The organism is Kitasatospora sp. NPDC036934 (assembly GCF_055608425.1).
The window spans coordinates 1-109,710 of sequence record NZ_JBVJQR010000002.1 but is presented as its reverse complement, the minus strand read 5'-3'; the positions used below and the strand labels follow the sequence as shown (position 1 = coordinate 109,710).

The 109,710-nt window shown below is 71.8% G+C and carries 103 protein-coding genes, 2 tRNA genes, 1 other RNA gene and 5 pseudogenes (1 of these 111 only partly in view); 52 read left to right on the top strand and 59 right to left on the bottom strand.

All coding sequences use genetic code 11. The annotated features are described in order from the left end of the window. The 6 genes and pseudogenes from ACZ7BZ_RS03265 to ACZ7BZ_RS03240 all read right to left on the bottom strand — a co-directional run. On the bottom strand, window positions 1–87 hold the start of the coding sequence (locus ACZ7BZ_RS03265) for an NAD-dependent epimerase/dehydratase family protein (protein ID WP_470356890.1). The gene continues 831 nt to the left of window position 1, outside the view; 87 of the gene's 918 nt are visible here — the first part of the coding sequence; it begins with the start codon at window positions 85–87; its stop codon lies off the left edge, out of view. A gap of 125 nt (window positions 88–212) precedes the next feature. Further along, window positions 213–914 (bottom strand): annotated as a pseudogene (locus ACZ7BZ_RS03260) (nucleotidyltransferase family protein); the annotation flags it as partial. Between the two features lie 73 nt (window positions 915–987). Continuing rightward, window positions 988–1,980, bottom strand: a complete 993-nt coding sequence (locus ACZ7BZ_RS03255; protein WP_380461006.1) for an SDR family NAD(P)-dependent oxidoreductase — start codon at window positions 1,978–1,980, stop codon at window positions 988–990. Between the two features lie 80 nt (window positions 1,981–2,060). Then, entirely contained in the window at window positions 2,061–3,623 is a 1,563-nt protein-coding gene (locus ACZ7BZ_RS03250) for a hypothetical protein (protein WP_470356889.1), read from the bottom strand. A gap of 150 nt (window positions 3,624–3,773) precedes the next feature. Then, entirely contained in the window at window positions 3,774–5,288 is a 1,515-nt protein-coding gene (gene pelF, locus ACZ7BZ_RS03245) for a GT4 family glycosyltransferase PelF (protein WP_380461008.1), read from the bottom strand. 113 nt (window positions 5,289–5,401) lie between these two features. Then, a complete protein-coding gene (locus tag ACZ7BZ_RS03240) occupies window positions 5,402–7,771 on the bottom strand; it encodes a hypothetical protein (RefSeq protein ID WP_470356888.1) in 2,370 nt (789 codons plus the stop codon). Window positions 7,772–7,997: 226 nt separating this feature from the next. Here ACZ7BZ_RS03240 and ACZ7BZ_RS03235 point away from each other — a divergent pair, with 226 nt between their 5' ends. Next, window positions 7,998–9,065, top strand: coding sequence for a tyrosine-protein phosphatase (locus ACZ7BZ_RS03235; protein ID WP_470356887.1), 1,068 nt, complete (start codon window positions 7,998–8,000; stop codon window positions 9,063–9,065). A 27-nt stretch (window positions 9,066–9,092) separates the two neighbouring features. Here the strand turns inward: ACZ7BZ_RS03235 and ACZ7BZ_RS03230 are convergent, their stop codons facing one another. The 8 genes from ACZ7BZ_RS03230 to ACZ7BZ_RS03195 form a co-directional block, all read right to left on the bottom strand. Beyond that, complete coding sequence (locus tag ACZ7BZ_RS03230; RefSeq protein WP_380461011.1) at window positions 9,093–10,013, bottom strand: RNA polymerase sigma factor SigF; 921 nt, start codon at window positions 10,011–10,013, stop codon at window positions 9,093–9,095. 145 nt (window positions 10,014–10,158) lie between these two features. Next, window positions 10,159–11,004: an RNA polymerase sigma factor SigF gene (locus ACZ7BZ_RS03225; protein WP_470356886.1), complete on the bottom strand. Its 846-nt coding sequence runs from the start codon at window positions 11,002–11,004 to the stop codon at window positions 10,159–10,161. Window positions 11,005–11,273: 269 nt separating this feature from the next. Further along, the gene (locus tag ACZ7BZ_RS03220; RefSeq protein WP_380461013.1) at window positions 11,274–11,567 is read right to left on the bottom strand and encodes a Dabb family protein; all 294 of its coding nucleotides are present in this window, start codon (window positions 11,565–11,567) and stop codon (window positions 11,274–11,276) included. A gap of 13 nt (window positions 11,568–11,580) precedes the next feature. Further along, window positions 11,581–11,745, bottom strand: coding sequence for a hypothetical protein (locus ACZ7BZ_RS03215; protein ID WP_188304848.1), 165 nt, complete (start codon window positions 11,743–11,745; stop codon window positions 11,581–11,583). A gap of 444 nt (window positions 11,746–12,189) precedes the next feature. Continuing rightward, window positions 12,190–12,279: transfer RNA gene (locus tag ACZ7BZ_RS03210), tRNA-Ser, on the bottom strand. A 68-nt stretch (window positions 12,280–12,347) separates the two neighbouring features. Next, the gene (tadA, locus tag ACZ7BZ_RS03205; RefSeq protein WP_380461014.1) at window positions 12,348–12,875 is read right to left on the bottom strand and encodes a tRNA adenosine(34) deaminase TadA; all 528 of its coding nucleotides are present in this window, start codon (window positions 12,873–12,875) and stop codon (window positions 12,348–12,350) included. Window positions 12,876–12,925: 50 nt separating this feature from the next. Further along, window positions 12,926–13,483, bottom strand: coding sequence for a tRNA adenosine deaminase-associated protein (locus ACZ7BZ_RS03200; RefSeq protein ID WP_470356885.1), 558 nt, complete (start codon window positions 13,481–13,483; stop codon window positions 12,926–12,928). Between the two features lie 271 nt (window positions 13,484–13,754). Further along, window positions 13,755–13,991 carry a hypothetical protein gene (locus tag ACZ7BZ_RS03195; RefSeq protein WP_470356884.1) on the bottom strand — a complete coding sequence of 79 codons (237 nt, stop codon included), beginning with the start codon at window positions 13,989–13,991 and terminating at the stop codon, window positions 13,755–13,757. Between the two features lie 162 nt (window positions 13,992–14,153). Here ACZ7BZ_RS03195 and upp point away from each other — a divergent pair, with 162 nt between their 5' ends. Next, complete coding sequence (gene upp, locus ACZ7BZ_RS03190) at window positions 14,154–14,789, top strand: uracil phosphoribosyltransferase (RefSeq protein ID WP_270145916.1); 636 nt, start codon at window positions 14,154–14,156, stop codon at window positions 14,787–14,789. Between the two features lie 82 nt (window positions 14,790–14,871). Here the strand turns inward: upp and ACZ7BZ_RS03185 are convergent, their stop codons facing one another. Both ACZ7BZ_RS03185 and ACZ7BZ_RS03180 read right to left on the bottom strand, forming a co-directional pair. Continuing rightward, window positions 14,872–15,543 (bottom strand): LytR C-terminal domain-containing protein, encoded by a 672-nt coding sequence (locus ACZ7BZ_RS03185; RefSeq protein WP_470357165.1) that lies wholly within the window; start codon window positions 15,541–15,543, stop codon window positions 14,872–14,874. Between the two features lie 252 nt (window positions 15,544–15,795). Continuing rightward, the gene (locus ACZ7BZ_RS03180) at window positions 15,796–16,092 is read right to left on the bottom strand and encodes a type II toxin-antitoxin system VapB family antitoxin (protein ID WP_030273186.1); all 297 of its coding nucleotides are present in this window, start codon (window positions 16,090–16,092) and stop codon (window positions 15,796–15,798) included. 182 nt (window positions 16,093–16,274) lie between these two features. Here ACZ7BZ_RS03180 and ACZ7BZ_RS03175 point away from each other — a divergent pair, with 182 nt between their 5' ends. Next, the gene (locus ACZ7BZ_RS03175; RefSeq protein ID WP_470356883.1) at window positions 16,275–17,852 is read left to right on the top strand and encodes a helicase HerA-like domain-containing protein; all 1,578 of its coding nucleotides are present in this window, start codon (window positions 16,275–16,277) and stop codon (window positions 17,850–17,852) included. 49 nt (window positions 17,853–17,901) lie between these two features. Here ACZ7BZ_RS03175 and ACZ7BZ_RS03170 read toward each other — a convergent pair whose 3' ends face one another. Both ACZ7BZ_RS03170 and ACZ7BZ_RS03165 read right to left on the bottom strand, forming a co-directional pair. Continuing rightward, entirely contained in the window at window positions 17,902–19,068 is a 1,167-nt protein-coding gene (locus tag ACZ7BZ_RS03170) for a hypothetical protein (RefSeq protein ID WP_470356882.1), read from the bottom strand. A gap of 86 nt (window positions 19,069–19,154) precedes the next feature. Then, window positions 19,155–19,838, bottom strand: coding sequence for a rhomboid family intramembrane serine protease (locus tag ACZ7BZ_RS03165; RefSeq protein WP_470356881.1), 684 nt, complete (start codon window positions 19,836–19,838; stop codon window positions 19,155–19,157). An 83-nt stretch (window positions 19,839–19,921) separates the two neighbouring features. Here ACZ7BZ_RS03165 and ACZ7BZ_RS03160 point away from each other — a divergent pair, with 83 nt between their 5' ends. Further along, window positions 19,922–20,440, top strand: coding sequence for a YbhB/YbcL family Raf kinase inhibitor-like protein (locus ACZ7BZ_RS03160; RefSeq protein WP_380461020.1), 519 nt, complete (start codon window positions 19,922–19,924; stop codon window positions 20,438–20,440). Here ACZ7BZ_RS03160 and ACZ7BZ_RS03155 read toward each other — a convergent pair. Next, window positions 20,382–21,431, bottom strand: a complete 1,050-nt coding sequence (locus ACZ7BZ_RS03155; RefSeq protein WP_470356880.1) for a helix-turn-helix transcriptional regulator — start codon at window positions 21,429–21,431, stop codon at window positions 20,382–20,384. The two genes, ACZ7BZ_RS03160 and ACZ7BZ_RS03155, sit on opposite strands and share 59 nt — an antisense overlap. A gap of 94 nt (window positions 21,432–21,525) precedes the next feature. On the opposite strand from ACZ7BZ_RS03155, the gene ACZ7BZ_RS03150 reads away from it, so the two are divergent. Next, window positions 21,526–23,016: an MFS transporter gene (locus ACZ7BZ_RS03150; RefSeq protein ID WP_470356879.1), complete on the top strand. Its 1,491-nt coding sequence runs from the start codon at window positions 21,526–21,528 to the stop codon at window positions 23,014–23,016. Window positions 23,017–23,087: 71 nt separating this feature from the next. Continuing rightward, window positions 23,088–23,309 carry a KTSC domain-containing protein gene (locus tag ACZ7BZ_RS03145; RefSeq protein ID WP_470356878.1) on the top strand — a complete coding sequence of 74 codons (222 nt, stop codon included), beginning with the start codon at window positions 23,088–23,090 and terminating at the stop codon, window positions 23,307–23,309. 54 nt (window positions 23,310–23,363) lie between these two features. On the opposite strand, the gene ACZ7BZ_RS03140 is transcribed toward ACZ7BZ_RS03145, so the two are convergent. Continuing rightward, window positions 23,364–24,005, bottom strand: coding sequence for an HhH-GPD-type base excision DNA repair protein (locus ACZ7BZ_RS03140; RefSeq protein WP_470356877.1), 642 nt, complete (start codon window positions 24,003–24,005; stop codon window positions 23,364–23,366). Window positions 24,006–24,311: 306 nt separating this feature from the next. Between ACZ7BZ_RS03140 and ACZ7BZ_RS03135 the strand changes: the two genes are divergently transcribed. The 8 genes from ACZ7BZ_RS03135 to ACZ7BZ_RS03100 all read left to right on the top strand — a co-directional run bounded on the left by ACZ7BZ_RS03135 (window position 24,312) and on the right by ACZ7BZ_RS03100 (window position 34,361). Continuing rightward, a complete protein-coding gene (locus tag ACZ7BZ_RS03135) occupies window positions 24,312–24,659 on the top strand; it encodes a DoxX family protein (RefSeq protein ID WP_188304833.1) in 348 nt (115 codons plus the stop codon). 269 nt (window positions 24,660–24,928) lie between these two features. Continuing rightward, window positions 24,929–26,275, top strand: a complete 1,347-nt coding sequence (locus ACZ7BZ_RS03130) for a helix-turn-helix domain-containing protein (RefSeq protein ID WP_470356876.1) — start codon at window positions 24,929–24,931, stop codon at window positions 26,273–26,275. Window positions 26,276–26,342: 67 nt separating this feature from the next. Continuing rightward, the gene (locus ACZ7BZ_RS03125) at window positions 26,343–27,122 is read left to right on the top strand and encodes a toll/interleukin-1 receptor domain-containing protein (protein WP_470356875.1); all 780 of its coding nucleotides are present in this window, start codon (window positions 26,343–26,345) and stop codon (window positions 27,120–27,122) included. Further along, window positions 27,119–29,053 (top strand): hypothetical protein, encoded by a 1,935-nt coding sequence (locus tag ACZ7BZ_RS03120; RefSeq protein WP_470356874.1) that lies wholly within the window; start codon window positions 27,119–27,121, stop codon window positions 29,051–29,053. The genes ACZ7BZ_RS03125 and ACZ7BZ_RS03120 overlap by 4 nt, the downstream gene beginning before the upstream one ends. Next, window positions 29,050–30,288, top strand: a complete 1,239-nt coding sequence (locus ACZ7BZ_RS03115; protein WP_470356873.1) for a hypothetical protein — start codon at window positions 29,050–29,052, stop codon at window positions 30,286–30,288. Before ACZ7BZ_RS03120 ends, ACZ7BZ_RS03115 begins: the two co-directional genes overlap by 4 nt. Window positions 30,289–30,511: 223 nt before the next feature. Then, window positions 30,512–32,911: a terpene synthase family protein gene (locus ACZ7BZ_RS03110; protein ID WP_470356872.1), complete on the top strand. Its 2,400-nt coding sequence runs from the start codon at window positions 30,512–30,514 to the stop codon at window positions 32,909–32,911. Window positions 32,912–33,066: 155 nt separating this feature from the next. Continuing rightward, entirely contained in the window at window positions 33,067–33,864 is a 798-nt protein-coding gene (locus ACZ7BZ_RS03105; protein WP_470356871.1) for a VOC family protein, read from the top strand. Beyond that, entirely contained in the window at window positions 33,864–34,361 is a 498-nt protein-coding gene (locus ACZ7BZ_RS03100) for a DinB family protein (protein ID WP_470356870.1), read from the top strand. Before ACZ7BZ_RS03105 ends, ACZ7BZ_RS03100 begins: the two co-directional genes overlap by 1 nt. Window positions 34,362–34,404: 43 nt before the next feature. Here ACZ7BZ_RS03100 and ACZ7BZ_RS03095 read toward each other — a convergent pair whose 3' ends face one another. Continuing rightward, a complete protein-coding gene (locus ACZ7BZ_RS03095; protein WP_470356869.1) occupies window positions 34,405–35,190 on the bottom strand; it encodes an ArsR/SmtB family transcription factor in 786 nt (261 codons plus the stop codon). 64 nt (window positions 35,191–35,254) lie between these two features. Between ACZ7BZ_RS03095 and ACZ7BZ_RS03090 the strand changes: the two genes are divergently transcribed. Together ACZ7BZ_RS03090 and ACZ7BZ_RS03085 are read left to right on the top strand one after the other, a co-directional pair. Beyond that, the gene (locus tag ACZ7BZ_RS03090; RefSeq protein WP_470356868.1) at window positions 35,255–36,574 is read left to right on the top strand and encodes a cytochrome P450 family protein; all 1,320 of its coding nucleotides are present in this window, start codon (window positions 35,255–35,257) and stop codon (window positions 36,572–36,574) included. Then, on the top strand, window positions 36,571–37,365 hold the full coding sequence (locus ACZ7BZ_RS03085; RefSeq protein ID WP_470356867.1) for an isocitrate lyase/PEP mutase family protein: 795 nt from the start codon (window positions 36,571–36,573) through the stop codon (window positions 37,363–37,365). The genes ACZ7BZ_RS03090 and ACZ7BZ_RS03085 overlap by 4 nt, the downstream gene beginning before the upstream one ends. A gap of 21 nt (window positions 37,366–37,386) precedes the next feature. Here the strand turns inward: ACZ7BZ_RS03085 and ACZ7BZ_RS03080 are convergent, their stop codons facing one another. Continuing rightward, the gene (locus tag ACZ7BZ_RS03080) at window positions 37,387–38,166 is read right to left on the bottom strand and encodes a TetR/AcrR family transcriptional regulator (RefSeq protein WP_470356866.1); all 780 of its coding nucleotides are present in this window, start codon (window positions 38,164–38,166) and stop codon (window positions 37,387–37,389) included. Between the two features lie 279 nt (window positions 38,167–38,445). Between ACZ7BZ_RS03080 and ACZ7BZ_RS03075 the strand changes: the two genes are divergently transcribed. Together ACZ7BZ_RS03075 and ACZ7BZ_RS03070 are read left to right on the top strand one after the other, a co-directional pair. Next, window positions 38,446–39,981: an MFS transporter gene (locus ACZ7BZ_RS03075; RefSeq protein WP_470356865.1), complete on the top strand. Its 1,536-nt coding sequence runs from the start codon at window positions 38,446–38,448 to the stop codon at window positions 39,979–39,981. 124 nt (window positions 39,982–40,105) lie between these two features. Further along, entirely contained in the window at window positions 40,106–40,840 is a 735-nt protein-coding gene (locus tag ACZ7BZ_RS03070) for a helix-turn-helix domain-containing protein (RefSeq protein WP_470356864.1), read from the top strand. A gap of 7 nt (window positions 40,841–40,847) precedes the next feature. Here the strand turns inward: ACZ7BZ_RS03070 and ACZ7BZ_RS03065 are convergent, their stop codons facing one another. Next, entirely contained in the window at window positions 40,848–41,249 is a 402-nt protein-coding gene (locus ACZ7BZ_RS03065; RefSeq protein WP_470356863.1) for a VOC family protein, read from the bottom strand. A gap of 198 nt (window positions 41,250–41,447) precedes the next feature. Here ACZ7BZ_RS03065 and ACZ7BZ_RS03060 point away from each other — a divergent pair, with 198 nt between their 5' ends. Beyond that, on the top strand, window positions 41,448–42,413 hold the full coding sequence (locus ACZ7BZ_RS03060; RefSeq protein ID WP_470356862.1) for a molybdopterin-dependent oxidoreductase: 966 nt from the start codon (window positions 41,448–41,450) through the stop codon (window positions 42,411–42,413). A gap of 349 nt (window positions 42,414–42,762) precedes the next feature. Here ACZ7BZ_RS03060 and ACZ7BZ_RS03055 read toward each other — a convergent pair whose 3' ends face one another. From ACZ7BZ_RS03055 to ACZ7BZ_RS03045, 3 genes are all read right to left on the bottom strand, one after another. Continuing rightward, on the bottom strand, window positions 42,763–43,947 hold the full coding sequence (locus tag ACZ7BZ_RS03055) for a metallophosphoesterase (RefSeq protein WP_470356861.1): 1,185 nt from the start codon (window positions 43,945–43,947) through the stop codon (window positions 42,763–42,765). 276 nt (window positions 43,948–44,223) lie between these two features. Next, window positions 44,224–47,274: a phosphotransferase gene (locus tag ACZ7BZ_RS03050; RefSeq protein WP_470356860.1), complete on the bottom strand. Its 3,051-nt coding sequence runs from the start codon at window positions 47,272–47,274 to the stop codon at window positions 44,224–44,226. 25 nt (window positions 47,275–47,299) lie between these two features. Then, window positions 47,300–48,061 (bottom strand): SMODS-associated NUDIX domain-containing protein, encoded by a 762-nt coding sequence (locus tag ACZ7BZ_RS03045; protein WP_470356859.1) that lies wholly within the window; start codon window positions 48,059–48,061, stop codon window positions 47,300–47,302. Window positions 48,062–48,627: 566 nt separating this feature from the next. Here ACZ7BZ_RS03045 and ACZ7BZ_RS03040 point away from each other — a divergent pair. Then, window positions 48,628–49,524 carry a hypothetical protein gene (locus ACZ7BZ_RS03040; protein ID WP_470356858.1) on the top strand — a complete coding sequence of 299 codons (897 nt, stop codon included), beginning with the start codon at window positions 48,628–48,630 and terminating at the stop codon, window positions 49,522–49,524. Window positions 49,525–49,968: 444 nt separating this feature from the next. On the opposite strand, the gene ACZ7BZ_RS03035 is transcribed toward ACZ7BZ_RS03040, so the two are convergent. Beyond that, window positions 49,969–51,402: a DUF2252 domain-containing protein gene (locus ACZ7BZ_RS03035; RefSeq protein ID WP_470356857.1), complete on the bottom strand. Its 1,434-nt coding sequence runs from the start codon at window positions 51,400–51,402 to the stop codon at window positions 49,969–49,971. A 200-nt stretch (window positions 51,403–51,602) separates the two neighbouring features. On the opposite strand from ACZ7BZ_RS03035, the gene ACZ7BZ_RS03030 reads away from it, so the two are divergent. Next, entirely contained in the window at window positions 51,603–52,052 is a 450-nt protein-coding gene (locus ACZ7BZ_RS03030; RefSeq protein WP_470356856.1) for a DUF6325 family protein, read from the top strand. A gap of 80 nt (window positions 52,053–52,132) precedes the next feature. Beyond that, window positions 52,133–52,423 carry an SHOCT domain-containing protein gene (locus ACZ7BZ_RS03025; protein WP_470356855.1) on the top strand — a complete coding sequence of 97 codons (291 nt, stop codon included), beginning with the start codon at window positions 52,133–52,135 and terminating at the stop codon, window positions 52,421–52,423. Between the two features lie 223 nt (window positions 52,424–52,646). On the opposite strand, the gene ACZ7BZ_RS03020 is transcribed toward ACZ7BZ_RS03025, so the two are convergent. After that, entirely contained in the window at window positions 52,647–52,742 is a 96-nt protein-coding gene (locus ACZ7BZ_RS03020) for a DUF7144 family membrane protein (RefSeq protein WP_470357164.1), read from the bottom strand. 23 nt (window positions 52,743–52,765) lie between these two features. Between ACZ7BZ_RS03020 and ACZ7BZ_RS03015 the strand changes: the two genes are divergently transcribed. Next, entirely contained in the window at window positions 52,766–52,993 is a 228-nt protein-coding gene (locus ACZ7BZ_RS03015; RefSeq protein ID WP_470357163.1) for a hypothetical protein, read from the top strand. Between the two features lie 729 nt (window positions 52,994–53,722). Further along, window positions 53,723–55,202 (top strand): annotated as a pseudogene (gene istA, locus ACZ7BZ_RS03010) (IS21 family transposase). A 9-nt stretch (window positions 55,203–55,211) separates the two neighbouring features. Here the strand turns inward: istA (ACZ7BZ_RS03010) and ACZ7BZ_RS03005 are convergent. Next, window positions 55,212–55,685: a hypothetical protein gene (locus ACZ7BZ_RS03005; protein ID WP_470357176.1), complete on the bottom strand. Its 474-nt coding sequence runs from the start codon at window positions 55,683–55,685 to the stop codon at window positions 55,212–55,214. An 84-nt stretch (window positions 55,686–55,769) separates the two neighbouring features. Between ACZ7BZ_RS03005 and ACZ7BZ_RS03000 the strand changes: the two are divergent. Together ACZ7BZ_RS03000 and ACZ7BZ_RS02995 are read left to right on the top strand one after the other, a co-directional pair. Further along, window positions 55,770–56,305, top strand: a pseudogene (locus tag ACZ7BZ_RS03000) (ATP-binding protein); the annotation flags it as partial. 251 nt (window positions 56,306–56,556) lie between these two features. After that, on the top strand, window positions 56,557–56,883 hold the full coding sequence (locus ACZ7BZ_RS02995; protein ID WP_470356854.1) for a hypothetical protein: 327 nt from the start codon (window positions 56,557–56,559) through the stop codon (window positions 56,881–56,883). 126 nt (window positions 56,884–57,009) lie between these two features. Here ACZ7BZ_RS02995 and ACZ7BZ_RS02990 read toward each other — a convergent pair whose 3' ends face one another. The 3 genes from ACZ7BZ_RS02990 to istA (ACZ7BZ_RS02980) all read right to left on the bottom strand — a co-directional run bounded on the left by ACZ7BZ_RS02990 (window position 57,010) and on the right by istA (ACZ7BZ_RS02980) (window position 59,476). Further along, entirely contained in the window at window positions 57,010–57,213 is a 204-nt protein-coding gene (locus ACZ7BZ_RS02990) for a hypothetical protein (RefSeq protein WP_470356853.1), read from the bottom strand. Between the two features lie 80 nt (window positions 57,214–57,293). Next, on the bottom strand, window positions 57,294–58,064 hold the full coding sequence (gene istB / locus ACZ7BZ_RS02985; protein WP_470356852.1) for an IS21-like element helper ATPase IstB: 771 nt from the start codon (window positions 58,062–58,064) through the stop codon (window positions 57,294–57,296). Then, complete coding sequence (istA, locus tag ACZ7BZ_RS02980; protein WP_470357162.1) at window positions 58,061–59,476, bottom strand: IS21 family transposase; 1,416 nt, start codon at window positions 59,474–59,476, stop codon at window positions 58,061–58,063. The genes istB and istA (ACZ7BZ_RS02980) overlap by 4 nt, the downstream gene beginning before the upstream one ends. 246 nt (window positions 59,477–59,722) lie before the next feature. Here istA (ACZ7BZ_RS02980) and ACZ7BZ_RS02975 point away from each other — a divergent pair, with 246 nt between their 5' ends. The 7 genes and pseudogenes from ACZ7BZ_RS02975 to ACZ7BZ_RS02945 all read left to right on the top strand — a co-directional run bounded on the left by ACZ7BZ_RS02975 (window position 59,723) and on the right by ACZ7BZ_RS02945 (window position 63,309). Then, entirely contained in the window at window positions 59,723–60,304 is a 582-nt protein-coding gene (locus tag ACZ7BZ_RS02975; RefSeq protein WP_470357161.1) for a tyrosine-type recombinase/integrase, read from the top strand. Continuing rightward, complete coding sequence (locus ACZ7BZ_RS02970; protein ID WP_470356851.1) at window positions 60,301–61,218, top strand: tyrosine-type recombinase/integrase; 918 nt, start codon at window positions 60,301–60,303, stop codon at window positions 61,216–61,218. Before ACZ7BZ_RS02975 ends, ACZ7BZ_RS02970 begins: the two co-directional genes overlap by 4 nt. Before the next feature lie 13 nt (window positions 61,219–61,231). Continuing rightward, a complete protein-coding gene (locus tag ACZ7BZ_RS02965) occupies window positions 61,232–61,651 on the top strand; it encodes a tyrosine-type recombinase/integrase (protein ID WP_470356850.1) in 420 nt (139 codons plus the stop codon). A gap of 91 nt (window positions 61,652–61,742) precedes the next feature. Then, entirely contained in the window at window positions 61,743–61,934 is a 192-nt protein-coding gene (locus ACZ7BZ_RS02960; RefSeq protein ID WP_470356849.1) for a hypothetical protein, read from the top strand. Between the two features lie 81 nt (window positions 61,935–62,015). Then, window positions 62,016–62,276, top strand: a pseudogene (locus ACZ7BZ_RS02955) (ATP-binding protein); the annotation flags it as partial. A gap of 237 nt (window positions 62,277–62,513) precedes the next feature. After that, complete coding sequence (locus ACZ7BZ_RS02950) at window positions 62,514–63,005, top strand: DUF5994 family protein (protein ID WP_470356848.1); 492 nt, start codon at window positions 62,514–62,516, stop codon at window positions 63,003–63,005. A gap of 58 nt (window positions 63,006–63,063) precedes the next feature. Continuing rightward, entirely contained in the window at window positions 63,064–63,309 is a 246-nt protein-coding gene (locus tag ACZ7BZ_RS02945) for a hypothetical protein (RefSeq protein ID WP_470356847.1), read from the top strand. Window positions 63,310–63,365: 56 nt separating this feature from the next. On the opposite strand, the gene ACZ7BZ_RS02940 is transcribed toward ACZ7BZ_RS02945, so the two are convergent. The 3 genes from ACZ7BZ_RS02940 to ACZ7BZ_RS02930 form a co-directional block, all read right to left on the bottom strand. Beyond that, window positions 63,366–63,983 carry a DUF5994 family protein gene (locus tag ACZ7BZ_RS02940; RefSeq protein ID WP_470357160.1) on the bottom strand — a complete coding sequence of 206 codons (618 nt, stop codon included), beginning with the start codon at window positions 63,981–63,983 and terminating at the stop codon, window positions 63,366–63,368. 164 nt (window positions 63,984–64,147) lie between these two features. Then, window positions 64,148–64,594 (bottom strand): DUF5994 family protein, encoded by a 447-nt coding sequence (locus ACZ7BZ_RS02935; RefSeq protein WP_470357159.1) that lies wholly within the window; start codon window positions 64,592–64,594, stop codon window positions 64,148–64,150. Between the two features lie 312 nt (window positions 64,595–64,906). Then, entirely contained in the window at window positions 64,907–65,353 is a 447-nt protein-coding gene (locus ACZ7BZ_RS02930) for an ATP-binding protein (protein ID WP_470356846.1), read from the bottom strand. A gap of 362 nt (window positions 65,354–65,715) precedes the next feature. On the opposite strand from ACZ7BZ_RS02930, the gene ACZ7BZ_RS02925 reads away from it, so the two are divergent. Further along, the gene (locus ACZ7BZ_RS02925; RefSeq protein WP_470356845.1) at window positions 65,716–66,924 is read left to right on the top strand and encodes a PP2C family protein-serine/threonine phosphatase; all 1,209 of its coding nucleotides are present in this window, start codon (window positions 65,716–65,718) and stop codon (window positions 66,922–66,924) included. A gap of 76 nt (window positions 66,925–67,000) precedes the next feature. Here ACZ7BZ_RS02925 and ACZ7BZ_RS02920 read toward each other — a convergent pair whose 3' ends face one another. The 4 genes from ACZ7BZ_RS02920 to ACZ7BZ_RS02905 form a co-directional block, all read right to left on the bottom strand. Then, on the bottom strand, window positions 67,001–68,374 hold the full coding sequence (locus ACZ7BZ_RS02920; RefSeq protein ID WP_470356844.1) for a GAF domain-containing protein: 1,374 nt from the start codon (window positions 68,372–68,374) through the stop codon (window positions 67,001–67,003). A 66-nt stretch (window positions 68,375–68,440) separates the two neighbouring features. Continuing rightward, window positions 68,441–68,902, bottom strand: coding sequence for a pyridoxamine 5'-phosphate oxidase family protein (locus ACZ7BZ_RS02915; RefSeq protein WP_470356843.1), 462 nt, complete (start codon window positions 68,900–68,902; stop codon window positions 68,441–68,443). 172 nt (window positions 68,903–69,074) lie between these two features. Then, on the bottom strand, window positions 69,075–69,488 hold the full coding sequence (locus ACZ7BZ_RS02910) for an STAS domain-containing protein (RefSeq protein WP_470356842.1): 414 nt from the start codon (window positions 69,486–69,488) through the stop codon (window positions 69,075–69,077). After that, a complete protein-coding gene (locus tag ACZ7BZ_RS02905) occupies window positions 69,472–69,837 on the bottom strand; it encodes a helix-turn-helix transcriptional regulator (protein ID WP_470356841.1) in 366 nt (121 codons plus the stop codon). The genes ACZ7BZ_RS02910 and ACZ7BZ_RS02905 overlap by 17 nt, the downstream gene beginning before the upstream one ends. Before the next feature lie 256 nt (window positions 69,838–70,093). On the opposite strand from ACZ7BZ_RS02905, the gene ACZ7BZ_RS02900 reads away from it, so the two are divergent. Beyond that, window positions 70,094–70,345: a hypothetical protein gene (locus ACZ7BZ_RS02900; RefSeq protein ID WP_470356840.1), complete on the top strand. Its 252-nt coding sequence runs from the start codon at window positions 70,094–70,096 to the stop codon at window positions 70,343–70,345. Between the two features lie 40 nt (window positions 70,346–70,385). Here ACZ7BZ_RS02900 and ACZ7BZ_RS02895 read toward each other — a convergent pair whose 3' ends face one another. Continuing rightward, the gene (locus ACZ7BZ_RS02895; protein ID WP_470356839.1) at window positions 70,386–70,964 is read right to left on the bottom strand and encodes a DUF5994 family protein; all 579 of its coding nucleotides are present in this window, start codon (window positions 70,962–70,964) and stop codon (window positions 70,386–70,388) included. A gap of 661 nt (window positions 70,965–71,625) precedes the next feature. On the opposite strand from ACZ7BZ_RS02895, the gene ACZ7BZ_RS02890 reads away from it, so the two are divergent. Further along, the gene (locus ACZ7BZ_RS02890) at window positions 71,626–72,351 is read left to right on the top strand and encodes a hypothetical protein (protein ID WP_470356838.1); all 726 of its coding nucleotides are present in this window, start codon (window positions 71,626–71,628) and stop codon (window positions 72,349–72,351) included. Between the two features lie 59 nt (window positions 72,352–72,410). Here the strand turns inward: ACZ7BZ_RS02890 and ACZ7BZ_RS02885 are convergent, their stop codons facing one another. From ACZ7BZ_RS02885 to ACZ7BZ_RS02835, 11 genes are all read right to left on the bottom strand, one after another. Beyond that, window positions 72,411–73,445: a UDP-N-acetylmuramate dehydrogenase gene (locus ACZ7BZ_RS02885; RefSeq protein ID WP_470356837.1), complete on the bottom strand. Its 1,035-nt coding sequence runs from the start codon at window positions 73,443–73,445 to the stop codon at window positions 72,411–72,413. A gap of 11 nt (window positions 73,446–73,456) precedes the next feature. After that, a complete protein-coding gene (locus tag ACZ7BZ_RS02880) occupies window positions 73,457–74,500 on the bottom strand; it encodes a serine hydrolase domain-containing protein (RefSeq protein WP_470356836.1) in 1,044 nt (347 codons plus the stop codon). A gap of 2 nt (window positions 74,501–74,502) precedes the next feature. Beyond that, entirely contained in the window at window positions 74,503–75,807 is a 1,305-nt protein-coding gene (locus ACZ7BZ_RS02875; protein WP_470356835.1) for a UDP-N-acetylglucosamine 1-carboxyvinyltransferase, read from the bottom strand. 2 nt (window positions 75,808–75,809) lie between these two features. Beyond that, complete coding sequence (locus ACZ7BZ_RS02870; RefSeq protein ID WP_470356834.1) at window positions 75,810–76,550, bottom strand: LbetaH domain-containing protein; 741 nt, start codon at window positions 76,548–76,550, stop codon at window positions 75,810–75,812. A 68-nt stretch (window positions 76,551–76,618) separates the two neighbouring features. Further along, window positions 76,619–76,822, bottom strand: coding sequence for a hypothetical protein (locus ACZ7BZ_RS02865; protein WP_470356833.1), 204 nt, complete (start codon window positions 76,820–76,822; stop codon window positions 76,619–76,621). A gap of 103 nt (window positions 76,823–76,925) precedes the next feature. Next, window positions 76,926–78,242 (bottom strand): helix-turn-helix domain-containing protein, encoded by a 1,317-nt coding sequence (locus ACZ7BZ_RS02860; protein ID WP_470356832.1) that lies wholly within the window; start codon window positions 78,240–78,242, stop codon window positions 76,926–76,928. A gap of 187 nt (window positions 78,243–78,429) precedes the next feature. Continuing rightward, a complete protein-coding gene (locus ACZ7BZ_RS02855) occupies window positions 78,430–78,756 on the bottom strand; it encodes a hypothetical protein (protein WP_470356831.1) in 327 nt (108 codons plus the stop codon). 164 nt (window positions 78,757–78,920) lie between these two features. Then, entirely contained in the window at window positions 78,921–80,663 is a 1,743-nt protein-coding gene (locus tag ACZ7BZ_RS02850) for a relaxase/mobilization nuclease domain-containing protein (protein WP_470356830.1), read from the bottom strand. Beyond that, a complete protein-coding gene (locus tag ACZ7BZ_RS02845) occupies window positions 80,653–81,543 on the bottom strand; it encodes a hypothetical protein (protein ID WP_470356829.1) in 891 nt (296 codons plus the stop codon). The genes ACZ7BZ_RS02850 and ACZ7BZ_RS02845 overlap by 11 nt, the downstream gene beginning before the upstream one ends. Before the next feature lie 250 nt (window positions 81,544–81,793). Continuing rightward, window positions 81,794–82,597 carry a DUF2637 domain-containing protein gene (locus ACZ7BZ_RS02840; RefSeq protein ID WP_470356828.1) on the bottom strand — a complete coding sequence of 268 codons (804 nt, stop codon included), beginning with the start codon at window positions 82,595–82,597 and terminating at the stop codon, window positions 81,794–81,796. Between the two features lie 468 nt (window positions 82,598–83,065). Beyond that, the gene (locus tag ACZ7BZ_RS02835) at window positions 83,066–84,388 is read right to left on the bottom strand and encodes a DUF3631 domain-containing protein (RefSeq protein ID WP_470356827.1); all 1,323 of its coding nucleotides are present in this window, start codon (window positions 84,386–84,388) and stop codon (window positions 83,066–83,068) included. A gap of 408 nt (window positions 84,389–84,796) precedes the next feature. On the opposite strand from ACZ7BZ_RS02835, the gene ACZ7BZ_RS02830 reads away from it, so the two are divergent. The 3 genes from ACZ7BZ_RS02830 (at window position 84,797) to ACZ7BZ_RS02820 (ending at window position 87,295) form a co-directional block, all read left to right on the top strand. Further along, window positions 84,797–85,306: a helix-turn-helix domain-containing protein gene (locus ACZ7BZ_RS02830; protein ID WP_470356826.1), complete on the top strand. Its 510-nt coding sequence runs from the start codon at window positions 84,797–84,799 to the stop codon at window positions 85,304–85,306. A gap of 446 nt (window positions 85,307–85,752) precedes the next feature. Beyond that, complete coding sequence (locus ACZ7BZ_RS02825) at window positions 85,753–86,058, top strand: helix-turn-helix domain-containing protein (RefSeq protein WP_380390158.1); 306 nt, start codon at window positions 85,753–85,755, stop codon at window positions 86,056–86,058. 13 nt (window positions 86,059–86,071) lie between these two features. After that, window positions 86,072–87,295, top strand: coding sequence for a tyrosine-type recombinase/integrase (locus ACZ7BZ_RS02820; protein ID WP_470356825.1), 1,224 nt, complete (start codon window positions 86,072–86,074; stop codon window positions 87,293–87,295). 114 nt (window positions 87,296–87,409) lie between these two features. Here the strand turns inward: ACZ7BZ_RS02820 and ACZ7BZ_RS02815 are convergent. The 4 genes and pseudogenes from ACZ7BZ_RS02815 to ACZ7BZ_RS02800 all read right to left on the bottom strand — a co-directional run. Further along, a pseudogene (locus ACZ7BZ_RS02815) lies at window positions 87,410–87,484 on the bottom strand (GNAT family N-acetyltransferase); the annotation flags it as partial. A 537-nt stretch (window positions 87,485–88,021) separates the two neighbouring features. Next, a complete protein-coding gene (locus tag ACZ7BZ_RS02810; protein WP_470356824.1) occupies window positions 88,022–89,362 on the bottom strand; it encodes a ThiF family adenylyltransferase in 1,341 nt (446 codons plus the stop codon). Between the two features lie 11 nt (window positions 89,363–89,373). Then, window positions 89,374–89,760, bottom strand: a complete 387-nt coding sequence (locus ACZ7BZ_RS02805) for a hypothetical protein (protein WP_470356823.1) — start codon at window positions 89,758–89,760, stop codon at window positions 89,374–89,376. Continuing rightward, window positions 89,757–90,035 (bottom strand): multiubiquitin domain-containing protein, encoded by a 279-nt coding sequence (locus ACZ7BZ_RS02800; RefSeq protein ID WP_470356822.1) that lies wholly within the window; start codon window positions 90,033–90,035, stop codon window positions 89,757–89,759. Before ACZ7BZ_RS02800 ends, ACZ7BZ_RS02805 begins: the two co-directional genes overlap by 4 nt. Window positions 90,036–90,223: 188 nt before the next feature. On the opposite strand from ACZ7BZ_RS02800, the gene ACZ7BZ_RS02795 reads away from it, so the two are divergent. Both ACZ7BZ_RS02795 and ACZ7BZ_RS02790 read left to right on the top strand, forming a co-directional pair. After that, window positions 90,224–90,607, top strand: coding sequence for a helix-turn-helix domain-containing protein (locus ACZ7BZ_RS02795; protein ID WP_470356821.1), 384 nt, complete (start codon window positions 90,224–90,226; stop codon window positions 90,605–90,607). A gap of 3 nt (window positions 90,608–90,610) precedes the next feature. Next, window positions 90,611–91,207: an ImmA/IrrE family metallo-endopeptidase gene (locus tag ACZ7BZ_RS02790; protein WP_470356820.1), complete on the top strand. Its 597-nt coding sequence runs from the start codon at window positions 90,611–90,613 to the stop codon at window positions 91,205–91,207. Between the two features lie 123 nt (window positions 91,208–91,330). On the opposite strand, the gene ACZ7BZ_RS02785 is transcribed toward ACZ7BZ_RS02790, so the two are convergent. Continuing rightward, a tRNA-Ser gene (locus ACZ7BZ_RS02785) sits at window positions 91,331–91,415 on the bottom strand. A 108-nt stretch (window positions 91,416–91,523) separates the two neighbouring features. On the opposite strand from ACZ7BZ_RS02785, the gene ffs reads away from it, so the two are divergent. The 10 genes from ffs (at window position 91,524) to ACZ7BZ_RS02735 (ending at window position 101,575) form a co-directional block, all read left to right on the top strand. After that, an RNA gene (ffs, locus tag ACZ7BZ_RS02780) (signal recognition particle sRNA small type) lies at window positions 91,524–91,620 on the top strand. 70 nt (window positions 91,621–91,690) lie between these two features. Further along, entirely contained in the window at window positions 91,691–93,886 is a 2,196-nt protein-coding gene (locus tag ACZ7BZ_RS02775) for a DNA polymerase III subunit gamma and tau (RefSeq protein ID WP_470356819.1), read from the top strand. Between the two features lie 66 nt (window positions 93,887–93,952). Then, window positions 93,953–94,291, top strand: a complete 339-nt coding sequence (locus ACZ7BZ_RS02770; RefSeq protein ID WP_380451232.1) for a YbaB/EbfC family nucleoid-associated protein — start codon at window positions 93,953–93,955, stop codon at window positions 94,289–94,291. 165 nt (window positions 94,292–94,456) lie between these two features. Further along, a complete protein-coding gene (gene recR / locus ACZ7BZ_RS02765; RefSeq protein WP_470356818.1) occupies window positions 94,457–95,056 on the top strand; it encodes a recombination mediator RecR in 600 nt (199 codons plus the stop codon). Further along, window positions 95,049–95,756 (top strand): DUF5063 domain-containing protein, encoded by a 708-nt coding sequence (locus ACZ7BZ_RS02760; RefSeq protein WP_470356817.1) that lies wholly within the window; start codon window positions 95,049–95,051, stop codon window positions 95,754–95,756. Before recR ends, ACZ7BZ_RS02760 begins: the two co-directional genes overlap by 8 nt. Before the next feature lie 395 nt (window positions 95,757–96,151). Further along, complete coding sequence (locus ACZ7BZ_RS02755) at window positions 96,152–97,432, top strand: aspartate kinase (RefSeq protein ID WP_188307118.1); 1,281 nt, start codon at window positions 96,152–96,154, stop codon at window positions 97,430–97,432. 28 nt (window positions 97,433–97,460) lie between these two features. Beyond that, window positions 97,461–98,522: an aspartate-semialdehyde dehydrogenase gene (locus tag ACZ7BZ_RS02750; protein WP_470356816.1), complete on the top strand. Its 1,062-nt coding sequence runs from the start codon at window positions 97,461–97,463 to the stop codon at window positions 98,520–98,522. 470 nt (window positions 98,523–98,992) lie between these two features. After that, a complete protein-coding gene (locus ACZ7BZ_RS02745; protein WP_363430186.1) occupies window positions 98,993–99,538 on the top strand; it encodes a SigE family RNA polymerase sigma factor in 546 nt (181 codons plus the stop codon). Continuing rightward, window positions 99,531–100,691 (top strand): hypothetical protein, encoded by a 1,161-nt coding sequence (locus tag ACZ7BZ_RS02740; RefSeq protein ID WP_470356815.1) that lies wholly within the window; start codon window positions 99,531–99,533, stop codon window positions 100,689–100,691. Before ACZ7BZ_RS02745 ends, ACZ7BZ_RS02740 begins: the two co-directional genes overlap by 8 nt. 62 nt (window positions 100,692–100,753) lie before the next feature. Continuing rightward, window positions 100,754–101,575 carry an SURF1 family protein gene (locus ACZ7BZ_RS02735; protein ID WP_470356814.1) on the top strand — a complete coding sequence of 274 codons (822 nt, stop codon included), beginning with the start codon at window positions 100,754–100,756 and terminating at the stop codon, window positions 101,573–101,575. Window positions 101,576–102,270: 695 nt separating this feature from the next. On the opposite strand, the gene ACZ7BZ_RS02730 is transcribed toward ACZ7BZ_RS02735, so the two are convergent. From ACZ7BZ_RS02730 to ACZ7BZ_RS02720, 3 genes are all read right to left on the bottom strand, one after another. Then, a complete protein-coding gene (locus tag ACZ7BZ_RS02730) occupies window positions 102,271–104,118 on the bottom strand; it encodes a S9 family peptidase (protein WP_470356813.1) in 1,848 nt (615 codons plus the stop codon). Between the two features lie 180 nt (window positions 104,119–104,298). Further along, complete coding sequence (locus ACZ7BZ_RS02725; protein ID WP_470356812.1) at window positions 104,299–105,900, bottom strand: MFS transporter; 1,602 nt, start codon at window positions 105,898–105,900, stop codon at window positions 104,299–104,301. 277 nt (window positions 105,901–106,177) lie between these two features. Further along, window positions 106,178–106,555 carry a nuclear transport factor 2 family protein gene (locus ACZ7BZ_RS02720; RefSeq protein ID WP_470356811.1) on the bottom strand — a complete coding sequence of 126 codons (378 nt, stop codon included), beginning with the start codon at window positions 106,553–106,555 and terminating at the stop codon, window positions 106,178–106,180. Window positions 106,556–106,783: 228 nt separating this feature from the next. Here ACZ7BZ_RS02720 and ACZ7BZ_RS02715 point away from each other — a divergent pair, with 228 nt between their 5' ends. Beyond that, window positions 106,784–109,564 (top strand): ATP-binding protein, encoded by a 2,781-nt coding sequence (locus tag ACZ7BZ_RS02715; protein ID WP_470356810.1) that lies wholly within the window; start codon window positions 106,784–106,786, stop codon window positions 109,562–109,564. Window positions 109,565–109,710: the final 146 nt, after the last annotated feature.

The window sequence follows — 109,710 nt, the reverse complement described above, 5'->3', positions numbered from 1 at the left end:
CAGCAGGGTGGCCCCGGGCAGCGTCCGCAGGACGGTGACGGCGTGACGGCCCAGGAAGCCGTCGCCGCCGAGGAGCAGGATTCTCACGCGGCCCGTCCGTCGGTCTCGGCGCCCGCGGTGACGGGCTCGTCGGTCGCGTCGTCCGGGGCGGTGCGGGCGGCCGGAACCGGCAGCTCCGCGAGGCCCGGCATGGTGGCGGCCGACTCGAACGGCATCAGGACCGGGCGGATCGAGGTGAACTCGGCGTTCGCCCGGTCGTAGTCGTCGGGGCGGCCGATGTCCAGCCAGTAGCCGCCGAAGTCGTAGGCGGCCGGCGGGGTGTCGGCGGCCAGCAGGTCGAGCACCAGCTCGTCGAAGCCCAGCGGCAGGCCCGGGGTGTACTTGGCGAGCGCGGCGCGGGAGACGCCGTACACGCCCATCGAGACCCGGTAGTCGATGCTGGGCTTCTCCTGGAAGCCGGTGATGGTGCCGGAGTCGGTGGTCAGCACACCGAAGTCGATCTTCACCTGACGGGCGTAGGTGGCGATGGTCAGCGGGGCGCCGGACTGCTCGTGGTGCTTGAGAACCCCGGAGAAGTCCAGGTCGGTGAGGATGTCGCCGTTCATCACCAGGAAGTGCTCCGGCAGGCGGTCCTGCATCGTGAGCAGCGGGCCCATGGTGCCGAGCGGGCTGTCCTCGACGGCGTAGCCGACCCGCAGGCCCCACTGCGAGCCGTTGCCGACGTAGGCGCGGATGATGTGGCCGAGGTGGCCGATGGCCAGGGTGACGGTCTTGAAGCCCGCGGCGGCGAGCTGGCGCATCACGATCTCCAGGATCGCGTGCTGGTCGCCGATCGGGACGAGCGGCTTGGGGAGCGCGGTGGTGTACGGGCGGAGACGGACGCCCTTACCGCCGGCCAGGATCACTGCATGCATGGTGTTTCCCCCACGGAAAGGATGTGCAGGACGCGAACCTTGGTTACCAGGACGGGCATGATCGGTACGCCGGTCAGACGTTGTAGATGTCGGTCTTGTAGCGGGCCAGGTTGGCCGGGTCGCGGAAGAACTCGATGGTCTGCTCCAGGCCCTGCTCCAGGCTGAACCGTGGGGCCCAGCCGGTGGCCTCGCGCAGCCGGGTGGCGTCCGCGACCAGGCGCATGACCTCGGAGTTGGTCGGACGGATGCGCTGCTCGTCCTCCTTCACCACCAGGTCCACGCCCATCAGCTTGCCGACCAGGGTGACCAGGTCGCCGACCGAGATCTCGCCGCCGGTGCCGGCGTTGAAGGTCCGGCCGACCACGCTCTCGGCGGCCGCGGTGCCCACCGTGCGGAAGGCGTTGGCGGTGTCCTTGACGAACGTGAAGTCGCGGGTCGGGCGCAGGTCGCCGAGGGTGATCTCGGTCTGGCCGGCCGCGACCTGGGCGATCACGGTCGGTATGACGGCGCGCATCGACTGGCGCGGGCCGAAGGTGTTGAACGGGCGCAGGGTGACGACCGGGGTCTCGAAGCTGGCGTGGTAGCTGTCGGCCAGCCGGTCCCCGCCGGCCTTCGAGGCGGCGTACGGGGACTGGGTGTTGATCGGGTGGTCCTCGGTGATCGGCACGGTCTGCGCGGTGCCGTACGTCTCGCTGGTGGAGGTGTGCACCAGGCGCGGGATCTCCAGGTGGCGCACTGCCTCCAGCACGTTCAGGGTGCCGGTGACGTTGGTGTCCACGTACGAGTGGGGAGCGCGGTAGGAATACGGGATCGCGATCAGGGCGGCCAGGTGGTAGACCGCCTCGGTGCCCTTGACCAGGCCGTTGACCGAGCCCGGATCCCGGACGTCGCCGAGGACGATCTCGACCGAGTCCAGCACCTCCGGCGACAGGGTCTCCAGCCAGCCGAAGGAGGAGAAGGAGTTGTACTGGACCATCGCGCGGACGTGGTGCCCGTCGGCGACCAGGGTCTCGACCAGGTGGGAGCCGATGAAGCCCTCGGCTCCGGTAACCGCGACGCTGCTCATGCGGATTCGCTTTCTCGATCTCGGGGGTAGCCGGACGCGTGGTCACGACCGGCCGGTGGTGCCTCTGGAGAGGCGGATTCTCAGCGGTGTTGGGTGGTGCGGCCGAGCGCGGGCCCGGCGATTGCGGTGAGGACGAGTGAGGCCGCCCCGCAGCCGATCAGCTGCAGGACGATCGGGTCCGCACCGGTCAGCAGCCCGACGCTCTCGGCGACTGCGGCGGCCAGACAGATGAGGGCGGTGCTCCAGCTGAACCCGAAGGCGTTCAGCAGCAGCGCCAGCCAGAGCGAGCCGCCCAGGAGCAGCATCGCGGCCAGCTGCGGCACGCCGAGCGACGGGGCGCCCGGCCACAGCACGGTCGCGGCGGCGTCCAGCGCGGCCACGGTGGTGAGGTAGATGAACAGGCAGCCGAGCAGGATCCCGCCGGTGCGGCGGGTGAACTGCCCGGTGGTGTGGCTGGAGCGCAGTGCGGCCACGGCCATCGCCCGGTAGCGGAACAGCAGCCACTCGGCCAGACCGAGACTGAGCGTCAGCGCGATCATGGCCGGGCCGGTCGGCGCGGTCGGGGCGTGCGCGCCGTGGACCGGGGTGTGCGCGCCGTGGACCGGGGTGTGCACCACGTGCGAGGCGGCGTGCACGGCCTGGTGGACGGTCTCGCCGAGGCCCGCGATCAGCGTGAGCGCGCCGCAGGCCAGCCCGAACAGCAGGTGTGGGACCTCCTGGCGGATCGGCAGCTTCAGCTCCACGCCGTCCTGGTCGCCGCCGCGGGCCGCGACCAGCAGCTCCCGGACGGCCAGGCCGACCGCCAGCGCCACCGAGGCGAGCAGCACCACCGTACGGACCGCCTGCGGGACGTCGACCGCGAGCACCACGCCCGCGCCGACCGAGGCCGGGGCCAGCGCCAGCAGCAGGAACTTCTCCCGCCCGAGCACCAGCAGCGCGGTGGCCGCGGCCAGGTAGCAGGACTGCCCAGCGGCGAACCACAGCGCGCCGAGCGGCCCGCCCACCACGTACGCGGAGGCGGAGGCCACCAACGCGCCGAGCGGGGCGCCCACGGCCAGGCAGATCGCCGCGTCCCGGCGGCGCAGCCGGCTCAACCAGCGGTACGCGCGGTGCGCCAGGGCCTGGTTGAAGCCCCAGCTGACCAGCGTGGCGATGGACAGCGCGAGCATGCCCGAGGGCAGGCCGAAGCGCATCCGGGTGGTCGCGAACAGGTTGGCGCCGAGCAGGTAGCCGAGGCCGGGCAGGGCGAACACCAGCCCGCGCACCACGCAGCGCCAGGGGTCGGCTCGCCAGGGGTTGGCGAACTCGGAGCTCGGGCCGGGGTAGCGGCGCTCGACCTTCTCGAACAGCTCCTCGGCGACGGTGAACGCGTCGGGACGGCCGTACAGCAGGGCGGCCTGTTCGTCGGAGAGGCCGTCGGACTCCAGGAAGGCCGCGATCTCGTACGGGTGGACGGCGTCGGCGCAGACGTCGCGCAGGCGCTCGGCGAGCTCGTCCAGCGGGTCGTCGGAGAGACCGAGCTGCTCGGCGGGGTCGGGCTCGGCGGCCGGGGCGGGGCGGCGGCGCTTCAGCGGCAGGGTGCGCAGCTGCATCGTCGGCTCGACGCCGCCCTCGTCCGGGACGAGGCGAATGGGACCGCTCATGCGCCCACCTCGCCGGGCTCGGCGGCCGCTTCGCGGAACGCGCACCTGCTGATGGTTCGCTCGCTTCGTTCGTTCACGTGCCCACCTCGCCGGGCTCGGCGGCCGCTTCGCGGAACGCGCACCTGCTGATGGTTCGCTCGCTTCGCTCGTTCACGCGCCCACCTCGCTGGGCTCGGGCCGGGCGGTGGCCAACTGCTGGTCCCAGTCCGGGCTGGGGACCTCGTCGGCGACGGCGACCACGCCGCCGGGCATCCAGCGGGAGGTGCCCAGGAGTTCGGTGTAGATGCTCCGGAAGCCGTCGATGTTCTGCCGGAGGGTGAACTGCTCGATGACCCGCAGCCGGGCGCCCTCGCCGAGCCGGGCGCGCCGCGCGGGGTCGCGCAGCAGCTCGATCGCGGCGGCGGCCATCGGCTCGGGTTCGCGCGGCGGGACGACCAGTCCGGTGTCGCCGACGGCCTCGCGCACGCCGCCGACGTCGGTGGAGACGGTCGCGCGGCCGCAGGACATGGCCTCGATCAGGGTGAACGGGAAGCCCTCGCTGATGCTGGAGAGCATCACCACGTTGCCCGCCGCGTACGCGTCGGTGATGTCGGCGACGCGGCCTTCGAAGGCCACCGAGTCGGCCACGCCGAGCTCGGCGGCCAGGGCTATGCAGCCGTCCCGGTACGCCTCGCCGCCCTTGGGGGTGCCTCCGAAGAGCCGCAGCCGCGCCTCGGGGATCTCACGCTGGACGATGGCGAAGGCCCGGATCAGCGTCTCCAGGTCCTTGATCGGGTCGACCCGGCCGGCCCAGCTGAGGGTCGGCGTCTCGGGCTCCGGCCCGGCCGGCGGGAAGGCGGCCGGGTCCACCCCGTTGTAGACGGTGCGGATGTGCGTGGACGGGGTGCCGCCGCGCTCCTCCCAGCGCCGGTTGTACCGGTTGCCGGGGGTGACCAGGGCGGCCTGCCGGTAGCTCTCCTCGGCGAGCATCCGGTAGAAGCCGAGCAGCAGCGCCTTGACCGGCCAGCGGTACGGGCCGGTGCGGTAGCCGAGGTAGCGCTCGCGCAGGTAGATGCCGTGCTCGGTGAGCAGAAACGGTACGCCGAACTGCTGGGCGGAGATCAGCCCGGGCAGCGTGGCGAGGCCGCCGCTGGCCGCGTGGGCGACGCCCTCGGTGGGCGGGTCGACCGAGAGCGGCCGCAGCGCGTGCTCCAGCAGGTCGGTGGCGTTCAGCGCGTCGTGCAGGGTGGGCCGGGAGACCGCGGTGGGCAGGTAGTCGCGGGTCCACACGTGCTGGAGGGTGCGCAGGGCGCGCTCGCTGCGCAGCGCCGGGCTGAGCAGCCCGCGTCGGGCGAGGTCGGCGAAGCCGTACAGCTCGGTGCCGAAGTGGGTGGTGTAGACCGGGTCGAGGATGGAGTGGAGGAAGCGCTCGTACGCGTTGAGGAAGCGCCGCATCTCCTTGCCGCGCGGCGGCCGGGCCTCCGAGGCCGGGCCCCACAGCGGTGCGGTGGTGACCGACCGTACGTTGGCGGGCAGTTCCCAGGCCAGCGGCTCCTGGCCGGTTCCGGTGACGGCGATGATGTCGAAGTCGACGTCCGGCATGCCCTGAACGAGTTGGTCGCACCAGACGCTCACGCCGCCGTGCTGGTGCGGGTACGTCCCCTCGGTGAGCAGGGTGACGCGCATCTCCTGTCCCCCCTCCTGTTCTTGCGTCGTTGTCCGGACTGGGTGGCCGGAGCGGGACCCGTGGCGGGGCCGGGCCGGGCGCCCGGCCCGACCCCGCCACGAGGTGCTGAGGATTACCGGTTGCCGGAGCGCCCGGTCGTGCTGCCGTGCGAGGCCGTCCCCCCGGGGGCCTTGCCGGAACCGCCGTGGCCGTTGCCGGCCTGGGCACCGTTGCCCTGGGACTTGGCGCCCTGGACCGCGTCCTTGCCGGGCACCGGGGCTCCGCTGCCGGGGACGAGGGACTGGGCGGGCTTGCGGGTGACGTCGCTCGGGCCGGCCGGGACGGGCGTGGCGACGCCCTGCGGCACGACCTTCTTGTCCGCCGGCGCCGGTGCCGGGACGGACTTGGCCGCCACGTTCGGCGCGACGGCGGCCGGGGCGGCCGGCGCGCTGCCGGAGGGGAGCTGCAGGGTGACGTTGCTCTGCAGGGCGCCCGGGGACACCCAGCCCGAGAGCGTACCGGCGTAGGCCGAACCGAAGGCGGCCGTACCGATGGCCATCTTCTGAGCAGTTCCGGTCGGCATGGTGGCCTGGACCTGAACACCGGCCGGAGCGTTGACCGTGACGGTGTTGCCGATCTTGTAGGCGGTGACCTGCCCGGCTGCGACGGCCTTGTCCCAGGCCGCGCGCTTCTGGAACTCCTGGCCGATCTCGCGCTCGCCGAGGTTCACGATCGGGGTGCTGTCGGCGAACAGCGAGCGGTAGTTGCCGAGGATCTTCTCCAGCACCGGGTACAGGATGCGGTCCTCGGAGAGGTTCGACTGGTGCACGAAGTGCGGCCGCGGGTCGTTGTTCAGCACGTGGCCGAGGTCGATCCGGGCCTCCAGCGGCACGATGTACGACTGGTAACCGGTGGCGGTGTCCAGCGGCTGGGGCAGGCAGGTGGAGTTGGCGTTGTTCTCGCAGACGCCGCTGCCGCCGTTGGCCTTGCTGGTGTAGATCCAGTTGTACTCGTCGGCCTCCTCCTTCGCCGAACCGGCGTTGTAGAAGACGTTCATCGGGTACCGCGGCACGGTCAGCGTGGAGGAGCCGACGGCCCGCTGGCCGGGCTCGCGGGAGGCGTCGCTGCCGGTGAACTTGATGCCGTTGGCGGCCAGCGCGGGCGCCAGGTTCGGGTTGTCGCTGGTCTCCTGCGGGGCGGTGAGCAGACCGGAGTGCTCGCCGGTGACGAGCACCTGCGGGTCGACCTTGAGGCCGTTGGCGGTCGCCCAGTCGAAGTTCTGCTTGATCTGGGTGGAGATGGTGTTCTGGTCGGTCCAGACGGTGTTGCCCGACGCGTCCTTGGTGCACTTCCACGGCACCACGGTGACGTCCTGCACGCAGCCCAGGTAGGGGTGGGTGAAGGTGTGGTTGACCCAGCGGTAGCTGTTCTGGTCGGCGATCATCTGGCCGGCGGTCGGGTCCACCGTCGTCTGGTGGTCGGCCTTCCAGTCCTCGCTGCCGCCGCCGTTGAACACCAGGTCCAGCGTGAAGTTGTTGGCGGTCTGCCACTGCTTGAGGTACTGGGCGTCCGCCTGGGTCATCCGGATCGGGTTGGTGGTGTCCGGGGTGCCGGGCGGGCAGGTGACGTCACCGGGGGTGCACTTGAGCACGGTGTCCCAGCGGTCGTCGGCCAGGAACACGTCGTCCACGTGGGTGGCGAAGTAGTTGCGGTCGTAGCCGAGGTGGACGCCCTGGGTGATCCAGTCGACCATCCCGCGGGCCAGCAGCCGGTACTGCTGCTGGTACTGGTTGTAGACGAAGGTGACGACCAGCTCCTTGCGGCCGTCGTGGGTGTACTCACCGACCAGCGAGCCGCGGTTGGTCGTGCCGGGTATCGCCGCGTCGACCAGCGGGACGAAGGAGGCCCCGGTCGGCAGGTTGGCCAGCGGGGTGGCCAGGTAGCCGTAGCTCTCGCTGACGTTCGGGTCGTTGTCCTCGAACGGGACACTGCCCTTGAGGTACCCGAACGGGCCCGAAGTTCCGGCCGTCGTGGTGGCTGCCTGGAATCCGTCGAGGGTGCCGACGAATCCCGGATTCTGGGCGTAGTTCAGGCCGACGGCCGGACTGGCCCAGGTGTACGCGTCGATCTGCCGGACGTTGAAAGCCGCTTCGTAGGTGGCGATCGCGGTCATCTCGGCTGCGCTGTTGGGGAAGGGGTTTTCGTTGGGCAGCACGATGCCCTGGTACTTGCCCCGGGGCAGCCCGTTCACCGTGTCGCTCAGGAAAGCGGAGTCGATGACGGGGCGGTTGGGGTCATTGAGGCTGACGACCTTGTAGGGCGTGCCCTGGCTCTTGAGTTCGGCGGTGATCGCCGCGACGGACGGGCCCCCGTCGTCGATGACCAGGACGGTGAGGTCGATCCTGGGCGGCGTGGTGTCGCCGTGGGCCAGGGTGGTCTGCAGGCCGCTGGCCAGCAGAACTGCCGCTGCGCAGGCGGCAACTCTTCGGGTCGCTCGACCCATGTCTGATCCTCCCCTTGGGACAGGCGCTGCGCTGCTCGGCGCTCGCCAGCCCGTGTAGCTGTTCGCGGGCAGCAGGCTGCCCGGCGCCCATCCTGGTCGAGGGTCGACGGTGCGAGGGACCAATTGGGCGAGAGTGCAGCGAACCTGTTACCAACGTTCATGGCGAAGCCATGGCGGCGCTGATTGTGACCGTAACCCGACCGCCTACGCAAATAATGAATTGAAAATGAAAAACCGGAAGCCGAGTGCTACACCTGGTTACCGACTGTGCGGCTCACACGGCTCTGTGGGGCACCTACACTGTCGTCGTCGCGCACGACACTCTTGCACATCTTGCCGCCGCAACGGGCAGGTTCATGCAATATCGGGCACCGCTGTGCCATGTGACAGTCCGAATATGCAATGGAGGCCGTTGATGGCCGATCGTCAGGTCGCATCCGAGCGAATCGGGAACGTACGGAATGCGCTCCCGGAACCGGATGGAACGGTCCTGGTCGGCCGTAGTCTGGGTCTGCGCGGGGCGGTCAACGCCCGGGATCTGGGCGGCTGTCGGACGGCCGAGGGGGCGGCGGTACGCCGTGGAGTGGCCCTGCGCAGCGATGGCCTGAACCATGTCGCCGCCGAGGACCTCGACCCGCTGGGCGCCCTCGGGCTGCGCGCGGTGGTCGACCTACGCAGCCCCGAGGAGGTCCGCGAGGCCGGCCCGGACCGGCTGCCGGACGGCGTGGTGATCCACCATCTCCCGCTGTTGGCAACGGACTTCGACATTCACCTGACGCTGCGCGGTGCCCTCTCCGACCGCAGTCCGGACAGGCAGCGCGCCCTGCTCGGCGACGGCCGGGCGGCCACCATGATGACCGGGCTCTACCGCTGGTTCGTCACCGACCCGGTGGCCCGCGAGCGCTTCGCCGCGCTGCTGCGGCTGCTGGCCGCCCCGGACGGCGTGCCGCTGCTGTTCCACTGCTCGGCGGGCAAGGACCGCACCGGCTGGGCGGCGGCGCTCGTCCTGACCGCGCTGGGCGTGGACCGCGAGACGGTGCTCGCCGACTACCTGCTCACCAACGAGCGCTCCGCCGCGGTGGTCGAGCGGGTGCTGGCCGACTTCGGCGGCCGGGGTCTGATGCGCGAGCCCGAGCTCCTCCTGCCGGTGTTCCGGGCCGACCGCGACTACCTGGACGCGGCCTTCGCGGAGGTCGAAGCAGGCTGGGGCGACTTCGACGCGTTCTGGCGGGAGGGGCTCGGGCTGGACGGGCACGTGCTGGCCGGGCTGCGCGCCAACCTCCTGGACGGCTAGGGCAGTTGAGCCGGGAAGCGGTGGCGGTCAGCCCTCGCTGATCAGCCCCGCGCGGAGCTGGGTGAGCGTCCGGGTGAGCAGTCGGGAGACGTGCATCTGGGAGATCCCGATCTCCTCCCCGATCTGCGACTGGGTCAGGTTGCCGAAGAACCGCAGCATGATGATCCGGCGCTCGCGCGGCGGCAGCTTGGCCAGCAGCGGCTTGAGCGACTCCCGGTACTCCACGCCCTCCAGCGCGAGGTCCTCGTAGCCGAGCCGTTCGGCCAGCGGCCCCTCGCTGTCCTCCTCGCCGGGGCTGGAGTCCAGCGAGCTGGCGGTGTACGCGTTGCCCACCGCGAGGCCCTCGACCACGTCCTCCTCGCTGACCCCGAGGCAGGTGGCCAGCTCGGCGACGGTGGGGGAGCGGTCCAGCCGCTGGGCCAGTTCGTCCCCGGCCTTGGTGAGCGCCAGCCGCAGCTCCTGCAGCCGCCGGGGCACCCGGACCGACCAACTGGTGTCCCGGAAGAAGCGCTTGATCTCACCGACCACGGTGGGCATCGCGAAGGTGGGGAACTCCACCCCGCGTTCCGGGTCGAAGCGGTCGATCGCCTTGATCAGCCCGATGGTGCCGACCTGGACGATGTCCTCCATCGGCTCGTTGCGGCTGCGGAAACGCGCCGAGGCGTACCGGACCAGCGGCAGGTTGAGCTCGATCAGGGTGTCGCGGACGTAGGTGTGCTCCTCGCTGCCCGGCTCCAGCGCGGCCAGCCGCAGGAACAGCGAGCGGGAGAGCGTCCGGGTGTCCAGCCCGGAGCCGGGCGGTGCCTCGGTGGACGTCACCGGGCCGGTCGCCCGGTCGACGGGCCTTTCGAGAGACGTGGCCCGCTGGAGCGGGATCCGCTCCTCGGCGACCGCCGTACCCTTGGCCTGACCAGCGTGGATCTCCGCAGTGCCCAGCTCTCCGGACATGCACCCACCCCCTTGTGACTGACAGTTGAACGGGGGCCGTCGCACGGAGGTTCCCGGCAGGGGCCCAACCCCCTCCATACCGGAACACGGTCCTCGGCAAACCCGAACGTCGCAAGATGTCACGTGGGGGTAACGCGCTGCAATCTCACTCTTCCCAGGAGTTGCCGGTCCGAAGCCTGGTCAGGATCCGTGAGAGCAGCCGGGAGACGTGCATCTGGGACATCCCCAGTTCGGTGCTGATCTGCGACTGGGTGAGGTTGGCGAAGAACCGCAGTATCACGATCCGCCGCTCCCGCTCGGGGAGTTGGACCAACAGGTGGCGGACCATGTCGCGGTGCTCCACTTCGGCCAGCGCGGCGTCCTCGTAGCCGAGCCGGTCCAGTAGGGCGAGCCCGCCCTCGTGCTCCTGGGCGGCCTCCAGGGAGGCCGCGTTGTAGGCGCGCCCGGCGTCCAGGCAGGCCCGGACGTCCTCCTCGGGGATCCGCAGGCTGGCGGCGATCTCGGGCACCTTGGGGGCCCGCCCGTGCAGCACCGTCAGCTCCTCCATGGCGCCGCTGACCTGGACCCACAGCTCCTGGAGCCGGCGCGGCACGTGCATGGTGCGGACGTTGTCCCGGAAGTAGCGCTTGATCTCTCCCAGGATGGTCGGCAGGGCGTAGGTGGGGAACTGGACGCCCCGGGTCGGGTCGAAGCGGTCGATCGCGTTGATCAGGCCGATGGTGCCGACCTGGACGACGTCCTCCATCGGCTCGCTGCGGCTGCGGAAGCGGGTGGCCGCGTAGCGGACCAGCGGGATGTTCACCTCGATCAGGGCGGCCCGGACGCGCTCCCGCTCGGGGGCGTCCGGGGGCAGCTCGGAGAGCCGCTCGAACAGCACCCGGGTGAGCGTCCGGACGTCCACGGCGGGTCGGCCGCCGGGGCCGCGCAACCCGTCCGGGCGGAGTTCGCCGGCCGGGCTGATGATCGCAGCCAACACCTCGTCCACGGACACCTCACCCCTCCCAAAGTTGACAACGGTGGGCCCTGCGGATCGGGTGTCGCGGCTGGTTCGCACCTCGCCATGTCCGGCAAAACCGGTCATAGCATCACAAGGTGGGCGCAGGTCGGGCAAGCACCCGGTGGAGGTGTGTTGATGGGGTGCCCGGACTGCGCCGGCCCCGTCGGCGAGGCGCCGCAAGGGTTGTTCCGGCGCATACCAAGACGCCCCGTCCGGGGACCGGACGGGGCGGGCGCGGGCCGTCCGGGGGACGGTCGTGGGGGTCAGACCTCGATGTCGGCGATCACCCAGGTCGCGAACTCGCGCCACTGGCCGGCCGCGGCCTGGTGCGCGGGGTGGGTCAGGTACGCCTGGAGGGCCGTACGGTCCTCGACCAGGCTGTTGATCGCGTAGTCGTACGCGATGTCGCGCTCGGTGGTGTTCCAGCCGCAGTCCCACTCGCGCAGTTCGGGGATCAGCGAGCCGAGCTCGGCGAACGCCTTGGCACCGGACAGCACGCGCTGCTCGTCCTTGGCGACGCCCTCGTTGAGCTTGAACAGGACCAGGTGGCGGATCACGATGTACCGCTCCTTACTTGATCAGACCGGTCATGAAGGTGCCGACCGCCTTGGCCGCGTTCGAGATGCCCTCGAAGCCCAGCTGGACGAGTTCGGCGGACCGGGCCGGCGAGGTGATGATCGAGTAGAGCACGAAGATGAGCAGGAGGGCCATGCCGATCTTCTTCGCCTGCGCCATCGTGACCTTCCTCCCTGCGGTGGGCCGCCGTCATCCGGGTCCCCGAGCGGCCCTGCAGGGCAGCTTATCCACCGGACGGGCTATCAAGTGTGCGGCGCGTTCGCCCGGCGGGACGAAGGTCCCCGCGGGAGGGGCCTTTCTCCGGGTGCCCCGGCGCGGCCCGGACGGCAGGATGGTTGACGTGCCGAGGCTCTGGCAGGAATCCCCGGCGCGTGGTTCCGGAGCCCCCGCTGTGGGACCGGTGGTCGCGGCTTTCCCCCTCGCGGCGCCGGTGGTGGGGCTCCGCCGGGGGAGCGGTCGGTCCCCCGGAGCCGCTCCCCCTCCAAGGCTCCGTACGACCCGGGCAGTGGTGGTCATCGGCCCGGTGTGCGGGGCCCTTTCCGCGTCCGAGGGTGCGCGGAAACGCCGAGGGCCCGTCCGGATCGGACGGGCCCTCGGGCTTTCTGGCGGTAGCGGTGGGATTCGAACCCACGGTGGAGTTGCCCCCACACACGCTTTCGAGGCGTGCTCCTTTGGCCGCTCGGACACGCTACCGAGGGGAACTCTACCGGACGGGTGGCGCGGTCACGAAATCCGTATCGGGAGGGCCGTCGGCGCAGGCGTCAGCGGTGGGTGTCGAAGAAGGCGCGCAGCTGCTCTCCGCACTCGTCGGCGAGGACGCCCCAGATCACCTCGGGTCGGTGGTTGAGCCGGCGGTCGCGCATCACGTCGAAGAGCGAGCCGGCCGCGCCGGCCTTCTCGTCGAGGGCGCCGTAGACCACCCGGTCGATCCGGGACAGCACGATGGCTCCGGCGCACATCGTGCAGGGCTCCAGGGTCACCACCAGGGTGCAGCCGCTGAGCCGCCACTCCCCGAGCTTCTCGGCCGCCTGCCGGATCGCGACCACCTCGGCGTGCGCGGTCGGGTCGCCGACCGCCTCGCGCTCGTTGTGGCCGCGCCCGATCACTTCGCCGTCCGGGCCCAGAACGAGCGCCCCGACCGGGACGTCACCGGTGGCCGGCGCCAGGGCGGCCTCGGCGATGGCGAGGCGCATCGGCGCCGCCCAGCGGTCGCGGACCGGGTCGGGGCGGACGGGGGCGGACAGTGGGGGGACGTACGGGACGGTCAGCGGGGTGGATGCGGGCTGCATGGCATCCAGTGTCGGGCATCCGGTGGTGGACACCGGTGCGACCGGTGCCGCTACCGGACCGCCTCCAGGACCTCGCCGCAGCCCAGCGCCTCGGCGATCTCCTCCAGGGCGTCGCCCGGCACCGCGCCCTCGCCGCTGAGGCCGAGCAGCTCGTCGGCGGCCAGGCCGTACTCGGTGAGCAGGTGGGCGTCGCCGAGCGGGCCGACCGGGACGCCGCTGCGGGCGTCCGCGTCCTCGTCATCCTGCTCCGCGGCCTCGGACTCCTCGTCGAGCAGGTGGTCCAGGTCGCCGAACTCACTCTCGCCCGCCTGGTCGACCAGCTCGTCGGTGAGGACGGAGCCGTAGGAGCTGCGGGCGGCGGCGGCGCCGTCCGACACGAAGATCCGGGGGTCGTCCTCACCATCCACCCGGACGATGGCGAACCAGGAGTCCTCCTGTTCGATGAAGATCAGGACGCTGTCGTCGTCCTGCGCGGAGCCGCGGGCCAGATCCGCCAGATCGGCCAGGGTTTCGACGTCGTCGAGTTCCGTCTCGCTCACATCCCACCCGTCCTCGGTGCGAGCAAGCACTGCAGCGAAGTACGCCACCAGGGACACTCCCAAGATCATCGGTCTCGGCTGTCGGCGCGCTCGGGCAACGCGGAAATCTGGCCGCCCCCGCGCCAGAGGCGGTCCGCTTGTTCGGACCGTCCCATCGGAATCGTGACAGAAAGCCCGCCCTCGCGGGGGGTGTTCGGCAGCGCGTCTTTGCAGGTCGTGTCGGAAGGACCGGGCGGCGGCGGGCGGAACCCGGGCCGGGCCGTCCGGAGACGGTCGAATTTTGTTCCGAACGCCCGGTGGAGCGTCGGCCGGGCCGCGGCCGGGCCCGGGCGGGGCGGCGTCAGATCCGGAAGGTTCGCATCCGCATCGCTTCGCGCATCCGCCGCTCCTTGGTCCGGCGGGGTTGGACCCGCTCCCTCAGCTCGCGGGCCTCGGCGAGCTCGCGGAGGAAGACGGCCCGCCGCCTACGGCGCTCCGACTCGGTCTCCGGGGGCTCCTGCGGCGGGCCGGCGCGAAGGGCAGCCCCGCCGGCGAGGTCGTCCGCCGAGCCGTCCCCGGCCTTCGGGTTGCTCGTCATAAGACGTGACATTCCCCGATCGGCCGGGTTGATACCACAGGAGACGGTTCCGTCCGGACATTCCGCGCGCGTCACGGTGTGTCACGAAAAGGTGACCGCAGCCGGTGGGCGGCCTGGCACGGCGTGTCGTACAGGCGTCCAGGACCGGGCTAACCTCGGTACATGCGTCTCCACGTCGTCGACCACCCCCTGGTCGCCCACAAGCTCTCCACCCTGCGCGACGAGCGCACCGACTCGCCGACCTTCCGTCGCCTGACCGACGAGCTGGTGACCCTCCTCGCCTACGAGGCCACCCGGGACGTCCGCACCGACGAGGTGGAGATCACCACGCCCGTGGCGGTCACGCTCGGCACCCGGCTCAGCTACCCGCGCCCGCTGGTCGTCCCGATCCTGCGGGCCGGCCTCGGCATGCTGGACGGGATGACCCGGCTGCTGCCCACCGCAGAGGTCGGCTTCCTCGGCATGGTGCGCAACGAGGAGACCCTGGAGGCCTCCACGTACGCCACCCGGATGCCCGACGACCTCTCCGGCCGCCAGGTCTACGTGCTCGACCCGATGCTGGCCACCGGCGGCACCCTGGTCGCCGCGATCAGGATGCTGATCGAGCGCGGTGCCACCGACGTCACCGCCGTGGTGCTGCTGGCCGCACCCGAGGGCGTCGAGGTGATGCAGCGGGAGCTGGCCGGCCTGCCGGTCACCGTGGTCACCGCCGCGCTCGACGAGCGGCTGAACGAGAACGGCTACATCGTCCCCGGCCTGGGCGACGCGGGCGACCGGCTGTACGGCACGGCCGGCTGACCACCCTTCCGAAGAACGTCCGAGAGCCCCCGGCGCCGAGTCTGCCGGGGGCTCTCCTCTGTTGTCCTGCCGGGGTCACGCCCTAGCAGCTGCCGGTGGCGCTCGGGGTGGGGGAGGGCTTGGTGGCCAGGGCGAGGGCGGCGGCCGCCTGGGTCTCGTCCAGCAGGGCGTTGTAGCTGTCGCCGATCACGAAGTCCACGCTGGTGTCGGTGCGGGCGTCGGCGGTGACGGCGGCCCCGGCGATCTGGGAGCTCACCAGGGTGCCGGCGGCGGCGCCGGTCGGGCCGGCGATCACCTGGGCGGTGCCGGGCACCTTCTTGTCCAGCTCGGCGGGTGCGTTGCCGACCTTGCCGATGGTGAAGCCGCGCTTCTTGAGCTCGTCGGCGGTCCGCCCGGCCAGGCCGGCCTTGGTGGTGGCGTTGTAGACGTTCACCGTGACGGCGGAGGGCTGCGGGACGGCGTGCGGGTCGACCGGCGCGCCGGAGGCCGCGGGGGCGCCCGGGGTGGCGCCGGCGGTCGGGGCCGCCAGCGGCTTGCCGGACGGGGTGGCGCAGGCCTGGGCCGAGGCGTTCTTGTCCTTGCCGCGGAAGATGTCGTACAACTGCACGCCGCCGAGGCCGATCAGGGCCAGGGCGAGCAGGGCCGCGAGTGCGGCGATCACCTTGCGACTCTTCTTCGGGGGCCTGCCCAGCCGCGGGTAGGCGTTGCCGGTGACGCGGTACTGCTTCCCCTTGAGGCCTTGGGGAGTCAACATGCTCACGGGTCTGTCTCCCCCTCGTGCCAGGGCGGGGTCGGGATGACGGGTGGGCCGGGTAGGAGAGTCCCTCAGGTGCGGGCGGATCCCCTGGTCGCAGCCGTAGTCAGCAGCGTAGTGCCGGACAGCGGTGAAGGTACTAAACGATCATCATCTGGAGTACCCCGGTACCCGAAAGGAGGTATCCGGGTACGCGTGGACCGCCCTCCGCCGGGTGGCGAGGGGGCGGTCCTGGGAGTCGGGAGACGGCCGTCAGTCCATTTCGAGGACACGGGCGTGCAGCACCTGGCGCTGCTGCAGCGCGGCCCGTACGGCCCGGTGCAGCCCGTCCTCCAGGTAGAGGTCGCCGTGCCACTTCACCACGTGGGCGAAGAGGTCCCCGTAGAAGGTCGAGTCCTCGGCCAGCAGGGTTTCCAGGTCGAGTTGGCCCTTGGTGGTCACCAGCTGGTCGAGCCGCACCGGGCGTGGGGCGACGTCAGCCCACTGGCGGGTGCTCGTCCGGCCGTGATCCGGGTACGGCCGCCCATTGCCGATGCGCTTGAAGATCACACGGAAAGCCTACCGTTCGCACGGCGCGCGGCGCAGCAGCCGCGGCTCCGCCACGCGCACGGGTGCGAGCTGCGGGGGGTCGATTGCGGCTGTTTGATGGGAAATGTCGTGAACATCGCCCGGTTCCGGCCCGGGTTCAGGACCAGCTTCCGACCGCCGATCCCGCCCAGGAGCGTGCCCCGATGCCTTCCGCCACCACCCCGCCGACCGTCCGGGAGATCGCCGACGGGTACGCCTTCACCGGGCCCGCCCTCGACCTCGGCGCGGTGCTGCTGGACGGCACCGCGTACCCCGACGCGCAGGTGCGCATCCCGCTCGGGGTGCTCAACCGGCACGGGCTGGTCGCCGGGGCCACCGGCACCGGGAAGACCAAGACCCTCCAGTTGATCGCCGAACAGCTCTCCGCCCAGGGCGTGCCGGTGTTCCTCGCCGACATCAAGGGGGACGTCTCCGGCATCGCCGCGCCCGGGGCGCCGAGCGACCGCACCACCGCCCGGGCCGCCGAGGTCGGGCAGGAGTGGACGCCCCGGGGCTGCCCGGCCGAGTTCTACTCACTCGGCGGGCAGGGCACGGGCATCCCGATCCGGGCCACCGTCACCAGCTTCGGCCCGCTGCTGCTCGCCAAGGTGCTGGACCTGAACGAGACCCAGGAGTCCTCGCTCAGCCTGGTGTTCCACTACGCCGACCGCCAGGGCCTGGAGCTCTACGACCTCAAGGACCTCACCGCCGTCATCGGCCACCTCACCTCGCCCGAGGGCAAGGAGGAACTGCGCACCATCGGCGGGCTCTCCGCGGCCACCGCCGGGGTGATCCTGCGGGCGCTCACCGTGCTGGAGAACGAGGGCGCCGGGGCGTTCTTCGGTGAGCCCGAGTTCGACACCGCCGAACTGCTGCGCAGCACGCCGGACGGGCAGGGCGTGGTCTCGGTGCTGGAACTGCCCGCCGTCCAGGACCGGCCGCGGCTGTTCTCCACCTTCCTGATGTGGCTGCTCGCCGACCTCTACCAGGAGCTGCCGGAGGTCGGCGACCTGGACCGGCCCAAGCTGGTGTTCTTCTTCGACGAGGCGCACCTGCTGTTCAAGGGCGGCTCCAAGGCCTTCCTGGAGGCGATCACCCAGACCGTGCGGCTGATCCGCTCCAAGGGCATCGGCATCTTCTTCGTCACCCAGACGCCCAAGGACGTCCCGGCCGAGGTGCTCGCCCAGCTGGGCAACCGGGTGCAGCACGCGCTGCGCGCCTTCACCCCGGACGACGCCAAGGCGCTCAAGGCCACCGTCTCGACCTTCCCGCGCTCCTCCTACGACCTCGGCACCGTGCTCACCTCACTGGGGACCGGCGAGGCCGTGGTGACGGTGCTCTCCGAGAAGGGCGCGCCGACCCCGGTCGCGGCCACCAGGCTGCGGGCGCCGCGGTCGCTGATGGCGCCGGTCGAGGAGGGGGCGCTGCGGGCGGCGGTGGACGCCTCGCCGCTGACGGCGCGCTACCGGGAGGCGATCGACCGGGAGTCCGCGTACGAGAAGCTGGCGGCCCGGGCACCCCGGCCGGAGGCGGCGCCGGTAGAACCGCCGGTGCCCGCGCCCGCGCCCGATCCCGCGTCGCGGGAGCGCGCGCCGGGGCGGGAGGAGCCGAAGGGGGCGGGCGGGCTGCTGGGCTCGCTGCTCAGCAACCCGACCGTGAAGTCCTTCGCCCGCTCGGCCGGGAAGCAGCTCGGGCAGGAGATCTCGCGCAGCCTGTTCGGGACGTCCAAGCGGCGCCGGTGAGTCTCCGGCCGGCGGGTTCTCAACCGGTGGATTGTCGGCGGGTGGGTCCTCAGGCCCCGAGGGCGGTGCCGATCCGGTCGAGCGAGGACAGTCGCATCAGGCCGTAGTGGTAGAACTCGACTTCGGGGACGCCGAGTTCGCGCAAGGTGGCGATCTTGGCGGCGAGGTTCTCCGGGCCGTCGCAGTCCGAGGCCATCGGACGCAGGATCACCGCCATCCGCTCCGGGCGGACGCCGTGCAGGGCGAAGGCGGCCACCTTCTCCCGGACTTCGCGCGCGGTCGTGGCGTAGCCCAGGGTCTCGATCTGGTCGGTGGACCGTGCCAGGGCGGGCAGGTCGATGCCGGACAGCCAGCCCTTGCCGGGGCCGTCGCCGTCCATGAAGCTCAGTCGCATGCCGTGGCGGCGGGCCTGCTCGGTGAGGTCGGCGGCAAGTGCGGTGACGGTGGCGGCGGAGGCGTCCACGTAGGCGGCGAAGGCGCCGTCGGCGAGGGTACTCAGGTCGGCCGGCTCGGCGGCGGCGGTCTCGTCGGCCAGCCGGCGGCGCAGTTCGGTCCGTACCGCGTCGGCGACCCGCTCGGCCGGGACGCCGGCACGGGCGGCGGCGGCCCGGCAGTGCGGGCAGAAGCAGACGCCGAGCAGGGCCTCGGCGGTCGGGCCCAGCTGCTCGAAGTAGCGCTCGTGGTGGTAGCCGTGGCGCAGGCCGTGGAAGTGCAGGGACTCGGCGCGGATCGCGTCCACGCCGTACCGTGCGAGTTCCTCGACCAGGGCCAGCGCGTACTCGCGGACCTCCGGGTGGGCCGGGCAGAGCTCGGTGAGGTGGCGGTCGCCGAAGGCGTTCGCCGGGGCGCAGTCGGGGTGGGCGAAGCCGAGCCGGTCGTTGTGGCAGAAGACCGTCCAGGCGTGCAGCCGCAGGCCCCGGCGGTCGGCCTCGGCGGCGGCCTCGGCGAAGGGGTCGCGGTCGCCGATCGCGGTGGACGGCGCGGGCGCTAGCCGGCGGCCCTGCCAGCGGGCCCGGTCCGGGCGGAAGTAGGCGGCGCCCGGCTCCAGGTAGCGGATCACCCGGCGGGGGTTGTGCGGGAAGACGTCGCGGGCCTCGTGGTAGACGGCGGCCAGGGTGACGCCGCCGACGCCGGCCCGGTCGGTGAGGTTGCCGAAGAAGGTGTCGGCGCCCTCGTCGAGGAGGTCGGTGGCGAAGGCGAGGACGGACGACTCCACGGTGCGGCTCCGGAGCTGGGGGCAGGTGCGTCGGTCACGCTAGCCGCAGGGGTGGGAATGGTCTATACCTGGCCGCTGCGGACGGGCTACAGGCCCAGGTCGTCGAGCTCCTTGAGCAGGGCGGCGTTGGGGCCCGCGGGGGCGTCGGCAGCGGCCTTGGAGGGCGCGGGGGTGGGCGCGTCGGCGGGCTTCGGCCGCACCCGCTCGCGCAGCAGGACGGCGGCGGCCAGTCCGCCGATCAGTCCGCCGAGGTGGCCCAGCCAGCTGACGCCGTGGGCGATCGGCAGCACGCCGATCAGGACGGTCCAGTAGACCGCCGCGACGCCGAGGCCGACGACCGCGTCCAGCAGGTTGCGGTCGAGGACCCCGCGCAGCACCACGTAACCGAGGTAGCCGTAGATCATGCCGCTCGCTCCGGCCGTCACGGTGTTCGGGCTCTCCAGCAGCCAGACCAGGAGCCCGCCGGAGACCGCGATCACCAGGCTGGCCAGCAGGAACTTCCGCATGCCCCGGTAAGCGGCCAGGAAGCCGAGCACGAACAGCGGCCAGGAGTTGTCCACGATGTGGCCCCAACTGAAGTGCAGGAAGGGCATGGTGAACATTTCGGGGAGGTCGCCGACCTGCTCCGTGCGCAGGCCGAACTCCTTGGAGAGGCCGTAGTCGTCCAGCCAGTTCAGCACCTGCACGGACCATATGACGGCCTGGATCCCGAGCATGGTGAACAGCGCGCGGCGGGAATCCGAGAACAGCTGGGCGAGTTTCGAGGCCATGACGTCGACTGTAGGGGCGGCCGGATCGGACGTGCACCCCATTACAGTGACCCGTGTCATCCCGACCGTGAGAGGTGCACCCCATGAGTGTTCGTCCGCCGCTGCCGTACGAGTTCCTGCCGCAGGTGCCGTCCTTCCCGCTGAGCAGTCAGGACTTCACCGAAGGCGGCACGCTGGGCCGGGAGTTCATCCACGCGGGTGGCAACCTCTCGCCCCAGCTGGCCTGGTCGGGCCTGCCGGAGGGCACCCGGAGCATCGCCGTCACCTGCTACGACCCGGACGCGCCGACCGGCTCCGGCTGGTGGCACTGGCTCGCCCTCAATCTGCCCGCCGACACCGTCGAACTGCCGCGCGGCGCCGGCTCGTCGGACGACACCCTGCCCGGCGCGGCCTCCTTCCACGGGCGCACCGACTTCCCCGGCAACAAGTACGACGGCGCCGCCCCGCCGCCCGGCGCCCCGCACCGGTACGTGTTCGCGGTGCACGCGCTGGACGTCGAGAAGCTCGACGTCACCGCCGACACCCCGGCGGCCCAGGTCGGTTTCAACCTGACCTTCCACACCCTGGGCCGGGCGCTGCTGACCGGCGAGTACGGGGTCTGATCCCCTCCGGACGCTCGGCGAGGGCCTGACTCCCGCTTTCCGCGGCGTGGGCGGCCCTCGCCGCGATCGTGCGCAGGTGGGCGCGGAGCTCCGGGGGTTCGTGGACCTCGAAGTCGCAGTCCAGCATGAGGAGTCCGGCGGCCATCCACTTCAGGGAGTCGGCACGGGCGCGCAGCCGGCAGCTGTGGTCGTCGATGGGTTCGATCTCGTAGTCGCCGGTCCAGGGCATCCAGCCGTCGACCTCGGCGGCGGGGCGGTGGACGGTGGCCACCATGGAACGGGTCGGGGAGCGGCGCAGCCGGTTGGCCACGAAGGTGGCGGCGTCCTCGGCGGGGAGCGGGCGCGGGGTGAAGCGGGCGCCGGTGGCGAACGGGTCGGTGATCCGGTCGACCCGGAAGAGCCGCCAGTCGTCCCGGTCCAGGTCGTAGCCGATCAGGTACCAGCGGCGGCCGGTGGAGACCAGGCGCTCGGGCTCGACGTTGCGCCGGGTCTCGGCGCCGTCGCGGGCCCGGTAGCCGAAGCGCAGGCGCTCGTGGTTGGTGACGGCGCCGGCCAGCAGGGTCAGGGCCTCCGGGTCGACGGTCGGACCGTCCCCGGTGAGCAGCGGCACGGTGGCGGTGTTGAGGGTGCCGACCCGGTGCCGCAGGCGGCCGGGCAGCACCTGGAGCAGTTTGCCGAGGGCCCGTACCGAGGCCTCCTCGATGCCGACCACGGCGTGCCCGGCGGCCGCCCGCAGGCCGACCGCGATGGCCACCGCCTCTTCGTCGTCCAGCAGCAGCGGCGGCATCGCGGTGCCCGCGACCAGCCGGTAGCCGCCGTCCGCGCCCATGCTGGCCTGCACCGGGTAGCCGAGTTCGCGCAGCCGGTCGATGTCGCGGCGGATGGTGCGGGGGCTGACGCCTAGCCGCTCGGCGAGTTCGCTGCCGGGCCACTCGCGCGGGGTCTGCAGCAGGGACAGCAGGTTGAGCAGCCGGGCCGGGGTGTCGGTCATGCCGTCCAGCATGCCGGACGAACTGGGACAGCTTCTGACCTACATGGCTCGTATCGTCCCGAGAGTGGACAAGCGGACGAACGAGGAGACCGGAATGACTACGGCGGGAGCCGACCGGCGGAGGTGGATCGCGCTGGCGATCGTGATGGTCGCCTCCTTCATGGACCTGGTGGACGTGACCATCGTCAACATCGCCATCCCCAGCATCCAGCAGGACACCGGCGCCTCCTTCAGCGCCATCCAGTGGGTCACCGGCGGCTACGCGCTGGCCTTCGCGGTCGGGCTGATCACCGGCGGGCGGCTGGGCGACATCCACGGCCGCAAGCGGCTGTTCCTGATCGGGATCGGCGGCTTCACGATCGCCTCGGCGCTGTGCGGGCTGGCCTCCGGCCCGGAGATGCTGGTCGCCATGCGGATCCTGCAGGGCCTGACGGCGGCCCTCATGGTGCCGCAGGTGCTGTCGATCATCCACGCGACCTTCCCGGCGGAGGAGCGCGGCAAGGTGTTCGGGATGTTCGGCGCGGTGGTCGGACTGGGCGCGGTGTCCGGTCCCATGATCGGTGCGCTGCTCACCGAGTGGAACCTGCTCGGCCTCGAATGGCGGCCGATCTTCCTGATCAACCTGCCCGTCGGCATCGCCGGACTGCTCCTCGGCCGCCGCTTCATCGACGAGTCCAAGGCAGAGCACGCGCTCAAGCTCGACCTGGTCGGCGTGCTCCTGGCCAGCCTCGGCCTGCTGATGCTGATCTACCCGCTGACCCACGGCCGGGAGGCCGGCTGGCCGCTCTGGGGGTACCTGCTGATGGCCGGCAGCCTCCCGGTGTTCCTGCTGTTCGTGGCGTACGAGAAGGCCAAGACGCGGCGGGACGGCTCCCCGCTGGTCGAACTGTCGCTGTTCCGGGTGAAGAGCTTCGCCGCCGGGATCTGCGTGCAGCTGGCCTTCGGCGTCGCACTCGGCATCTTCTTCCTGGTCTGGACCCTCTACATGCAGGTCGGCCTCGGCTGGAGCCCGCTCAAGGCCGGCACCACCGGCATCCCGTTCTCGCTCGCCGTCTCCACGGCGGCCGGGCTCTCGGTGCAGAAACTGGTGCCGCGGTTCGGGCGCAAGGTGCTCCAGGCCGGCGCGCTGGTGATGGCGGCGGGCGTGCTCACCTACATCTGGGAGGCGAACCGGTACGGGACGTCCATCGCGCCCTGGCAGATGGCGCTGCCGCTGGTCGTCATGGGCCTCGGGATGGGGCTGATCGTCGCGCCGATCACCGACGCCGTGCTGTCCGAGGTGCCGCGCCGGCACGCCGGTTCGGCCTCCGGGCTGATCAACACCGTGCAGCAGATCGGCAATGCGCTCGGGCTCGGGCTGGTGTCGGTCGCCTTCTTCGGGGCGATGGACGACGTGGTCGCGCCGGACGCGCTCGGGACGGCCTTCGGCGGGGCGTTCGTGCACGCGATGTGGTGGGTCGCGGGGGTGCTGCTGGCGGTCTTCCTGCTGATGTTCGCGCTGCCGCGCAAGCGCGGGGTGGCGGTCGAGGACGGCGCCCCGGAGGCTCTGGGACAGACGGAGGAGCAGGAGCCCGTGCTGGTCTGAGCCGTGCCGCCCGGTTCGTGGGCCCCGGTCGCGCTGCGCGACCGGGGCCCACGCCGCACACTGGGAGGGTCATGGACCGTACGGCGGTGGGCTCCTCGGTGCTGCGCTCGGTCGGGTACGACCCGCGGGCGCGGGTGCTGGAGCTGGAGTTCACCGGCGGGCGGGTGTACCGGTACGCGGACGTACCGGCCCGGGTGCACCGGGAGTTGCTCGCGGCGGAGAGCCACGGGCGGTACTTCCTCCGTGCGGTGCGCGGGCGGTACGCCTACGCGGTGGTGCCGGGCCGCCGGTAGTCGCTGCCGTCCGGCCGCTGCCGTCCGGCCCCCGTCGGCGTGCCGGCGGTGGGGTCAACGGGCGCCGGTGAGGCCCGCGGTGGTGGTGCGGGTGGTGGTGCGGGGCTTGGCGGCGGCCTTGGCCTCCTTCGCCGCTTGCTTCATCTCCTGCTTGAACTCCCTTACCAGGGTGAGGGATTCAGGGCCGGTGATGTCGGCGACCGAGCGGTGCGCGCCCTCCTCGCCGTACGCGCCGGCCGCCTCGCGCCAGCCCTCCGGGCGCACCCCGTACTGCTTGCCGAGCAGCGCCAGGAAGATCTGCGACTTCTGCTTGCCGAAGCCGGGAAGGGCGTTGAGGCGGCTGAGCAGTTCCTTGCCGGTGCGGGCGTCCTTCCACAACGCGGCGGCATCGCCCTCGTACTGGGCGACGAGGAACTGGCACAGCTGCTGCACCCGTTTGGCCATCGCCGCCGGGTAGCGGTGGACGGCCGGCTTCGCGGAGAGCAGGGCGACGAACTCCTCCGGGTTGTAGGTGGCGATCTCGTGGGCGTCGAGGTCCTTGCGGCCGAGGCGTTGGGCGATGGTCAGCGGGCCGGTGAACGCCCATTCCATCGGCACTTGCTGGTCGAGCAGCATGCCGACGAGCGCGGCGAGCGCGCTCCGTCCGAGCAGTTCGTCGGCCTCGGGCTGCTGGGCGAGCCGGACGGTGACGTTCATGGGTGTGCCCTCCTCGGAGTTGACGTCGGGTTGGCGCCCAGTCTGGATGACGCGGCGTGGACGGACACCGTCAACACGCCCGTAGCTGGGGAAGTCTTGGTGTTCCAACCCTTGCGAGAGCTGCTTTGTTCGTTGGCGGAGCGGTTGTTGGGGGCTTTCCGGAGGTGTCGCGGAAACATTTTTGTCCGCGGCTGTCACATCCGTCGCGTGCGCCGGGTCAGTGCTGTGTCCGACCGGATCAGACCGGCTCGGACCGGATCGGATCGACCGGATCGACCCGACCAGCCATCGAACGGGGAGTCTCCAATGTCCGTCGCCCACATCGTCGTCACCGTCCTCGGCGCCCTCATGGTCGGCTTCTCCGCGTACTCCGTCTTCGCCGGCGCCGACTACGTCGTCGGTCCCCTCGCCGAGTACGGCGTCCCGCGTGCCTGGTGGACCTGGCTCGGCGTCGCCAAGGCCGCCGGCGCCCTCGGCCTGCTGGCCGGCCTCGCCGTCCCGGCCATCGGCTACGCGGCCGCCGTCGGCATCATCCTCTACTTCCTCGGCGCCGTGATCACCGTGGCCCGCGCCCGCGCCTACGCCCACATCCCCTTCCCGCTGATCTACCTGGCCCCGGCCGCCGCCTCCCTCGCCCTGGGTCTCGCGGCCTGACCCGGGCCGCAGCGCCACCGGGGCGGACCACCGACGGGTGGTCCGCCCCGTCGGCGTTGCGGGGTGAAGTTCGTTCGAGTGCATGGACATATCGCCAACTCGTTTTATTCGCATGGCCATTCGAGCCAAAAAGAGGAAACGGGAAACCCACCGAACCCCGTTTCACCGGCTCGGTCGCATGCCAATATTCAGGCGGAAGCGAGGGGTGACCGCTTCCGGCCCACGACGCAGCAGACGCATGGGCGATCGGTTCCAGAGCGGGGGTTGGCATGAGCGCGTCCAGAAAGTCGTTCGGCGAGTTCGGCCCGGAACTCCGCCGCCGGCGGATCGCCGCCGGGCTCACCCTCACCCGGCTCGCCGAACTGCTCAGTTACAGCAAGGGCCACCTCAGCAAGATCGAACGAGGGCAGAAGGCACCACCGCCCGAACTCGCCCGACGCTGCGACGTCCAGCTGGTGGCCGGGGGCGAACTGGAACGGCTCATCGAGCCCACGGAACCGCGCCGGCGGCGCGGGACTCCCATCGGCGCGGACGAGCAGGGCCGGGAGCCGCTCGTCCGCGTCGACCGCGACGGCATCCGCTGGTCCGGCGGGCTCGGACGGCGACAACTGCTCGCCGCGGGAGCCACCACCCTGCTCGGCGGTGGCCTCTCGGCCGGCGGTCCGACACCGGCCGCACCGCCGGTCGCACCGCCAGTCGTTATCCCGGAGGGCCCGGCGGCCGTCCTGGGGGCCACCCCGGTCGAGGTCTTCCTGGCCCAGTTCGACCAGATGCGGCAGCTCGGCCAGACCACCGACCCCGGCGTGCTCCTGCCGTTGCTCACCGTCCAGACCCACACCCTGCGCGAACTCGCCGTCCACGCGGACGCGACGAACCGCGGCCGACTTCTGGTGCTCGCCGCCAGGTACGCCGAGTACGCGGGCTGGATGGCCCAGGAAGCCGGCGACGACCCTTCGGCCCTGTGGTGGACCGCCCAGGCCGTAGAACTCGCCCAAGCCGGAGGCGAAGCCGACCTGGCCTCGTACGCGCTGGTCAGGCGGGCTCTGGTCACCTTCTACGCGGGTGACGCGGCCCAGACCGTCCAACTGGTGCAACCCGCCCAGGGCGGAGACCTGCCACCACGGATCCGCGGCCTCGCCGCCCAGCGAGAAGCCCAGGGCCACGCCCTCGCCGGGGACCGCGACGCCTGCCTGCGCAGCCTCGACCGTGCCCGGGAGCTGCTGGCCCTCGCCGGTGCCGAGGACCGCGGCGGGCCCGTCCTCGGCACCACCAGCCTGGCCGACCCGGCCGCCGTCGTGAGCGGCTGGTGCCTCCATGACCTCGGCCGTCCCCGGGAGGCCGCCGAGGCGCTCGACCGCGAGTGCCCGAAGATCCCGACGCACGCAGTCCGCAGCCGCGCCCGGTACGGCCTCCGGCGTGCACTCGCCCACGCGGGCGCGGGCGAACCGGAACACGCCTGCGAACTCGCCGCGGAACTCCTGCCGAGCGTCCCCGCACTTCACTCGGCCACCATCCGCTCCGACGTCCAGCGGCTCGCCCGCGAACTGCACCGCTTCCGGGCCGCCCGCCCCGTACAGGAGCTCCAGCCCCTGCTCGCCAGGGCACTGCACCCCTGACCGGACCGGGAACCCGGCCGCGGCTCGAACCCCACCGAACCCTCACTCACCGGAGAGGTGATCCGCCATGCCTGAAATCTTCGTCAACTACCGCACCAACGACGAGGACAGCACCGCCACCCTGATCGAGCGCGAGCTCTCCCGGCGCTTCGGCACCGAACGGGTGTTCCGAGCCAGCAAGTCGATCAAGGCCGGCGGGCGCTTCCCACAGGAGCTGCTGACCGCCGTCCGCCGCTGTGGTGTGCTGATCGCCGTCATCGGTCCGCACTGGGCCGACGCCCGGACGGCAGACGGGCAGCGCGCGCTCGACGACCCGGCGGACTGGACCCGACGGGAGATCGTCGAAGCCTTCGAGACCGGTGCCCTGGTCATCCCGGTACTCGTCGGCCGAGCGACTCGGCTCGACCGGCACGGCCTCCCGCCGGCGATCGCCGAACTGGCCGACTGCCAGTACCGCCGCTTCGACAACCGCGACGCGGACTCCGGCCTGCGGCGCCTCGGCGACGACCTCGCCGAGGCGATGCCCCAACTCGCGGCGGCGGAGCGAAAGATGGCGAGGGAAGGCGGTGTCACTGAGACCCACAACGAGATCGACCGGGTGAACGGCAGCGTGGTTCAGGCCCGGGACTACCGGCACGACCAGAGCGGAGGCATCGGCAACGTGGGACGGGACGTCGGGACGTTCATCAACAACGCCAGCGGTCACGTGAACACCGGCAGCGGGTCGCAGAACATCACCGTTCGGAACGGCGGGGTGGAGTTCCACGGCGACGGCAGCAACTACGTGGAACGCGGGACGGTGAACAACAACTTCGGCGAACGGAGCGACCGCGAGGAGCGGCGGTGACCGACATCCGGAACGAAGCCCGGGTCGGAGCGGCAAGCGGGTACGTCAACACCGGCAGCGGCGACCAGATCATCATCGCTGTCGCCGAAACCGGCTGGGGGCGAAGGCCGAAGTCGGACCCTCGGTCGGTGGCCCTCGAGCAGCGGCTGGAGCTCAGTGCGCGGTTCGTCCCGCCACCGGGATTCGGACAGCTGCAGGACGGCCTCGCCGAACCGGGTCGGGTGGCGTTGGTAACGGGGCCGCCCGGCAGCGGGCGTCGTACGGCCGCCGTGATGGCGCTGCACAGAGTTGCGGGCAGGGACCGGGAGGTGAGCGAGATCCCGTTCTCCGACAAGCCGGAGGACCGTCCCGACCTGGCCAAGGGCGACTTTTGGCTGCTCGACCTGTCGTCGATCGCACCGGACTCCCGGTCGGAGGCCTGGCAGTTGCTCAACGAGTTGTGGGGTCGGGCCCAGAGCTTGAAAGTCCGGCTTGCGGCGGTACTTCCTGCGGCGATCGACGATCTGGACCTGTCCCAGTTCCATCCGATCATGAAGGATGTCGGCCGGCCCCGCGCGATGGCGGTGCTGCGCAGCCATCTCGATGCCGAGGGCGTGCCGTACGACCCCCTGGAACTCCGGCGGTTCAAGCACACCGACGAGCTTGCCGTGATGGCGATGCGGGAGATCCAGAGGCTTGCGCGGCTAACCGGGAAGGCGCGCGGGGCGGGTGGCGGAGAAGGAGCGCTCGGCTGGCTGCACAGCGCGTTCACCGCCATGAGCGAGCGGGGCGGCCAGGTGGCAAAGAAGGTGGCGGAACTCGGCTCAGGGCGGAAGAGGGCGCTGCTCCTGGCCACCGCCATGCTTGAAGGGGCCCGCCCCGAGGCGCTGTCCCGCCAGGCCGAGGCGCTACTCAAGCGGGTCGGGCACACCCCTGATGAGAAGCCGGACTTCGAGCGGGCCGACTTGGCCGAGCGGCTGAAGGAAGTGTCGGCGAAGGTGGGTGACGACGGACGCATCTGTTTCGAGGAGCTGTCGTACGGCGCAGCGGTCAGGTCACACTTCTGGACTTACTTTCCCGAGTTCAGGGGGCAGTTCAGTGCCTGGGTGGCAGAGGTGGTTCAGTCCCAGAGTGGGTACCTCGGCCCGCAGGATCGGACTGGGTTCCTCCGCCGCTTCACCGAGCAGAGCCTGCGTACCGGGGAGATCGACGTGCTGCAGCGACTCGCCGGCAAATGGGCGGCGGAGCCGACCTTGGGGAACGAGGCGCAGACGATCCTCGAACAGGGCGTCATGCACGAGCAGCACGGATCGGCGTTTCGTGGGTGGATCTACGACCAGGCCACCAAGGGAGACGTGGGCCCCGCCACGGCGCGGGTCCTCGTCCGGGTCTGCTCGGAAGTGATGGCTTCGAGCCACCCTGAGCAGGCGCTGGTTCGACTGCATCACCTGGCACGACGGGCTTTGGAGGCCCGACGTCCACTCCTTGAACTGACCCTGTCGGAGCCTCGGTTGTATCTGAAGCTGCTCGGCCGGGTCTGCGAAGGCATGGAGAAACAGGAGCCCCGGCCGGAGGACGCCGAGATCTTCCTCGCGTTGGTGGAGTCGCCTCCCACATGGGTGCCGCGGCCGGAGGTGGTGCGCGGCTGGCGAAGCGTGCCGGTGGTGGCGACGCAGGAGGTATGGGCCAGCGGTGTCAGAGCATGGCTGTCGGCTGCACGGCGGGAGCGGGACGGGGGCGAGCGGTTGATGGCGATGCTCATCGACGCCTCCGAGGGTGGGGTCGGATTGCTCAGCCGCTACTACCTGTTGGCGCTCAACTGGGCGGCCGAGTCGGACGAGTCGCCGGGGTTGCCGAGCCGGGCCGATGTCGCGGAGCGCTTCTGCCAGGAGATCGACCGCAAGCAGGGGATCGAGCCCCTGGTAGGGATGGCCGAGGGGAGCGAGTTGTGAAAGGCACCGGAAAGCTTCCGATGGTGGGGCTGGCCCTTGCCGCAGGGGTGGCGACTGTGGTGCTCGGAGTGTCGGCGCGGTGGCCGATCTGGCTCTGGGCGGTGCCGGCCCTGGTCGCCGTAGTCCTGGCCGTTCTGCTGGCGTCGGCGCGGGCACCGAGCCCGTACGGGCTAGCGGAGCCGGAGCCCGATCCGGAACCGCTCCCGGAGTCGCAGTCGCAGCCGGAACCGGAGGACCTCCCCTGGAAGGAGACGAGGGTCGTCGATGTGCCGTTGCCGAGCGGAGCACCGGACTACGACTTCCTCTTCTCGGCGACTGTGTGGTGGCGCCATCTCCCGAACACGACCGGATTGGTTCACGCCGATCCCGCCAGTCTCGCGGTCGGAACGGTCCTGGCTCGCGCGCAGGAGGTAACCGCGCGAGAAGACCCTGGGCGGCCCGATCTGGTGATGCACCGGCTGAACGGTTGGCTGGGGACTCAGAGCTGCGACTCATCGGGGCTGGTGGAAGCCATGGGTGGGCGAGTCGAGCTCAGGCTTTCGGAGGACGACCGGGCCAGGTTGGGCAAGCTCTCGGAGGTGCGCAAGACCGAGGTGGTCTGGGAACACGAGCGGCGGTACGAACAGAACAGGAGGGCCTACCTCGGTGACGACGTCCTGAGCTCGCCCGGAAGTGCGGTCGTCTGGTGGTTGGCCAGGCATGACGACAAGATCAGGGAAGCCGTCGACATGATCGGTCCGCTTGCGCAGCTCGCGGCGGCGGCCAACGACGAGGCGGTGGACAGCCTGTACGAGCACCTGACTCCGAGGCCGAAGCCACAAGGGGTACCGTTCCTGGACGACGTTGCACCCAGGCGGCGGCGGGCCGACGACAAGGGCGACGACGAGGACGACGAGGACCCCACGGGCTCGGCTGGGCCCGAAGGGCCCGGTGGGCCGCACGGTCCGAGGACGGGGCCGCCAGTGGTCGGGCCGCTGAACCAACTGCTGGACGACGTCGATCTGGAACAGAGGTCTCCCGAGCGGGAGGTTTACGCACACCGGGTGGCGAAGCTCACCGATGCGATCGGGCGGCCGGATCAGGCCAGGCTGATTCGCGAGAGCCTGCGGGCGGCTCCGGAGGTCGCGCTTGGCGGACAGCCGAACGCGAGTGGGGCAGGCGCACGCTTCACCAAGTCCGACGAGTTGCTGAACGGATTCGCCGCGGACGGGAGGCCTCCCGCTATGGAGGGCTAGATGGTGCCTGGGACGCGTCCGGGCCTACGCCCGTACCCCCTTCGGCGCTGTTGCGGGATGAAGTCTGCTTCTCAGTAGGTGGGTTGGTGGTGGGTGCCCGGGTTCGGACGGGGGTTCGGGTGGGTGGGTTCATCTCATATGACTGTTGGTGTTGTGGGGGTGCGGGGGGATGGAGGCGCGTCATTCTGGTCACAAACGACGCGTCCAGAAAGGCCTGCTCGCCGTGACCCAGCCGTTCGAACTGCCGTCCTTCTACGTGCCGCACCCGGCGCGGCTCAATCCGCATCTGGAGGAGGCGCGGGCCCATTCCTCGGGCTGGGCGCGGGAGATGGGGATGTTGGAGGGGTCGGGGATCTGGGACCAGGCCGATCTGGACGCGCATGACTACGGGCTGCTCTGCGCCTACACCCACCCCGACGCCTCGGCCGAGGTGCTGTCGCTGGTCACCGACTGGTACGTGTGGGTGTTCTTCTTCGACGACCACTTCCTGGACATGTACAAGCGCACCAACGACCGGGTGGCCGGCAAGGCGCACCTGGACCGGCTGCGGCTGTTCATGCCCGCCGATCCGGCGACGCCGGTGCCCGAGCCGGAGAACCCGGTCGAGGCCGGGCTGGCCGACCTGTGGCGGCGGACGGTGCCGGCGATGGGGGAGGACTGGCGGATCCGGTTCGCGGAGAGCACCCGGAACCTGCTGGACGAGTCGCTGTGGGAGCTCGCCAACATCGACGCCGGCCGGGTCGCCAATCCGGTGGAGTACATCGAGATGCGGCGCAAGGTCGGCGGCGCGCCGTGGTCCGCGCAGCTGGTGGAGTTCGCGGCCGGGGCCGAGGTGCCGAGGGAGGTGTCCGGTTCGCGGGCGCTGCGGGTGCTGATGGACGCCTTCTCCGATGCCGTGCACCTGCGCAACGACATCTTCTCGTACCAGCGCGAGGTCGAGGACGAGGGCGAACTGAGCAACGGAATCCTGGTGTTGGAGCGTTTCCTGGAGTGCTCCACCCAGGAGGCCGCCGAGTCGGTCAACGACCTGCTCACCTCGCGGCTGCAGCAGTTCGAGAACACCGTGTTCACCGAACTGCCGGTGCTGTTCGAGGAGACCGGGCTCGATCCGGCGGGCCGGGCCCGGGTGATGGCGTACGTGAAGGGGCTGCAGGACTGGCAGTCCGGCGGGCACGAGTGGCACATGCGGTCCAGCCGGTACATGAACGGCGGTGGTGCGGCGGCGGGTTCGGCCGGTGCGGTGCCGCCGGGGACGGGCGGTGCCGGGCTGACCGGGCACTCGGGACTCCCGGGGATGCCGGGACTTCCGGGCCCGTCCGGGGCCGGCAACTGGTGGGACCGGTACGCGATCGGCGGGATCGGGACCTCGGCGCTGGACATCCTGCGCAAGGGTGCTGAGACCGCCGGGGCGCCGGCCGTACGGCGGGCGCGTGCCCACGGGCACGTGCCGTTCCAGTCCGTCGGGCCGTCCCAACTGCCGGAGTTCCGCCTGCCGTTCGCACTCACCCTGAGCCCGCACCTGGACGGCGCGCGGGAGCGGGTGGTCGAGTGGGCCGAGCGGGTGGGGCTGTTGGACGCTCACCCCGACGTGCCCGGATCCGGTCTCTGGGACGCCGAGTCGATGCGCGACTACGACCTCGCGCTCTGTGCGGCCGGCCTCCATCCGGACGCCACCGCCGAGCAACTCGACATCGCCTCGGCCTGGTTGGCCTGGGGCACCTGGGCCGACGACTACTACCCGGTGGTCTTCGGCCGCACCCGCGACCTCGCCGGCGCCAAGGCCGCCAACGCGCGGCTGTCACTGTTCATGCCGCTGGACGGCACCCCCGCACCCGAGTCCGCCCACCCGCTGGAGCGCTCCCTCGCCGACATCTGGGAGCGCACCGCCGGCCCGATGACCGTCGAGGCCCGGGGCCGGCTGCGGGAGGCGATCGAGGTGATGACGGCGAGCTGGATCTGGGAGCTCGCCAACCAGATCCAGAACCGCGTCCCGGACCCGGTGGACTACCTGGAGATGCGCCGCTCCACCTTCGGCTCCGAGCTCACCACGCTGCTCGCCCGCCTCGGCCACGGCCGGACGGTACCGGAGGAGGTCTACCGGCACGGCTCGATGCGCGCGCTGGAGAACGCGGCGATGGACTACGGCTGCATGATCAACGACCTGATCTCGTACCAGAAGGAGGTCGAGTACGAGGGTGAGCTGCACAACATCGTGCTGGTGGTGCAGAACTTCTTCGACTGCGACTACCCGTCGGCGGTCCGGATCGTCGACGACCTGATGCACTCGCGGCTGGAGCAGTTCCAGCACGTCGCGGAGAAGGAACTCCCGGTGCTGTACGAGGACTTCGGGCTGACCGCGGAGGCCCGGGGGCTGCTCGGCGGGTACGTGGTGGAGCTGGAGAACTGGCTCGCCGGCGTGCTGAACTGGCACCGGGAGTGCCGCCGGTACCGTACGGCGGACCTGGAGCGGCACTTCGGCGCCGAACGGGACCTCGCGGGCGCGGTCCGGGCCCGGGCCTCGGCGGTGGTCGAGGCGGCCGGAGCCGCCGTGCCGATCGGTCCGACCGGCCTGGGCACCAGCTCGCTGCGCCCGCCGTGGGCCGGCGCCGTACCGGCGAACTGACCGGGCGCCCCTCGGCCCCCGAAGCCCCTCCGGTCCCCGGCGCACCCGCGCGGTTCAGCCCGCGCGGGTGCGCCGGGTCGTGGTTAGGCTGGCGAGTCGGGGACCGCGCGTGCCGTCCGGTGCGCGCCCGCACCGCCGGACACGAGGGCTGAGAGATGGCTGCGCTACCTGAGGGCACACCCTGCTGGGCCGACGCGATGTTCACCGACCTGGAGGGCGCCAAGGACTTCTACGGCGACGTCCTCGGTTGGACCTTCGGCGAGAGCTCGTCGGAGTTCGGCAACTACACCCAGGCGTACTCGGACGGCAAGGCGGTGGCCGCGATCGTGCCGCCGATGCCGGGGTCCGAGGCACAGTCCGCCTGGTGCCTCTACCTGGCCTCGCCGGACGCCGCCGCGACCGCCGAGCGGATCCGGACCAACGGCGGCGAGGTGGTGATGGGCCCGATGCAGGTCGGCGACCTCGGCACCATGGTGATCGCCAAGGACCCGGCCGGGGTGGCGTTCGGCGTCTGGCAGGCCGGGATCCACGAGGGCTTCGAGAAGCAGAGCGCGCCCGGCGCGTACAGCTGGGCCGAGATCATCACCCGCGAGCCCGGGAAGGCCGACGCCTTCTTCCCGGTGGTCTTCCCGTACGGGGTGCGGAAGATGGACTCCGAGCAGTTCGACTACCGGATGTTCCTGGTCGGCGGCGAGCCGGTGCTGGGCCGGATGGGCGCGGAGGGCGACTTCCTGCCGCCGCAGGCGCCCTCGTACGTGAGCGTCTACTTCGCGGTGGACGACACCGACGCCGCGATCGGGCGGCTGACGGCGCGCGGCGGCAAGGTGTACTTCGGGCCGATGGACAGCCCGTTCGGGCGGTTCGCGGCGGTCGGCGACCAGCAGGGCGCGGCCTTCGGGCTGATCGACCTGGGCCGGACGGTGGGCGGGCGGCCGCCGACGGTGGACGTCTGATGGGCGAGCGCGAGGAACTCGTCGAAACCCTGGACAAGCACCGCGGCCTGCTGCGCCGCACCGTCCGGGACCTCGGCGACGAGCAGGCGGCCCGGCGCACCACGGTCAGCGAGCTGTGCCTGGGCGGGCTGGTCAAGCACGTCGCGGCGGTCGAGGCGCGCTGGGCGCGGTTCATCACCGGTGGCGCGGAGGCGATGCGCGGCGGAGACGGCGGGGACGGCGGGGACTGGGCGGCCCAGTTCCGGATGGCGGACGGCGAGACCCTGGCCGGGCTGCTCGCCGGGTACGAGGCGGTGGCGCGCGGCACCGACGAGCTGGTCCGGAGCCTGCCCGACCTCGACCTCGCCCACCCGCTGCCGGCGGCGCCCTGGTTCGAGCCGGGGGCGAGCTGGTCGGCCCGGCGGGTGCTGCTGCACCTGATCGCGGAGACCGCGCAGCACGCCGGGCACGCGGACATCATCCGGGAGGCGCTGGACGGGGCGAAGTCGATGGGGTGAGCGTGCGCGGCGAGCACCCGAGGCGCTGAGGACGCTCCTGCGCTCAGGACACCTCGATGCCGAGCAGCTCGTGCAGGGCCCGGCCGCCGTCCGGGGTGACCCGCAGGGCCCGGCCGGAGCCGATCCGCTCCACCCAGGCGCGGTCCAGCGCGGCCCGGCAGAGCGCGGCGCCCAGCGCGCCGCCGAGGTGGCTGCGGCGTTCCGTCCAGTCCAGGCAGCTGCGCACCACCGGGCGCCCGCCCGGGTGGCCGGAGCGCGGCGGCAGCTCGATGGCCTGGGCGGCCAGCCAGGCGTGGCCACGGTCGGTGACGGCGAGCCCGGCCCGGTCGGTGACCAGATCGCGGTCGAGCAGGGCGTCGGCGACGGCCACGCCGAGACGGCCGGCCAGGTGGTCGTAGCAGGTGCGGGCGCGGGCCTCGGCGCTCAGCCGGGTGGCCTCGCGGAGGTTGCGGGGGGCCGGCCCACCGGTTCCACCGGCGGGCTCGACCACGGATCCGCCTGCCGACCCGCCTGCCGATCCGCCCGCGGCCTCGGCGAATACCGTGAGGTCCTCGATCAGGGTCGCGACCGCCGGGGAGGCCAGCCGGACGTACCGGTGCCGCCCCTGCCGTTCCTCGGTCAGCAGTCCGCCCGCGATCAGCCGGGACAGGTGCTCGCTGGCCGTCGACGGCGCGACGCCCGCCGACCGGGCCAGCTCGCCCGCCGTCCAGGCGCGGCCGTCCAGCAGCACGGAGCAGAAGGCGGCGCGGGTGGGGTCGGCGAGCAGCGCGGCGAGGGCGGCGAGCCGTGAGCCCCGGTGATCGACTGGTGTGCGTTCGTGGTCGGGCATGCCCCCATGGTCGCCCCGACACGTTTCGGCCGGGGCCGAAACGACCGGGGTCCACGATGGCGGCATGAGCGATCCGACGCCCCGAGAACTGACCTTTTCCCGCTACCAGGACGTGACCGCGGCCCTGGCCGACCCGGCCCTCGTCCCCCCGCCGGCGTCGCCCGGCCCGTACGGCACGGTGGCCTGGCTGCGGGCCGGCGTCGCCCGGTTCAGCGCGGGCGAGCCGCACGCCCGGCGGCGGGCACTGGTGCAGGCCGACCTGGACCGGCTGGACCTGGTCAAGCTGCGGATCCTGGCCGCCGGCGGCTTCGAGCCGGACGTCCGACTGCGGGTGGTGCGGGTGCTGGCGACGATGCTCGGGCTGGCCGATCCGGAGGCCGTCGCTCGGGACGTGAAGCTGGTGGCCCGGGCGTACTTCGAGCCGGCCCCGGACGATCCGGAGGCGGACGCGGCGGTGGCCCGGCTGTTGTCCGCGATGGGCGACGAGGACGCCGAGACGGCGGCGAACCGGATCGGCCTGCTGGTGCAGGCCTGCGACGCCACCGCCACCCTGGTCGAGAACGCCCGGCGCAGCGGCGGGCCGGCCGCCGCGCTGCGGGACGATCCGCCGGTCCGGGCGATGCGCCGGGTCGCGGCCCGGGCGACGGTGGTCGGCGGGGTCACGGTGCCCGCCGGGGCGCAGGTGCTGCTCGACCTGGACGCCGCCCGGGCCGGGGACGCGGACGGGGAGCGCGAGCCGCTGGCCTTCGGCGCCCCGCCCCGGCGCTGCCCGGGCCGCGCGCAGGCGATGGTGATCGCCGAGGGCATCCTGTACGGCTCCTCCGACCGGTCGGACACCTCCGAGCCGCCCGCCGAGGACCACCTCGACCAGGCCGGACTCGCCGCGCTGGTGCCGGCGGCGGTCGCGCACGTGCTCGCCCTGGCGGACACCTGGACGGGCTGGGACGGGCGACCGGTGGTCAACGCCGACGACCGGACCTACACCCCGCACAAGGTGGTGCGCCGGGTCACCGACCACCTCCTGGACCACCTGGCCGAGGTGGAGGCCCGGCTGGCCGGCGAACCGGCCGCCGCCGACCACTGGCACGCCTCCAACGTCACCACCCCGGCCGACCTGGCGCCGTTCACCGCCGCCGACCTGGACGAGGCCCGCAGCCGGCTGACCCGGCTGGGGCGGATCTGGGCCCAGCGGGTCGCGGCACTTCCGGAGCGGCAGTTGGACGACTCGCCGGGGGAGGGCTGGAGCTTCCGGCAGATCGTCTGCCACGTCGCCAGGACCGCCGCCTACTACGCGGACTCGGTGGGCTCCGCCCCGGGTGCCGTCACGGGTCCCACTGCGGGTGGCACCAGCGGCGCCGTCACGAGCGAGGAGCAGTCGCGATGACCACCACCCCCGCCCCGACGACCGCGTTCGCCGCCCTGCACCATCGCCCCGGCCGTCCGCTGCTGCTCCCGAACGCCTGGGACCACGCCTCGGCCGCCGCCCTCGCCGCGGCCGGCCACCCGGCGATCGGTACCACCAGCCTGGGCGTGGCGGCCGCCGCCGGGTTGCCCGACGGAGCCGCCGCCACCCGGGCGGAGACCGTACGGCTGGCCCGCCGGCTGGGCCGGGACGACTTCCTGCTGAGCGTCGACGTGGAGTCCGGGTTCAGCGACGATCCGGCCGAAGTGGCTGCGCTGGCCGTCGAGTTGGCGCAGGCCGGGGCGGTCGGCATCAACCTGGAGGACGGCCGGCCGGACGGTACCCTGGCGCCGTCCGGGCTGCACGCGGCGAAGGTCGCGGCGGTGAAGGCGGCCGTTCCGGAGCTGTTCGTCAACGCCCGTACCGACACCTACTGGTGCGGGTGTCAGGACCCCGAGCCGGAGACCGAGCGACGACTGACGGTCTATCAGAAGGCGGGGGCGGACGGGGTGTTCGTGCCGGGGCTGAGTGAGTCGGCGGCGATCGCCCGGCTGGCCGGGCGATCGCCCCTCCCGCTCAACGTCCTCTGGACGCCGACCGGCCCGGGCCTCGCCGAGCTGGCCGGGCTCGGGGTCGCCCGGGTCAGCCTGGGCTCGCTGCTGTACCGCTCCGCGCTGGCGGCGGCGGTGGCGACGGCGGCCGCCGTCGCCTCGGGCGGGCCGGGCGGGCCGGTGCCCGGCTATGCCGACGTCCAGGCGCTGAGCGGGAGTTGACGGTCGGCGGCGGGGGCGGGCTCAGGTCCTGGACCGCCGCGCCTCGATCCCGTCCAGGATGAGGTCGATGCCGCGTCGGAAGCTGCTGTCCCGGCCGGCCTCGACCTCATCCGGCACCTGGGTGGTGTACAGGGCGTGCAGTCGCGGGTGCGACCGGGTGGCCTCGGTGACGGCGGGCAGCAGCCGGTCCATGAACTCCTGTTCGTCCTGGCCGCTCTTGGTCAGCGCGCTCAGCCAGGCGGCCTCCACCGTGGCGGTGCCGATGGTGTAGCCCATGATGATGCCCATCACGTCGTTGGCCTCGCCGAGTTCGAAGCCGGCCGCCTCCATCAGGACCAGCAGGGCCTCGGAGAGCCGCATCCAGTTGGGGCCGAGGTAGACCATGCCCACGTCGCCGATCACCGAGACCATCCACGGGTGGCGCACCACGGCGGCGCGCATGGCCTCGGTGCTCTCGATGACGGCCGCGCGCCAGACCTTCGGGTCCTCGGCGCCCTCGGCCCGGGCGAGCGGAAGGCCGCCGAAGATGTGGTCGACCACCAGGGCGAGCAGTTCGTCCTTGTTGGCGACGTGAGTGTAGAGCGAGGTGGCGCCGGCGTTGAGGCGGGCGCCGAGCTTGCGCATGCTCAGTGCCTCGATGCCGTCGGAGTCCAGCAGGGCGACGGCCTCGGCGACGATCTGCTCGCGGCTGAGGGCGGGCTGGGTCCGCCGTTTCTGTGGACGGTTCCACGGCGAGGGGAAGTCCGGCTGTGTGCCGGCCCGGCGCTCCGGCGGGGTGTCGTCCTCCGACTTGGCCGTCATCTGGCCCTCCATTCCACGTGCCCCCTGGTCGGGGGCGGTCCGTCCAGCATAGGCCCCACCACCGCACACCGTACGGCCACCCGCACGCCGTACGGCCATGCGCACGCCGTACGGCCTTGCGCACGGTGTTCGGTGTCCGTACAGTGTTCGGCGTAGCGCACACCGTTCGGTCGGGGACGGGTGGACGGTGTGCGCCGCGAGGACTTCCGCGCGGCCTTCCGCCGACGCGAGGACGTGCGCGGGGCTGCGGCCGACGCGCCGAACCGAAGGGGGATCGTGGTGGACCGTCAGACGGATCGTCACCCGCGCCGCTGGCTCATCCTGGTCGTGCTCTGCCTCAGCAGCCTGGTGCTGGTGATCGACAACATGGTGCTCACGGTCTCCATCCCGCCGATCGCGGAGGACCTCGGGGCCGGGGCGCAGGACATCCAGTGGATCATCGACTCGTACATCCTGGTCTTCGCCGGACTGCTGCTGACCTCGGGAAGCCTCTCCGACCGGTTCGGGCGGCGAAAAGTGATGATCATCGGACTGGTGCTGTTCGGCGCCGCCTCACTGGTCGCGGCGGTCGCCTCCAGCCCCGGTGAACTGATCGCCGGCCGGGTGCTGATGGGCGTCGGCGGCGCCCTGGTCATGCCGAGCACCCTGTCCATCCTGATCACCGTCTTCGACGACGAGGAGCGGCCCAAGGCGATCGCCGCCTGGAGCGCGGTGGCCATGATCGGCCTGGTCGGCGGCCCGGTGCTGGGCGGCGCGCTGATCGCCCACTTCTGGTGGGGCGCGGTGTTCCTGCTCAACGTGCCGGTCGCGGCCGTGGCCATCGTCGCGGCGATCGTGCTGATGCCGGAGTCCAAGGGCCCGTGGCGCAAGCCCGACCTGCCCGGCATGCTGCTCTCCATGGTGGGCATGACCGCCCTGGTCTGGTCGATCATCGTCCTGCCGCGGGACGGCTTCGCCCACGTCAACACCCTCGGCGCGACGGCCGTCGCGGTCGCCGCACTCACCGGCTTCGGCATCCGCCAGGTCCGCACCGACTCGCCGATGGTCCCGCTCAAGCTGTTCCGCAACCGGGTCTTCACCGGCGCCAGCTTCTCCCTCGTCCTGCTCACCTTCGCCACCGGCGGCCTGATGCTGGTGCTCACCCAGTACCTGCAGTTCGTGCTGGAGTTCTCGCCCACCGACACCGGCCTGGCCTTCATCCCGCTGGCCATCGCCTCGCTCGCCTTCAACGTGATCGGCGCCGCGCTCGGCAAGAAGCTCCCGGCCCGGGTGCTCACCTCGATCGGCATGGTGATCATCGCCGGCGGCTTCGGACTGCTGGCCACCCTCTCCGTCGGCGACGGCTTCACCAAGGTCGCCCTCGCCATGCTGGTGCTCGGCATCGGCTCCGGCCTGGGCATGCCCGCCGCGGCCAACGCCCTGATGAGCGCCATCCCCGCCGAGCACGCCGGCGTCGGCTCCGCGCTCAACGACACCATCCAGCAGTCCGGCGCCGCCCTCGGCGTGGCCGTCCTCGGCACCGTGCTCTCCGGCACCTACACCGGCGCGATGCCCGCCGACGCCCCCGCCCCCGCCCGGCACGCCATCACCGACGCGCTCGCCCTCTCGGCCGGTAGCAGCGACGGCGCCCTGGCCCGGGCCGCCCGGGAGGCCTTCAACACCGCCACCTCCACCACCTTCACGGTCGGCGGGATCGCCGTCCTGGTGGCGGCGGTGCTCACCCTGGTGCTGATGCGGGGCAAGGCGGCCGAGACCGTGGTGGAGCCCGCCGAGGTTGCCGAGCCCGTCGAGCCCGCCGTCGGATCGGGCGTCTGATCGCCCCGCCCGGCGGTCGGCCCCCGGTCGCACCCCCACCCACCGGCCCCGGCTGCCCCTCGCAACCGGGGCCGCGGGCCGTCCGGGCCGCCGCGGGCTCCTGGGGGCGCGTAGCCTTCGAAGCATGTCCACCCCGTACGCGGAGCGCCCGTCCCGGCTGCCCGGGGCAGTGCTGTGGACGAAGGACGCCGACCCGGCGGGCGGAGGTGCGGACGGCGGCGCGGGCGGCGGTACTGGCGGGGGTACGGGCGGGCTGGTGCTGCCGGACGGCTGCATGGACCTGCTGTGGACGGAGGGCCGGCTGCTGGTCGCCGGGCCGGACACCCGGGCGTACCGGCCCGGACCGGGACTGCGCGGGCCGTGGGCGGGCGTCCGCTTCCGACCCGGCGCCGGACCGCCGCTGCTCGGCCTCCCGGCACACGAACTGCGCGACCGCCGGGTCGAGTTGGCCGACCTCCGGCCCGGTGGTGAGGTACGGCGGTTGACCGAACGGATCGACGCCGTCCCCGACCCGGCCGCCGCCCTGGAACAACTGGCCCTGCGCCTGGCGGCCGCGGCACAGCCGGAGGACCGGCTGGTACGGGCGGTGGCCGACGCGCTCGCCGCCGGGCGGAGCGTCGCGGCGACGGCCGAGGCGGTCGGGCTCGGCGCCCGGCAGCTGCACCGCCGCTCCCTGGCCGCCTTCGGCTACGGCCCCAAGACCCTGGCCCGGATCCTGCGACTGCAGCGCGCCCTCGGGCTGGCCCGTTCCGGCGTCCCGCTCGGCGAGACGGCGGCCCGGACGGGCTACGCGGACCAGGCGCACCTGGCCCGTGACGTACGGGAGTTGGCGGGAACGACGGTGACGGCGCTGCTGTGAGGCCGGACTACAGCGGGGCTAGCAGGTCGACCCCGTTGCCGTCCGGGTCGCGCAGCGAGGCGTAGCGCTGGCCCCAGAAGGCGTCCCAGGGCTTCAGCTCCCCGTGGTACCCGGCGGCGGTCAGCTCCCGGTACACCGCGTCCACGTGCTCCGGGCTGTGGCAACGGAAGGCCAGTGCCGCCCGGGCGCCGCCGGTCGGCGGCTGCCAGTCGGGGTGGAAGGAGCGGATGGTCGACTCGGCGTCGAGGACCAGCAGCAGGCCGCCGGGCAGCTCCGCCTCGACGTGCGGCTGCTGCTCGGAGCCCTCGGGGAAGGTGAGCCCCAGCCGCCGGTAGAAGGCCACCGAGGCGGCCATGTCGGAGACGGCGAGACCGATGAAGGCGATCTGCGGTGCGGGTGTGCTGTTCATGACGGCCACGGTAGGCGGGCCGCGGGCGGAGGTCTTGAACGAATCGGACACCCCGGGTGGTTCTCGTCTCCGGCAGGCGCCCGGGCGGCGCCCGGCGGGGGCGCGGCCAGCGCCCGGCACGGGCCCGGGCGGTCGGTTGTCAGTCGCTCCTTGTACCGTCGATCACGCAACGATTGGTTCGACACGGGGGTGTGGCACATGTTCAGGACGGATCCGGAGACGCCCGACGTCTTCCTCACGCCGGTCGATGAGGTCTTCGTCCGCAGCCACCTCGGCCGGTACGCGGGGCTCGACGCCGACACCTGGACGCTCACCGTCGAGGGCCTGGTGGAGCGGCCGCTGCGGCTGGACTTCCGGGCCCTCCAAGACCTCCCGCAGCGCCGGTTCACCGCCGTCCACGAGTGCTTCGGCAATCCGCTGCGCCCGACCGTGCCCACCCGCGCGGTGACCAACGTGGAGTGGGAGGGGGTCCCGCTCGCCGAGGTGCTGGCGCTGGCCGGGCCGCGCCCGGAGGCCCGGCACGTCTGGCTGGAGGGCGCCGACCGCGGCGACTTCGCGGGGGAGAGCAGCGTGAGCTACCTCAAGGACCTACCGCTGGAGGAGGCATCGGCCGAGGTCGTCCTCGCGCACCGGATGAACGGCGAGGCGCTGCGCCCCGACCACGGGCACCCGGTGCGGGCGGTGGCGCCGCGGATGTTCGGCACCAACTCGGTCAAGTGGCTGACGCGCCTGGTGCTGGCCGCCGAGCGCCCGGAGCACCTGTTCACCACCCGGCTGTACACCCGGGTGCTGCCGGGGGAGAGCGAGTCCCGGCCGGTCCGCGAGAAGGACGTCAGCAGCAAGCTGCTCAGCCCGCGGGACGGAGCCACCGTGCCGGCCGGAGCCGCCGAACTGGCCGGGTACGCCTGGAGTTCCACCGAGGTGACGGCCGTCGAGGTGGCCGTGGACGACGGCGACTGGCAGCCCGCCGAGCTGGACGGGCGTGGCCCGGGGCCGAGTTGGCAGCGGTTCCGGCTCCGGTACGACCTCGCCCCGGGGCCGCACCGCGTCCGCTGCCGGGCCACCGACTCCGCCGGGCGGGTCCAGCCGCTCGGCGGGGACCGCAACGCCGTCCACGAGATACGGGTGACCGCGGCGGTCAACGGGCGGCCGACCGCGCGGTGATCGCCGGGCGGACCGAGCCCGTCCGGGTCGCCGTGCAGCAGGCTGACGGCCTGCCCGGGTGCGGCCGGGAGGGGGGCGATGCCGGGGTTGTCCTCGGCGAGCCGCGCGCTCTTGGCGCCCGCCCCCGACCGCTCCCGGTTTCATGACCCGTCCCGCTGGGGCAGCCCGAAGGCCCGGACCACCGCACAGCGGTCCAGGCCTTCGTTGGCCGGGTGTCGTACGGGCCCGTACGACACCCGCCGGTCGGCGGACTCGCGGCGGTCGCGCGGACCCCGAGACGGGCGTAGCGGCTGCCGTCGGCCAGGGCGCAGAAGACGACCGGGATCCAGGCGTCCTCGTCGTTGCGGCGCTACCCGCCGACCGCTGCGGAGCCCGCTACCCCGGCGCCCACGACCCCGGTGCCCGCCCGCAGGGTGAGGACGGTGATCTCGCTCGGGGCGAAGACCCGGAACGGCGGCCCCCAGAACCCGGTGCCCCGACTGGTGTAGAGCTGGGTCCGCTCCCCGTGTCGGCTCAGGCCGTGCACCACCGGCTGGTCGATCCGGACGAGGAAGTTGAACGGCCAGATCTGGCCGCCGTGGGTGTGCCCGGAGATCTGCAGGTCAACGCGGGCCGCCGCGGCCCGGGGGACGTACTTGGGCTGGTGGGCGACCAGCAGGACGGGCAGTGCCGGATCCGCCCCGGCCAGTGCGTCCACCAGGTCGGCGCGGTGCCCGTCCAGTCCGGAGTGCTCCGCGGTCACGTCGTCCACACCGGCCAGCACCAGGGAGTCCCCGTCGCGCTCCACCACGAGGTGGCGGTTGTGCAGCGGCTCCCAGCCCAGCTCCGCCATGCGGTCCAGCCAGCCCTGCGCCTCCCCGCCGTACTCGTGGTTCCCCGTGACGTAGACCTTGGCCAGCCGGGACCGGACCGTCCCGAGCGGCGCCGACTGCTCCCGGCGCTGGGCCGGGGTGCCGTCGGCGATGTCGCCGGCGTGGACCACCACGTCCGCGTCCAGCCCGTTGACCACCTCCGCGACCCGCGCCGACCAGTCCGACCGGTCGATCGGCCCGTAGTGGGTGTCGGCCAGCACCACGACCCGGGTCCCGTCCAGTCCGCCACCGAGCCGTGGCAGATGGACGTCCAGCCGCTTCACCCGGGGTACCCGCATCGCCTCGCGGTACCCCCAGCCCAACAACCCGGCCGACACCACGGCCACCGCGACCGCCCTGCCCCGGCCGCCGCCCCCGACGCCGAGCCCGGCCGCCACCAGCCCCACCAGCCCACCCAGCACCGACCAGGTGAACAGCACCCAGACGACCCCGAGGCTGGTGTCCGCGAATCGGGCCGCCCGGTCGAGCCGCCGCCGCCCGTGCCCCGCGATCATCAGGAACGGGAACGCCACCATCCAGGCCACCAGCACGACCGTGCCGCCCAGCACCACCGGGAACGGCCAGCCGGCCCCGGCGAACAGCGTCCACCACGGCGGCAGGCACAACACCACCAGGACGACCACCAGCACGGCCAGCCGCCGCACCCCGCCCCGCCGCCGCACACCCCCACCCGCATCCCCGGCCGCCCCGCCGCCCCCACCCCGACCCGCAGCCGCCACGGCCCCGGCGGCCCCACCGGTCCCACTCCCACTCACCACATCGCCCCTCACGTCGGTTCCCCCCCATCATCCGCCTCCCCGCCACCCCGGAAAACGACGAAGGCCCCGCCCGGCGAACGGCGTTTCCTGGGGGTCGGGGCCTTCGTGAAGGCGGAGGACACGAGATCCGACCTCGTGAGGGGCTGCCCCCGACACGGGCTCTTCTGGTCGCCAGTGCAGCTAGCCGCCGGAGGCCGCGCCTTCGGCATGGTTCACCAGTACATCGGCGACATCCGCCGCCAGCAGGAAGGGCAGGTGCCGGTTCACCTGGTCTTCGTGGTCGCGGTAACGGGCGAACGGCAGCAGGGACGCCAGCAGGGCCCACTGGTACTCGGCCTCGCCGAAGGGCCAGTTCTTCTGCTCGCAGCCTTTGAGGATGGCGCGCAGCTTCGCGATGCACAGCAGCACCCGCCGCACGTCCGGGTCCGCGTCCCCCGGAATGTCCGGTTCCCACATGGCCGTGCCGTTCAGCGATCCGACGAACCAGGAACGCACCTGGAGGAGTTGCTCGTGGCTCCAGGAGAACGTCCTTGACCACAGAGCGGATTCGAGGCGGGCGAAGTCCTTGCAGATGTGGCCCTGGTGGGTGGTCTCGAAGTCGATGACGTAGAGATCGGGACGTCGGTTGTCCGGTCCGCTGGCCAGGACGTTCTCGCCGTGCAGGTCGCCGTGGCAGACACAGGTCAGGTAGGAGGCAGTCGTGACGCCGTAATGCCGGTCGTACAGGAGCCGTTCGAAAAGGGCGTCGGTCCCGGCGTCCCGCTCGCCGATCTCTGCCATGTGGGCGACCAGCCACAGCGGGTTCGTGACGGACCCGTAGCCCGGGTCGGCGGCGAATGGGCTGGACCCGAGTGCGGAGTTCTCCAGCAGATACCCGAGTCTGCGGTGCTGCCAGGGCAGTCCGCCGTCGATGCCGAAGATGTCGGCGACCTCGGGCAGCCGGAAGTGTGCCAGCTCGGACTCCGCGTTCTTGCCCGGCGCGTAGCTGGTCAGCTCGAAAGTGACCGGACGCAGAGCCGGATACTCCCCCCGCAGATCGCCGATGGTCCGCTGGGCCTGGCTGAGCCACGGGCCGAGCGCGTCCATGAAGACTTCCTCGATGACCGGCTGGAGCGCGTCCGGGTCCGCAGTGCGCACCCAGTCCCGCAGTGTCTTCGGTTCGTCGCGGTGCCGGAAGACATAGGACGTGAAGATGCCTTGGTAGAGATCGCCATTGCTGCTGTTGGCGATGGTGGTGCTGCCCACGGCACACTTGCTCGCCCGGTAGACCGGCCGCAGATAGGCTTCCGCGAACCGGTCGAAGTTCTCCTTCTCCCTGCGCACCTTGGCCACTTCGTCGATCTTCAGCACACCGACCGGGCCGAAGCTGTCGAGGGCGAGGAAGGTCGGCACGGGCCGTCCGGCGAACAGCGCGCCCTGGACCATGGTCCCCTGCGGGCCCGGAGCCAGCTCAGCTGCGATGCCCTGGAGCAGTCGGTTCGAGACCTGTACGGACGCGTCCTGGTCCCCCATGGACAGGAGGCCGGCGGTCGTGGCGGCACCGGGCTCCCAAGGGTTCCTGGCGACCCGCACCATCCGGATCGTGGCCAGCATGTCCCGGCCCGCCTTGCGCCAGAAGGCGAGTGCCTCCTGCCGCTCCTCCGGGGTCCCGGTGTCACCGTAGTAGCCCGTGGAGGAGTACAGCAGGTCGAGCAGGCGGTCCAGTTGGTCAGCCTTCCAGCTGGACAGCTTGAGCAGGGTGAGCGCAACGCTGCTGCGGTGCCGGTTCTCCTCGGTCCAGCGGTTGAGGACTCGGGTCGCCCAGAACTCGGCATAGATGTGCCGGTCGGCGAACCTGGGATCCTGGACCAGCTCGTTGAAGCGCAGCTCCTTGGGAGCGGTCGGGTCAGGGCCGCCCACGAGGAGATGGATGCCGATGGCGTGCCGCAGCCAGCCGTAGACGTGCGGTACGCGGTTCAACTCGGGGTCGCGCAGCTCGCCGAGCGCCAACAGCACCGCCGTCTCGGTGACGTCCAGCAGTTGTTCACGCTTGGCCTCGTGGTACCGGTAGGAGATCTGGATGAGCTGGAGATAGCCGAGGATGTCGGCGAGGGTCTGGTAGCCGCTGGAGTGCCAGTGGCCCTCCACGGCGTAGTTCCAGAGCGCGCTGGCCAGCCAGTGCCGACGCAGCGCCCGGACGTCGACCACGGTGTCGCCCTTGGCATACGACAGCATCTCCGAACGGCAGGTGCTGCGCGCGTCCTTGGCCCGCTGGTGAAGCGCCTGGGCGTCATCACCGGGCACGGAGACGGAGGCGAGAAGGCCGGGCAGCTCCTGCAGGTCCTCGTCAAGGATCGGGAGGAGCGACTCGGAGGGGATGGGGGCATGTCTTCCGAACAGCTCGGTGATGCGTGCTCCCAGCTCCGCCGCCAGTTGCCGGACCGTGTCCTCGTCGGGCTCAGCGGACCGCCAGTCGCCGACGACCGTGTCCCAGTTCCGGGTCGGGTTCATCTGCGAGGGGAACCGGGAGCCCGGGACGCCGACGGTGGCCGTCTCGCCCTCGGCAGCCGCCGAGACCGCGACGCCGCTCCCGGCGGCCACGGCGTTCACCGTCGCCGCAGGCGCGGCGCCGCCTTCGGATGCCGGCGCCGGGGCGACGGCCGCCGCGACAGCCGCGACCGCCACGGCGGGGCCGCCTCCGGTGCCCGCAGCCGCCGGGGCCTGCTGCTGCGGCCGGCCAGCGGAGGCCGGACCGAAACCCGCTCCGGGGCTCGGCGCCGGTCCTGTGTCCGTCGTCCGGACAACTGCCGGACCGAGCTGTTCCAGCCGCTCTCGGCAGTGCTCGATCGTCGGCGTGTACCTGCCGTCGTCGTTCCGCTCGGACTCCAGGAGAAAGACGGCGAGTTCCAGTAACTCGCGCGCCCGTGCGACATCCGCCTGCATGTAGCACTCGGCCACGGTCGACGCACCGTTCGCGATGCGGTACCCGGGAACGTACGGGTATCCGTTTGCGAGTTGCTCCCGCGTCCTGAGCAGACCCTCGCGGGCCTTGCGGAGGCGCGCCTCCCGCGACGGCACCGCCTGGATCGCGTCGTCCAGCGCCCGTTCCAGTACGTCCGTTGAGTGCAGGAGAATTTCCGTGGTCACACCGCTGCCCACTGATGCCTCCTCAAGTACTTCATGTACAAGGCTTGTTGATGCACAACGCGGCCTGGTCGCGATATCCCGGCAGAGCCGCGGAGCCACCGCCATCGGTTCGGACGAAGACGCCCCGAGGTCAGCTCGCGGGGTGGAGGTCCTCGCGGTAGCGCCGGTCGCCGACCAGAAAGGCGGACTGCGGCAGCACCACATGGGCTCCGGCGCGGCCGAGTGCTATCTCTTTGCGGGTGGCACAGATGACCCCCGCCTCTGTCTGCTCGTTCGCGAGGGTGATCAGTGCGGAACGCAGTTCCTCGGCCTCAGGACGGTCCGTCAGGAGGTCGTACACCTCCAAGAACCGAAGCTGTCGATATGCCTCTCCCGGCACCCTCATGGGGCCGTCGATGACGCGCCGGACGTGCTGGAACGCCACGGCCTTGGCGAGATCCGTAAGCTCCTCGTGCCCGACCTCGCCTAGTTCCTCGACGAGTTCACGCCGCAGGCACTCGGTCGCCGGCTCCCGGCCGTCCCCGCGGTGCAGCCAGCGCGCGAACGCGAGGACCCCGCTGCCGGAAAGGAAGCCCCGCAGATCGAGCCGCATCCCGGCACGGCCACGCTGTTCGGGTTCGAAGCCCAGCCGCTCCAGGGCGGAACGGGCTGTTTCACGGTACTTCACCACTCCCCCCGGCGGGCCGAAGGCGCCAGGGCGGGCGGGTGTGGCGAACAGGACGAAGCGGTCCTCCTCATGGAGCCGCAACAGCACGGCCACCGACACCCGTGTCCGGCGCCGCGGTGTGAGAAGGACGAGCAGCAGCTTCAGGTGCCGCCGGTTCTGCCAGAGGGTACGGCCTACGTAGCTGAGCAGGGCAAGAATGAGCCCGCCGACGATCTTCTCGACCACTGGGCCTCCCCCACGTGGTGTTTGCGCGCCAATGTACCGATGCCGTGCATCGCTCAGTGAGTGAACGCCCGGACTGTGACTGGTCCGTGTCCTGAGAGGTCGGGACGGTCAGGCGCGCACGGTCCACATCGGATCCAAGAATCCGAAGGTTCCCTGTGCTCCCGGCCCGGCTGGAGGGCTCGTGGTGGCCAGGAGGTTGAGAGCGATGGTTCCGTCGGCCTCTGGTCCACCAGGCCAGGTCCGCCACATCTGCGGTTGGCGTCGGCTGGCCTGGAAGACGAACGGTGTCGCGTCTGCGAGCAGGCCGGGAGATGCGCCTCGTCGGACCCCGGACCACCGTCCGGTCGGTCGGTCGGGCCCGGGCCGCCCGGGACGGTCGGCGCGCCTGTGGGCCGGGCCGCTCTTACGGTGAAGGAGCACAGCGGCTCTGCACGAGGCGGTGATCCCATGGGCCCATCCCCAGTCCGCTCCGGCATGCGCGGCGGGCAGGCGGCACGCCCGAGACGTCCCCGGATCCCGTGAGCCGGCGCGACGGGCCGACCGGCCGCGCACGTCTGCGGCGGACGTTGACGTTCTGGCTGCGTCCGGCGTTCGCACTGCGCGTCGTCGGCCGTTTCCAGCGGATCGTCGGCTTCGACCGGTCGATGGCGCTGGCCTCGACCGCGCTCTCGGCGTTCGTCCCGTTGGCGCTGTTGGTCTCGTCCGTCCTCGGCGGTCTGGCCCGGCCGGACCTGGCACAACGGACGGTGCGGCGCTACGGCCTGACCGGCGGAGGGGCGGATGCCGTCACGGCCCTGTTCTCCTCCGGGCTCGGCTCGAACCCGGGCCTCGGCGTGATCGGTGCGGTCTTCCTCGTGATCTCGACGCTCAGCTTCGCCCGGGCGGCGCAGCGGCTGGTCGAGCAGACCTGGGAGCTGTCGCCGCTGAGTGTGCGCAACACGGCCAACGAGCTGCGGTGGGTGGCCGGCCTGGCCGTCTACCTGGCGGTCACCGGCTGGCTCCACGCGGCGCTCCCGCGCGGACGGCTGGACCTCGCCGCGACCCTGTGCGAGGTGCCGGTCACGGCGGCCTTCCTGCTCTGGAGCGGCCGGATCCTGTCGGCGAAGCGCCTGGGCCCGCAATCCCTGTTCCCCTTCGCCGTCCTCGGAGCCGTCCTGGCCGCCGCGTACGCCGTGGGCGCGACCGTCTACCTGCCGCACCTGTTCAGCTCCTACGCCACCCGCTACGGGCCCGTGGGCGCGGTCTTCGCCATGATCTCCGCCCTGTTCGGCGCCATGCTCGCCCTGGTGGGCTCGGCCGCAGTGGGTCGGGAGGTGGTCGATGAACTCGACCGGATTCGGTACGGCCGGCGACCTCCGGACGACGAGGTCCGGCGCGAGTGGGACAACGTGATCGCCCAGGCCCGCCAACGCTGGCAGTCGGCATGGCACGAACTCGGGCGCCGCAGTCGGCGCCGGGGGTGACACCGACTCCCGGGCGGGTCCCGGAGCGCGCGGTCTCCGGCGCCGCGTCCGGATCCGGCCCCCCGGGGTCGAGGTCAGGCCTTCGTCACCAGGCGCTCGGCGGGGAGGTGACGGGCGAAGGCGAACCCCGCGACGGTGATGCCCCCGGTGGTGAGGATCGCGATCTTGAGACCGTCCAGTTGACTCGCCGACGCTGGACCGCACCACGTTGCCGAGCTGGGACGCGAGCAGCCCCGTCCCCAGCCCGAGGACTGCCATCGCCAGGGCGAACGACAGGGTGTCGATCTTCGGCTTGATGCCGGCGAGCAGCCAGACGATCGCGACCAGCATCACCACCAGCCCGACGCGCACCGGCGTCCGGGGTGAGGCGACGCGAGTCGGCGCGGACCCGCTCAGGGCCGCGAGCAGCATCGTGAGTTCGTCGAGGCGGCGTGGGCCTTCGCGTCAGACGTCCGAACGAGCGGTGACCCGTCCGGCGCCGACCGCGTCGAGCAGCGCCCGGTGGTCGCGTTCGTTCTGGTCGGCGTAGGCGACCGCGAAGCGGGCCAGGGCCCGGTCGAAGACGTCGCTCCGGCCCAGGTACGCGGCGATCGCGACCCGGTCCCCCGATCGGGCGTGGGCGCGGGCCAGGGTCCATCCGCACAGCCGGCCGAACTCGTCCAACTCGTCCGGCGACATCAGGCCGGGCTGCGCGATCCCCTTCCAGTCGCGCAACTGTCGGACGTAGAAGTCCCGTTCGCGACCATCGATCCCCTCGACGTGCTGCCAGCCGAGGAAGATGTCGCTGGCCGCCTGCATCAAGCGCTGCCCAGTCACGACCCGTTCGCCCTCGGAGGCGAACCCGCTGCGCCCCACGTGGGCGGCCAGCACGGACTGCTGGGCCTCCTTCGCCTGGAGGAACAGTGGGTCCCGGTCGTCCCTGCCCAGCAGCAGCACGATCCAGCAGCGGGTGCCGACGCTGCCGACCCCGACGACCTTGCGGGCCATGTCCACGACGGTGAACTTCCGGAGCAGGCTGCGCCGGTCCGCGGACAGGCTCCGGCCGTAACCCTCGATCAGGTGGTGGATCTCCTCTTCCAGCGCTAGGCGTTCGCGATCCGGGAGGAGGTCCGAGACGGGCGTGATCAGCGGAGGATCGGGGGCGATGCGCCGCTCTCCGTCCACCTCGCGGGTGAGGTTCTCGAAGGCTTGCAGGCTGTCGCGGGTACGGGCCTTGGCCAGGTTGGCGGAGAGCCGTTTCCGGGTGCCCTTGTGCAGTCGGCCCGAGACGGCCGCCTGCACCTGGTACGCGTCGGCCTTGGCGTACCAGACGTCGAGGTGGCCCATCCCGGCGAAGGCGCGCATCGCCTCCCGGTAGGACCGCACGCAGGACCGGACCGCCGCCTCGCTGTCCTCGTCGTCGAAGCCGTTCTCGCGTCCGGCGATGACGAGGCTGGCTGCGAGACGCTTCACGTCCCACTCCCACGGCCCCGGCAGCGTTTCGTCGAAGTCGTTGATGTCGAACAGCAGGTGCCGCTCGGGCGAGGCGAGCAGACGGAAGTTCAGCAGGTGTGCGTCACCGCAGAGCTGGGCCCGAATGCCCGAGGTGGGCGTGCCGGAGAGGTCGGCCGCCATGATCGTCGCGGCACCCCGGTAGAAGCGGAACGGTGATTCCGACATCCGGCCGTAGCGCACCGGTACCAGTTCCCGGACCCGTGAGGCGGACTGCGCCTCGATGAGGTCGATGGGATCGGGGCGGTCCCGGCGTGGCGCGAAGTCGCCGTGCGCGGACCGGGGCGACTTCCTCCGGGCCGCACGGCCCCGGTCGGCGCGTTCACGCGTCGTGAGAAGCGCCGGGGAGTGTTCTGCCCCGTCGCCCGGTGTCGGTCCGTCCGTCATCTCGGGCCTCCTCACGCATCGCCCGAAAGGAGTGTTTGCACCTCTCCATGCTCGGCCGTGTCGCGGGCGGGCGCATCCCGCGCCGCCCGGCGAGCCACTCGCCGGGCCGTGGCGGACGATGCGGCAGACAATCGGAGAAGGGGCAATCGGGGGGCTAAGCCCAGACGCCCGTCCTCCCGTCCCCGAGTAAGGAGGCCACCATGACCGACGACATCGACGTCCCCGAGATGGGCCCCGTCGACTACCTGGTCGTCGAGTTCCCTCAAGTGGGCATGAGAGGCGAGGGCCTGCCGTTGCTGCTCGATCTGGTGGACCGAGGCATCATCCGCATCCTCGATCTCCTGTTCATCACCAGGCGGGCCGACGGTTCGGTGGTCGGTGTCGACATCTCCGACATCGACCGGGACGGCCGGCTCGACCTCGACGTGTTCAAGGGGGCCTCCTCCGGCCTCCTCGGCGACGACGACATCAACGAGGCAGGTTCCGCCCTTGAACCGGGCTCCTCCGCCGGGGTCCTGGTGTACGAGAACCTGTGGGCCGCACCGTTCGCGAGCGCCCTGCGCCGGAACGGTGCCAGGCTGGTCGCCAGCGGACGCATCCCGCTCGACGACGTCCTCCACGCCCTCGAAGCGGCGGAGGCCCGGGCCTGAGCAGTGGCCGGGCAGTGATCGGTCCGATCGGCTCGGGCCACCCATCCACCGTGCACATCACAGATCGGAGGCCGAGACCCATGGCAGGTCTGCTTCGAGGCGTCGCCCGCACCGCAGTGATCTCGGGAACCGCCACGGCCGTGTCCAACCGCGTCTCCCGACGGCAGGCCGGCCGGTGGGCTCAACAGGAGGCCGCCCAGCAGCCCGCCTACGCCCCGCCGCCCTCACCCGCACCGATGCCGCAACCCGCACCGGCCGCCCCCATGGAGGAGAAGCTCGCCCAGCTCAAGGACCTCGCCGCGTTGAAGGAACAGGGCGTCCTGTCCGAAGCCGAGTTCGAGGGCCAGAAGCAGCGGATACTCAACTCCTGACCGGGCTGCCCGTGCCCGGCCGACCGCGTCCTGGCGGGACCGTTCGGGGACCGGCGGCCGTGGGCGGCCCGCCAGAGGATGCCCCGTGGCCGCCGGTCCCTCCTCCGGTCGGTCGACGGCCGGACGCGGCAGTGACCGCCCAGCGACCGGCCCGGCTCCCCGGAGGGACCAGGGAGCCCGGGCCGACCGCCTTCAAGGGCCGGGACGGCCGTTCTCGGGGCCGTCAGGCCTCCCTTCTGGTCGTTCCGGCGCACAGCGCCCAGATGACGAAGGCGTCGATCGCGATCAGGACGACCGCCCAGAAGGGGTAGTAGGGCAGCGGCCACCAGGGTCAGCCTCTTCCTGCCCGTAGGTACCGCCGAGGCGATCCGCCGGCGGGCGGGCAAGCGCGAGTTCTCGACATTCATCACTGCCGCCGTCGAGCGGGAGCCCCGGGGCCAGATCCTGGACGAGTACCTGGCCGACTACGAGCGCCGGAAGGGATCGATCCCGGCGGCGGAGCAGGAGCGTGCACAGCAGGTCTTCGACGAGGTGTTCGCCGAGGAGGGCGGATGGCCCGCCGCAAGCTGAGCCACGAAGGCACCCGGTGCTCGACTCCGAGGGCTCTCCAGGCTGCTCGGCGATCATGAGCCGGTCGTTGCGCCGGTCGCGGAGGCCCGAAAGCGGGTCATGGGGGTGGTGATCAGCGCCCTGACCATGTCGAAGCCGTGCACGGCCGCACCGACACGGCCCGGGGCGAGGCCGCCATCGTGGGCCTCGGCCTCGCGCCCATGGGCATGACCACCCGTGCGCACGCCTTGGGCGGCTGAGGGCCGCTCCGCCCAGCTGCGGGTGGGGCCGGAAGAAATCCACAACGACGAAGACCCGGGCCGCGTGGTGCGGTCCGGGCCTTCGATCGAGGCGGAGGATACGAGATTCGAACTCGTGAGGGGTTGCCCCCAACACGCTTTCCAACTGTCCGTCCGGCTGTCCGGGGGCGGCCGTAGAGGTTCCGACCTGCGGTGGAGTGATCCGCCGACTGGGCTCTGAACGCCAGCGGACGGAGGTGACTGCAACCAGGACTGCAACCAGAACCGGCCGCATCAGGCCTCTCCCGCGCGGTGGGGATGACGTCTCATCCGGATCACCCGTGGGCGTGGACCTTCCCCGTCGCGGGTGCCCGGGCCACGTGTCAGCGGACGCGGCAGACTCCCCAATGGCGGCCAGTTGGCCTCCCCGCTGGCGGACACGAAACCTCCCCGGTGACGGACAGCTGATCTCCCCGCTGACCCGCCAAGTCCATAACGCAGAGTGGGCGAGGTGAAGAGCGATGAGGAGATCATGGAGATTCTTGAGGCGTACGACCTCACCGGGAGTTACCGGGAGGCGGCCGAGCTGGTCGGTTGCGACCACCACACGGTCCGGCGCTATGTCCAGCTGCGGGGCCAGGGGGTTGACCCGACCGAGCGGGCCGTGCGGTCCAAGCTGATCGACGACTTCCTTCCGAAGGTGGAGGAGCTCGTCGAACGGTCGCGCGGCAGGGTCGGGGCCGACGCTGTTCACAAGAAGATCGCCGCGATGGGCTTCACTGGCACCGGCCGCACGACCCGCCGGGCCGTCGCGGCGGCGAAGGAGTCCTACCGGGCCGGGAACCGCAGGGTGTTCAGACCCTGGATACCGGAGCCGGCGATGTGGCTGCAGTGGGACTGGGGCGAGGGCCCACGGCTCGATGGACGGCGCACGAGCCTGTGGTGCGCGTGGCTGGCCTGGTCCCGGTTCCGGGTGGTCATCCCGGTGTTCGACAAGACTCTGCCGACGGTGGCGGCCTGCCTGGACGCGACGTTCCGCGCGCTGGGCGGGATCCCGACCTACTGCCTGACCGACAACGAGAAGACCGTCACGGTCGAGCACGTCGCCCGGATCGCGGTTCGCAATCCGGAACTGGTGCCGATCGCCCGCTACTACGGCACGGTGGTGCGTTCCTGCATGCCGGCCGACCCGGCGTCCAAGGGCGGCACGGAGTCGACCGTGAAGATCGCCAAGCGGGACCTGGTGCCCACCGCGGTGAACCTGCGGGCCGAGTACGCCGACTTCACCCAACTGCAGGAAGCCTGCGAGGACTTCATGACAGAGGTGAACAACCGCGTCCACCGGGAGACCCGCCGGATCCCGGCCGAACTGCTGGCCGAGGAGCGGCTGCGGCTGCACCCGGTGCCCGAGGAGCCGTTCACCGCCGCTTTCGGTGAGACCCGCCGGGTCGGCAAGGACGCGACGATCTCGGTCAACTCGGTGCGCTACTCGGTCCCGCACGAGCTCGTCGAGGAGAGCGTCTGGGTCCGCTTCCACGGCGACGACCTGATCGTGACCGCCATGGTCGCGGGCAGCGCGATCGAGGTCGCCCGCCATGCCCGCTCCACCCCCGGCAACCCGCGCATCGCCGACGAGCACTACCCCGACGCCCCGCGGGGGGCAGCGCACGCCGAAGCCGACCAACCCGGCCGAGGCCCCGTTCCTGGCCATCGGCCCCGGAGCGGTGGCCTGGCTGGTCGAGGCCGCGGCCGCCGGCACCCGGCGGATCAGGGCGAAGATGGCCGATGCCATCGCGCTGGCCAAGCTGCACGGCGCCGCCGACATCGACCGCGCGCTGGGCACCGCCGCGACGGTGGGCCGCTTCGCCGAGAGCGACCTGCTGTCGATCCTGGACCACCAGGGCGAGCACGGCCCCGCCGAGCCGATCCACCGCAGCGAGACCCACAGCCTGCAACCGGGCACCTCCGCCTGGTCCGGCTTCGGCAGCTGAACCCGACGGTCAGCCGGTCGCCGACCCGGCGGGCGGGGTCACGTTCTCGTCGGGGAAGGCCCAGGCGGGCCTGCGGCCGGGCGCCGGGCCGGCGAGAACGTGAACATCAAACGGACTCAAGTCGTTCTCGTGGTCTCGGGCGGTGAACCCGGCCGCCGACAGGATCGCGATCACCGCGCCGGCCATCGCGGCCTGGACCTCACCGGACTGCCGAACCGCCGCGGTGAATCCTCGCCGCTGCCTGGCGTCCTCCATCACGTTGCGCCTCAGCTGGGGGCCGACTCTCCAGGTCACAACCACCTCGGGCTCCGCGTCGGGAAAGACGCGGTTCAGCCAGTCGATACAGACCTCCACGCCGACGGCCAGCTCGGGTGCCAGGTCATTCGCGACCACCGGCAACCCGGCTGCGGCGAGCTCGTCACGGACCCGCCGAGCCAGCCGCTCGAAGGTGACCCGCACGCCCTCATCGCCCATCTCCTCCATGACCGCAACCTATCCAACCGCTCCGACACGAAGGACACGACCCATGACCACGACTCCGCCGGCCCCGCACCAGCCCGACCCCGACTGGCCGCACCCGCCTCAGCCGTCGCCGCGACCTCCGGGGCCGGGTTCGACGAGGCGATCGCCCTGACCTGCCGCCTGAAACTGCCTCACATCCGCCGGGCGATGGCCGAGATCATCCCGACCGCGAAGGCCCAACGCTGGGATCCCTCCGAGGTCGTGCGGGCCCTGCTGGCCGAGGAGGCCGCCGGCCGGGACGCGGCCAACCTCCGCACCCGACGCGCTCGCGCGGCCTTCCCCACCGGGAAGACATTCCACATCTGGAACGAGGAAGCATCCTCGATCCTAGTCCCGACGCAGTCTGCCCTGCGGACCCTGGAATGGGTCGGCCGACGCGAGAACCTCTGCGTGGTTGGCCCGTCGGGCACGGGCAAGAGCCACTTCACCGAGGCCCTCGGGCAGGCAGCCGTTGACGCCGGGATGACGGTCGCGTGGTTCACCATCGAGGATCTCGGCGCCCTGGTCCGGCGCCACCGGGTGGACGACTCCGTCTGAAGGCGATCACCCGGATCACCCGGACGGACTTGATCATCGTCGACCTATGCCGAGACGGCAACTATGCCGAAGCTGTGTGCGTTGTTCCGCTCCTTCGTGGGGTTTCGGCTGTTCCTGGCTCTGCATAGTTTCCGTGCCGGGCAGCCTCGTGGGCGAGGGGGCGGGGTGCTCCCACGAGGGGGTGGCGATGCCGTCCGGAAGTACGCGTCGGAAAGCGGGTGCCCTGGCACCGCAGGTCGAGCACTATCGTGCCTGGCTGGCGGAGCGCGGATACACGACCCAGACCGCCAGGAACATGCTCAAGGATCTCGGGCAGGTCGGTCTGTGGCTATCGAGGCAGGGCCTCGATGTTGCCGATCTGGACGAGGGGCGGCTGAACCAGCACCTTGTCGACCTGCGGAAGTCGGGTCGTCGCCGGGTGGCCGGGCCGCGCGGCATGGTCCCGCTGCTGAAGTTCCTGCGTGAGGCCGGGGTGGTGCCCGTTCCGCAGGTTCCACCGTCGCCGACGGCGGTTTTGCTGGATCGGTACCGGTGCTGGATGGAGTCCGAACGTGGCCTGTCGGCGTCGACGATGCTGCGCTACGGAACACCGCCCGGCGCTTCCTGGCCGAACAGGCCATGACCGACGGGAAGTTCACGCCGGACGGTCTGACCGGGGCCGACGTGAACGCGTTCCTGTTGCGGGAGTGCGCCAGGTGTCGGCGTAGTCGTTTGAGTGCTCCAGTCCGTACGGAGTTTTATGCACCAGTCAGGTGTAGACGTTGCGTCCGTACTCCTCGCGGCTCACCTGGAAGTCGTCCGGTCGGTCGCGGCGAAGATCCTCATATCGCGCCCCGAAGATGTCGATCGCCTCGTGGAGCGTGCAGCCTGACGCGTCCTTGATCGCCTTGAGTGCCAAGACAATCTGATGGTCCAGGATGTGGCGGTCTACGCTCTCAGGCAGCTCTTCCATGGGGCGACCGTACCGAGAGGCGTTCGGCTGCGCCGGTCAATATCACCGGGCAAGCAATCAAGATCACTTGCCCGAGGGCATCAGGCGACGTCGGTTTCTCGGTCGATGGCCTGGAGGCGGTTCTTGAGGCGGTAGCTGTTGCCGTTGATCGAGATGACGTCGCAGTGGTGCAGGAGCCGGTCGAGGATGGCGGTGGCAAGGACCTCGTCGCCGAAGACCTGGCCCCATTCGCTGAAGGTCTTGTTCGAGGTCAGGATGATCGAGCCCTTCTCGTAACGCTTGGAGATGACCTGGAAGACCAGGTTCGCCTCGGCGCGTTCAAGGGGCTGGTAGCCGACTTCGTCGACCACGAGGACGCTCGGCCGCAGGTAGGTGCGGAGCTTGCTGGTCAGACGCCCGGCGGCTTCGGCGGCCTTGAGGTGGCGGACCATGTCGTCGAGGCTGGTGAAGTAGATCGAGTAGCCGGCCCGGCAGGCGGCGACCGCGAGGGCGACGGCAAGGTGGGTCTTGCCGACCCCGGGCGGCCCCAGCAGGGCGGCGTTCGCCTTGGCCTCGACAAACGACAGTGTGGCCAGGTCTTTGACCTTGCGCGGGTCGAGTTCGGGCTGGAAGGAGAAGTCGTAGTCCTCCAGGGTCTTGTGGTGCGGCAGCTTCGACAGCCGCAGGCCCTGGCGGAAGCGGCGGTCGTCGCGGACGGCCAGTTCCTCGGCGAGGAGGAGGTCGAGGAAGTCGAGGTAGCCCATCTTCGCCTCGTCCGCCCGCTTGGCGTACTGGTTCAGGCTCTCGGCGAGGTGGGGCAGGCCCAGCTTGACGGCCATGGTGCGGATGCGGTTGCTGACCAGCTGGCTCAACGGGCTTCCTTCGTCGGGGAGTTGGTGGTGAACGGACGGGTTCCGGTCAGCTCGTCGTAGACGGACAGTGGGCGGCGGCCGACCTCGACGCGGGCGGCGGCTCGGTTGAGCAGGGCCCGAAGCGGGCCGGCTTCCTCGGCCAGGGCCTGTTCGTGGCGGGGCCGGGGCGCGACGTCCCCCGTCGTGACGCGCCTGGTGTCGCCCTTGGGTAGGCCGTCCCAGTGCCGCTCGTCGACGATGCGGGCGCCGCGGCCGACCGCCCGGGAGTGGACGGCCAGCAGGGTGCTGCCGGCCGAGTCGGGGACGGTGGAGTGCAGCACGATCTGGGACCGCGTGGCCCGGATTTCGACCAGCTGGCGTGGGCAGACCCGGCGGGCGGGAACCGAGTAGAGGTTCGCGTCGAAGGCGACCAGGCAGTCCTTGCCGACGTGCCGGAGGTGGCGTTGCGCGACCACGTAGGGGGTCCGCGGCAGCGGTCGCAGGGCCATGTGGTCGCGGATCGCGCGCAGGCCGATGACCTCGCCGTGGGTGCCGTGGACCCGCGCGCGTCGCAGCGGCACCCAGGCCGTGAACGCGGCGTCGAGCTCCTCGATGGAGGAGAAGGCCCGGCCGGCCAGGACGTGGTCGCGGACGATGAGCACCTGGCGCTCGACCCGGCCCTTGCCCTGGGGCCGGTAGGCGGCCAGCACGTCGATGTCAAAGTCGTAGTGGCCGGCGAACGCGACCGCCTCCGGGTGGAGCGGGACCGCCTCGCCGGGGGCGACGTGCCGGCGGACCACGGTCTTGGTGCGGTCGTAGACGATGCTCATCGGCACACCGCCGAAGTGTGCGAACGCCTGCCGGTGGCAGTCGAAGAACGTCGCGAGGTCCTGGCTGGTGGTGAAGCAGCAGAACGGGTCCCGTGAGTACGACAGCGTCATGTGGAACGAGTAGACCTTCGGGATGCCGACGTGGGCGAGGATTCTGCCCTCATCGCCCCAGTCCACTTGGGCCTGGGCGCCGGGCACGACCTCGAAGCGGCGGTGCAGGCCCGCGAGTTCGCCCGGGTTGATGCCGAGTTCCTCGGCGATCCGGGGCCGTGCTTCCTGCAAGTAGATCTTGATCCGCTGGTAGTTGATGGCGATCCCGTACTCCTGGACCAGCCGTTCGTGGATCACCGTCCCCTTGAGCAAGACCTCGGACCGCAGCATCGCGTCGATCAGCGGGGCGACCTCGTCGACCGTCCGCGGCCGGGGCAGGGCACCTGGTGCCCGCTGCGGAGGCGCGGCCGGGACCTGGCCGGACAGGTACTTCGCGACCGTGCGGCGGTTCAGCCCGGTCGCCTGCGCGATCTGCCGCTGGCTCATCGCGCCGGAGTCGTACAGCGCGCGATATCGCCTCAACTCCAGCCAGCGATGCGGGTCCAAGACCACTGTCAACCGCCTCCCTTGCCGCCCGAACCGACGACAGCAGACTCACGGACAACAGCCGTTCATCGCATCAACTTTGGTGCACAGTCACTCGTACGAGGTGGTGCATGTTGACTCGTACGCCGACACCAGGGTCTCGGCGGGCTCGGCGAAGGGGCGAGTGGCCGAACTGCGGTCGCTGATGCGGTTCCTTCACCTGCAAGGCGTCACCTCGATGAAGCTCGGCGGCGCGGTGCCTCCGGTGGGTGGCTGGCGCTTCGCCTCCGTGCCGCCGACGATGGCGGCCGGCGACGTTCAGCGATTGCTGGACCATACTCCGCGCCACGGGCGGTCGGTGTCCGCGACTACGCGATCTTGATGCTGGTGGCCAGGCTCGGGCTGCGGTCGATCGAGGTGGCCCGGCTGCTGCTGGACGACATCGACTGGCGCTGCGGCGAGATCGTCGTCCGCGGCAAAGGGCGCCGGGAGGACCGGCTCCCGCTGCCGACCGACGTCGGCGAGGCCCTGGTCGCCTACTTGTCCGGCCCCAGGCCCCGCTTGGATGCCCGCCATGTCTTCCTGACCTGTAAGGCTCCGCACGGTCCGATCCGGGCGGACCTGGTCGGCGACGTGGTGGAACGAGCCTGTTGGCGGGCCGGCTCGCCCAAGGTCGGGCCGCACCGACTGCGTCATGCTCTGGCCGCCGACATGCTCCGCCACGGCGCCGGCCTCACGGCGATCGGACACGTCCTCCGGCATCAGGACCTGGCCACGACCGCGCTCTACGCGAAGGTCGACTTCATCGCACTACGCGCGGTCGCACAGCCCTGGCCCGGGACGGAGGCGGCATGACCGATCTTCGCCAAGCGGTCGAGGACTACCTGCGGCTTCGCCGTTCGCTGGCGCACCAGATGGCCGAAGCGGCCTATCTTCTGCCGGACTTCGTGAGCTTCATGGACTCCCGCGGCGAACAGACCGTCACCATCGCCGCCGCGCTCGATTGGATGAAGACCCGCGAGCCCGAGGTGATCACGACGGTCAGTCCCCGACGGATCACCGCCGTCCGCGGGTTCGCCCGCTACCTGAGCGGGATCGACCCGGCGACCGAGGTGCCGCCACTGGGACTGGTGCCCTACAACCGGCGCCGGGGCCAGATCTTCCTCTACTCCGATGCCGACATCGCGGCGATCATGACGGCGACCAGAGCGACGATCCCTCAGCCGTTGCGGGCGGCGACCTATCACACGCTGATCGGGCTGCTGGCCGCGTCCGGCTTGCGCATCGGCGAGGCCATCAAGCTGGACCGCGACGACATCGACTGGACCGAGGGCGTGCTGCACATTCGCGAGTCCAAGTTCGGCAAGTCCCGCCTGGTCCCGCTGCAGGACAGCACCACGAACGCGCTGCGCGAGTACGACAGGCTGCGCGACGACATGATGCCCAGGGTCAAGGATCCCGCGTTCTTCATCTCTCTCACCGCGAAGCGGCTGATCTACGCCTGCGTGCATCCGGTGTTCCGGGCCCTGGTCGACACCGGATGCACGCAGGCCTCGACGCCCCGCACAGACCTCGGCTGCACGAGTTGCGACACACCTTCGCCGTTCGAACCCTGCTGCACTGATATCGCACCGAGGACAACGTCCAGGCGAAGATCCCGTCGCTGTCGACCTATATGGGGCACCGCGAACCGGCGTGCACCTACTGGTACTTGTCGGCCGCCCCGGAATTGCTCGCTCTGGCCGCCGCGCGCCGCGACGGCGTCCTGAAGGCGACCCGCCGATGACCCTGATCGCACCCACGCTGCAGGCGTTCTTCACCGAACGCCTCGCCCGCCAGCGCCAGGCCAGCCCCCGCACCATCGCCGCCTACCGCGACGCGCTCCGCCTCCTGCTCGGCTTCGTCCAGCAACGGACCGGGACCGCCCCGGCGAAGCTTGACTGGAACGACCTGAACGCGGACGTGATCTCCGCGTTCCTCAATCACCTGGAAGACGAGCGCGGCAACAGCACCCGAACCCGCAATGTCCGCCTGACCGCGATCCGCTCCCTGTTCTCCTACGCCGCCCTGCAGCATCCCGAACACGCCCTGCTCATCCAGCGGGTCCTGGACATCCCGCCCAAGCGGTTCGACAAGAGGACCGTCACGTTCCTGACCAGCCCGGAGGTCGACGCCCTGTTGGCGGCGCCGGATCCGAGATGAGCGCCTCACACCGCACGTCGACGCCATCGCCGCTCTCGCTCGGCGTCTGAACGTCGAGGACCTCCAAGGCCCGAGCGCTGTCCTTGAGGTTGTGCGCTACTTCAACGACGAACCCATTCGGCAGGACCGTCCCCTCGGGGACATCCCGACCGAGGCCCCGAAGCTGCTCGGCTGGCATCTTGGCCGCGACGTGCTCGACTTCCTCCACCTCACCGGCGCTGTCCTCGATGTCGATGAGTACGACCTGACCCAGGACTATGCCGATGACGGGTCCGTGTCCTGAGCGTCAGACCAGCGATTTCGAGTGAACCTTCGGCATAGTCGCAAGCTCGGCATAGGTCAACCTATGCCGATATCGGCATAGGTTGACGACATCGGGCTCCTGCCCGTCTCACCTGATGCCGCCGAGGGCTTCTACCGCTTGGTGGATGCCGCTTACGAGCGCCGCAGTCTGGCGGTCAGCAGCAACCTCCATCCTTCGGGATTCGACGAGATCATGCCCAAGACCCTCGCCACCGCGACCGTCGACCGGCTCCTGCACCATGCCCACGTCGTCGTCACGCAGGGCGACAGCCACCGCCTCGCCGAGGCGACCACCGGTCGAGGCGTCGTCCCTCTCGACTGACCCACCCTTGGGGAGATCGACTGTCCGCCGGGGACTTCTACTGTCCACCAGCGGGGAGATCAACTTTCCGCCAGCGGGGAGCTCCTACCGTCCCTTGACAGCCACGGTGGACGGACCGGCCCGGGGCCGAGGGTGCGGAGTACCGTGGGAGTGTGTCGGAGCGGCTCGACCGGCAGCGACGGAGGATCGCTTCTGCGGTGGCGGACGGGACGTGCGTCCGCGGATGGGTGGCGTGCCATGTCGGATGAATCCGGCCCCCCGCACCACGGTCTTCTTCCGGAGCGGCTGCGGCAGGCCGCGAAGCCGGGAACGCTCCTGCTGCGCCTGGCGACCACACGGTCGAGGGAGGGCGCGCTGGACGGCGCCTGGTGGCCTCGTTCACGGGATGTCGGCGCCGAGTTGCCCGGTCTGGTCAGGGCACTGACCGAACACCTGGGCCCCGTGGTGAGCGTGGGGCTGGACGCGGACGCCTGGGACGGGGTGCCGCCCAGGCTGGTCATCGACGGGCGGCCGGTGCACATCGACCGGTACCCGGTCGGCGACGACACGGTGATCGTCACACGGGGTGACCGCGACCACTTCAGTCTGCTCGTGGTTCCCCCGCAGGCGGCTCAGGAGGCAGCCCTGGCCGCGATGGCACGTGCGGTCGAGGCCGGTGGAACCGGCTCGGCACGGCAGATCCTCGTCTCGACCGGCGCCGACTCCGCGCCACCGGCCGAAGCGGTCTGAGAGGCCCGGCATCGCAGGTCGGGCCGCTCGGAAGGACAGGAGAGGCAGGGGCGACAGGATGTCCGTCTACGTGAAGATCTCGGCCGAGACCCGGACGCCGGCGGAGCCGTCGAGCGGGCCGCTGGACCTGCAGTACGAGGACGGCGCGGACGGCGTCACCTTCGAGTACGACCTGCACCCCAGCGGGGCGCTTCGTGTCCTGCGGGTCTTCGAGGACACCCCGCACCGGGTCGAGGCGTGCTTCAGCCCCGGAGCGTGGCTCCAGGTCGCGGGCACCTACCTGCGAAGCGGCTCCGAGTACTGACGGCGTACTGACGGCGATCCATCGGGAGCACAAGAGCGAAGGATCGGGCGGCGGCGTCACTGTTGGTCGGCGTCACCGCTGGTCGGCCGCGGGCCCGAGGCCGAGCGCCCTGGCGAGGACGACGGCCCGCCCCACCGGGCGGAGCCCCAGGCCGAGACCGAGGGGTCGCGTACCGGCCAGACGATCCCTCGCCGGTCGGGCACCTTCGCGGACGGCTCGTCGGCGAGCAGTTCGCTCGCCGTCCTGGTGTTCGCGGGATCGGCGGCCGCGGCCATGAGCCGGGCGGCGGCGACGGCTCCCGTCCGGGGTGGGATGACCAGCAGGGTCAGTCGGCGTGGAAGGTGTGAGCGGACCGAGATCGTGTGCTGGTCCTGCACGGCGGTGGACCCGTTCGCGTGGACGGTGTGGGTCACGTGGACGGTGCGGCCCGCGACCGAGATCCGTCGGGGGAGGGGCAACCACTGGGCGGGGTTCACGGTGACCCTGGCGACGTGGCCCCACCGCTTGTGCAGTTCGGCGGCCAGGGCGGGGAGTCCGAAAGGAAGGTCCTGCGACCGGGGCCACCAGGCCCCGTCCAGTCGTCCGGCTCGCGGTCCGGACGGTGCCAGGTACAACCGCAGTGCGGGTTCGGGCCCGGCGGGACTGGTAAAGGGCGCGCCGCCGATCACAGTCATGATCACGGACCTGTCTCCGGACCTGAGCGGTGCCACGTCCGGGATTGCCGTTCGCCGGAAACGACGCGAGTGGCCGGTGCCGGCATGCGAGGTGCCTCCGGTGACGTCCAGGCTGCTCCCGCTCCGGCCCGGAACCGGCACGGTGGTGAGCGGTCACGGACCGCTCACCCGAGCAGGAGTTCGGCGGCCGGGGTGTGGTTGCCGGTTGCCGAGGCCGCCGTCATCGCCGAGGCCGCGGTCTGCCTGCTGGTGCGGGGCGGTACCACCAGCAGGAGGAAGTGATCCTGGAAGCCCCGGGTGACGCTGATCGTCGTGTCGCTCGCGGCGAACCAGTTGATCTTGACGGTGCAGCCGTTGACCACGACCGACCGAGGTACTTCGTCCCAGGCCGCGGAGTCGAGGCCCACCCTGACGATGCGGCCCAGGTGGGCACCGAGCGCGGTGATCAGGTCCGGTAGCTCGTCCAGGACGTGCCCGGAGCGGGGCCACCAGGCCCCGTCGAAGATTCCCTCCCGCGCCATCGTCTGCTCCAGTACCAGGCGTGGCAGGAGCGGGGCCCCGGGCACCGACCACGGCCCGGACGAGGAAGGAGTGGGAAGGGGGATCGGCATCATGCGGAGCCGCCCGTCCGGTCCACGAGGGACCTGTCATGACCCAGGGCGACACGAGCGCGAATGCCGGTGTGCGGAATGTCCTCGGTTGCCACCCACGGTACTCCGCGGGCGCCGCCGTCTGACGGGAACGCCGGAGTAGGTTTCACAATGTCCAGGGCGGTTGCGATGCGGATCAAGCATCTGGCCGTCTGGCCCGTCGTGGACGCGGACGGCCATCTCCTCGGTGTCCGCGTCCACGACGGGCCGAGCTGCCGCCCTGCTCGCCGCTCCTTCCGCTTGAACCGTCGTGTCCGTCCCGTCCTGCCGTCGTCATGACGACCGCCGTCTCACCGCGCCCGGGTCGGTTGCCCGGCCTGGCACGAGGAGGTCGGCCCAGACGGCCTTGCCACGGCCTTCGGGGAAGGCGCCCCACTGCAGGGCCAGGTGGTCGACGATGAACAGTCCGTGGCCGCCGACCCGGGCAGGCTGGTGACTGCCGGGATCGGGCGGGATGATGTCGGCCCGCGGATCCGTGACGGTGATGCGCAGACGTGAGCCGTCATCGTCCAGGTCCATGGCGAGGGGACCTGCCGTGTACCGGACGGCGTTGGTGAGCAGTTCTGACGCGACCAGTTGGGCGTCGTCGCCGGTGGTGGAGGAAGCCAGGCGCCAATCGGCGAGGGCCTGGCGGGTGAAAGCCCGCCCTTCGCGCACCGGGGAGGCTCCGCTGCCCGCGGCGAACGTCAGGTGTCGATGATGGTGGACGGCTGCGAACATGGTGGTCGCTTCCCATCGGTTCGGGCCATGCCCGGATGACGAAGTCTCGTCGCACCATGACGGCTACCCGGTCGGGCAAGGCTCACGCGGGACTCGCGCAACCGTGGGCTTGCGCACCGGCGGCGGATTCGCCCGGCCGCGTCGGCTCCGTACGGTGAACGGCCGGGGCCGGACGCCACGAAGCCCTAGCCACGGTGGAACCGCGCCGCACGCCCTCGGCATCCCGTCGACCCGCTGGAGCGCGCATCGCCCGGCAGTGGGGCGTAATGGAAGGAGTTGCCTCGGTTCACGGATGCGGGGCGTTCGGCTCGGCAACAGCGGTGCCCGACCCGACGACGGGAGCAAGACGGCGGTGAACGAGGATGAGCGGTGACCAGCCGTCCGCCCCACCGGAACCCGGCCGGACGCACGGTACCGGCGAAGACCTGCTGTGGGGCCCGCTGCTGGACCGGGCCCAGGAACTGCCGCCCCGGATGATCGCTCCACTGGTCGCCGACGCGGTGCGCCGGTTCGGCGGTCGTGACCCGGTCCTCCTGCTGCAGGACTACGGACAGCTGGTCCTGGCACCCTTGCACGGGCAGGGGCTGACGGCCGGGGAGCCAGTGCCGATCGACGCCTCACCCGCGGGTGAGGCGTTCCTGCGCGGTGTTCCCGTCGAGGAACCGCAGGAGGACGGCGTGCGGGTGTACCTGCCTCTGCCGGACGGCGGTGACGAGGTGGGGGTGCTGGCCCTGACGCTGGACGCCGTCGACGAGGACGACCGCCGGCTGCTGCGGGTCTTCTGCGCCCTGGTCGCCGATCTGCTGGTCACGAAGAACGCCTACACCGACCGGATCTTCCAGGCCCGGCGCCTCCAACCGATGAGTGTGGCCGCGGAGATCCAGTGGTCGCTCCTGCCGCCGCTCTCGATGACGGCCCCCCTGGTCGCCGTGGCGGGCATCCTCGAACCGGCCTACCACGTGGCCGGGGACAGCTTCGACTACGCGCTCAACGACGACCTCCTGCACGTGGCGACCATCGATGCCATGGGCCACGGACTGGATGCCGCCACCATGGCGAGCGTCGCCATCGGCGCGTACCGGCACGCGCGGCGCGCCGACGTCGGACTGGCGGAGATCTACGCGTTCATGGACCGGGCCATCGCCGAACAGTTCGGGCCGGACCACTTCGTCACCGCGCAGATGATGCGCCTGGACACCGTTACCGGCCGCCTGCAGTGGGTCAACGCCGGTCATCCGGCGCCCCTGCTGATCCGCGGCCGTCGCGTCGTCGAGCGGTTGGAGAGTGCCACCACCCTGCCGGTCGGCTTCGGCGGCGAGCAGCCCGTGATCAGTGAGCGGCTCCTGCGGCACGGGGACCGGGTGCTGTGCTTCACCGACGGCCTGGTCGAGGAACGCGCGCCCGGCGGGGATCAGTTCGGCGAGCGTCAGCTCATCGACTGGGTCAACCGGGTCGAGCGCTCCGACTCCGGACTCCGGACCACGGTGCGCATGCTCTCTCACGTCCTCAAGGAGGAGCGGGGCGGGCGCACGAGCGACGATGCCACCCTGTTCGCGATCGAATGGCGCTGAGCCGTCGGTGTCCCCCTGTGCCGGACGGGACGACCGTCCCCCGGGTTGGCCGGGCACCGCCCCCGAGCACCACGGGTCAGGGCCCTCCGGGCCCGGGGTCGGGGCGCTGGAGGTCGAAGACGGTGGCGCGGATGTCGCGGATGACGGTGTCGAGGCGGCCGACGGTGTCGAGCAGGTGCTGCTGCCGGTCGGGCGGTGCGGTGGTGGCCAGGCCGTTGAGGGTGAGACTGATGGCGAAGATGCCCTCGATGACACGGTCGCGCAGGTCCTGGGCGATGCGTTCGTGGTCACGGACCTGTGTGACGAGCTCGGCGTCGGCGCGTTCGGCGGCCAGCTGCTCGGCGAGAGCGGCCTGGGCGGCGAAGACGGTCAGCATGTCGAGCTGGTCGTGGTCGAATTCCGACCGGCCCGGGTGGCGGGCGACGAGAAGGACCCCGGTGCGGATACCGCGGGCGGTCAGCGGGGCGAACATGGCCGGGCCGGATGCGGGGGACAGGTCGGTGTCCGGTTGGTGGGCGCGTTCGTCGGTGGCCAGGTCGGCGGTGATCAGCGGTTCGCCGCGGTTCAGGACGAGCCCGGTCAGAGACTGTGCGGTGGGCAGGTGGTAGCCGGTGACGCGGTCGGCGTCCTGGCCGCCGGCGATCCGGATGACCAGGCGCTCGGGGGTGTCGGGGAGGGCGATCGCCGCGAGGTCGGCGCCCGCGACCTGCCGCGCCTGCTCGACGATCAGCGCGAGCACCTTGTCCGGCTCGGAACGGGCCAGGAGGGCGGAGCTGATCAGGGCGGTGGCGTGCTGCCAGGCCTCCCTGCGCTGGGCCTGTTCGTAGAGCCGGGCGTTGTCGACGGCCGCCGACGCGGCACCGGCCAGCGCTTGGAGGAGTTCCTCGTCCTCCGTCGTGAACGGTGCCGGCACGGTGTCGGCACCCTGCTTGTCGGCGAGGTAGAGGGCACCGAACGTCCGGCCGCGGGTCCGGATCGGCACGCCGAGGAAGCTCCGCATGGTCGGGTGGCCGGCCGGGAAGCCGTACGTGTCAGGGGCCGCGTGGATGTCGTCGATCCGCAGCGGACCGGACTGCGTCCGTAGTCGGCCGAGGACACCTTCGCCTTGGGGCCACGGACCGATTTCCCGGGCGGCGGCCGGTTCGATGCCGCTGTGCCGGAACTGGACGAGCCGACCTTCGTCGTCGAGTACGGCCAGGGCGGCGAAGCGGGCTCCCAGCAGCTCGCGGGCGGCGTTCACCAGGTGGTCGAGCACCCCCGGGGAGGCGATGTCCGTGGTGACCGCGAGAACCGCTCGCAGGAGGTCGCGCAGGCGGCTTTCCGCGTGCAGGACGTCATTGGCTCGCGTCACTACGGCCTGGACGGCACGGTCGAGCTCCAGACGGGCGGGGTCGGGGATGTGCACGAAGCCGGACGGGTCACCGGGCGGGCCGTTCGCAGGAGTTCCCACCGGGCCGCACCTCCGTACGTCTCACTACTTTCCGGGCACAGTCCTTATGCCCGTTCGCGGGCCCGTTCAGGCGTTGGGCGTGGCACCGGGGTACGGGAGCGGGGCACGGCCGGGACCGGCTCCGGTGATCGGGAACCTCCGGCCGTCCACCTGCGTGGTCGTGATCCGCAGCAGGGATTCCGCCGGGCCGGGAACCCAGGGCGTCTCGGACCCGGTGCGGCCGATGAGGCGATCGGCCTCCCCGGCATCGGTCACGGGGTGGGCGTAGCCGGTCACACTGACACTCCACGCGGTGGCGGAGTCGGCGCCCTCCGCTTCGAAGAGCACGACATCGCCGTCCGCCAGCCGCTGGAGGCGTGCGTCGGCACCGGCGCCGACCACGATGTCCTCGTCGAGGAGGTAGTTCACCGGGGCGACGACGGGCAGGGCCCGCGCGGTGAACACCACTCTGCCGTAGCCGGTGCTTGCGAGCAGGGACAGGCATTCCTGGCGTTCCAGCCCACCGAATACCTGCGTCGCCTCGTCCATGCCTCCATGCTCCTCGTCCCGGCACGAGCCGCGGCATGGGTCACTTGGCCCTGCTTGGCCGCCGTCCGGCCGCTGTTCGAGGGGCCGACCGTTCGGCAGGTGCGACAGGTGGCCTGCCGCATGGCTCTGAGGCATGGACGGTGTTCTGCGGCCGCTGTGCCCGGTCGCCGCCTCATCCTGTCCGCCGACTGGCGGCGCAGGTGTCCGCCAGGGCGCTGCGGACGTCCGAGCAAATGGTGAAGACTCCGTCGGCGCCGGTGATCTCCAGTACTCGTCTGGTCTGAGGCGGCGGGGCGGCGAGCACCATCTCCACACCGGCGGCCCTCGCGCGCTGGCGGGCGGCGAGGAGGGCGTTGAGGCATACCGAGTGGCAGAAGGCCAGGCCGGTCAGGTCGACGATCAGCCGGGGCGGGCGGCTCTGCACCACCCGTGCGAGGGCTTGCTGCAAGGGGTGGCGGTCCTCCAGGTCCACCGCGCCGTCGAGGCGGACGATCACTGCCTCTCCGTCGACCACCGTGGTGGTTGTTCGCAGTTGCGGTGTGAGGTGCTGGAGGCGGTCGGGCGCGGTCTCACGGATGCTCACCATGATGATCACCGGTAGGAAGCGTCTGGTGGGGGCCGGGGCCGGGGCGGAGACCGGGGCCGCCGAACAGTGCCAGCAGGCCTGCGATCTCGTGGTGGGCCTCGGCGGGATGGCGGAAGTACGTGCCGCCGACGACGTGGTAGTGATTGCGACGTCCGTGCCGTGTACGGGTGAGGAAGCCGGCGTCCTCCAGGTCGGTGACGATCGCCTGTACGGCCCTCTCGGTCACTCCGCACGTCGTCGCCAGATCCCGCAGGCGGATTTCCGCGTCACGCGAGATCGCCACAAGTACACGCGCGTGATGCGTCAGGAACGTCCACCTCGTCCGAGGCCCCTGTCCGTCCTCCCGCATAGCACAAGTATGCTCCCGGATTCCGGTTTCGGGATGCCCGAGTCCAGGATCGTCAATGGTCGTTGCCGCCCGGCCACCCCGCGCGCCGTCCGCCACCACCCTTCCCGGATGTCGTCCGCCTCGAAGATCGGCCACCTCCTCCACTCCTGGACCCGTCGTGGCGCCGGAGCCGCCGGCCGACATCCCCGGGTCGCCCTCCGTCCGCCCGTCTCGTACGGTCGTGGTCGGGGCAGGAGCGTTGTCACAGGAGGCCACGATGCGGCGCTACCGGTGGATTCTGGAGACCCAGGACGACGACGGCCACTGGTCCCGGCAGGACGACACGACGACGCCGAATCCGCTGGAGTACGACGGTCCGCCGCAGCGGGCGGCCAACCACCTCCGGGACGTGTTCGTTCGCACCCTCTCCCGACCCGCGCCGGGCCCCCGGGCGGTCAGGGTCCGACTCTGGGAAGGCCCCGGTATCGACGGCGAGCCCCAAGCCGAGACCGAGTGGTCACGCGAGTGACGCGGGCCCGGCCCCGGCCCGGGCGGCTCCCGTCCGCCGCCTATACGGATGCCGGCCAGGAGGCGGCCCGGCTCCGGGCGAGATCGGCTCGCCGGTCGGCCTCGCCAGGCTCGGTGGAGGGTGTGGCGGGCGACGGCAGGAAGTCGGAACGGGTGTCCGGCACGGTCGCACCGGCGCTCGGCTCCGCGGCGAGCAGTTCGCTCGCGGTCCTGGTGTTCGCGGGATCGGCGGCCTCGGCCATCAGCCGGGCGGCCTCGACGGCATCCGTCTGGGGCGGGACGACCAGCAGGTTCAGCCGGCGGGGGGTGTAGGAACAGACCATGATCACGTGCGGGTCCTGCTCGATGGTGAACCAGCCCGCGTGGACGGTGTGCCCGGTGACCGGTATCCGCCGGGGGATGACGGGCCACTGCGTGGGGTTCACGGTGATCCGGGTGATCCGGCCCCACCGCTCGTCGATCTCGGCGGCCAGGGCGGGGAGTTCGAGGAGAAGATCACGCGAGCGCGGCCACCAGGCTCCGTCCAGACGGCCGGGCCGCACGCCACTGGGCGTGAGGGAGAGCCGTGCCGGGGAATCCGTGGCGGTGGGCGTCGTCGCACGATCGAGGGTCGCGGTCATGATCAAAGACCTGTCCCCGGGCCCGGCCGAGAGGTCGGGTCCGGCATTGCCGTTCGCCGCAGACGACGCCAATATCCGGTACCGGCATGCGAAGTGCCTTCGGTGATGTCCAGGCTACTCCCGGTTCGACCGAGACCGGCACGCCCTTGGCCCAGGACCTCGGGCCGGCCCTCGTGGTCGACGCTGGCGGCGACATGGCAGTGGACGTTGCCGACCCGCCCGCCCTCGCGGAATCTCCCTGCGGACCTCCCATCGGTCCGGTGGGCGACCACGGAACGACGAAGGCCCGGACCGCTGGTGCGGTCCGGGCCTTCGTGAAGGCGGAGGATACGAGATTCGAACTCGTGAGGGGTTGCCCCCAACACGCTTTCCAATTCTCCCGAACGCCGTCCGCCGGGGTTCACGCCCGTCCTGACCTGCAGCGGAGTGGGCGGTGGGGCGACGGCTGAACCTGGCCGGACCAGAGTGAATGAGACCAAAACTGAGACCAGCAATGGCTCTCGAAGCGGTTGCGCTGTTCCGTTCGACGGGCTGGCCGCGGTCAGGTGAGCACGTATGCGTCGGGGGTCGGTGGTTACAGAGATCTGTCGGATCGGCTGCCCCTGTTCGGCCTCCGGAGTGTCCCGTGCCGTCGAGTCCGGGCGCGGATAGTATCCACGCCATGACGCAGAGTTATGGGCCGGTGCAGCGCAAAATCCTCGCCGCGCTGACCTCGGCACGGACTGTTGAGCCGTACCCGATCTGGATGACGTGGCGGGGCCTGGCAGCGCGCGTCTACGGTCGTACCTACGCGGTGGCCAGCGACATCGCGAACGTTCGTCGGGCAGCTCGCGATATGCGCGGCACGGTCACTTGTTTCAACTACACCAATGGGAAGCTGGCTGGTGCTGGTCTGAGGCTCACCCCAGAGCACCAGTGGCTACTTGACCAGGTGACTGCGCTGGCTCCTCAGCTTGGGTGGGCCGTCGACGCCCGTAACTATCGTCCACCGACCGCAGCCGAAGTGCAGGAAGCTTTCAGGCGAGGCTGCCTCGCCGATGGGGAAGTCAGAGTCGACCTCACCAAGGTCACCGGGATGGTCAACGCAGCATGCAAGTCCGCCTTCGATCCGTCTGAAATCGCCTGGCAACGACTTGGCCTTGAAGCGCTCAACAAGCAGAAAAAGGCTCAGGAGCTGATTCGCCTTGCTGCGGCGATCAGACAACATGCGTCCAGGCAGGAAAGGTTGGAGGCCGAGGCTCGGATGATCACGCTCGGCCCCTTCCGCGTTGACCCCACCGCGATCGAGTTCTGCCCCTGCTGCCAGCAAGGTGTTTCAGCCGACAGAATGCCGGAGCTGAGGGCGAACCTGCTCGGCGTGCGGCGTCCGTCGTTGATCCCGACCTGAGCCCTCGCGTTCGGAGCTTGCTGGGCGCGCAACATCGGTGCGCCGTCGATGGGCTGGTCTCACGACCAGGTGCCGACCAACACCGGCTCGGGCTGCAGTGCGATACCGGTGGCGATCTCGACCTGCGTCGAAAGCTCGGCGAGGGCCCGGGCGAAGCCCGTCGCGGTCGCTCCGTCGTGGGCGGTGAGCGTGAGGGTGCGACGTTCTGAGCAGCGGATGCCGTCTGCGATCTTGTAGCCGGGGCGGTAGCCGATGTGTTCCAGCAGCCAGCCGGCGCTGGCTCGGAGCTGTCCGTCGCTGTCGGTGTGGGTGGGGCATCCGGCGGCGGACAGGCGGGTGGCCTGGGTGGCGGTGACGGGCGGGTTGACGAAGACCGATCCGGCCTGGCGGGCGGCGGGGCCGTGCGGGTTGAGGAGAAGTCCGCGGCGGTGGCGGTTGGCGAGAACGGCGGCCGTCACCTCGGCTACGGGCGGCCGGGTGCCGATGGATGTGCCGAGTTCGTCCGCGAGCGGCTGGTAGGTGACGGGGGCGGCCGGTGAGCGGGTGAGGTGGAACGTCGCGGTGAGGAGGGTCCAGCGGCCGGGGTTGCTCTTGAACCTGCTGTCACGGTGGCGCAGGCGGCATGCCTCGGCGGGCAGGGTCCGCATGCGGCCCATCTCCCAGTCCCACACCGTCAGGTGGTCGAGGGTGTCGGAGATCTGCTGGCCGTAGGCTCCGGCGTTCTGAACGGGGGCGGCGCCGACAGTGCCGGGTATCCCGGCCAGGCACTCGATCCCGGCCAGGTGCTCGGCGGCGGCCCAGGCGGTGAGGTCGGTGAGCGGGTGTCCGGCCTGCACGGTGACGTCGACCGTGGTGTCGTCCACGCGGCTGGCGGTGATGCCTCGGGTGTTCATGACTACGACGGTGCCGGGGTGTCCGGTGTCGGAGGCGATGACGTTGCTGCCGTGGCCCAGCACCACGGGTTCCTGTTCGTGGCGCTGCCCGATCGTCCTGACGGCGTCGGCCCAGTCCGCGGGGGTGGAGATCGTCAGAACGTGCTCGGCGGGTCCCCCGAGTCGCAGGGTGGTGAGGGACGCGAACGTGGTGCTGGGCACGGTAGGCCCTCCTAGGGTTCGTCGGTGATCGCCTTGAGGGCGAGGATCCGCAGCGGGGCGAGGCGGGTGCGGTTGTCCTGGTGGTGGTAGACGGCGTTGGTGCAGATGGCCAGATAGCGGCCGGTGGCCGGGGCGAGGTAGAGGCTGGTTCCGGTGAAGCCGTGGTGGTAGGCGACCCTGCCCTCGTCGGCGAGGATCCAGGCCAGGCCACGGTCGAGGCCCACCTCGATCTCGGCCTGCGGCTGCATGCTGTGGGCGAGCCAGCGGCCCAGGGGCCCATCGGTGGCGTGCGAGGCCAGCAGGTGGGTGGCGAAGGTGGCGAGGTCGGCCGGGGTGGTGAACACCCCGGCGTGGCCGGCGACTCCGCCGAGCAGGGCGGCGTTGTCGTCGTGCGGCATCCCCCAAAGCCGGGGCCCGCCGGTCAACCGCTGCTCGGTCGGGGCGACCTGAGCGGAGCGGGGCACCGGTCCGTAGGTCGTGCTGGTCACGCCGAGGTGCTGCCAGAGCTCGGTCGCCAGCTCGTCCAGGCGCTGGCAGCGGTAGTGGGCCAGGGCCAGGCCGAGGAGGATGAAGCCGCGGTTGATGTAGAGGTGGCCAGCGCCGGGCTCGGCGATCAGGTCCTCTCCGCAGATCAGTTCGGCCAGCGGTTCGGTGCGGCCCCGGTACTGGTCGAGGCGGGTGTCGGCCCGCAGTCCGGAGGTATGGGCCAGGATCTGGCGGACCGTCACCTGACCTCCGGGCGCCTCGGCCGGGATGCCGGTCAGCAGTTCGCGGATTGGGGTGTCCAGGGTGAAGCCGTCCATGAGGGAGGTGCCGACCAGCGGCCAGGCGGCCAGGACCTTGGTCAGCGAGGCCACGTCGTACACGGTGTCCGGTCCCGGCCGGGCGTCGCCGCACTCGGGGGCGACGACGCCGGAGGTCAGGTAGCCGGGCTCGGTGTCGAAGGTGCCGTGGGCGATGACCCCGCCGGGCACAGTGCCGTCTGCGGTCATCAGGTCCAGGCACTCGCGCAGGTCGGCGAGCGCGTTCGGGGTCCACGGCACGGTGTTGGTCACGGCTACTCCTGGTCGATCGTCAGGTCGGCACCGAGCGCGGCCAACTTCGGCAGCAGGCTGCCGTATCCGCGCCGCAGGTGATACATCCCTCGGATCGTAGAGGTGCCTTCGGCGGCCAGGGCGGCGATCACGAGAGCGGTCACCGCCCGGATGTCCTCCCCGGCCACGTCGGCGGCGGTGAGGGCGGACCGGCCCCGGACGGTGATCACCGAGCCGCTCGCGTTGACGGCGGCGCCGAACGCGGCCATGGCTGGCAGGTGGGTGTCGCGCTGGGTGTAGATCCGCTCGTCGATGCGGGAGTTGCCCTCGGCCTGGGTGAGGAAGGCGGTCAGCTGCGGTTGCACGTCGGTCGGGAAGCCCGGGTGCGGGCCGGTGGCCATCTGTACCGGTCGCGGCCCGGCCGGGGTGCTGACCGCCGTTCCGCCGTCCAGCGGGTCGAGCTGGATTCCGGCGTCGGCGAACACCGACACCAGCCCGTCCGGGAACGCGGCCGGCGGGAAGCCGTCCAGGTGGACGGTGCCGCCGGTGATGGCGGCGGCCAGCGCGAGCGTGGCGGCCTCCAGCCGGTCCGGCGGCACGGTGAACACCCCGCCCCGGATGCGGTCGGTGCCAGTGACGTTCAGGGCCTTCCTGCCCCGCCACTCGATGCCGACGCCGGCCTGCGAGAGCAGGGCGGCGGTGTGGGTGACCTCGGGCTCCACACTGGGGTTGAGGATCGAGGAGGTACCCGGGATGCGGGCGGCCAGCAGCATCGCGGTGACCGTCGCGCCTAGGCTCGGCCCCCACGAGCAGGTCTCGGCGTCGGTGATGAACGGCAGCCGCTTGCCGGTGAAGCGGGCCCGCACCCGGCCCCGGTTCACCTCTACCTCGGCCCCGGCGGCTTCCATCGCGGCCAGGTGCCGGTCGATGTAGCGGGCGCAGAAGGCGTCCCCGCCGGGGGTGGGGAAGGTGACCTTGCCGGCGCGGGCCAGCAGGGCGCCGCCCATCACTGCGGTGGTGCGGATGCGTCGTCCGAGGTCGTCCGGGATGACCGGGAAGTAGGAGTCGGCCGGTCGGGTGGCGAACTCGTCGCCGGTCACGGTGGCGCGGGTGCCGGTGCGGTGCAGGATGTCGGCGACGACCAGGGTGTCCAGGATCGCGGGCGCACCGGTCAGGGTGAGAGGGTCGTCGGCGAGGATCGCGGCGGCGTACAGGTGCAGGGCGATGTTTTTGCTGCCCTGGACGGTGGCGGTGCCGGCCAGGCGGCGGCCTCCGGTGATTCGTACGGCCCGCTGGTCGGTCGTGGTGGTGGTGTCGGTGGTGGGCATGGTCACCTTCCCTGGCTTCCGGCCGGGAAGAAGCCTCCGACCTGGGTCTTCGGGTAGAGCAGGGTGTGCGCGCCGATGAGGGTGGCGGGCTGGAGCACGGTGCCGGCGGGAACGATCACGCCGTCGCCGATCACCGCGCCGAACTTCGTCTGGCCGGTGGCGATGCGCCGGCCGTCGAGGTGGGCGCAGACCTCTTCGGTGGCCGGTTCGGTGACCGGTCCGGAGGTGACCCTCAGGCCGGTGGTGGAGACGAAAGCGCCGATGTTGACGCCGAGCCCGAGCACGGAGTCGCCGACGAAGCTGGTGTGCTTCATGAACACCCCGCCGGTGAGCAGGGAGCGGGTGACCTCGGCTCCGAAGCCGATGCGGCAGCCGGGGCCGACGACGGTGTTGTCACGTACCCGGGCGCCGGCCTCGATCACCGCGCCGGGGCAGACCAGCACCGGTCCGGTGACGAACGCGCCTTCGGCGACGACGGCGCCGGGCGCCACGATCACGTGGCCCCGGACGCTGGCGCCGGGCTCGATGGTCCCGGTCGCCTCCGGCAGCGGGATGTCCAGGTTGCCGGCGAGCAGGTCGGTGATGGCCTTCTTGATGCCGAAGACGGTCGGGCAGCAGTTCAGCAGCTCCAGCACGACCGGGTCGGTGACGTGTTCGGTGTCGAAGTAGTACTCGGGGGTGGTGCGGTGGTCGATGCGCTGCAGCTTGGTGTGCAGTGCGGGCGCGTCGGTCAGCCGGTGCATGGCTGGATCTCCTCTCGGGCGAGCGAGTGGAAGAAAGGGGCGGGGCCGTCACGGCGGCCCCCGGGGCCTTAGGAGGGAGGAAGGTCGGGCACGGCCGCCGCCTGGGGGCTGGCCTCGGCCGGGTGGTTGTGGACAGCCAGGCCGAGTAGGGCGAGCACGGGTAGGTGCAGGGCGGCCCAGGAGGCGGCGAGGAAGGCGCCGAGCCGGTCGCGGTCCGGCGGGGCGGCGTGCCGCCGGCTGGCGGGCGGCGGGGAGGTGCTGGGCGTTGGCATGGGAGGGCCTTCGGCAGCAGGGGGAGGGTGGACGTTCCCCAGTGAACCGCCGGGCGAAAGGCCGGATCCGTAGCTGGACTACGGGCCGTAGTCCGGCTACGGGTCAGATGATCTGGACGCCCGCTCGGGCGGCGAAGTCTCGGACGCCGGGCAGCTTGCGGTCGTGCCGCAGCAGGGTGGTGGCGAGGTCGCGGACGGCACCCCGGCGGATCTCCTGCGGGGCTGCCTCCTCGGCGGCCAGGAGAGCCCGGTAGCACTGTTCGGGCTTGCCCCACTGGTCGAACGCGCGGGCCACGTCAGTGAAGAAGCGGGCTTGCCGCTCGGCGGTCGGCAGTGCGGTGGGGTCGATCGTGGAGGCCAGCTCGATCGCCCGGCCGGCGTCGCCGAGCTCGTAGTGCACCGACAACTCGTGCAGGGCGACGCCTTGGATGCCGTCCACCAGACCGGAGGTCCGGCCGGCAGCTGCGGCGCTGTCGGCTGCCTCGCGGATCAGCGAGTGCGCGTAGGCGCGGTCTCCGGTCTTCGCGGCGGTGTAGGCCGCAGTGGCGTACAGGTCGCCCCGGGTGGCCAGGCGGGCGGACTCGGGCACCGTGTTGTCGGCGAGGAGGTCCTCGGCGGCGACCACCACGATGTCGGTTGCTCGGGCCAGGCTGCCCTGGCGGCGCCAGGCGCTGGAGACCATCCGCTGTGCCTCGGCGACCACCAGCGGGTCGCCGCCGTCTCGGGCGGCGGTGAGCGCGCGGTCGGCGGTGATGGCCACCAGGTTGTTGTCGCCGATCTTGATGCACAGTCGAACTGCGAGATTGTAGAGCCGGGCGACGTTGCGAGCCCGTTCTTCGGTGCTGCCGACCATCTGGGCGGCAGCGATCCGGCTCGGCAGAGCCTCAGCGAGCGCGTCGTACTTGGCAGCCTTGAACTCACGACGGGACGTCAGGAGGGAGGCGGAGACAGTCTCGTGGGTGGGCTCGCTGCGGGGCGCTGGAACCCGTCCTGTCCCGTAGAGCAGCAGGTCCTCCAGGCCGGCCAGCGGTGAGGCTGCCTCGGCGTGCGCGGCCTGCTGGCCGGCGACCGGGGTGAACAGGGCGGCAGCCGCCAGGGTCAGGAACGGGCGGCGTCGCACATCGTCCTCCTCGGCAGCGGAACTGCTCGTCAGCGTAGCCGAGGTGGACTTGCGGGGGCGGGACCTCGGCCGGTCTGCGGCCGGTTGCGGTAAGGCCATCAGCTCGTTGAGCTCGCAGCTGAGTACCTCCGCGAGGCGCCGGAGCAGGGTCAGGTCTTTCACCTGCTGCAAGTCCCGTTCGACCAGCGACATCCAGACCTCGCTGCGGTCGAGCTCAGTGGCGAGGCGGAGCTGGGTCCACTCCATCTCGGCGCGGCGGACCGCGATGAACTTGCCGAACGTGATGCCGTTGCCCCCCACGCTGGCCCCGGTGCCGTGTTGAAGCCACTACGGATCGCTACCGTACCGATGCTGGGGGCCACGGCGTAGTGCTTTCGGGCCGGAGCTGGCATTGACCGCGTTGTTCGGGAAGGTGTGGCGCTGCTGGTTCGTGGGCTGGCCCTGGAATGCCTGAGGCCCGCCGTGTAGGCGAGCCTCAGGCTGTGGGTCACGACCAGGTGGTGCCGGCGAGTAGGCCGTCGAAGGCGAGTGCCCGCATGGCGGTGTTGTAGTCGTCCCACTCGTCCCACTCGTGTTCGGGGGCGGTGAAGTGCAGGTCGAAGTAGGCGCGGGTGAGGTCGGGCTCGTGCCATTCGGCCGCGCAGCGGCAGCGGACGAAGACCTGGTGGCGGACGTTGAGGAGGAGCCAGTCTCGGCGGGCACGGCAGTTGGGACAGGTGATGGGGATGCCCCGGGCGTCGAGTTCGCCGGCGTGGGGGACGGCACGGATGACGGCTCTGTGGTGGCCGTCGTGGTCGGTGCTGGGGTTGGTCAAGTGGTGCCCTTCGATGGCGGGTGACGGTTGGCAAGCACACAAGACGCACGGTGGCCGGGATGGTTCCCGGCCACCGAAGAAGACATCGAAGCGACATCTGTGCGCACGGGCGTTCCTGTGGCTGGGTGGGCGGGGCTCGAGGCATCGGGTGTTTCCGGTCGGGGTCAGCGTCGGCGGGTGGGGTCGTTGGCGGCCCTGGTGCCGGTCGGCACAGCGGGTGTTGTGGGTGCGGGTGTCGGGGTGGTGCGGCTGCCGGTGCGGGCGCGTGCGGCCTGGGTGCGCTGGTCGATGCGGTCGCTGGTGGCGTTGCGCAGGCGCCAGAGGAGGACTTCGGCGGGTCGGTCGGCTGTGGTGAGCTCCCGTTGCTGGGCGGCCTCGGCGAGGGCTCGGCGGGGTGGTTGGCCGGAGGATTCGGCCTGGGCGAGCGCGGTGGCCAGGGCGGGCCAGGAAGGGTCGGCGAGGATGCGCTGGGCGTGGTCGGGGACGGCGGCGTGGACCTGGGCGGCGAGGCGGTCGGTGGTCTTGGGTGTGGGGGTGCGGCGGGTGAGGTCGGCGATGACCGGCTCGGCCGTCTGCCGGTAGGCGGTTCGCAGGTGGACGAGGGACTGCTGGGCGGCGTGGGCTTGCTGCTGGTGGCCTCGGGTCTGGTGCCAGCGGGCAATGGCGATCACGACGAAGACGGCGGTGGACAGCAGGGCGGCGGCGGTGGCGCCGTCCTCGCCGGAGCCGGCGGTGTGCAGGAGTTGCTTGGCGGCGGTGCGGAGGGCTGCGGCCTGTTGGTGTTCGGCACGGACCTTGGATCGGTTGGCGCGGTTGAACGCGATTGCGGCGGCTCGTAGTTCGGCGCGGGTGTGGGCGGGTGCGGTGAGGGCGGCGGTGTGGAGGAGTTCGCCGAAAGCGGCGGCCTGGGCCTGGACGACGGTGTCGAACGCGTCGACGTCGGGGTGGTGTTGGTCCTGGTAGGCGAAGCGGACGGTCTCCCGGAGGGTGGTCTCGGCCTGTCGCCAGCGGTCCGGTTCGACCGTGCCCCGTGCGGGCGTGGTGGGCTGCTGGGCGGCGAGGCGTTCGCGCAGGCGGTTGATGGACAGGTCGGGGGAGAGCTTGGAGCCGCCGAAGTAGACGGGTTCGCCTTGGGCGTTGACGTCGCCAGGGCGGGCGAGGCTGTAGCCGATGACGTCGCCGCTCTCGGGGCCGATGCGGTAGCGGACCTGGATGCCGAGGGCGGTGAGGGTGGAGAAGTACTCCGCCTCGTTCAGGGAGGCGGCGGCGACGGCTTGGGCCTGTTCCTGCAGCCACTCCTTGGCGGTCTGCTGGTGGCCGGTGCGCTGGGCCTTGGCCTGCTCGGCGCTGGTGGGCATCGGGGCGGCGGTGTGGTCGCCGGAGTTGAGCTGGCGCAGGCCGAGTTCCTTCTCGATCTTGCGGCACTCGGCCTGGGCGCGTTGGCCGTCGCGCTTGTTGCGGGGACGGCGGCCGTCCTCGCGGACGCTGGTGGCCATGATGTGGATGTGGTCGTCGGCGTGACGAACGGCGATCCACCGGCAGCCCTTGTCGTCGCCATCGGGCGCGATGCCAGTGGCGTGGACGACCCGGCGGGCGACCTCGGCCCACTCGGCGTCGGTGAGGTACCGGTCGCCGGGCGCGGTGCGGACGGGGCAGTGCCACACGTGCTGCGGCACCTTCGTGCCGACGCGCCTCTCACGTGCGCGCACGGGTTGGTCGAGGTAGTCGGCGAGCTCGTCGAGGAGGGCGTGGCGCTGGTCGAGGGGCGCTCGGCCGGGGTCGGGCACGCCGGGCATGGCGAACGCGGCGACGATGTGCGGGTCTGTGTGCTCGTCGCGCCGGCCGGGGCCGAAGAGGTAGGAGAGCAGGCCGCGGGTGCGCGAGCCGGTGGAGACGTCAGGCACCACGGCGGCCTCCCGGCAGGACGCGCTGGTAGGCGTGACGGGCCTCGATCGCGCAGGCGTGAAGGGCGTCCAGGGTCTCCATGGCGCGCTCCGGGATCTCGCCTCGGTAGATCTCGACCATGAGCTGGTTGAGGTTGTTGCCGGCCCGGTCGATCGCCCGCTGGTGGGTACCGACTGCTTCGGTGAGGAGCGTGACGGCCTCGTAGTCGGGCATGGGGACGAAGGCGTCGCGGCGGCCGGTCATCAGGTACGCCAGGGCCACGCTCATGGCGGAATCCGCCAGGAAGGAGGAGCGCGAGCGCTTGAGCTTCTTGGCGACGAAGTCGAGCAGCTCCTTCTCGGCCGGTTCCACCGAGCAGGTCACCTGGTCATCGCGCTTGGTTCCGGAACGCGGCCGGTACATCCGCACCGCCAGCGGAAGCGAGGTGTCGTCCACCGGAAGTACGAAGCGGTCGAGAACCGGAACGCGCTCATGGATGAACTCGGCGGCGGTGACGGTCGGCGCTTCACGCACGACGCGGTCGGCGGCGTCGGCACGCTCGGCGTCGATGTCGTTGCGCGGCTCGGCATCGTGCTCGGGAAGCTGGTCCTGGTCGTGGCCGCCCTCGGTCGCGACCTCCTGGTCCGGCGCGCCCTCGCGCCGGTCCTGCCCCGCCACCCCTGTGGCGGGGTCAAGCGCAAAGTCCGCGGCGCCAACGGCGTTGTGGACTTTGCCCCAGCTTGCTCCGTCGTCGTCGTGACCGTGGCCGGTCCAGGGCAGGGCCTGCTTGACGCGGGCGAGTATGCCGCCACGGCCGGGCTTGCCGCTACCGGCTCCGCGTTGCTGGGCGTCCTGCTCGGGCGAGGCGAATGCAGGGTCGAGGTGGTGCTGCTGGTCGGGCACGGGGATCTTCCGGTTCTTCTGTCGGGGCAGGCGGTTGTCGGTTGGTGGGGTGTTCGCCGGATGCGGGGTGATGGTCCGGCGGAAGGGGGGTTTGGCGGTGCCGGAGTTCTGGTGTAGACGTCGCCGGTTCAGGACTTCCGGGGTCTCCGGATGGGCGCTGGGGGAGTTCCGGTGAGCGTTGGTCAGCGTCGGTGAGGGGCCGCTCGCCCGGTCCGGAAGCGGGCCGGTGCTCGGGCGAGCGGCGGGGGCGTCAGGCCGCCGAGGCGCTGGCTTGCGCGTCGGCCTGCTGGCTGGCCTGTTCGTCCTTGAAGCGCTGGGTCAGCTTGCCGAGGCGGTCGCTGGCGATGGGTATGCCGGCTTCGCGCAGGACTGTCCTGATCACGGCCTGGGTGGGGCCGTGCTCCTGGACGGCGGGCCGGACGATCTCGGCCAGCTCGTCCATCGAGGCGGCGGGCTTGCGGCCGGTGCGCTTGGTGCCCACCACCGGTTTCCGGCTGTCGGGCCGGAGGTCGTGGTCGGGCTCGAGCACCGGTTCGTCGGCGGGTAGGTCGTACTGCTCCGCGTCCGTCACCGGTGCGGACTCGGTTGCCGGTGCAGGCTCGGGGTTTTCGCGGAGCGGGAGTTCGCCCTCGGCGCGCTTCGGGTCGATGGCGGTCGCGGTCGCGGTGGTGTTGTGGGCGAGGAGGGTGCCGCCGAAGAAGGCGAGGGCGGGCCATCCGGCGACGAGGATCCGTAGCCAGGCGGGGACGTGGGCGAGGTCGAGGAGTCCGGCGGTGGCGACATTGGCGCCGAGGGAGGCGGCCAGGGCGATGGCGAACCAGGTCCAGGCGGTGCCGGCGGGGTGTCCGGTGGTGCGCAGGGTTCGCATGCGTTGCCAGGCGGCGACGAGCAGTAGGTCGACCGAGACGGGGTAGGCCCAGGCTTTCCAGCCGTGTTGTCCGGCGGCTTCGGCGATGTCGTGGAGGTGGGCGAAGGACAGGGCGCCTGCGATGGCGGCCTGTATGAGGACGGCGTCCGGGCGGGGCAGACGCCGCGTTGGGGTGGTGGCGGTCATGCGGAAGGTGGTCCTCGCGGGTCGGGCGGTGGTGGTTTGTGGGATTGCCGTCTTTGCCGTCTTGCCGTCTTGGTGCTGCGGGACGGTCTCTGGGCTGGGGCGGGCTCGGCTGCCCGGGTGGTGCCGTGGACACGGCGGAGTTCGGGTTCGGGACGGTGCGGTATCCGTCTTGGGGCTCGTATCCGTCCCGGAGGCATGGCCTTTGACCTGCGGTTTTACGGCAGGGACGGGTGGGACGGCACAAGACGGATGTGTTTCCCGTCCCGGCCATGGCCCGCCGCTCGCGCCCCGGACGGGGGCGGCGGCGGGCCGCTGGTGGGAGTGGACGGCTGCCGTCTTGGCGTGGGCCTGATCCGTCTTGGTGCGGATGACGTTGCCGTCTTGGGGTGCCGTTCCGTCTTGGCGGCAGGTGTGGTGACCTGCGGTGTTACGGCTGGGACGGCAGGGACGGCATTTCGGGGAGGGTGGTCAGCGTCTGCTGCCCGCTGCGGTGGCGTTCACGGGGTGGACTGCGGGGCAGTAGCGCCGCCAGGCGTCGAGGAACTTGTTGCGCAGGTAGCCCTTGCGCTGGGTTCCATCGGGCATGCGGACGTTGCCGGAGGAGATGCCGAACTCGCGGAGCATCGCGCCAAGGCCGCGCGGGGTCAGCCCGCCTCGGCTGGTCTCGGCCCAGGGGGCCTCGGGGTCGCCGTTGAGGTTGAACAGCAGTTGGTCGGTGGCGATGCTGTCCGGCTCACCGGCGGCGTGGAAGATCCGCCGGATGTCCGCGAGGATCCGCGCGCCGCCGGGGTTGTCCTCCTCGGTCTGGACCTCGGCGTCGACCATGCGCTTGCACGCCTGGCGGGCCAGGCGGGGCCAGGGTCCTCCGGCGAGGTCGGCGATGATCACCAGGGGTTCCCAGGTGTCGGCGGCGCGGTCCTCGACCGGCATGGCGGGCTCCAGACGCAGGGCCCGGTCAGCGAGCGGTGCCGCCCAGCGGGCGATCTTGTCGCGGATCGCGTGCATGGCGGGCCGGTCCCGCTGGGTGCGGTACGGGGCGACGCGCTCGCCCTCGGCTCGGCGGCGCATGCGGATCACGATCGAGCGGTCCATGATCGTGTCGGGGAGGTCGCCGATGCCGGCGATGGCCGCCATGGCGAAGGTGGGGAACTTGCGCGGGGTGTGGTCGTTGCCGACGACCCGCAGCACGTAGCGGTCGCGCTGGTGCCCGGCGTTGAGCAGGCCGCGCATCTCCTCGTTCTTCTCCGCCGCCTTTGGACTGCCGAAGATCGTGTCCGCCTCGTCCACCAGCAGGGTGGGCGGCTCCTCGCTGATCGTGCGGAAGATGGCGGCCGGAGAAGAGTTCACCGTCAGCATCGGCTGATGGACCGTCTCGGCGAGCACATCGAGGAGGCGGGACTTGCCGCAGCGCTTGGCCGGGCCGACCACGGCCAGGCGCGGGGCGTGCTGCCACGAGCCCTGCAGGTGGGTCGCGGCGACCCACAGGGTAGCGGCGTCCAGGGCCTGGTCGGAGGGAAGGATCACGAACTTCGCGATCTGGGCCCTCAGCTGCGCGAGCAGGTCGGCGCCCTCGGTCGCCTCGGTGTCGGGCATCAGGTCGGTCCCGTCCGGGGCGGTGGGCTCGGCATGCGCCGCCTCGGCGTCGTGTCCACAGGCTGTGGACGCGAGGGCCTGCTGGGCGGGCAGGTAGGTGCCGGGCTCGCCGGCCTTGGCCACGGGCGGCCATGCGACAGCAGGCGTGTCCGCTGCGGGGGGTGTGGCGTGGGGCTGGGAGGCAGTAACCTCGGTCATGGAGATCCTCACTCGGCGGCTCTGGGGGGCAACCCGGTCCGCCGTAGGTCGACTGTCCTGGGATGGGCGGTGGCGAGGTTTTCGATCAGCCCCCGGTGTTCGTAGCGCCGGGGGCTTCGCGTTTTCCTGGGGGCATTCGGGCTGGCGCCCGACCCGGCTTAACCTCCTCCCGGTTGGTCATTTCATGCTGGCAAGATCGAACGTAGCGGGACGTCGACCCTCTGTCAAGCGATTCACGCATGGATATCTCAACCCCTCTCGGCATTTCTGCTGGCCGAACTGATTCGTGGAGGTCTCGTGAAGGTCAGCTCAACCGCTTGGCGGTTGGGCATTTCATGCTGCTACAGTCGCTCCTGTCGTCGCGTCGCGCCTGCTCGCAATCGGAAGGAGGTTGGTATGGTCAACCCCATGGTGCATCGGTACAAGGCCCTGGAGGGTGAGGCCCTCGTGGCCCACAACCTGAAGGTCTTGCGCAAGGCCGCCCGCCTCTCCCAGGAGGACGTGGCTGAACGCATGACCCGGCTCGGCTTCAAGTTCCACCAGACCCAGGTCGCCAAGATCGAGAACGGAACCCGCCCGGTCCGTTTCGACGAGGTGATCGGCCTGGCCAAGGCACTCAGCGTCCCGCCAGCGAACTTCATGACCGAAGCCGTGGCTGGCCCGGACGAACCGGACTACGAGCTGCAGGAAGCAGGCTTCGCCGTCGAGAAGGCCGAGCAGGAGTGGAGAACCGCCCACGACCTCGAACAGGCCGCCAAGGCCCGGTACGACGAGGCCCTGCACACCTACGAGGAGATCGCCGAACGGCTCGAAGCCCAAGGCGTCGACCTCGGCCCCTCCGGCGCCGAGCCCACGTGGTACCCGGCCCCCAACTCCCAGTGGGATCCGCTCCGCAAGGACCCCTCGGCCGACCGGTGAGCGAGCCCGCCCAGCTCGCCGCATGGGGCATCCTCGCCGCGACCCGGCCGGAAACCTAAAAAGGTCAGACCGGCGCACGCGCCCAAGATCTTTTTCGTTTCCGGCCGGGGCCGCCGTAGTGTGCCCGTCCCGCCCACCACCCCGCTGCCCGACCCTCGGCGCTACGAACGCTGAGGGCCGCCAGCTCGGGGATCGACGGCCTCGCGGAGCATCATCGCGGCGACCCGGCTCGCGACCTAAAACGCTCGACCCGGCCCATGCGTCCAAGATCGTTTTAGGTCCCGAGCCGAGACCGCCGTAGTGTGCCCGCCCCGCCCACCACCTACCCCGCTGCCCGACCCCCGGCGCTACGAACGCCGAGGGTCGCCCGGCAGCCCATCAACCCACCGCCCATCCCAACAGTCGCCACGGCGGCGCGTTGCCCCGCGCCGCCGGGAGGAACACCTATGCCTGAAACGCCCCTGTCTCTCGCGCGCCTTGCCGGCGCAATCGGCCTCACGGAGCACCAGCTCCTTGCCCTCGTCGCCAGCTGCGGCACGGAGGTGCCGGATCCGACGCTCGTCGCCCTCACCGTGGAGGAGGCCGCCCGTCGTCTCGGCGTCGGCCGGACGACCATGTACGCCCTGGTCGCCTCCGGCGAAGTCCCGTCCGTGACGATCGGCCGTCTCCGCCGAGTGCCCGCCGAGGCGCTCAAGGAGTACGTGGCCGCCCGTACGCAGGCTGCCCCTTCGACCGTCGCGCTCGCGGCCTGAGAGGGGGAATCGAATGGCGAACACCCGCAAGCCCAACGGCGACTCCTCGATCTACCAGGGCAGCGACGGCCGCTGGCACGGCCGCGTCACGGTCGGCGTCAAGGACGACGGCACCCCCGACCGCCGCCACGTCAGCGCCAAGACCCGCCCCGAGGTCACGGCCAAGGTCCGCAAGCTGGAGAAGCTGCGTGACGACGGCGCCGTGCCCAAGGCCGGCCAGAAGTGGACGGTTGGCAAGTGGCTGACCCACTGGATCAAGGAGATCGTGCCGGGCACTGTCGGCGAGAACACGTACGCCGGATACGAGGTCGCTGTCCGCGTGCACCTCGTTCCCGGCCTCGGCGCGCACCGCCTGGAGAAGCTGGAGCCCGAGCACCTGGAGCGCTTCTACAAGAAGATGCAGGCCAGCGGCAGCGCCGCCGGTACTGCCCACCAGGCCCACCGCACGGTCCGGGTAGCCCTCGGCGAGGCGGTTCGGCGCCAACATCTCACCCGCAATGTGGCCACGATCGCCAAGGCCCCGAAGCTCGAAGAAGAGGAGGTCGAGCCGTTCGAGATCGAGGAGGTCCAGACGCTCATGGACACGGCGCGCAAGCGCCGCAACTCCGCTCGCTGGATCTTCGCGCTCGCCCTCGGCCTGCGTCAGGGCGAGGTGCTCGGGCTCCAGTGGAAGGACGTCGACTCCGCCCGAGGCGTCGCCTGGGTCAAGCGCGGTCGGCTGCGGCCCAAGTACCGGCACGGCTGCGGCGACCGCTGCGGGCGCAAGCCCGGCTTCTGCCCGAAGAAGGAGCCGATCCGACGCGAGACCAAGGACACCAAGTCCCGAGCCGGGCGACGCGCGGTGCCGCTGCCCGAGCAGCTCGTCGCGATCCTCCGGCTGCACAAGGAGGAGCAGGACCGCGAGCGGGCCCTCGCCCGCGACCTCTGGACGGACAAGGGCTACGTCTTCACCTCGGAGACCGGCGAGCCGCTCAACCCCAGCACCGACTACCACCACTGGAAGCGACTCCTGCGCGAGGCCGGCATCCGCGACGGCCGCCTCCATGACGCCCGCCACACCGCCTCGACCGTCCTCCTCCTGCTCGGAGTGCCAGAACGGATCGTCATGGCGATCATGGGCTGGTCCTCGACCTCGATGGCCCAGCGCTACCAGCACGTCACCGAGCCGATGCTGAACGACGTCGGCAAGAAGATCGGCGCGGCTCTGTGGGGCGACGTCGGATCTGGCCCGGAGTAGCCCGACGAAGACGCGGCCTGAGCGAGCGTCGGCTCAGATCGCCTGATGCCCGAGGGCCCGACCGCATCGCAGTCGGGCCCTCGGCGCGAGTGAACGGCGGCGTCCTGGCCAGCCGACGCTGGGACTGCGACGTTCAACGAGGGTGACGTCCCGCCAGGTGCCGTGGTGGCGGCCGATGCGTTCGCGAGTGATGGTCGGCCCCGAGACGGCGAACTCCGTCCCGATCTCGCCCATGCACACCTCGCCGGGCCTGTGCCTACGCCGCCCCCGGGTGGCCGCTCGGCCTGTTACCGGGATCTCGCCGACGCCGAGACCGCGCTCTCCAGTGAGAGCACCTCCCCTGCGCCCGGCTGGTGCGCCTGGATGAGCCCCGTCGACCTCGCCGTCGACTCCGGACACTGCCTGCTCGAACTCGGCCGCCAAGCAGAGGCCCGCACCCGGATAGCCGAAGGCACGGCCCTCCTGGCCGGCACCCGCGACAAGACCTGCGGCATGTTCCTCACTTACCAGGCCAAGGCATTTCTGCAGTCCAAGTACACCGAACCAGGCCCTCGTCGTCACCATCGAATCCCTCGACCTCGCCACACGCATCGGCGCCGAACGCTGCGTCACCCTCGTCCGCGAACTCGCTCCCGCCTTCAGGCCCTACCAACGGGTCGGAGGCGTTCCCGAACTGCTGGAACGCCTCCGAGTGGCCTAACCAGTGGAACTCGATCGTGCTGTTGCTCAGAACGGCGTGCTTCCCCGCCGTCCGAGCCCGAGCTGCCCGCTCGATGTGCACCAGCGGCAGCTCGGACCCTGGCGAGGATTCTGAAGATCGCGCTGGCGCGTTCGAGGTCGGTGGATGACCGAGGCGTGGTCACCCTCCTCGTCGTGGAGGCCAGCCACCGAGAGTACGAAGTGGTTGACCGCCTCCGCGGCCGCGAGCGTGTTCAGGGTGATCACGCTCGGTGCGGGGACCCCGGGAATGTACTGCGCTGCCTCGCGTTCCTTGGTGGGGTGCATGTCGATGGCCAAGCGGGTCGGATCGACGAGCCGGTTGCACCACAGGCATCCCGAGCCGGGCAGCACGAAGCGAGTGGCGGTGTGGATCTGTCCCACCTCCCCCTTAGGGGTCAGCGGAACCTTGACTCCGACCTGGGTGGCCGGGACGAGGTACTGCTGAACGGCGGCGTTCACCCAATGGCGGGCAGCGTCACCGTCGGCGGCTAGGAAGATCCAGTCGCAGCGAACGAGCTCCTCGAGCGACTCCGGACGCTCCACACGCTGGGCGATCTCGGTCAGGCGGACGTCCGGGTTGGCGCGCCGGGCGTTGCGCGCGGCGAGCTCGGTCTTGAGCCGCCCGATGTCCCCGAGCTCAGAAGCCACGAGCCGGGGAAGGTTCGTCTTCTCAACGGCCTCGTCGTCGATCAGTACAAGCTCACCCACGCCCAGCCGGGCGAGTTCCTCGACGAGGATGCTGCCGACACCACCGAGCCCTACGACGGCAACGCGCAACCGACGGAGCGTCTCCTGGCCCAGGTCGCCGAGGAGGCGTGCCTGGCGGTCGTGCAGGGAATCCGGGCGCTCTTCCGTGGCCGGCTGGGAGCGCAGCCGCAGCAGGTTCCCGGTCGGGACGATCGTCTCTGCTAGCTCTTCCCGGCGGCCGTCGGGCAGCCAGAGATCTCCGGCTGCGGCATGGTCGGTGAGTACGAGCGCTCCGACCACCTGGCCGCTGATCTGGCCAAGGCTTGGGTAGCCGCGCTCGTGGCTGGCCAGGTCGATCTCGGAGAAGCCCACGTGGTCGCGTCCGAGGTGGGCGTGAACAGCGATGTACGCCAGTCCCTCGTCCCGGGCCCTGATCACCGCGTCGCGGACGAAGGTCGGGGCAAGAGCCCGGTGGCCGAACTCGCCGGGGACGTAGTCCGTGCCCTCGTCGGCGAGGATCAGCTCGCGGGCGAGTAGCCGGGGTCCGCGCGGCCCGTCGGCGAGGCCGGCGAGAAGGACAGCGCCGCGGGCGGCGGATCCCAGGACGTGATCAGACAGACGATCCCAGATCTTGGGCGGGATGGTGAGGCTCCAGCCCATGGCGGGCGGGTTCACTGGTCGGCGAGCCACTTGCGAATCCTCTCGGCCTTGAGTGCGGCGCTGTCGATGTTCGGGTCGCGGCGGTTCGAGCGCCTGGAGATCTGCAGGGCCGTCCTGTCCTGCCACGTGACCGACTGGATGGCCTGCCCGTGGGCTCCGCCGTCTGTTCGAGCGAGCGGACCGACGTAGTGCGGGTAGACATCGGCGTCCGGGTACGCCGCGCTGATCTGGAAGCCAAGCCAGGTAGTCGACGGCACATAGGCCGCTCCGAACTCGACCTGCTCCACGATGACGTAGACCCCGCCGGAGCCGTCCGGGACCACCTCGACCGGATGACCGGCGAAGTGGGCTCGGACGGCTCCGACGGCTTCGGCGATTGCCGGAGTCGGGGAGGTCACGAGTTGTCGTCCGGCGGTACGGCGAGGAACTCCTGGTGGGTGTGGACGCGGATCAGCTCATCGTCGTCCACGACCTCGTACCGGCCATGGCTGCGCTTGACCGAGAGCTGGAAGCCCACGTCGATCGGCAGGCCCTGCGAGACCGCGGCCTGCTTGATCTCCAAGCCGGTCACCTCGCGGTCCGGCAGCGTTACGTCCTGGTTGTTGACCTTCACGGTGACGCTGACGTGCTGGTGGGGGTCCGTCTTGGTGGTCGTGTCGATGGGGGTTTCCATCGGGCACCTCTTTCCGATCTTGATGGTGTCGTTCCTGGGACTGCTCGGGCACCCGGCATGGACGTGTCGAGATGCCGTCACTGTTTGAGATGTCGAACATCTCTTGAGGATCAAGGTAAGCCGTGGTGTTCGAGATGTCAAACACTGGTAGAAAGGAGGTAGGGGAACAGAGACCGAGGAGGAGGGCGATGGCCCGGACGAAGGTGAACGTGGCCGCCCTCTACGCGGCGCTGGACGCCGCAAGGGCGTCGAGGGACCTTTCGTGGAGGCAGCTGGCTGTTCAGGTGGGCGTCAGCCCGTCGACCATGACGCGGTTGGCCAATGGCAACCGTCCGGACGTGGACGCGTTTGCCGCGCTGGTGAGCTGGCTCGGCGAGCCGGCCGAGAGCTTCATGGTGGACGAGGGCGTCCGACCGGGTGAAGTTCCCGAACAACCTGAGCTTCTTGTGCAGCTTGCCCCGCTACTGCGAGCTCGCTCCGACTTGGGCGAGGCAGATGTGAAGCACTTGGAAGAGCTGATCGGTGCGGCCGTGCGTCGGTTTGCCGCCGACCGAGAGTCCGGTTCGAGGTGAGGCGTGGGGCAGCGATGGACGAAGAAGGCGCTGGAAGACCTGGCTCTGGAAGAGCGGGCCCGCATCCAGGTCGGGCTTCATCAGCCCATCGATCTTGCTCGCCTCGCGGATGAGTACGGCATTCCGGTCTACCCGCTGAGCGAGCTCGGCGACTCGGGCTGCCCGGCGGAGACTTTGGAGTACTTTGCCAGCGAGCGTGCGGGCACCTGGTCTGCGGCTCTGGTTCCGGCAGGTACAGCGCGCTTCATCGTCGAGAACAGCTCGCACAATCCGCAGCGTCGCCGGTCGAACGTCGCGCACGAGATGGCACACCTTCTGCTGGAGCACGAGTTCAGCAGTGTCGTGTTCACTGACGGGGGGTGCCAGAGCCTGGATCCGGTCGTGAAGACGCAGGAGGCGCAGGCCCTCGCGCTGTCGGGCGAACTTCTGGTTCCTATGAAGGCTGCCATCGAGGTGGCCTTCAGGGACTGGACCGACGAGCAGGTGGCGACGCGGTTCGATGTGAGCATCGAGTTCGCGCGTATGCGCATGAACGCGTCCGGTGCGCGGACGATCGTGTCGCGTGCCCGGGCCAAGCAACGCCGCTCCGGAGCGGGGTAGCAGGTGGCGGCCCGGCCACTGGGGCCCAAAAATCGGAACTGAGACCAAAACTGAGACCAGGGCACGAAGAAGGCCCCGACCGGGAACCCGGTCGGGGCCTTCAACTGCCTTGCTAGGCAAAGGCGGAGGATACGAGATTCGAACTCGTGAGGGGTTGCCCCCAACACGCTTTCCAAGCGTGCGCCCTAGGCCTCTAGGCGAATCCTCCGTGGGAGAGCTTAGTACATGTTTCGGGGTGCTCGCGACCAGCTATCCCGCAGGCAGGAGGGCGGGGGTGGCCTGTGGATCGTGGGGGCCGGGATCCGGTAGTGTGGGGGTCAGCCCCTCGTGTGGCGTCATCTCTCTGAACCCCCCCAGGGCCGGAAGGCAGCAAGGGTAGGAGGGCTCTGGCGGGTGCACGGGGGGTCTTTGCGTTCCCGGGGCCTGCGGGCCCGGGGCTAAGGGGTGCCGCGTTTGTCGGCCCGTCCCGATATCGTCGGTGGTGTGTCCCTAGCCCTGTACCGCCGCTACCGCCCCGAGACCTTCGCGGAGGTCATCGGGCAGGAGCACGTGACCGCTCCGCTCCAGCAGGCCCTGCGCAACAACAGGGTCAACCACGCCTACCTGTTCAGCGGGCCGCGTGGCTGTGGCAAGACGACGAGCGCACGCATCCTGGCCCGCTGCCTGAACTGCGAACAGGGGCCGACGCCGACGCCCTGCGGGGAGTGCCAGTCCTGTCGGGACCTCGCGACCGGCGGGCCCGGCTCGATCGACGTGATCGAGATCGACGCCGCCTCGCACGGTGGTGTGGACGACGCGCGCGAGCTGCGCGAGCGGGCCTTCTTCGCGCCGGTGCACAGCCGGTACAAGATCTTCATCCTGGACGAGGCGCACATGGTGACCTCGGCCGGGTTCAACGCGCTGCTCAAGGTGGTGGAGGAGCCGCCGGAGCACCTCAAGTTCATCTTCGCGACCACCGAGCCGGAGAAGGTGATCGGGACGATCCGGTCCCGCACCCACCACTACCCGTTCCGGCTGGTCCCGCCAGGCACGCTGCGCGACTACCTGGCGGACGTCTGCGGCCGCGAGGGCATCCAGGTCGAGGACTCGGTGTTCCCGCTGGTGGTGCGGGCCGGTGCGGGCTCGGTGCGTGACTCGATGTCGGTCATGGACCAGCTGCTGGCCGGTGCCGCCGAGGGCGGCGTCACCTACCAGATGGCGACGGCGCTGCTCGGGTACACCGACTCGGCGCTGCTGGACGAGGTGGTGGACGCCTTCGCCGCGCACGACGGGGCGACGGTGTTCCAGGTGATCGACCGGGTGGTCGAGGGCGGGCACGACCCTCGCCGCTTCGTCACCGACCTGCTGGAGCGGCTGCGCGACCTGGTGATCCTCGCCACCGTGCCGGAGGCGGGGGAGAAGGGGCTGATCGACGCCCCGGCCGACCGGGTCGCGGTGATGCAGGCGCAGGCGGACGCGTTCGGCGCGGCCGAGCTGAGCCGGGCCGCCGACCTCGTCAACACCGGGCTGACCGAGATGCGCGGCAACGCGGCGCCGCGGCTCCAGCTGGAGCTGATCTGCGCCCGGGTGATGCTGCCGGGCGCGTACAGCGACGAGCTGTCGCTGCAGGCGCGCCTGGACAAGCTGGAGCGCCGGGCGGCCGCGGGCGGATTCGCCGCACCGGCCGGGATGGCGTCGGCCGGGATGGCGGCCCCGATGGCCCCGCCCGTGGGCGTACCGATGGCCCCGCCGGCGGAGGTGCCCGCCCCCGCCCCCGCGCCCGCCCCGGCGCCCGCGCCCGTCGCCGCGCCGGTCGCAGCGGCGCCCGCCTCCGTACAGGCGCCCGCACAGGCCCCCGCGCCCCCGGCCTCCGCCGGGTCCGCCCCGGGCGCCTGGCCGATCCCGCGCAGCTTCCCGCCCGTCGGCGGTGCCCCGGCCCCCGCGCCCGCTCCTGCCGCTGCCACCGCCGTACCCACCCCTCAGCCGCAGGCTGCCGCCCAGCCCGCGCCCACTCCGCCCCCGCCGCCGGTCCAGCAGGCCCCGGCTCCCGGCGGCCAGCCGTCCGCGGCCGCGCAGCAGGGTGCCGGGCAGGTCCGGCAGCTGTGGCCGCAGATCCTGGAGGCGGTGAAGAACCGCCGCCGCTTCACCTGGATCCTGCTGAGCCAGAACGGCCAGGTGGCCGGGTTCGACGGCAGCACGCTCCAGGTCTCGTTCATCAACGCGGGCGCCCGGGACAGCTTCGTCGGCAGCAACAGCGACGACGTGCTGCGCCAGGCGCTGTCCGACGCGCTGGGCGTGGACTGGCGGATCGAGTGCATCGTCGACCCGTCCGGAAACCCGGGTGCCGGTGCCGGTGCGGCACCGGCCGCGGCCGCCCCGGCCGGTGGCGGCTGGGGTGCCCCGGCGCGTCCGGCGGCCGTCGCGCCGCCGGTGGCCGCCCCCGCCCCGGTGCAGGCGCAGGCTCCGGCCCCGGTCCAGGCGCCGCCGCAGCCGTCGCCGCAGGCCCCGGCCCCCGCGCCGGTGCAGGCCCCGCCGCCGCAGGCGCCCCCGGCCCGCCCGGTGCAGTCGGTGGCCCCGGAGGACGACATCCCGGAGGAGGACGACCCGGACCTCAACGAGGAGGCGTTCTCCGGCCAGGAGCTGATCATCCGCGAGCTGGGTGCCACGGTGCTGGAGGAGATCCACCACCGCGGCAACTGAGCGGGCCCCGGGCCCGTAGGCTCGACGGCGACGAACGACGAACCGTGTGACAGCAAGGAGTGAGCCGTGTTCCCCGGTGGTGGTCAGCCCAACATGCAGCAGCTGCTCAAGCAGGCGCAGAAGATGCAGCAGGAGCTCGCGAAGGCCCAGCAGGAGCTGGCCGAGGCGAAGGTGAACGGTACGGCCGGCGGCGGTCTGGTCGAGGCGACGGTGACGGGTTCGGGTGAGCTGGTGGCGCTGACCATCGCCCCGGCCGCGGTCGACCCGGAGGACACCGAGACCCTGGCCGACCTGATCCTGGCGGCCGTCCGGGACGCCAGCCAGGCGGCCCAGAAGATGCAGGCCGAGCGGATGGGTCCGCTCACCCAGGGCATGGGCGGCGGCATCCCCGGCCTGCCGTTCTAGGTCTGGAGTTCACTTCTGGGTCTGAATGGGCCTGAATGGATCTGAAGTTCAGACGATAGATCCATGTGATTTCGATGGGAGTCGGGCGTCGGCCGGTGTGTCCGACGCCCGATTCGTTGGATGATGGCACCGGAGCACCACCGACCATCCGAGGGAAGGCGTGACGTGTACGAGGGCGTGGTTCAGGACCTGATCGACGAACTGGGCAGGCTGCCCGGCGTCGGGCCCAAGAGCGCCCAGCGGATCGCCTTCCACGTGTTGCAGTCCGACCCGGTCGACGTGCGCCGCCTGGCGCACGCGCTGCTGGAGGTCAAGGACAAGGTCCGCTTCTGCGCGGTCTGCGGCAACGTCGCGGAGGCCGAGCAGTGCCGGGTCTGCCTGGACCCGCGCCGCGACCTCGGCATCATCTGCGTGGTCGAGGAGCCCAAGGACGTCGTCGCCATCGAGCGCACCCGTGAGTTCCGCGGTCGCTACCACGTGCTGGGCGGCGCGATCAGCCCCATCGAGGGCGTCGGCCCGGACGACCTGCGCATCCGCGAGCTGCTCGCGCGCCTCGCGGACGGTACGGTCACCGAGCTGATCCTGGCCACCGACCCCAACCTGGAGGGGGAGGCGACCGCCACCTACCTGGCCCGGCTCTGCAAGCCGATGGGCCTGAAGGTGACCCGGCTGGCGAGCGGACTGCCCGTCGGCGGGGACTTGGAGTACGCGGACGAGGTCACCCTCGGCCGCGCCTTCGAAGGGAGACGACTGCTCGATGTCTGACCGGACGATCAACCAGCAGCCCCACGGCCCGCAGCTCCATCCGGAGCCGGAGGGCCACGCCCCGCACACCCACGGCCGCGGCTCCGAGCCGGACGACTTCGCCGTGCAGATCGCCGACTCGGTGGAGAGTTTCGTGCTCGCCGTCACCGAGGTCGCCAAGGGCGACGAACCGGGCAGCGCGGTCTCGCTGCTGCTCCTGGAGGTCTCGCAGCTGCTGCTGGCCGGCGGCCGGCTGGGCGCCATCGAGGACGTCGTCCCGGAGGACCGCTTCGAGCCCGACGCCGGCCCGGAGCCGGACGGCGAGCAGCTGCGCGAGCGCCTCGCCGGGCTGCTCGCGCCGATCGACGTCTACCACGAGGTCTTCGACCCGTACGGCCCGCCGGAGAAGCCGAACGCCTTCCGGATCTCGGACGACCTGGCGGGCGTGGTCAGCGAGCTCCAGCACGGTCTGACCCACTACCGCGAGGGCCGGGTCAGCGAGGCGCTGTGGTGGTGGCAGTTCTCGTACCTCTCCAACTGGGGCACGACCTGCACGGCGGTGCTGCGGGCGCTGCAGTCGCTGATCGCCCACGTCCGGCTGGACAGCCCGATCGGTGCGGCGCCGGACGGCGCGGACATCGACGACGACGGGCTCACCGACGAGCAGCTGGAGCAGCAGGCGGGCGACCTGATGGCGGCCGAACTCGGCCTCGGCCGCTGATCCGCCGCCCCGAACGCCGCTGATCCGCCGCCCCGAACGCCGCCGACCCGCGGCCCGACGGCCGCAGGCCCGCCGCCCCGAACGCCCTGGACCGACCACGGTCCCGGGCGTTCGGTGATTGTGACGAATGCCTCAGCAATCCGCCCGGAAAAGAAATCCGGCCGCGGCAGCGGGCATTCGTCCGAGGATTCTTCGGAGCGGCGCCGGACGCCCCGCAGACCTGCCGGTGGCACCGCCCGTACCACCGCCCACGTGCTGAAACGGCCGTCTCATCATATGGAAAGCGCCGGTCGGAGCACCCCTGCTCGGTAGACTGGCGCGGACCGCACCCCCCTTTCCCCCGGGGGTACGGGGGCTTGGAGCCCCCGGAAAACGACACTAGTCGAGGAGCGCACGTGGGCCTTGTCGTGCAGAAGTACGGCGGCTCATCCGTTGCGGATGCCGAAGGCATCAAGCGCGTTGCCCGTCGAATCGTTGACGCCAAGAAGGCCGGCCATGAGGTCGTCGTCGTGGTGTCCGCGATGGGCGACACGACGGACGAGCTCATCGAACTCGCGGAGCAGGTGTCACCGCTTCCTGCCGGCCGTGAGTTCGACATGCTGCTGACCGCTGGAGAGCGCATCTCCATGGCGCTGCTGGCCATGGCGATCAAATCCCTCGGGCACGAGGCCCAGTCCTTCACGGGCAGTCAGGCCGGTGTCATCACCGACTCCGTCCACAACAAGGCGCGCATCATCGACGTGACGCCGGGCCGCATCCGGACCGCCCTGGACGAGGGCAACATCGCGATCGTGGCCGGCTTCCAGGGCGTGTCCCAGAGCAGCAAGGACATCACCACGCTGGGCCGCGGCGGCTCGGACACCACCGCCGTCGCGCTGGCCGCCGCGCTCAGGGCCGAGGTCTGCGAGATCTACACCGACGTGGACGGCGTGTTCACCGCCGACCCGCGCGTGGTGAAGAAGGCCCGCAAGATCGACTGGATCGCCTACGAGGACATGCTGGAGCTGGCCTCGTCCGGTTCCAAGGTGCTGCTCGACCGCTGTGTGGAGTACGCCCGCCGCTACAACATCCCGATTCACGTACGCTCGTCCTTCTCGGGTCTTCCCGGGACGATCGTCAGCAACGACAACCCGAACAAGCCCGAAGGGGGCGAGATGGAGCAGGCCATCATCTCCGGGGTCGCCCACGACACCTCCGAGGCCAAGGTCACGGTCGTCGGCGTGCCCGACAAGCCGGGCGAGGCCGCGCGCATCTTCCGTGCCATCGCCGATGCCGAGGTCAACATCGACATGGTGGTGCAGAACGTCTCCGCCGCCTCGACCGGCCTGACCGACATCTCCTTCACCCTGCCGAAGACCGAGGGCCAGAAGGCCATCGACGCGCTCGGCCGGGTCAAGGAGGGCATCGGCTACGAGTCGCTGCGCTACGACGACGCGATCGGCAAGATCTCGCTGGTCGGCGCCGGCATGCGCTCCAACCCGGGCGTCACGGCGAACTTCTTCGAGGCGCTGTCCGCCGCGGGCGTCAACATCGAGCTGATCTCCACCTCGGAGATCCGCATCTCAGTGGTCACCCGCGCCGACGACGTGCCGGAGGCGGTCCGCGCCGTGCACAGCGCCTTCGGTCTGGACAGCGAGAGCGACGAGGCCGTCGTCTACGGCGGCACCGGTCGATGACCCGGCAGCCGGGCGGGGGCACCGGGCGGTGACCTGGCGTCCGAACCTCGCCGTCGTCGGCGCCACCGGCGCGGTCGGCGAGGTGCTGCTCGGCCTGCTCTCGCTCAGGCAGGACGTCTGGGGCGAGGTCCGGCTGATCGCCTCCCCTCGCTCGGCCGGCCGTACGCCGGTGGTGCGCGGGGAGCCGGTCCCGGTCGTCCCGCTGACCGAGGAGGCCTTCGCGGGGATCGACGTCGCCGTGTTCGCCGTCCCCGACGAGGTGTCCGCCCAGTGGGCGCCGATCGCGGCGGCCAAGGGCATCGTGGTGGTCGACGACTCGGCCGCCTTCCGTACCGCCGGGGACGTCCCGCTGGTCGTCCCCGAGGTCAACGCGGCTGCGCTGCGCATCCGGCCGCGCGGCATCGTGGCCAGTCCGGCCGGCCCCACGCTGGCGCTGGTCGCGGCGGTCGGCGCGCTGCACGCCGAGTACGGGTTGGAGCAGCTCGTGGTCGCCACCTACCAGGCCGCCAGCGGCGAGGGCCGGGCCGGCACCGCGGCGCTGCGCGAGCAGACCGCGCTGGTGGCCGGCACCGAGGTCGGCCGGCAGACCGGTGACCTGCGCGCGGTGATCGCCGACGAGAGGCCGTTCGCGGCCCCGCTCGCCCTCAACGCCGTGCCCTGGACCGGCGGCCTGCGCGAGGGCGGTTGGTCCGCCCAGGAGCTCGGGCTGCGCGACGAGTCCCGCAAGGTCCTCGGCCTGCCCGCGCTGCGGGTCTCCGCGACCTGCGTGCGCATCCCGGTGGTCCGCACCCACGCGCTGGCCGTGCACGCCCGCTTCGAACGCGACGTCAGCCAGGAGCACGCGCAGGACATCCTGCGCGAGACGCCCGGGGTGGTCCTCTACGACGACCCGGCGGCCGGGGAGTTCCCCACACCGAACGACGTGGTCGGCACCGACCCGGTCTGGGTCGGGCGGGTGCGCCGGGCGCTGGACGAACCGGATGCGCTCGACCTCTTCCTCTGTGGTGACAACCTGCGCAAGGGGGCCGCGCTCAACCTGCTGCAGATCGCCGAGCTGGTGGCCGGCGAGCTGACCGTTCCGGCGGTCTGAGGGCGGCCCGGGGGCGATCGGGTACTGGCTGAGGGCGGCCCGGGAGCGGTCGGGTCCTGGCTGGGGGCGGTCCGGGGGCGGTCCGGGGGCGGTCCGGGGGCGGTCCGGGGGCGGTCCGGGGACGGAAGGAGGGCGGTCTGGGGGCGGTCCTGAGACGGGATGAGCTGACGGCGGGGGAGTTCCAGGATCCGTCATCAGCCGGTACCGGAGGGCCCTTTGTGCCCGAGGATGTCCGGACCTGTGTCCGCTCCTCGACACAATCTGTCCGGAATCCCGTGGGAATCCCCTGGAGGCCTCTTCCGCCGATGCGGAAGAATGGCCCCCGGGCTGGGCAACCATGACAGGGGATCGAGTGTCCAACGGGCGTGGCGAACGTGATGGTGGGGGGAACGGCGGGCATCCCGGCGAGAGCCGTGGTGGTGTTCCCGTCGCGCACTCCGTGGGCTGCGAGTAGGCCGGAAGACGACCAGATGACCGCGGCCGCACCCGGTGCGGCGGACTCCGGTGCCGGTACCGACGCGGGTACCAGCGAGGACCTGCTCACCGAGACCTACCAGGCGCACTACCGCTCCCTGCTGCGGCTCGCCGCGCTGCTCCTGGACGACCTCTCCACCTGTGAGGACGTCGTGCAGGAGGCCTTCATCCGGGTGCACGCCGCCCGGCGCCGGGTGCGCGAGCCCGAGAAGACCCTGGCCTACCTGCGACAGACGGTGGTCAACCTGTCGCGCTCCACGCTGCGACGCCGGATCCTCGGCCTGCGCCTGCTGCAGAAGCCGATGCCTGACATGGCCAGTGCAGAAGAAGGTGCCTACGATGCCTTGGAGCGCGACCAGCTGAAGGCCGCGCTGAAGGGTCTGCAACGCCGTCAGCGGGAGGTTCTGGTGCTGCGTTACTTCGTGGACATGACGGAGGCGCAGGTCGCCGAGACCCTGGGCATCTCACTCGGTTCGGTGAAGGCGTACGGCTCGCGCGGACTCGCCGCCCTCCGGGTCCAGATGGAGGCCGGACATGGCTGACGGCACCAGGCAGTGGCCCGCCGACGACGACCTCCCGGACCTCTCCGCCGAGGAACGGGCGCTGCGCCGGCTCATGCACCACGCGGTGGACGGGATTCAACCCGGGATCGGCGCCCTGCCCCGGATCCGGCAGGCCGTACCCCGGCGGCGGGCCGTCCGGCGCGGGGCCTGGACCGGAGCGGCGGCGCTGGCCCTGGTGGTCGCGATCGCCCTGCCCGTCCTGCACGAGGGCGACCACCTGGGGCTCTCCGGCGGGCCCGGCTCGGCGGACGCCGACGGCGCCACCCTCGCGGCCCCCAGCGGCAGCGCCGTCGGCGGCGGCACCACCGGCACCGGCACGCACCCGGGCCCCGGCGGCCAGAGCAGCGGCCCCGCGACGGCCTCCGGGACCGCCTCACCCAGCCCCGGCGCGGACACCACCCGCCCCGGCGCCGTCACCCCCACCGGTGCCACCGGCACCGCGGACGGCGGGATCGTCCCGCTGTGCACCCGGACGGACCTCGGACAGGGCGCCTCGCAGCTCGGCCCGGCGGACTCCCAGGGCCGGATCTACGGCTCCTTCACCGTGTACAACGTCTCCGGGCACAGCTGCCGCCTCGGCGGGCCCGGCGCGGTGGCCGTCACCGGGGTCAACGGCACCGACCGCAACCGGGTCCGCACCGCCGACCACACGCCCGGCGACCCGGCCGCCAGCCTGCCCGCGATGGACGCCGAACCCCCGGTGCTCGCACCCCAGACCGGGTACCGGGTGCCGTTCGCGTGGATCCCGGACCAGGGCTGCGGCAGCTCCGGCGGCGCCACCACCGCGCCGACCAACAGCGTCAACCAGGCCTCGCTGACCACCCAGGCCCCGCGCGGCTCCTCCGGCGCCGCCCCGGCCGGCGGCGCCTCGGCCGCGCCCAGCGCCAACCCGCAGGCCAGCTCCTCGCCCACCTCCGCACCCACCTCGGCGCCCAGCCCGACGGCCACCCCGAGCGGCGGGCCCACCGGCGGGCCGGCCACCGCCACCATCGCCCACACCCCGGCCCCCGGCAGTCCGGTGGCCGCCACCGCCTCGCTGCCGGTCGACTGCGGGGGCACCCTCTACCGGGGCGGGGTGCAGTCGGCGGGCGGCTCCGCGCCCCAGCCCACCGGGGCGCCCGCGACGGGCTGAGCGGCCCGCTGCGGCGGACCCTGTGGTCCGGCCCGGTGTGAGGAGTGGTTACCGTGGGGGGTGTGTACCGGTTCCTCCTGACTCCGCGCTGGCTGGGCGGCACCGCCCTGGCCGTGGCGGCCGTGGCGGTCTGCGTCTGGTTGGGCTCCTGGCAGCTCGGTCGGTTCGAGGACCGCGTCTCCACCCACCAGGAGACCAAGCAGTCGCTCACCGCTTCGAGTGAAGCCCGGCCGATCGACGCACTGCTCGGCCCGGCCACCCCGCAGGTGACCACGGAGACCGTCGGCAAGCCCGTCACGGTGACCGGGAGCTACGACACCGAGCACCAACTCCTCGTCCCCAACCGGATGTTGGACGGCAAGCAGGGCTACTACGTGCTCACCCCGCTGCGCACCGCCGACGGACACGCCGTTGCCGTGGTGCGGGGCTGGGCGGCCGGCGACCCGTCCGGGACCGCCCCTGGTGCCGCCTCCGCCGCCGCGTCCGCCGCCGCCGTCGAGGCCGCGCCCACCGGGCAGGTCACGGTGACCGGGCGGCTGCAGGCCAACGAGGCGGTGGGCAGCAACGGCGCGGTCGCGGGCGGCCTGCCCGCCGGACAGCTCGGCATGATCAACCGGGCCTCGCTGCTGAACGTGCTGGCGTACGACGGCTGGTACGACGGCTGGGTGGCCGCAGACCAGGTGCCCGCCGGGTTGACCGCGGTACCGACCGTGCAGCCGCAGGGCGGCGACGGACTCACCCTGCGGGCGTTCCAGAACCTGGGCTACACCCTGGAATGGTTCGTCTTCGCGGGCTTCGTGATCTTCATGTGGTTCCGGCTGATGCGCCAGGCGGCGGAAGCGGCGCAGGACCGGGCCCTGGGACTGGACCCGGTCCTGGACTGACCCCGGCTACCGGGCCGGCTTGCCGGCCGGAGGCGGCGTGGGCGCCGGCTTGGTCGGCGTCGCGGCCGGCACCTGGGCCGTGGGTGTGGCGGGGGACTGCGCCGCGGGCGCGGTGGGGGAGTGCGACGGGGCCGCCGGACTCGGATCGTCACCGAACGGCGATGCCATGTCGTCACCCGCCGGCTCGCTCCCGCCGCGGCAGTGACCGCGGCCGCCGGTGCCGACCGTCGTGCCGTAGTGGTCGATGTGGTGGTGCGTGGTGCCGCCGCCGCTCGACCCTGACGTCCCGGAGGACCCGCTTGACCCGCTTGAGCCGGATGACCCGGACGAGCCCTTGGACCCGGAGCCCTTGGAACCGGACGACCCCGTGGAGCCGCTCCCGCTGTGCGAGCCGCCGTGCGACCCGCTGCGCTCGGCGACATCCTCGTCCGCACCCGGCTCGGTCGTGCCCGGCGCGAACTCCGCCCGGACCACCGACGACCCGGCCCCCAGCGCGCTCGCCTTGGTCGCCGAGCCGGCGGGCGTGGGCGCGGGCATGGGCGTGGACGTGGGCGTGGGCGCGGGGGCGGACGCGGGCCTGGGCGCAATCGAAGCCGGGGGTGGCGGGCAGGCCCCTTCGTCACCGTGCGAGCCCGAGCAGCCGCTGAGTACCAGCACCCCGGCCACCGCCGCCCCCGCGAGCGTCAGCAGACGTCTCACCCAGCGCCTCCGGTGCTGCCGTCCGGAAGGCCGAGGTGACGCCGGACGAAGTCGATCTCCAGCCGCAGCTGCCTGATCCGCTCCTCCACCACCAGCGAGCCGTGCCCGGCGTCGTACCGGTACACCTCGTGCGGCTTGTCGAGCTGCTCCAGCCGCTCGACGTAGTTCTCGATCTGCCGGATCGGGCAGCGCGGGTCGTTGACCCCGGCGCTGATGTACACCGGCACCCGCACCTGCTCGACGTAGGTCAGCGGCGAGGAGGCGGTGAAGCGCTCCGGCACCTCCTCCGGGGTGCCACCGAAGAGCGTGCGGTCCAGCGACTTCAGCGCCTCCATCTCGTCGGCGTACGCGGTGTGGTAGTCCGCCACCGGCACCGCGGCCACGCCCAGCGACCAGCTGTCGGGCTGCACTCCCAGGCCGAGCAGGGTCAGATAGCCGCCCCAGCTGCCGCCGGTGAGCACCAGCCGGTCGGGGTCGGCCAGGCCGTCGGCGACCGCCCACTCCCGGACGGCCGCGATGTCCTCCAGCTCGATCAGGCCGATCCGCTCGTGCAGCGCGTCGGTCCAGGCCTGGCCGTAGCCGGTCGAGCCGCGGTAGTTGACCCGGACCACCGCGAAGCCGTGGTCCAGCCAGGCCGCCGGGCCGGCCGCGAACGAGTCGCTGTCGTGGTGGGTCGGGCCGCCGTGGATCTCGAAGACCGTCGGGTACGGGCCCGGGCCGGTCCGCGGGCGCTGCACCAGGGCGTGCACCCGCCCGCCGGGCCCGTCCACCCAGACGTCCTCGACCGGGACGGAGCCGGGCGGCACCGGGCCGGGCGCCCGCAGCACGACCGCGCCGGCCGTCGAGCGGACCGCGGAGGGATCGGCGGCCGAGGACCACAGGTACTCGACGGTGCCGTCCGGGCGGGCGGTGGCGCCGCCGACGGTGCCGCGCGGGGTCTCCAGGCGGGTCAGCCGGCCGTCCGCGAGGGAGTACGTGAACAGCTCGCTGCGCGCCTCGTACTCGTGCTCGACCAGCAGCTCCGCGGCGCCCGGGCGCCACTGCGCGGAGACGTCGCCGGGCAGCTCACGGCCCTGCTCGTCGCGCAGCGGGAGGGCGGTCTCGGCGCCGGTGGCGACGTCCCAGATCATCGGCTCCCAGCGGCCGGTGCGCTGGTGGGCGACCAGCAGTCGGGTGTCGCCGTCGACCGGGGCGAAGCCCAGGCAGGCCACGCCGCGCGGCTCGTCCCGGCCGGTGACCTCGTCCAGCTCGGCGACGGTCTCGACCCCGGCCGCGGTGAGCCTGACCACCCGGATGGCGGAGTGCATCGCGTCGCCGTGCTCGGTGTGGTCGATGGCGAGCAGGGTGGCGTCGTGGCTGAGGTCACCGACGCCGCCGTACTCCTCGTGCCGGTAGATCTCGACCGGCTCGGCCGCGCCCGGGCGGCACAGGTGCAGGGTGGTGCCGTCCTCGTCGGTGGACCGGCCGACGACCACCGTGCCGTCCCGGCCCAGCGCCAGGCCGGCCGAGTAGGAGGCGGCGAGGCCGGGCACGGCCTCCTCGTCCGGGCCGCCCGCGAAGGGCTGGCGGCGCCAGACGCCGAACTCGTCGCCGTCGTGGTCGTCGAACCACCAGATCCAGTCGCCGTCCGGGGAGAGCTCGGCGTCGGTGGTGCCGTTCGGGCGGTCGGTGACCCGGCGGTGGCCGCCGGTGGCGCGGTCCCAGGCGTAGACCTCGTAGGTGCCGGTCGCGTTGGACACGTACAGCGCCCGGTCGGGGGCGTCCTCGGCCCAGTCCGGCAGCGACACCCGGGCCGCCCTGAACCGCTGCTCCCACGCCGGTACGGCGTTCTTCTCCTCGCTCATCCGACCATCCAACCCGATCGGGGCGACTGTACGGAACGGGCGGGCGGGGTTCACCCCCGCCCGCCCCGCGTCCTCGCGGCGTTCCCCCCGGTGCCCGCGGGGTGTTGGCCTCTGTGGGTCGGCGGGGTGTTGGCCTCCGTGGGTCGGCGGGGTGTTGGCCTCCGTGGGTCGGTGAGGTGTTCACCCGCCGAGCCGGTCGGGCGTTGACGGACGGCGCGGCAGCAGCCGGACCAGGCCCACCAGCACCAGCTCCAGCACCGCCAGCACCGCCACGCTGCGCCCGAAGGCCGCGGTCGGGTCGCCGGAGCCGTAGTAGACCAGGCCGATCAGCGCGATCCCGACGGCGCCGCCCACCTGCTGCACCGTGGCCACCACCCCCGCCGCCGCACCGGCCAGCTGCGGCTCGACGGCCGCCAGGGCGACGGTGGTGACCGGGGCGATCACCAGGCCCATGCCGAGGCCGTCCACGAACAGCCCGGGCGCCAGCCACCACACCGTGCCGTCCGCGGCGCCGTACGCGGCGAGGGCGAGCAGGCCCAGTCCGACGGCCATCAGCAGACCGCCGACGGTGATCGTTCGGGACTCGCCGACGCGGGCGGTGACCCGGTGGGTGGCGTTCGAGGTGAGCAGGTAGCCGAGGCCGATCGCGGTGAACACCAGCCCGGCGCCGAGCGCGTCCAACCCCCGGCCCAGCTGCAGGTGCAGGGCGAGGACCAGGAAGAACGAGGCCTGGCCGAGCCAGAAGGCCAGCTGGGCGAGCAGCCCGGTGCCGAAGGCCCGGCTGCGGAACAGCCGGGTGTCGACCAGCGGGGTGGGGGCGGCGGTGCCGGTGCCGGCGGTGGCGGTGGCGGTGGCGGTGGTGGCGGTGGCAGTGGCGGTGCTGGTGGCGGTGGCGGTGGCGGTGGTGGTGGCGGCGGCGGCGGCGGTGGCGGTGCCGGTGGCGGTGGTGGCGGCGGCGGTAGTGGCGGTGGTGGCGGTGGTGGCGCGGTGTTGGTGGACGGCGAACGCGACCAGCAGGACGGCCGCTGCGGCCAGGCAGAGCACCGTCCACAGCGGCCAGTCGAGGCCCGGGCCCTGGATCAGCGGCAGCACCAGGGTGGTCAGCGCGACGGTCACCAGCACTACCCCGACCGGGTCCAGCCCCGGCCGCTGCGGGGCCCGCGACTCCGGCAGGCAGCGACGGACGGCCGCCAGCGCGGCCAGGCCGATCGGCAGGTTGATCAGGAAGCAGCTGCGCCAGCCGAGACCGAAGAGGTCCGCGCGGATCAGCAGCCCGCCGATCAGCTGGCCGAACACCGCGCCGATGCCCATGGTCAGCCCGTACCGGGCGAAGGCCCGGGCCTGTGCGGCGCCGTCGAACGCCATCCGCAGGATCGCCAGAACCTGCGGGCCCATCAGCGCGGCCGCGAGGCCCTGCGCGACCCGGGCGCCGACCAGCGTGGCAGCGGTGGGGGCGAGGCCGCAGCCCGCCGAGGCGAGGGTGAACAGGGCCAGGCCGAGCGCGAACACCCGGCGCCGACCGTAACGGTCGCCCAGCCGGCCGGCCGTGACCAGCCCGACGGCGAGGGCCAGGCCGAAGCCGGCCATCACCCACTGGACGACCGCCGGGCCCACGCCCAGGTCGGCCTGGACGGAAGGGACGGCGACGTTGACGACGAAGGTGTCGAGGGCGGTCATGAAGGTGGCGGTCAGGACGACCGGCAGCAGGCCCCTGGGGGCGGCTGGGGCCGCCGGTGCCGCCGATGCGGCCGCGACGCGGCGGGTGTCCAGGGCGGTGCTCATCTCGGGCTCTCCTCCAGGGGGCGCTACTGCGGGGCTGTCAGGGGGTGTCAGGGGGTGTCAGGGGGGCGGGCGGGGCGGGCGGGGCGCCGCCGTGGGGGTGCGGCGCCCCGCTCCGGCCGGGGCTCAGACGCCGGGGTTTGTTCGTACGTACGTCTGACACGTACGTCCGTCTCATCTCCGATGCGCCCGTCCGTCTGGCACGCCCGTCCCGTCGGACCTCTGGCACGTACGTCCGTCTGACGCGTACGTCCGTCTGGCACGGACGTCCGTCCAGGGCTCAGACCCCCGGCACGCGATCCAGGAAGCCGTGCACGGTGCCGATCCGGCCCTCCGGGGTGGCCGCCAGCACGTCGAAGCCGATCACCACCGGCTCGACGCCGTCCGGCCCGAGGTTCCAGGTGAACCGGGCGATGTCGTGGTGCGCGTCCACCGGGCCGAGGGTGAACCGCAGCCCCGGGAACTGGGCCTGGGCGGCGCCGATCAGCGCGTCGATCGCGTCCCGGCCGACCACGGCGGCCAGCGGGTCGGTGTAGCGGCCGTCCTCGGCCCACACCTCGTCGATCAGCTTGCGACGGGCGGCCGGGTCGGTCTCGTTCCAGACCGCCAGGTAGCGCTCGGCGAGCTGCTGGAGGGCGGCGGCGGTGATCTCGGTCATGGTCATCTCCCTTGTTGCGGTGGGTGGTTGGCGGCTCGTTCCCGCTGCTCACAAAGGTACGGACGGGCGCCGGCGGGCGAATCAGTCACGGATCGGTACGGGGGTACGTAGGTACCCGCCCGGCCTACGTAGGCGGTACCCGCCCGGCCTGCTCAGCCGTGGCATCCGCCCGGCTCAGGTGGGCCGTTGTGCCGCAACGCCGGCGACCAGCTCGATAGGGTCGGGGGCATGCTGTACGGGAGGGAACACGAACAGGACGCCGTGGACAGGCTGTTGGCACAGGCACGGACCGGCCGCAGCGGGGCGCTGCTGCTCCGGGGCGAGGCAGGGATCGGCAAGACCGCCCTGCTGGACGACGCCGTCGCGCGAGCGGGCCGGACGTTCCGTGTGATCCGGGCGGCGGGCGTCGAGTACGAGGCCGAACTGCCCTTCGCCGGGCTGAGCCTGCTGTTGGCACCCGGACTGGACCGATTGGACGCCCTGCCCGGGCCGCAACGGCGCGCCCTGGAGGCGGCGTTCGGACTCGGCGACGCGCCTCCGGCCGGTCCGGCCGGTCCGGGTGGTCCGGGCGGAGCGCCCGCTGACCGGCTGCTGGTCGGCCTCGCCACCCTCGGAATGCTCGCCGAACTCGCCGCTGATCAGCCGCTGCTGTGCGTGCTCGACGACGTCCAGTGGCTGGACCGCGCCTCCCTGGACGCGCTGCTGCTCGCCGCCCGCCGCCTCCAGGCCGAAGGCGTCGCCCTGCTGCTCGCCGCCCGCACCGAACCCGGCGCCCCCGCCGACCACCGGCTCGGCCTGCCCGAACTACGGGTGGCCGCCCTGGCCGACACCGACGCCACCCGGCTGCTGGCCGAACGGGCCGGCCCCGACCTGCCCGCCGCCGTCCGCGACCGACTGCTCGCCGAGGCCGCCGGGAACCCGCTCGCCCTCACCGAACTCCCCGTCGCCACCGGACCGCAGGCCCACGCCGCGGGCGGTCTGCCGCTCACCAGTCGTCTGCTGATCGCCTTCCACGGCCAGGTCACCGGGCTGCCCCCGGCCACCCAGACCCTGCTGCTGGTCGCCGCCGCCGAGGAGAGCGGTGAGCTGGACGTCCTGCTGCCCGCCGCGGCCGCGCTCGGCGTCGGTGCCGAACACCTCACCCCTGCCGAGGAATCCGGCCTGGTCACCGTCACCCCCGACCGCCGGATCGCCTTCCGTCACCCACTGCTGCGCTCCGCGATCCTCCAACGCGCCCCGCACCACCAGCGGCTGACCGTCCACCGTGCCATCGCCGGGGCACTGCCCGACGGCGACCGCCGCACCTGGCACCTCGCCCTCGCCGCGACCGTCCCCGACGCCGGCCTCGCCGACGCGCTGGAACGCACCGCCATCCGCACCGGCCGTCGCGGCGGCCACGGCGGCGCGGCCGCCTACGAACGCGCCGCCCGGCTCACCCCCGACCGCGACGCCGCCACCCGTCGGCTCGTCCTGGCCGCCGAAGCCGCCACCGAGGAAGGCGAGTTGGAGCGCGCCGAAGAGCTCGCCGACGAGGCCGCCGCCCGTACCGACAGCGTTCTCGCGCACGCCCTGCTGGACCACGTCCGGGCCACCGCGCACTTCTGGCGCGGCTCCTACCCGACCGCCTACCGGCTGCTGACCGACGCCGCCCTCGCCCTCGCCGCCGATGGCACCGCCGCGGCTGCCGAGGCCGTCGAACCCGCCCACGCCGCACGGATGCTGGTCCAGGCCTTCCACGCCGCCTGGTACGCCGGGGAGGAGCCGGTCGCCGAGGTCCTCGACCGGCTCGCCGCCCTCCCGCTGCCCGCCGGCGACCCCCTCACCCCGCTGGCCCGCTACCTGCCCGCCGTGGTCCTCCCCGCCCTCGGCCGGACCGCCACCCCGCCGCCGCCCGCCCGGGAGGCCGTCGAAGCCGCCCGCCGGGCCGGCGCCGAGAGCCCTGCCGACCTGGTCCAACTCTGCGGCGCCACCCTCGTCCTCGGCCGCGACGAGGAGACCGTCGACCTCGGCGGCGAACTCGTTGCCGAAGCCCGCGCCAAGGGCACCCTCGGAGTGATGCCCACCCTGCAGTTCTTCCTCGCCGAGGCCGAACTCTTCCACGGGCGCCACGCCGACGCCGAACTCACCGCCACCGAGGCACTCGTCCTCGCCCAGGACACCGGCCAGCACCAGTGGGTCAGCCAACTCGGCGCCCTGCTCGCCTACCTGGCCGCCCTCGACGGCCGCACCGAACGCTGCACCGAACTGGCCACCGCCGCCCTCGCCACCACAGGCCCGCAGACCGCCGCCCCCGCCGCCGGCCGCCCCTGGGCCCACTGGGCACTCGCCCTGCTCGACCTCGGCCAGGGCCGCGCCGCCGGCGCCGCCGACCGCCTGCACGCCCTCACCACCGGCTCCCACCGGCACCACGTCAGCGCCACCCGCGCCGTTCCCGACCTGGTCGAAGCCGCCGTCCGGCTCGGCACCCCGGACCGTGCCGCCGAGCCCTACGAGCGCTTCGCCCGCTGGACCCGCGCCGCCGACCGACCCTGGGCCGAAGCCCTACGCCTGCGCTGCCAGGCCCTGCTCGGCCCCGACGAACTCGCCGAACCCGCCTACCGCGCCGCCCTCGAGCTGCACGCCACCACCAACCGCCCCTTCGAGCACGCCCGCACCGCCCTGCTCTACGGCGAATGGCTCCGCCGCACCCGCCGCCGCACCGACGCCCGCCCCCACCTCACGGCCGCCCTGGAAACCTTCGACCGCCTCGGCGCCCACCCCTGGTCCACCCGCGCCCGCACCGAACTCTCCGCCACCGGCACTCCCGCCCCGGCCCAGACCCCCCTGACCACCCCGAACCCCCTGACCCCCCAGGAACTCCAGATCGCCCGCCTCGCCGCCGCCGGCCTCACCAACCGCGACATCGCCGCCCAGCTCTTCCTCAGCCCCCGCACCGTCGCCCACCACCTCTACAAGGCCTACCCGAAACTCGGCATCACCTCCCGCACCGCCCTCCCCACCACCCTCTGACAGTGATGATGTGACTGATGGTTCTGTTGATGAGCCTGACTCGCCCTCTGGCTGAGAAGCCGTTGTCGTACCGCTCGTGGGACGTGTCGATCGAACGGGAGTCTCGTTCGGGTGATCGCCGGTCGGCGGACGCATAGAGGTAGGGC

What these genes read in the sequence shown, in the direction of transcription:
- ACZ7BZ_RS03255 (WP_380461006.1), bottom strand. Translation starts at nt 1,980, where the DNA reads ATGAGCAGCGTCGCGGTTACCGGAGCCGAGGGCTTCATCGGCTCCCAC.
- ACZ7BZ_RS03250 (WP_470356889.1), bottom strand. Translation starts at nt 3,623, where the DNA reads ATGAGCGGTCCCATTCGCCTCGTCCCGGACGAGGGCGGCGTCGAGCCG.
- pelF (WP_380461008.1), bottom strand. Translation starts at nt 5,288, where the DNA reads ATGCGCGTCACCCTGCTCACCGAGGGGACGTACCCGCACCAGCACGGC.
- ACZ7BZ_RS03240 (WP_470356888.1), bottom strand. Translation starts at nt 7,771, where the DNA reads ATGGGTCGAGCGACCCGAAGAGTTGCCGCCTGCGCAGCGGCAGTTCTG.
- ACZ7BZ_RS03235 (WP_470356887.1), top strand. Translation starts at nt 7,998, where the DNA reads ATGAAAAACCGGAAGCCGAGTGCTACACCTGGTTACCGACTGTGCGGC.
- ACZ7BZ_RS03230 (WP_380461011.1), bottom strand. Translation starts at nt 10,013, where the DNA reads ATGTCCGGAGAGCTGGGCACTGCGGAGATCCACGCTGGTCAGGCCAAG.
- ACZ7BZ_RS03215 (WP_188304848.1), bottom strand. Translation starts at nt 11,745, where the DNA reads ATGGCGCAGGCGAAGAAGATCGGCATGGCCCTCCTGCTCATCTTCGTG.
- tadA (WP_380461014.1), bottom strand. Translation starts at nt 12,875, where the DNA reads ATGCAGCCCGCATCCACCCCGCTGACCGTCCCGTACGTCCCCCCACTG.
- ACZ7BZ_RS03200 (WP_470356885.1), bottom strand. Translation starts at nt 13,483, where the DNA reads ATGATCTTGGGAGTGTCCCTGGTGGCGTACTTCGCTGCAGTGCTTGCT.
- ACZ7BZ_RS03195 (WP_470356884.1), bottom strand. Translation starts at nt 13,991, where the DNA reads ATGACGAGCAACCCGAAGGCCGGGGACGGCTCGGCGGACGACCTCGCC.
- upp (WP_270145916.1), top strand. Translation starts at nt 14,154, where the DNA reads ATGCGTCTCCACGTCGTCGACCACCCCCTGGTCGCCCACAAGCTCTCC.
- ACZ7BZ_RS03185 (WP_470357165.1), bottom strand. Translation starts at nt 15,543, where the DNA reads ATGTTGACTCCCCAAGGCCTCAAGGGGAAGCAGTACCGCGTCACCGGC.
- ACZ7BZ_RS03175 (WP_470356883.1), top strand. Translation starts at nt 16,275, where the DNA reads ATGCCTTCCGCCACCACCCCGCCGACCGTCCGGGAGATCGCCGACGGG.
- ACZ7BZ_RS03165 (WP_470356881.1), bottom strand. Translation starts at nt 19,838, where the DNA reads ATGGCCTCGAAACTCGCCCAGCTGTTCTCGGATTCCCGCCGCGCGCTG.
- ACZ7BZ_RS03160 (WP_380461020.1), top strand. Translation starts at nt 19,922, where the DNA reads ATGAGTGTTCGTCCGCCGCTGCCGTACGAGTTCCTGCCGCAGGTGCCG.
- ACZ7BZ_RS03155 (WP_470356880.1), bottom strand. Translation starts at nt 21,431, where the DNA reads ATGACCGACACCCCGGCCCGGCTGCTCAACCTGCTGTCCCTGCTGCAG.
- ACZ7BZ_RS03150 (WP_470356879.1), top strand. Translation starts at nt 21,526, where the DNA reads ATGACTACGGCGGGAGCCGACCGGCGGAGGTGGATCGCGCTGGCGATC.
- ACZ7BZ_RS03145 (WP_470356878.1), top strand. Translation starts at nt 23,088, where the DNA reads ATGGACCGTACGGCGGTGGGCTCCTCGGTGCTGCGCTCGGTCGGGTAC.
- ACZ7BZ_RS03140 (WP_470356877.1), bottom strand. Translation starts at nt 24,005, where the DNA reads ATGAACGTCACCGTCCGGCTCGCCCAGCAGCCCGAGGCCGACGAACTG.
- ACZ7BZ_RS03135 (WP_188304833.1), top strand. Translation starts at nt 24,312, where the DNA reads ATGTCCGTCGCCCACATCGTCGTCACCGTCCTCGGCGCCCTCATGGTC.
- ACZ7BZ_RS03130 (WP_470356876.1), top strand. Translation starts at nt 24,929, where the DNA reads ATGAGCGCGTCCAGAAAGTCGTTCGGCGAGTTCGGCCCGGAACTCCGC.
- ACZ7BZ_RS03125 (WP_470356875.1), top strand. Translation starts at nt 26,343, where the DNA reads ATGCCTGAAATCTTCGTCAACTACCGCACCAACGACGAGGACAGCACC.
- ACZ7BZ_RS03105 (WP_470356871.1), top strand. Translation starts at nt 33,067, where the DNA reads ATGGCTGCGCTACCTGAGGGCACACCCTGCTGGGCCGACGCGATGTTC.
- ACZ7BZ_RS03100 (WP_470356870.1), top strand. Translation starts at nt 33,864, where the DNA reads ATGGGCGAGCGCGAGGAACTCGTCGAAACCCTGGACAAGCACCGCGGC.
- ACZ7BZ_RS03095 (WP_470356869.1), bottom strand. Translation starts at nt 35,190, where the DNA reads ATGCCCGACCACGAACGCACACCAGTCGATCACCGGGGCTCACGGCTC.
- ACZ7BZ_RS03090 (WP_470356868.1), top strand. Translation starts at nt 35,255, where the DNA reads ATGAGCGATCCGACGCCCCGAGAACTGACCTTTTCCCGCTACCAGGAC.
- ACZ7BZ_RS03085 (WP_470356867.1), top strand. Translation starts at nt 36,571, where the DNA reads ATGACCACCACCCCCGCCCCGACGACCGCGTTCGCCGCCCTGCACCAT.
- ACZ7BZ_RS03080 (WP_470356866.1), bottom strand. Translation starts at nt 38,166, where the DNA reads ATGACGGCCAAGTCGGAGGACGACACCCCGCCGGAGCGCCGGGCCGGC.
- ACZ7BZ_RS03070 (WP_470356864.1), top strand. Translation starts at nt 40,106, where the DNA reads ATGTCCACCCCGTACGCGGAGCGCCCGTCCCGGCTGCCCGGGGCAGTG.
- ACZ7BZ_RS03065 (WP_470356863.1), bottom strand. Translation starts at nt 41,249, where the DNA reads ATGAACAGCACACCCGCACCGCAGATCGCCTTCATCGGTCTCGCCGTC.
- ACZ7BZ_RS03060 (WP_470356862.1), top strand. Translation starts at nt 41,448, where the DNA reads ATGTTCAGGACGGATCCGGAGACGCCCGACGTCTTCCTCACGCCGGTC.
- ACZ7BZ_RS03050 (WP_470356860.1), bottom strand. Translation starts at nt 47,274, where the DNA reads ATGGCGGTGGCTCCGCGGCTCTGCCGGGATATCGCGACCAGGCCGCGT.
- ACZ7BZ_RS03035 (WP_470356857.1), bottom strand. Translation starts at nt 51,402, where the DNA reads ATGACGGACGGACCGACACCGGGCGACGGGGCAGAACACTCCCCGGCG.
- ACZ7BZ_RS03030 (WP_470356856.1), top strand. Translation starts at nt 51,603, where the DNA reads ATGACCGACGACATCGACGTCCCCGAGATGGGCCCCGTCGACTACCTG.
- ACZ7BZ_RS03025 (WP_470356855.1), top strand. Translation starts at nt 52,133, where the DNA reads ATGGCAGGTCTGCTTCGAGGCGTCGCCCGCACCGCAGTGATCTCGGGA.
- ACZ7BZ_RS03005 (WP_470357176.1), bottom strand. Translation starts at nt 55,685, where the DNA reads ATGGAGGAGATGGGCGATGAGGGCGTGCGGGTCACCTTCGAGCGGCTG.
- ACZ7BZ_RS02995 (WP_470356854.1), top strand. Translation starts at nt 56,557, where the DNA reads ATGCTCAAGGATCTCGGGCAGGTCGGTCTGTGGCTATCGAGGCAGGGC.
- ACZ7BZ_RS02990 (WP_470356853.1), bottom strand. Translation starts at nt 57,213, where the DNA reads ATGGAAGAGCTGCCTGAGAGCGTAGACCGCCACATCCTGGACCATCAG.
- ACZ7BZ_RS02970 (WP_470356851.1), top strand. Translation starts at nt 60,301, where the DNA reads ATGACCGATCTTCGCCAAGCGGTCGAGGACTACCTGCGGCTTCGCCGT.
- ACZ7BZ_RS02965 (WP_470356850.1), top strand. Translation starts at nt 61,232, where the DNA reads ATGACCCTGATCGCACCCACGCTGCAGGCGTTCTTCACCGAACGCCTC.
- ACZ7BZ_RS02950 (WP_470356848.1), top strand. Translation starts at nt 62,514, where the DNA reads ATGTCGGATGAATCCGGCCCCCCGCACCACGGTCTTCTTCCGGAGCGG.
- ACZ7BZ_RS02945 (WP_470356847.1), top strand. Translation starts at nt 63,064, where the DNA reads ATGTCCGTCTACGTGAAGATCTCGGCCGAGACCCGGACGCCGGCGGAG.
- ACZ7BZ_RS02940 (WP_470357160.1), bottom strand. Translation starts at nt 63,983, where the DNA reads ATGACTGTGATCGGCGGCGCGCCCTTTACCAGTCCCGCCGGGCCCGAA.
- ACZ7BZ_RS02935 (WP_470357159.1), bottom strand. Translation starts at nt 64,594, where the DNA reads ATGCCGATCCCCCTTCCCACTCCTTCCTCGTCCGGGCCGTGGTCGGTG.
- ACZ7BZ_RS02930 (WP_470356846.1), bottom strand. Translation starts at nt 65,353, where the DNA reads ATGTTCGCAGCCGTCCACCATCATCGACACCTGACGTTCGCCGCGGGC.
- ACZ7BZ_RS02925 (WP_470356845.1), top strand. Translation starts at nt 65,716, where the DNA reads ATGAGCGGTGACCAGCCGTCCGCCCCACCGGAACCCGGCCGGACGCAC.
- ACZ7BZ_RS02915 (WP_470356843.1), bottom strand. Translation starts at nt 68,902, where the DNA reads ATGGACGAGGCGACGCAGGTATTCGGTGGGCTGGAACGCCAGGAATGC.
- ACZ7BZ_RS02910 (WP_470356842.1), bottom strand. Translation starts at nt 69,488, where the DNA reads ATGGTGAGCATCCGTGAGACCGCGCCCGACCGCCTCCAGCACCTCACA.
- ACZ7BZ_RS02905 (WP_470356841.1), bottom strand. Translation starts at nt 69,837, where the DNA reads ATGCGGGAGGACGGACAGGGGCCTCGGACGAGGTGGACGTTCCTGACG.
- ACZ7BZ_RS02900 (WP_470356840.1), top strand. Translation starts at nt 70,094, where the DNA reads ATGCGGCGCTACCGGTGGATTCTGGAGACCCAGGACGACGACGGCCAC.
- ACZ7BZ_RS02895 (WP_470356839.1), bottom strand. Translation starts at nt 70,964, where the DNA reads ATGACCGCGACCCTCGATCGTGCGACGACGCCCACCGCCACGGATTCC.
- ACZ7BZ_RS02890 (WP_470356838.1), top strand. Translation starts at nt 71,626, where the DNA reads ATGACGCAGAGTTATGGGCCGGTGCAGCGCAAAATCCTCGCCGCGCTG.
- ACZ7BZ_RS02875 (WP_470356835.1), bottom strand. Translation starts at nt 75,807, where the DNA reads ATGCCCACCACCGACACCACCACCACGACCGACCAGCGGGCCGTACGA.
- ACZ7BZ_RS02870 (WP_470356834.1), bottom strand. Translation starts at nt 76,550, where the DNA reads ATGCACCGGCTGACCGACGCGCCCGCACTGCACACCAAGCTGCAGCGC.
- ACZ7BZ_RS02865 (WP_470356833.1), bottom strand. Translation starts at nt 76,822, where the DNA reads ATGCCAACGCCCAGCACCTCCCCGCCGCCCGCCAGCCGGCGGCACGCC.
- ACZ7BZ_RS02840 (WP_470356828.1), bottom strand. Translation starts at nt 82,597, where the DNA reads ATGACCGCCACCACCCCAACGCGGCGTCTGCCCCGCCCGGACGCCGTC.
- ACZ7BZ_RS02835 (WP_470356827.1), bottom strand. Translation starts at nt 84,388, where the DNA reads ATGACCGAGGTTACTGCCTCCCAGCCCCACGCCACACCCCCCGCAGCG.
- ACZ7BZ_RS02830 (WP_470356826.1), top strand. Translation starts at nt 84,797, where the DNA reads ATGGTGCATCGGTACAAGGCCCTGGAGGGTGAGGCCCTCGTGGCCCAC.
- ACZ7BZ_RS02825 (WP_380390158.1), top strand. Translation starts at nt 85,753, where the DNA reads ATGCCTGAAACGCCCCTGTCTCTCGCGCGCCTTGCCGGCGCAATCGGC.
- ACZ7BZ_RS02820 (WP_470356825.1), top strand. Translation starts at nt 86,072, where the DNA reads ATGGCGAACACCCGCAAGCCCAACGGCGACTCCTCGATCTACCAGGGC.
- ACZ7BZ_RS02810 (WP_470356824.1), bottom strand. Translation starts at nt 89,362, where the DNA reads ATGGGCTGGAGCCTCACCATCCCGCCCAAGATCTGGGATCGTCTGTCT.
- ACZ7BZ_RS02800 (WP_470356822.1), bottom strand. Translation starts at nt 90,035, where the DNA reads ATGGAAACCCCCATCGACACGACCACCAAGACGGACCCCCACCAGCAC.
- ACZ7BZ_RS02795 (WP_470356821.1), top strand. Translation starts at nt 90,224, where the DNA reads ATGGCCCGGACGAAGGTGAACGTGGCCGCCCTCTACGCGGCGCTGGAC.
- ACZ7BZ_RS02760 (WP_470356817.1), top strand. Translation starts at nt 95,049, where the DNA reads ATGTCTGACCGGACGATCAACCAGCAGCCCCACGGCCCGCAGCTCCAT.
- ACZ7BZ_RS02745 (WP_363430186.1), top strand. Translation starts at nt 98,993, where the DNA reads ATGACCGCGGCCGCACCCGGTGCGGCGGACTCCGGTGCCGGTACCGAC.
- ACZ7BZ_RS02740 (WP_470356815.1), top strand. Translation starts at nt 99,531, where the DNA reads ATGGCTGACGGCACCAGGCAGTGGCCCGCCGACGACGACCTCCCGGAC.
- ACZ7BZ_RS02730 (WP_470356813.1), bottom strand. Translation starts at nt 104,118, where the DNA reads ATGAGCGAGGAGAAGAACGCCGTACCGGCGTGGGAGCAGCGGTTCAGG.
- ACZ7BZ_RS02725 (WP_470356812.1), bottom strand. Translation starts at nt 105,900, where the DNA reads ATGAGCACCGCCCTGGACACCCGCCGCGTCGCGGCCGCATCGGCGGCA.
- ACZ7BZ_RS02720 (WP_470356811.1), bottom strand. Translation starts at nt 106,555, where the DNA reads ATGACCGAGATCACCGCCGCCGCCCTCCAGCAGCTCGCCGAGCGCTAC.
- ACZ7BZ_RS02715 (WP_470356810.1), top strand. Translation starts at nt 106,784, where the DNA reads ATGCTGTACGGGAGGGAACACGAACAGGACGCCGTGGACAGGCTGTTG.